Source organism: Vibrio sp. ECSMB14106, assembly GCF_000972265.1.
In the GTDB taxonomy this organism is placed as follows: domain Bacteria; phylum Pseudomonadota; class Gammaproteobacteria; order Enterobacterales; family Vibrionaceae; genus Vibrio; species Vibrio kanaloae.
On record NZ_LAUM01000014.1, the window covers coordinates 57,672 to 165,294 of the forward strand.

111 protein-coding genes, 2 tRNA genes and 2 pseudogenes (1 of these 115 running past the window's edge) are annotated in these 107,623 nt (G+C 43.3%); 79 read left to right on the forward strand and 36 right to left on the reverse strand.

What is annotated here, in order from left to right; all coding sequences use genetic code 11:
* On the reverse strand, window positions 1-1,136 hold the 5' portion of the coding sequence (gene cqsA, locus WR49_RS11325; RefSeq protein WP_046224073.1) for an alpha-hydroxyketone-type quorum-sensing autoinducer synthase. Its footprint begins 46 nt before the window's first position; the window shows 1,136 of its 1,182 coding nt (coding positions 1-1,136); it begins with the start codon at window positions 1,134-1,136; its stop codon lies beyond the left edge, outside the window.
* An 804-nt stretch (window positions 1,137-1,940) separates the two neighbouring features.
* Between cqsA and ihfA the strand changes: the two genes are divergently transcribed.
* Window positions 1,941-2,237 (forward strand): integration host factor subunit alpha, encoded by a 297-nt coding sequence (gene ihfA / locus WR49_RS11330; RefSeq protein WP_004734853.1) that lies wholly within the window; start codon window positions 1,941-1,943, stop codon window positions 2,235-2,237.
* Between the two features lie 112 nt (window positions 2,238-2,349).
* Here ihfA and WR49_RS11335 read toward each other — a convergent pair whose 3' ends face one another.
* Window positions 2,350-3,126 (reverse strand): RelA/SpoT domain-containing protein, encoded by a 777-nt coding sequence (locus WR49_RS11335; RefSeq protein ID WP_017057452.1) that lies wholly within the window; start codon window positions 3,124-3,126, stop codon window positions 2,350-2,352.
* Window positions 3,127-3,443: 317 nt separating this feature from the next.
* Here WR49_RS11335 and WR49_RS11340 point away from each other — a divergent pair, with 317 nt between their 5' ends.
* Window positions 3,444-4,097 (forward strand): thiopurine S-methyltransferase, encoded by a 654-nt coding sequence (locus tag WR49_RS11340; protein ID WP_046224074.1) that lies wholly within the window; start codon window positions 3,444-3,446, stop codon window positions 4,095-4,097.
* A gap of 129 nt (window positions 4,098-4,226) precedes the next feature.
* Here WR49_RS11340 and purT read toward each other — a convergent pair whose 3' ends face one another.
* The 7 genes from purT to WR49_RS11375 form a co-directional block, all read right to left on the reverse strand.
* On the reverse strand, window positions 4,227-5,402 hold the full coding sequence (purT, locus tag WR49_RS11345; RefSeq protein WP_046224075.1) for a formate-dependent phosphoribosylglycinamide formyltransferase: 1,176 nt from the start codon (window positions 5,400-5,402) through the stop codon (window positions 4,227-4,229).
* Between the two features lie 167 nt (window positions 5,403-5,569).
* Window positions 5,570-6,457, reverse strand: a complete 888-nt coding sequence (gene cdd / locus WR49_RS11350) for a cytidine deaminase (RefSeq protein WP_046224076.1) — start codon at window positions 6,455-6,457, stop codon at window positions 5,570-5,572.
* Window positions 6,458-6,773: 316 nt separating this feature from the next.
* Window positions 6,774-7,451, reverse strand: coding sequence for an LrgB family protein (locus WR49_RS11355; protein ID WP_046224077.1), 678 nt, complete (start codon window positions 7,449-7,451; stop codon window positions 6,774-6,776).
* A 2-nt stretch (window positions 7,452-7,453) separates the two neighbouring features.
* Complete coding sequence (locus tag WR49_RS11360) at window positions 7,454-7,825, reverse strand: CidA/LrgA family protein (RefSeq protein ID WP_017057447.1); 372 nt, start codon at window positions 7,823-7,825, stop codon at window positions 7,454-7,456.
* A gap of 25 nt (window positions 7,826-7,850) precedes the next feature.
* A complete protein-coding gene (gene sbcB, locus WR49_RS11365) occupies window positions 7,851-9,275 on the reverse strand; it encodes an exodeoxyribonuclease I (RefSeq protein WP_046224078.1) in 1,425 nt (474 codons plus the stop codon).
* A 207-nt stretch (window positions 9,276-9,482) separates the two neighbouring features.
* The gene (locus tag WR49_RS11370; protein WP_046224079.1) at window positions 9,483-10,331 is read right to left on the reverse strand and encodes a sterol desaturase family protein; all 849 of its coding nucleotides are present in this window, start codon (window positions 10,329-10,331) and stop codon (window positions 9,483-9,485) included.
* A 54-nt stretch (window positions 10,332-10,385) separates the two neighbouring features.
* Window positions 10,386-11,399 carry a DUF2804 domain-containing protein gene (locus WR49_RS11375; RefSeq protein WP_046224080.1) on the reverse strand — a complete coding sequence of 338 codons (1,014 nt, stop codon included), beginning with the start codon at window positions 11,397-11,399 and terminating at the stop codon, window positions 10,386-10,388.
* Window positions 11,400-11,546: 147 nt separating this feature from the next.
* Here WR49_RS11375 and WR49_RS11380 point away from each other — a divergent pair, with 147 nt between their 5' ends.
* Entirely contained in the window at window positions 11,547-12,581 is a 1,035-nt protein-coding gene (locus WR49_RS11380; RefSeq protein ID WP_046224081.1) for an AraC family transcriptional regulator, read from the forward strand.
* Window positions 12,582-12,585: 4 nt separating this feature from the next.
* Here WR49_RS11380 and WR49_RS11385 read toward each other — a convergent pair whose 3' ends face one another.
* Together WR49_RS11385 and WR49_RS11390 are read right to left on the reverse strand one after the other, a co-directional pair.
* A complete protein-coding gene (locus WR49_RS11385) occupies window positions 12,586-13,536 on the reverse strand; it encodes a hypothetical protein (RefSeq protein WP_046224082.1) in 951 nt (316 codons plus the stop codon).
* A gap of 39 nt (window positions 13,537-13,575) precedes the next feature.
* Window positions 13,576-14,910: a sphingomyelin phosphodiesterase gene (locus WR49_RS11390; protein WP_046224083.1), complete on the reverse strand. Its 1,335-nt coding sequence runs from the start codon at window positions 14,908-14,910 to the stop codon at window positions 13,576-13,578.
* A gap of 416 nt (window positions 14,911-15,326) precedes the next feature.
* On the opposite strand from WR49_RS11390, the gene WR49_RS11395 reads away from it, so the two are divergent.
* Window positions 15,327-15,848: a DUF2058 domain-containing protein gene (locus WR49_RS11395; RefSeq protein ID WP_046224084.1), complete on the forward strand. Its 522-nt coding sequence runs from the start codon at window positions 15,327-15,329 to the stop codon at window positions 15,846-15,848.
* Between the two features lie 129 nt (window positions 15,849-15,977).
* Here the strand turns inward: WR49_RS11395 and WR49_RS11400 are convergent, their stop codons facing one another.
* Together WR49_RS11400 and WR49_RS11405 are read right to left on the reverse strand one after the other, a co-directional pair.
* The gene (locus WR49_RS11400) at window positions 15,978-16,199 is read right to left on the reverse strand and encodes a hypothetical protein (RefSeq protein ID WP_017057439.1); all 222 of its coding nucleotides are present in this window, start codon (window positions 16,197-16,199) and stop codon (window positions 15,978-15,980) included.
* 332 nt (window positions 16,200-16,531) lie between these two features.
* Window positions 16,532-17,422 carry a LysR family transcriptional regulator gene (locus tag WR49_RS11405; RefSeq protein ID WP_046224085.1) on the reverse strand — a complete coding sequence of 297 codons (891 nt, stop codon included), beginning with the start codon at window positions 17,420-17,422 and terminating at the stop codon, window positions 16,532-16,534.
* A gap of 132 nt (window positions 17,423-17,554) precedes the next feature.
* Here WR49_RS11405 and WR49_RS11410 point away from each other — a divergent pair, with 132 nt between their 5' ends.
* The gene (locus WR49_RS11410; RefSeq protein ID WP_046224086.1) at window positions 17,555-18,565 is read left to right on the forward strand and encodes an aldo/keto reductase; all 1,011 of its coding nucleotides are present in this window, start codon (window positions 17,555-17,557) and stop codon (window positions 18,563-18,565) included.
* A gap of 9 nt (window positions 18,566-18,574) precedes the next feature.
* The gene (locus tag WR49_RS11415; RefSeq protein ID WP_046224087.1) at window positions 18,575-18,967 is read left to right on the forward strand and encodes a GlcG/HbpS family heme-binding protein; all 393 of its coding nucleotides are present in this window, start codon (window positions 18,575-18,577) and stop codon (window positions 18,965-18,967) included.
* 113 nt (window positions 18,968-19,080) lie between these two features.
* Here WR49_RS11415 and WR49_RS11420 read toward each other — a convergent pair whose 3' ends face one another.
* Both WR49_RS11420 and WR49_RS11425 read right to left on the reverse strand, forming a co-directional pair.
* Entirely contained in the window at window positions 19,081-20,454 is a 1,374-nt protein-coding gene (locus WR49_RS11420; RefSeq protein WP_017057435.1) for an L-cystine transporter, read from the reverse strand.
* Window positions 20,455-20,637: 183 nt separating this feature from the next.
* A complete protein-coding gene (locus WR49_RS11425) occupies window positions 20,638-21,333 on the reverse strand; it encodes an NAD-dependent epimerase/dehydratase family protein (protein WP_046224088.1) in 696 nt (231 codons plus the stop codon).
* 431 nt (window positions 21,334-21,764) lie between these two features.
* On the opposite strand from WR49_RS11425, the gene WR49_RS11430 reads away from it, so the two are divergent.
* The 9 genes from WR49_RS11430 to btuD all read left to right on the forward strand — a co-directional run bounded on the left by WR49_RS11430 (window position 21,765) and on the right by btuD (window position 30,626).
* Window positions 21,765-22,376 (forward strand): flavin reductase family protein, encoded by a 612-nt coding sequence (locus tag WR49_RS11430; RefSeq protein WP_046224089.1) that lies wholly within the window; start codon window positions 21,765-21,767, stop codon window positions 22,374-22,376.
* Window positions 22,377-22,447: 71 nt separating this feature from the next.
* Window positions 22,448-23,512, forward strand: a complete 1,065-nt coding sequence (gene cobT / locus WR49_RS11435; RefSeq protein WP_046224090.1) for a nicotinate-nucleotide--dimethylbenzimidazole phosphoribosyltransferase — start codon at window positions 22,448-22,450, stop codon at window positions 23,510-23,512.
* Complete coding sequence (locus WR49_RS11440) at window positions 23,512-24,318, forward strand: adenosylcobinamide-GDP ribazoletransferase (RefSeq protein ID WP_046224091.1); 807 nt, start codon at window positions 23,512-23,514, stop codon at window positions 24,316-24,318. The genes cobT and WR49_RS11440 overlap by 1 nt, the downstream gene beginning before the upstream one ends.
* Window positions 24,319-24,327: 9 nt before the next feature.
* A complete protein-coding gene (gene cobU, locus WR49_RS11445) occupies window positions 24,328-24,912 on the forward strand; it encodes a bifunctional adenosylcobinamide kinase/adenosylcobinamide-phosphate guanylyltransferase (protein ID WP_046224092.1) in 585 nt (194 codons plus the stop codon).
* 26 nt (window positions 24,913-24,938) lie between these two features.
* Window positions 24,939-25,556: an alpha-ribazole phosphatase family protein gene (gene cobC, locus WR49_RS11450; RefSeq protein WP_046224093.1), complete on the forward strand. Its 618-nt coding sequence runs from the start codon at window positions 24,939-24,941 to the stop codon at window positions 25,554-25,556.
* A 92-nt stretch (window positions 25,557-25,648) separates the two neighbouring features.
* On the forward strand, window positions 25,649-27,445 hold the full coding sequence (locus WR49_RS11455) for a M3 family oligoendopeptidase (RefSeq protein ID WP_046224094.1): 1,797 nt from the start codon (window positions 25,649-25,651) through the stop codon (window positions 27,443-27,445).
* Window positions 27,446-27,723: 278 nt separating this feature from the next.
* On the forward strand, window positions 27,724-28,752 hold the full coding sequence (locus WR49_RS11460) for a succinylglutamate desuccinylase (RefSeq protein ID WP_046224095.1): 1,029 nt from the start codon (window positions 27,724-27,726) through the stop codon (window positions 28,750-28,752).
* A 133-nt stretch (window positions 28,753-28,885) separates the two neighbouring features.
* Window positions 28,886-29,881 carry a vitamin B12 ABC transporter permease BtuC gene (gene btuC / locus WR49_RS11465; RefSeq protein WP_046224096.1) on the forward strand — a complete coding sequence of 332 codons (996 nt, stop codon included), beginning with the start codon at window positions 28,886-28,888 and terminating at the stop codon, window positions 29,879-29,881.
* A complete protein-coding gene (gene btuD, locus WR49_RS11470) occupies window positions 29,868-30,626 on the forward strand; it encodes a vitamin B12 ABC transporter ATP-binding protein BtuD (RefSeq protein ID WP_046224097.1) in 759 nt (252 codons plus the stop codon). The genes btuC and btuD overlap by 14 nt, the downstream gene beginning before the upstream one ends.
* A gap of 53 nt (window positions 30,627-30,679) precedes the next feature.
* Here the strand turns inward: btuD and WR49_RS11475 are convergent, their stop codons facing one another.
* Together WR49_RS11475 and WR49_RS11480 are read right to left on the reverse strand one after the other, a co-directional pair.
* Window positions 30,680-31,093: a RidA family protein gene (locus WR49_RS11475; protein ID WP_046224098.1), complete on the reverse strand. Its 414-nt coding sequence runs from the start codon at window positions 31,091-31,093 to the stop codon at window positions 30,680-30,682.
* 26 nt (window positions 31,094-31,119) lie between these two features.
* Window positions 31,120-32,055, reverse strand: a complete 936-nt coding sequence (locus tag WR49_RS11480; RefSeq protein ID WP_046224099.1) for an NADP-dependent oxidoreductase — start codon at window positions 32,053-32,055, stop codon at window positions 31,120-31,122.
* A gap of 185 nt (window positions 32,056-32,240) precedes the next feature.
* On the opposite strand from WR49_RS11480, the gene WR49_RS11485 reads away from it, so the two are divergent.
* The 8 genes from WR49_RS11485 (at window position 32,241) to WR49_RS11520 (ending at window position 40,876) form a co-directional block, all read left to right on the forward strand.
* A complete protein-coding gene (locus WR49_RS11485) occupies window positions 32,241-33,167 on the forward strand; it encodes a LysR family transcriptional regulator (protein ID WP_046224100.1) in 927 nt (308 codons plus the stop codon).
* Between the two features lie 165 nt (window positions 33,168-33,332).
* On the forward strand, window positions 33,333-33,692 hold the full coding sequence (locus tag WR49_RS11490) for a DUF6559 family protein (RefSeq protein WP_046224101.1): 360 nt from the start codon (window positions 33,333-33,335) through the stop codon (window positions 33,690-33,692).
* Between the two features lie 369 nt (window positions 33,693-34,061).
* Entirely contained in the window at window positions 34,062-35,516 is a 1,455-nt protein-coding gene (locus WR49_RS11495; protein ID WP_046224102.1) for a lytic polysaccharide monooxygenase, read from the forward strand.
* 266 nt (window positions 35,517-35,782) lie between these two features.
* Window positions 35,783-37,159, forward strand: coding sequence for an aminotransferase-like domain-containing protein (locus WR49_RS11500; protein WP_231574699.1), 1,377 nt, complete (start codon window positions 35,783-35,785; stop codon window positions 37,157-37,159).
* Window positions 37,160-37,322: 163 nt separating this feature from the next.
* On the forward strand, window positions 37,323-38,906 hold the full coding sequence (locus tag WR49_RS11505; protein WP_046224103.1) for a cytochrome ubiquinol oxidase subunit I: 1,584 nt from the start codon (window positions 37,323-37,325) through the stop codon (window positions 38,904-38,906).
* A 12-nt stretch (window positions 38,907-38,918) separates the two neighbouring features.
* Window positions 38,919-40,055 (forward strand): cytochrome d ubiquinol oxidase subunit II, encoded by a 1,137-nt coding sequence (cydB, locus tag WR49_RS11510; RefSeq protein ID WP_046224104.1) that lies wholly within the window; start codon window positions 38,919-38,921, stop codon window positions 40,053-40,055.
* A gap of 10 nt (window positions 40,056-40,065) precedes the next feature.
* Complete coding sequence (cydX, locus tag WR49_RS21015; RefSeq protein WP_017057417.1) at window positions 40,066-40,167, forward strand: cytochrome bd-I oxidase subunit CydX; 102 nt, start codon at window positions 40,066-40,068, stop codon at window positions 40,165-40,167.
* Between the two features lie 220 nt (window positions 40,168-40,387).
* On the forward strand, window positions 40,388-40,876 hold the full coding sequence (locus WR49_RS11520) for a GNAT family N-acetyltransferase (RefSeq protein WP_017057416.1): 489 nt from the start codon (window positions 40,388-40,390) through the stop codon (window positions 40,874-40,876).
* 107 nt (window positions 40,877-40,983) lie between these two features.
* On the opposite strand, the gene WR49_RS11525 is transcribed toward WR49_RS11520, so the two are convergent.
* Window positions 40,984-41,559, reverse strand: coding sequence for a nucleoside triphosphate pyrophosphohydrolase family protein (locus WR49_RS11525; RefSeq protein ID WP_046224105.1), 576 nt, complete (start codon window positions 41,557-41,559; stop codon window positions 40,984-40,986).
* Window positions 41,560-41,767: 208 nt separating this feature from the next.
* On the opposite strand from WR49_RS11525, the gene WR49_RS11530 reads away from it, so the two are divergent.
* Window positions 41,768-42,826: a sensor domain-containing diguanylate cyclase gene (locus tag WR49_RS11530; protein WP_017057414.1), complete on the forward strand. Its 1,059-nt coding sequence runs from the start codon at window positions 41,768-41,770 to the stop codon at window positions 42,824-42,826.
* Window positions 42,827-42,877: 51 nt separating this feature from the next.
* Here the strand turns inward: WR49_RS11530 and WR49_RS11535 are convergent, their stop codons facing one another.
* A complete protein-coding gene (locus WR49_RS11535) occupies window positions 42,878-43,444 on the reverse strand; it encodes a DUF1415 domain-containing protein (RefSeq protein WP_017057413.1) in 567 nt (188 codons plus the stop codon).
* A gap of 85 nt (window positions 43,445-43,529) precedes the next feature.
* Complete coding sequence (locus WR49_RS11540) at window positions 43,530-44,729, reverse strand: MFS transporter (RefSeq protein WP_046224106.1); 1,200 nt, start codon at window positions 44,727-44,729, stop codon at window positions 43,530-43,532.
* Between the two features lie 128 nt (window positions 44,730-44,857).
* Between WR49_RS11540 and WR49_RS11545 the strand changes: the two genes are divergently transcribed.
* A complete protein-coding gene (locus WR49_RS11545) occupies window positions 44,858-45,730 on the forward strand; it encodes a LysR family transcriptional regulator (protein ID WP_017057411.1) in 873 nt (290 codons plus the stop codon).
* Window positions 45,731-46,091: 361 nt separating this feature from the next.
* Here the strand turns inward: WR49_RS11545 and WR49_RS11550 are convergent, their stop codons facing one another.
* Window positions 46,092-46,328, reverse strand: coding sequence for a glutaredoxin family protein (locus WR49_RS11550; RefSeq protein ID WP_004734934.1), 237 nt, complete (start codon window positions 46,326-46,328; stop codon window positions 46,092-46,094).
* Window positions 46,329-46,480: 152 nt separating this feature from the next.
* Between WR49_RS11550 and WR49_RS11555 the strand changes: the two genes are divergently transcribed.
* Both WR49_RS11555 and rlmF read left to right on the forward strand, forming a co-directional pair.
* Window positions 46,481-46,978, forward strand: a complete 498-nt coding sequence (locus tag WR49_RS11555) for a YgjP-like metallopeptidase domain-containing protein (RefSeq protein WP_017057410.1) — start codon at window positions 46,481-46,483, stop codon at window positions 46,976-46,978.
* A 4-nt stretch (window positions 46,979-46,982) separates the two neighbouring features.
* On the forward strand, window positions 46,983-48,236 hold the full coding sequence (rlmF, locus tag WR49_RS11560) for a 23S rRNA (adenine(1618)-N(6))-methyltransferase RlmF (RefSeq protein WP_046224107.1): 1,254 nt from the start codon (window positions 46,983-46,985) through the stop codon (window positions 48,234-48,236).
* A gap of 89 nt (window positions 48,237-48,325) precedes the next feature.
* Here rlmF and pilW read toward each other — a convergent pair whose 3' ends face one another.
* Window positions 48,326-49,057: a type IV pilus biogenesis/stability protein PilW gene (gene pilW / locus WR49_RS11565; protein ID WP_046224108.1), complete on the reverse strand. Its 732-nt coding sequence runs from the start codon at window positions 49,055-49,057 to the stop codon at window positions 48,326-48,328.
* 169 nt (window positions 49,058-49,226) lie between these two features.
* Window positions 49,227-50,168 carry a homoserine O-acetyltransferase MetA gene (gene metA, locus WR49_RS11570; RefSeq protein ID WP_046224109.1) on the reverse strand — a complete coding sequence of 314 codons (942 nt, stop codon included), beginning with the start codon at window positions 50,166-50,168 and terminating at the stop codon, window positions 49,227-49,229.
* Between the two features lie 268 nt (window positions 50,169-50,436).
* On the opposite strand from metA, the gene WR49_RS11575 reads away from it, so the two are divergent.
* Both WR49_RS11575 and WR49_RS11580 read left to right on the forward strand, forming a co-directional pair.
* Window positions 50,437-50,805, forward strand: coding sequence for an ATP-binding protein (locus WR49_RS11575; protein WP_046224110.1), 369 nt, complete (start codon window positions 50,437-50,439; stop codon window positions 50,803-50,805).
* A 76-nt stretch (window positions 50,806-50,881) separates the two neighbouring features.
* Entirely contained in the window at window positions 50,882-51,304 is a 423-nt protein-coding gene (locus tag WR49_RS11580; RefSeq protein WP_046224111.1) for a DUF3859 domain-containing protein, read from the forward strand.
* 105 nt (window positions 51,305-51,409) lie between these two features.
* Here WR49_RS11580 and WR49_RS11585 read toward each other — a convergent pair whose 3' ends face one another.
* The gene (locus WR49_RS11585) at window positions 51,410-52,516 is read right to left on the reverse strand and encodes a M20/M25/M40 family metallo-hydrolase (RefSeq protein ID WP_017057404.1); all 1,107 of its coding nucleotides are present in this window, start codon (window positions 52,514-52,516) and stop codon (window positions 51,410-51,412) included.
* Between the two features lie 257 nt (window positions 52,517-52,773).
* Here WR49_RS11585 and WR49_RS11590 point away from each other — a divergent pair, with 257 nt between their 5' ends.
* The gene (locus WR49_RS11590; RefSeq protein WP_046224112.1) at window positions 52,774-54,738 is read left to right on the forward strand and encodes a tetratricopeptide repeat-containing diguanylate cyclase; all 1,965 of its coding nucleotides are present in this window, start codon (window positions 52,774-52,776) and stop codon (window positions 54,736-54,738) included.
* Between the two features lie 144 nt (window positions 54,739-54,882).
* On the opposite strand, the gene WR49_RS11595 is transcribed toward WR49_RS11590, so the two are convergent.
* On the reverse strand, window positions 54,883-55,077 hold the full coding sequence (locus WR49_RS11595) for a hypothetical protein (RefSeq protein ID WP_046224113.1): 195 nt from the start codon (window positions 55,075-55,077) through the stop codon (window positions 54,883-54,885).
* Window positions 55,078-55,350: 273 nt separating this feature from the next.
* Between WR49_RS11595 and WR49_RS11600 the strand changes: the two genes are divergently transcribed.
* From WR49_RS11600 to WR49_RS11615, 4 genes are all read left to right on the forward strand, one after another.
* Window positions 55,351-56,013 carry a DUF2726 domain-containing protein gene (locus tag WR49_RS11600; protein WP_046224114.1) on the forward strand — a complete coding sequence of 221 codons (663 nt, stop codon included), beginning with the start codon at window positions 55,351-55,353 and terminating at the stop codon, window positions 56,011-56,013.
* Between the two features lie 167 nt (window positions 56,014-56,180).
* Window positions 56,181-56,257 (forward strand) — tRNA-Val (locus WR49_RS11605).
* A 70-nt stretch (window positions 56,258-56,327) separates the two neighbouring features.
* Window positions 56,328-56,404: transfer RNA gene (locus WR49_RS11610), tRNA-Val, on the forward strand.
* A 337-nt stretch (window positions 56,405-56,741) separates the two neighbouring features.
* The gene (locus WR49_RS11615; protein WP_046224115.1) at window positions 56,742-57,644 is read left to right on the forward strand and encodes an HNH endonuclease; all 903 of its coding nucleotides are present in this window, start codon (window positions 56,742-56,744) and stop codon (window positions 57,642-57,644) included.
* 77 nt (window positions 57,645-57,721) lie between these two features.
* Here WR49_RS11615 and WR49_RS11620 read toward each other — a convergent pair whose 3' ends face one another.
* Complete coding sequence (locus WR49_RS11620) at window positions 57,722-58,981, reverse strand: adenylosuccinate synthase (RefSeq protein ID WP_046224116.1); 1,260 nt, start codon at window positions 58,979-58,981, stop codon at window positions 57,722-57,724.
* Window positions 58,982-59,100: 119 nt separating this feature from the next.
* Between WR49_RS11620 and WR49_RS11625 the strand changes: the two genes are divergently transcribed.
* The 3 genes from WR49_RS11625 (at window position 59,101) to WR49_RS11635 (ending at window position 63,527) form a co-directional block, all read left to right on the forward strand.
* The gene (locus WR49_RS11625; protein WP_046224117.1) at window positions 59,101-60,015 is read left to right on the forward strand and encodes a LysR family transcriptional regulator; all 915 of its coding nucleotides are present in this window, start codon (window positions 59,101-59,103) and stop codon (window positions 60,013-60,015) included.
* Window positions 60,016-60,426: 411 nt separating this feature from the next.
* Window positions 60,427-62,136 (forward strand): methyl-accepting chemotaxis protein, encoded by a 1,710-nt coding sequence (locus WR49_RS11630; RefSeq protein ID WP_046224153.1) that lies wholly within the window; start codon window positions 60,427-60,429, stop codon window positions 62,134-62,136.
* 401 nt (window positions 62,137-62,537) lie between these two features.
* Window positions 62,538-63,527, forward strand: a complete 990-nt coding sequence (locus WR49_RS11635; protein ID WP_046224118.1) for a hypothetical protein — start codon at window positions 62,538-62,540, stop codon at window positions 63,525-63,527.
* Between the two features lie 257 nt (window positions 63,528-63,784).
* Here the strand turns inward: WR49_RS11635 and WR49_RS11640 are convergent, their stop codons facing one another.
* The gene (locus WR49_RS11640) at window positions 63,785-64,528 is read right to left on the reverse strand and encodes a class I SAM-dependent DNA methyltransferase (RefSeq protein WP_046224119.1); all 744 of its coding nucleotides are present in this window, start codon (window positions 64,526-64,528) and stop codon (window positions 63,785-63,787) included.
* 421 nt (window positions 64,529-64,949) lie between these two features.
* Here WR49_RS11640 and WR49_RS11645 point away from each other — a divergent pair, with 421 nt between their 5' ends.
* The 4 genes from WR49_RS11645 to WR49_RS11660 all read left to right on the forward strand — a co-directional run bounded on the left by WR49_RS11645 (window position 64,950) and on the right by WR49_RS11660 (window position 71,957).
* A complete protein-coding gene (locus tag WR49_RS11645) occupies window positions 64,950-65,405 on the forward strand; it encodes a GNAT family N-acetyltransferase (RefSeq protein ID WP_017057379.1) in 456 nt (151 codons plus the stop codon).
* A 351-nt stretch (window positions 65,406-65,756) separates the two neighbouring features.
* Window positions 65,757-67,010 (forward strand): exonuclease subunit SbcD, encoded by a 1,254-nt coding sequence (sbcD, locus tag WR49_RS11650; RefSeq protein ID WP_046224120.1) that lies wholly within the window; start codon window positions 65,757-65,759, stop codon window positions 67,008-67,010.
* A gap of 6 nt (window positions 67,011-67,016) precedes the next feature.
* Window positions 67,017-70,739: an SbcC/MukB-like Walker B domain-containing protein gene (locus tag WR49_RS11655; protein ID WP_046224121.1), complete on the forward strand. Its 3,723-nt coding sequence runs from the start codon at window positions 67,017-67,019 to the stop codon at window positions 70,737-70,739.
* Between the two features lie 333 nt (window positions 70,740-71,072).
* Complete coding sequence (locus WR49_RS11660) at window positions 71,073-71,957, forward strand: PA4780 family RIO1-like protein kinase (protein WP_331428879.1); 885 nt, start codon at window positions 71,073-71,075, stop codon at window positions 71,955-71,957.
* Between the two features lie 155 nt (window positions 71,958-72,112).
* Here the strand turns inward: WR49_RS11660 and WR49_RS11665 are convergent, their stop codons facing one another.
* The 3 genes from WR49_RS11665 to WR49_RS11675 form a co-directional block, all read right to left on the reverse strand.
* Window positions 72,113-72,853, reverse strand: coding sequence for an SDR family oxidoreductase (locus WR49_RS11665; RefSeq protein ID WP_017057373.1), 741 nt, complete (start codon window positions 72,851-72,853; stop codon window positions 72,113-72,115).
* Window positions 72,853-74,412 (reverse strand): cryptochrome/photolyase family protein, encoded by a 1,560-nt coding sequence (locus WR49_RS11670; protein WP_046224122.1) that lies wholly within the window; start codon window positions 74,410-74,412, stop codon window positions 72,853-72,855. The genes WR49_RS11665 and WR49_RS11670 overlap by 1 nt, the downstream gene beginning before the upstream one ends.
* Before the next feature lie 250 nt (window positions 74,413-74,662).
* Window positions 74,663-75,085 carry a universal stress protein gene (locus WR49_RS11675; protein ID WP_017057371.1) on the reverse strand — a complete coding sequence of 141 codons (423 nt, stop codon included), beginning with the start codon at window positions 75,083-75,085 and terminating at the stop codon, window positions 74,663-74,665.
* Between the two features lie 271 nt (window positions 75,086-75,356).
* Between WR49_RS11675 and WR49_RS11680 the strand changes: the two genes are divergently transcribed.
* The 6 genes from WR49_RS11680 to WR49_RS11705 all read left to right on the forward strand — a co-directional run bounded on the left by WR49_RS11680 (window position 75,357) and on the right by WR49_RS11705 (window position 79,426).
* Window positions 75,357-76,499 carry a PcfJ domain-containing protein gene (locus WR49_RS11680; protein WP_046224123.1) on the forward strand — a complete coding sequence of 381 codons (1,143 nt, stop codon included), beginning with the start codon at window positions 75,357-75,359 and terminating at the stop codon, window positions 76,497-76,499.
* 258 nt (window positions 76,500-76,757) lie between these two features.
* A complete protein-coding gene (locus tag WR49_RS11685; protein ID WP_017057369.1) occupies window positions 76,758-77,012 on the forward strand; it encodes a DUF3297 family protein in 255 nt (84 codons plus the stop codon).
* Window positions 77,013-77,203: 191 nt separating this feature from the next.
* Window positions 77,204-77,668 carry an ASCH domain-containing protein gene (locus WR49_RS11690; protein ID WP_046224124.1) on the forward strand — a complete coding sequence of 155 codons (465 nt, stop codon included), beginning with the start codon at window positions 77,204-77,206 and terminating at the stop codon, window positions 77,666-77,668.
* A 130-nt stretch (window positions 77,669-77,798) separates the two neighbouring features.
* Window positions 77,799-78,302, forward strand: a complete 504-nt coding sequence (locus WR49_RS11695; protein ID WP_046224125.1) for an HAD family hydrolase — start codon at window positions 77,799-77,801, stop codon at window positions 78,300-78,302.
* 112 nt (window positions 78,303-78,414) lie between these two features.
* Window positions 78,415-78,795, forward strand: a complete 381-nt coding sequence (locus WR49_RS11700) for an STAS/SEC14 domain-containing protein (protein WP_046224126.1) — start codon at window positions 78,415-78,417, stop codon at window positions 78,793-78,795.
* Between the two features lie 229 nt (window positions 78,796-79,024).
* Window positions 79,025-79,426 carry an NUDIX hydrolase gene (locus WR49_RS11705; protein WP_046224127.1) on the forward strand — a complete coding sequence of 134 codons (402 nt, stop codon included), beginning with the start codon at window positions 79,025-79,027 and terminating at the stop codon, window positions 79,424-79,426.
* Window positions 79,427-79,479: 53 nt separating this feature from the next.
* Here WR49_RS11705 and WR49_RS11710 read toward each other — a convergent pair whose 3' ends face one another.
* Window positions 79,480-79,881 carry a YkgJ family cysteine cluster protein gene (locus WR49_RS11710; RefSeq protein ID WP_017065706.1) on the reverse strand — a complete coding sequence of 134 codons (402 nt, stop codon included), beginning with the start codon at window positions 79,879-79,881 and terminating at the stop codon, window positions 79,480-79,482.
* Window positions 79,882-80,090: 209 nt separating this feature from the next.
* Between WR49_RS11710 and WR49_RS21475 the strand changes: the two genes are divergently transcribed.
* From WR49_RS21475 to WR49_RS11800, 19 genes and pseudogenes are all read left to right on the forward strand, one after another.
* Window positions 80,091-80,252 (forward strand): hypothetical protein, encoded by a 162-nt coding sequence (locus WR49_RS21475; RefSeq protein WP_017059212.1) that lies wholly within the window; start codon window positions 80,091-80,093, stop codon window positions 80,250-80,252.
* Window positions 80,252-80,950: a pseudouridine synthase gene (locus tag WR49_RS11720; RefSeq protein WP_046224128.1), complete on the forward strand. Its 699-nt coding sequence runs from the start codon at window positions 80,252-80,254 to the stop codon at window positions 80,948-80,950. Before WR49_RS21475 ends, WR49_RS11720 begins: the two co-directional genes overlap by 1 nt.
* A 78-nt stretch (window positions 80,951-81,028) precedes the next feature.
* Window positions 81,029-81,403 (forward strand): VOC family protein, encoded by a 375-nt coding sequence (locus WR49_RS11725; protein ID WP_046224129.1) that lies wholly within the window; start codon window positions 81,029-81,031, stop codon window positions 81,401-81,403.
* Window positions 81,404-81,498: 95 nt separating this feature from the next.
* The gene (locus WR49_RS11730) at window positions 81,499-82,107 is read left to right on the forward strand and encodes a sugar O-acetyltransferase (RefSeq protein WP_046224130.1); all 609 of its coding nucleotides are present in this window, start codon (window positions 81,499-81,501) and stop codon (window positions 82,105-82,107) included.
* 477 nt (window positions 82,108-82,584) lie between these two features.
* On the forward strand, window positions 82,585-82,998 hold the full coding sequence (locus WR49_RS11735) for a GFA family protein (RefSeq protein WP_046224131.1): 414 nt from the start codon (window positions 82,585-82,587) through the stop codon (window positions 82,996-82,998).
* 231 nt (window positions 82,999-83,229) lie between these two features.
* Window positions 83,230-84,078, forward strand: a complete 849-nt coding sequence (locus WR49_RS11740; RefSeq protein WP_029627129.1) for an NAD-dependent epimerase/dehydratase family protein — start codon at window positions 83,230-83,232, stop codon at window positions 84,076-84,078.
* A gap of 96 nt (window positions 84,079-84,174) precedes the next feature.
* Window positions 84,175-84,588, forward strand: a complete 414-nt coding sequence (locus tag WR49_RS11745; RefSeq protein WP_046224132.1) for a nucleotide triphosphate diphosphatase NUDT15 — start codon at window positions 84,175-84,177, stop codon at window positions 84,586-84,588.
* A 197-nt stretch (window positions 84,589-84,785) separates the two neighbouring features.
* Complete coding sequence (locus tag WR49_RS11750) at window positions 84,786-85,217, forward strand: DUF2000 domain-containing protein (protein WP_046224133.1); 432 nt, start codon at window positions 84,786-84,788, stop codon at window positions 85,215-85,217.
* Window positions 85,216-85,314 (forward strand): annotated as a pseudogene (locus tag WR49_RS21030) (GNAT family N-acetyltransferase); the annotation flags it as partial. The gene WR49_RS11750 and the pseudogene WR49_RS21030, both read left to right, overlap by 2 nt.
* 89 nt (window positions 85,315-85,403) lie before the next feature.
* On the forward strand, window positions 85,404-85,760 hold the full coding sequence (locus WR49_RS11755; RefSeq protein ID WP_046224134.1) for a hypothetical protein: 357 nt from the start codon (window positions 85,404-85,406) through the stop codon (window positions 85,758-85,760).
* Between the two features lie 36 nt (window positions 85,761-85,796).
* The gene (locus tag WR49_RS11760; protein WP_046224135.1) at window positions 85,797-86,267 is read left to right on the forward strand and encodes a GNAT family N-acetyltransferase; all 471 of its coding nucleotides are present in this window, start codon (window positions 85,797-85,799) and stop codon (window positions 86,265-86,267) included.
* Between the two features lie 42 nt (window positions 86,268-86,309).
* Entirely contained in the window at window positions 86,310-86,726 is a 417-nt protein-coding gene (locus tag WR49_RS11765) for a VOC family protein (protein ID WP_017061801.1), read from the forward strand.
* A 52-nt stretch (window positions 86,727-86,778) separates the two neighbouring features.
* Window positions 86,779-87,198 (forward strand): GNAT family N-acetyltransferase, encoded by a 420-nt coding sequence (locus tag WR49_RS11770; protein ID WP_046224136.1) that lies wholly within the window; start codon window positions 86,779-86,781, stop codon window positions 87,196-87,198.
* Window positions 87,199-87,286: 88 nt separating this feature from the next.
* Window positions 87,287-87,693, forward strand: a pseudogene (locus WR49_RS11775) (GNAT family N-acetyltransferase).
* A 67-nt stretch (window positions 87,694-87,760) separates the two neighbouring features.
* Window positions 87,761-88,342, forward strand: coding sequence for an HD domain-containing protein (locus tag WR49_RS11780; protein WP_046224137.1), 582 nt, complete (start codon window positions 87,761-87,763; stop codon window positions 88,340-88,342).
* A gap of 175 nt (window positions 88,343-88,517) precedes the next feature.
* A complete protein-coding gene (locus WR49_RS11785; protein WP_046224138.1) occupies window positions 88,518-88,931 on the forward strand; it encodes a GNAT family N-acetyltransferase in 414 nt (137 codons plus the stop codon).
* 225 nt (window positions 88,932-89,156) lie between these two features.
* Window positions 89,157-89,414, forward strand: coding sequence for a hypothetical protein (locus WR49_RS11790; protein ID WP_046224139.1), 258 nt, complete (start codon window positions 89,157-89,159; stop codon window positions 89,412-89,414).
* Window positions 89,415-89,595: 181 nt separating this feature from the next.
* Window positions 89,596-90,066 (forward strand): DUF302 domain-containing protein, encoded by a 471-nt coding sequence (locus tag WR49_RS11795; protein ID WP_017057342.1) that lies wholly within the window; start codon window positions 89,596-89,598, stop codon window positions 90,064-90,066.
* Between the two features lie 267 nt (window positions 90,067-90,333).
* A complete protein-coding gene (locus tag WR49_RS11800; RefSeq protein ID WP_046224140.1) occupies window positions 90,334-90,849 on the forward strand; it encodes an adenylate kinase in 516 nt (171 codons plus the stop codon).
* A 191-nt stretch (window positions 90,850-91,040) separates the two neighbouring features.
* On the opposite strand, the gene WR49_RS11805 is transcribed toward WR49_RS11800, so the two are convergent.
* Complete coding sequence (locus WR49_RS11805) at window positions 91,041-91,373, reverse strand: PBPRA1643 family SWIM/SEC-C metal-binding motif protein (RefSeq protein WP_046224141.1); 333 nt, start codon at window positions 91,371-91,373, stop codon at window positions 91,041-91,043.
* Window positions 91,374-91,594: 221 nt separating this feature from the next.
* Here WR49_RS11805 and WR49_RS11810 point away from each other — a divergent pair, with 221 nt between their 5' ends.
* From WR49_RS11810 to WR49_RS11825, 4 genes are all read left to right on the forward strand, one after another.
* Window positions 91,595-92,326 (forward strand): SDR family oxidoreductase, encoded by a 732-nt coding sequence (locus WR49_RS11810; RefSeq protein WP_017057339.1) that lies wholly within the window; start codon window positions 91,595-91,597, stop codon window positions 92,324-92,326.
* A 134-nt stretch (window positions 92,327-92,460) separates the two neighbouring features.
* Window positions 92,461-92,712, forward strand: coding sequence for a Rho-binding antiterminator (locus WR49_RS11815; RefSeq protein ID WP_017057338.1), 252 nt, complete (start codon window positions 92,461-92,463; stop codon window positions 92,710-92,712).
* Window positions 92,713-92,720: 8 nt separating this feature from the next.
* Window positions 92,721-92,954, forward strand: a complete 234-nt coding sequence (locus tag WR49_RS11820) for a hypothetical protein (RefSeq protein ID WP_046224142.1) — start codon at window positions 92,721-92,723, stop codon at window positions 92,952-92,954.
* Between the two features lie 58 nt (window positions 92,955-93,012).
* The gene (locus tag WR49_RS11825) at window positions 93,013-93,462 is read left to right on the forward strand and encodes a GyrI-like domain-containing protein (RefSeq protein ID WP_017057336.1); all 450 of its coding nucleotides are present in this window, start codon (window positions 93,013-93,015) and stop codon (window positions 93,460-93,462) included.
* A gap of 191 nt (window positions 93,463-93,653) precedes the next feature.
* Here the strand turns inward: WR49_RS11825 and WR49_RS11830 are convergent, their stop codons facing one another.
* Window positions 93,654-94,313 (reverse strand): glutathione S-transferase, encoded by a 660-nt coding sequence (locus WR49_RS11830; protein ID WP_077680423.1) that lies wholly within the window; start codon window positions 94,311-94,313, stop codon window positions 93,654-93,656.
* A gap of 104 nt (window positions 94,314-94,417) precedes the next feature.
* On the opposite strand from WR49_RS11830, the gene WR49_RS11835 reads away from it, so the two are divergent.
* Window positions 94,418-96,673 carry a peptidase U32 family protein gene (locus tag WR49_RS11835; protein ID WP_017057334.1) on the forward strand — a complete coding sequence of 752 codons (2,256 nt, stop codon included), beginning with the start codon at window positions 94,418-94,420 and terminating at the stop codon, window positions 96,671-96,673.
* A gap of 115 nt (window positions 96,674-96,788) precedes the next feature.
* Here the strand turns inward: WR49_RS11835 and WR49_RS11840 are convergent, their stop codons facing one another.
* Window positions 96,789-97,253 carry an acyl-CoA thioesterase gene (locus WR49_RS11840; RefSeq protein WP_046224143.1) on the reverse strand — a complete coding sequence of 155 codons (465 nt, stop codon included), beginning with the start codon at window positions 97,251-97,253 and terminating at the stop codon, window positions 96,789-96,791.
* A 198-nt stretch (window positions 97,254-97,451) separates the two neighbouring features.
* On the reverse strand, window positions 97,452-99,275 hold the full coding sequence (locus WR49_RS11845; RefSeq protein WP_046224144.1) for an ABC transporter ATP-binding protein/permease: 1,824 nt from the start codon (window positions 99,273-99,275) through the stop codon (window positions 97,452-97,454).
* A gap of 549 nt (window positions 99,276-99,824) precedes the next feature.
* Here WR49_RS11845 and artP point away from each other — a divergent pair.
* The 6 genes from artP (at window position 99,825) to WR49_RS11875 (ending at window position 104,589) form a co-directional block, all read left to right on the forward strand.
* A complete protein-coding gene (gene artP / locus WR49_RS11850; RefSeq protein ID WP_046224155.1) occupies window positions 99,825-100,553 on the forward strand; it encodes an arginine ABC transporter ATP-binding protein ArtP in 729 nt (242 codons plus the stop codon).
* A gap of 87 nt (window positions 100,554-100,640) precedes the next feature.
* A complete protein-coding gene (locus tag WR49_RS11855; RefSeq protein ID WP_046224145.1) occupies window positions 100,641-101,372 on the forward strand; it encodes a lysine/arginine/ornithine ABC transporter substrate-binding protein in 732 nt (243 codons plus the stop codon).
* A 3-nt stretch (window positions 101,373-101,375) separates the two neighbouring features.
* On the forward strand, window positions 101,376-102,062 hold the full coding sequence (gene artQ, locus WR49_RS11860) for an arginine ABC transporter permease ArtQ (protein WP_046224146.1): 687 nt from the start codon (window positions 101,376-101,378) through the stop codon (window positions 102,060-102,062).
* Window positions 102,059-102,727 carry an arginine ABC transporter permease ArtM gene (gene artM / locus WR49_RS11865; protein WP_046224147.1) on the forward strand — a complete coding sequence of 223 codons (669 nt, stop codon included), beginning with the start codon at window positions 102,059-102,061 and terminating at the stop codon, window positions 102,725-102,727. Before artQ ends, artM begins: the two co-directional genes overlap by 4 nt.
* Before the next feature lie 328 nt (window positions 102,728-103,055).
* On the forward strand, window positions 103,056-103,646 hold the full coding sequence (locus WR49_RS11870) for a cold shock and DUF1294 domain-containing protein (protein ID WP_025611578.1): 591 nt from the start codon (window positions 103,056-103,058) through the stop codon (window positions 103,644-103,646).
* A 178-nt stretch (window positions 103,647-103,824) separates the two neighbouring features.
* Window positions 103,825-104,589 carry an ATP-binding protein gene (locus tag WR49_RS11875; protein ID WP_046224148.1) on the forward strand — a complete coding sequence of 255 codons (765 nt, stop codon included), beginning with the start codon at window positions 103,825-103,827 and terminating at the stop codon, window positions 104,587-104,589.
* A gap of 677 nt (window positions 104,590-105,266) precedes the next feature.
* Here the strand turns inward: WR49_RS11875 and WR49_RS11880 are convergent.
* Window positions 105,267-106,466: an IS4 family transposase gene (locus WR49_RS11880; protein WP_046224156.1), complete on the reverse strand. Its 1,200-nt coding sequence runs from the start codon at window positions 106,464-106,466 to the stop codon at window positions 105,267-105,269.
* A gap of 140 nt (window positions 106,467-106,606) precedes the next feature.
* Here WR49_RS11880 and WR49_RS11885 point away from each other — a divergent pair, with 140 nt between their 5' ends.
* Both WR49_RS11885 and WR49_RS11890 read left to right on the forward strand, forming a co-directional pair.
* Window positions 106,607-107,026, forward strand: coding sequence for a lysozyme inhibitor LprI family protein (locus tag WR49_RS11885; RefSeq protein ID WP_046224149.1), 420 nt, complete (start codon window positions 106,607-106,609; stop codon window positions 107,024-107,026).
* 226 nt (window positions 107,027-107,252) lie between these two features.
* Window positions 107,253-107,498 carry a hypothetical protein gene (locus WR49_RS11890; RefSeq protein WP_046224150.1) on the forward strand — a complete coding sequence of 82 codons (246 nt, stop codon included), beginning with the start codon at window positions 107,253-107,255 and terminating at the stop codon, window positions 107,496-107,498.
* Window positions 107,499-107,623 lie beyond the last annotated feature (125 nt).

Sequence of the window (107,623 nt, forward strand, 5' to 3'; positions counted from 1 at the left end):
CTGAGAACGTGGTCTATATCTTGCGAAGTCATGTCAGCATTCACTGAGAATCGGATGATGTTCTTGTTTTTTCCAGTTGCAGGGCGACAAAATACAGCACCAAACACATTCCGCTCTTCGAGAAAGTCACGCACATGCTCCGTGTTTCTTTCGCTACCGCATTCTAAGGCCACGATTTGTGACTCGCTACGAATGTTAAAGCCTATTTGTTTTAGGCCTGTTGTGAGCGTTTTGACTCGTTTGAATAAGGTGTCTCGCTTATCATCAGAGTTTTTGATTACCTCTAACGTTTTTTCTAAGCGAATGACTTCTTGTGGCAGCACGGTAGAGCTGAAAATCGCGGGGTAAGCGACAAATGGAAGGGTCTCTGACAGCCGTTTAGGTCCAAGAATGGCACCGGCACGATAAGCGAATGTCTTGGCTAAACTCACGGTAATAAAATCCACTTTGTTGGTCAGCCCTAAAGATCGAACCAAACCCGCCCCATTTTTACCATGAGTACCTAACGAGTGCGACTCATCAACGACCAAAGCACAGTCAAACTCTTGCGCCATTTCGTAGATGTCGCGTAGTGGGGCAATAGTGCCAATGGTGCTATAAATAGAGTCGACCACAATCACGCCTGATCCATTACGTTGGATCTGTTTACGCAGGTGATTCATGTTGTTGTGCATAAACGGGTAAGCATGAGCTCCAGCAGCACGAATTCCTTCCCATAGGGACATGTGTGCAAAGAAATCGATATACACCGGAGTATTAGGTGGGCAGATAGTTTGCAACAGCCCAATATTCGCAGCCCAACCAGATTGGGACAGCAAACAGGTTTCCATCCCGACATAGGCTGCGAGTTCGGTTTCAAACGCTGGCTTAGATTGTTCATCTTGCAAAAATATGGCAGACATCACTACATTATCATCGTGCTTTGAGATCGCATCCCTATGTGCTTTTTGGATGTTCACGTTATGCGATAGTGATAGGTAGTCATTACTCTGCATAACCACGGCGTTCGACTTGGGGCGTTTCCCTAATACCAAGTGCCTTTGGTTTTTGTTTGGGGTAATGAGGTCTTGAACATAAAAGTTCAAGCGTTCTTCGATAAAGGAAGGTAAGGGTTTATTTTCAAATTTATTACTCATAATAAGTTCTCTTCGAATACAGGAAAACGCCAGCGCTGACGGATATATACTTAGAAAAAATAAATGAGCTGTCATTGGCCGAGTTGCATAATTTAGCGCCCCCTTGCAAACTCAGCATTTCAGGGTTTTAAGGTAAGTGTTTTTCCTTACAGTCCCGGGGAACTACGCTCGTTGTAATGAGCATAATAGTCAGTGTTTTTATGACAAAAAGCGATGAACAACTTGGTGACTTAATAGTCATAAGCAAAGGAAATGAAATCAAAAATTAAGTTTACACATTGATGGGTAATTCCGATTAAGTCGTCTAATTAATGCTTTACTTCCCCCTTCGATCGAATAAACAATATTGATACGTAAGCAATGGTTGTAAAGTTCTAGATTGTTGAACGAATAAAATACTGAGGTGATATTAATCTCATATTAAAAGGTGGTTATTTATTGTTCTTTGTTGAGTTTGATATCAAATCAAGTGGCTGATTTAATTAGATATACGATAAAAGTCTCAGAAATTAACATTTAGAAAACTAAAGTATTAAATTCCGTTGTTTTTGTTTTTGGTAGGTTTAAGTTCTACTGTGATTGTCGGGAGGAGAGCATTTTTAGCCATATGTGTGAGTTTCGAAGTGGGTTATCTTGCTGATTAGAAAGAATAAACCAATTGTTCAAATAAAAAAGTTGGCGAAAATCAGAAGCTTGGCATACACTTTCCTTGTAAATGACCTTATCTCTTTGATTGAATAGGGTAAATGCTTTGGCGCTACTGGTGATGGTAGCAATGTATAACATAGCTTTGAGGAAAGTTTTATGGCACTCACGAAGGCCGATTTGGCTGAGAACCTGTTTGAAACACTCGGATACAGCAAGCGGGATGCCAAGGAAACGGTTGAAGTGTTTTTCGAGGAAGTTCGTAAAGCACTTGAAAATGGCGAACAGGTAAAACTGTCAGGTTTTGGTAACTTTGATCTTCGCGAAAAAAACGAGCGACCAGGTCGTAACCCGAAAACTGGTGAAGACATTCCAATTTCTGCTCGACGTGTTGTTACTTTTAGACCGGGACAAAAACTAAAGGCCCGAGTCGAGAATATTAAAATCGAAAAGTAGCCAAGCAATAGACCACGCCAAGCGTGGTCTTTTTGTATCTAGAACAAAGAAAAAATAAAGGGCTGTGACTTCAGCCCTTATTAGTATCTATTAGATTACAGTTGTAGACGCGTTATGCCGCTTTGATGTGAGTTGTGATATACGGTTGCCATGCTTGTTGGTAAAGCTCCAGAGACTGGCGTCTTAAGCTATTGATTTGTGCAGCTTCGATGTCATTCATCGGGCGTTTTTCTGCAATCGCGTGACGTTCAATACCTTGGATGATTTCATATAGTTCATGCTCAGGGCCGCTTTTCACATCAGCAATTGCTTTTAGGTGAAGCTGAACTTCAGCAATGATGTTGGTTTTAGGTAAACGAACCAACAAGTTAAGGTCACGGTAGCCAGAGTCAGCAGGAGACTTAAACTTGTTTTTCAATTTCACTACGTCCGCTTCACGGCTTAGTGATTCGTACACTTCAACCAAACTCTCTACGTCGTTTGCGATGATCGTTGCACGAGCTAGGTCGGTAATTCTTGTTACATCGCCATCAAGCTCAAGGTCAATCTTTTCTTGTGCGCGAGATTGAGATTTAACGCCTGCGAATAGGGCTTCTGAGTTAGTGAGTAGGGCTGTACTTTTACAGATAGTTTCTAGCTCAGCTTGTGCTTGGTGAGCTTTGCTGTAAAGAATGTCGAAGTCAGTGTAAGGCTGAGTCGGACGCGAGTCGAATGCTTTAATGCCGTATAGGCCACTTAGGCTATGGCGGAATACGTTAGATGAAACTTGATTTTGCGCAGGTGTGCGCGATTGATCAGTTGAACTCGTTGAAACAGGTGCTGCTGCGAATGCAGGCGCTCGGCTCAATACTAGAAGCATTAGGGCCGTCGTACGGAGAAATACACTCATTCAAACTCCAAGGTTACAAAAACGGATAGTCTAAAGGGGTAACCAGTAACGCATAAGAGTGAAAACAGCCTAACTAAACTCACTATATATTAAATGGGGCTAGTTGAGGTAGAAACCAACTCTAACGTTTAATATTGCTTTAAAATGTGAACATATAGACAAATAATTCAAGCATTTGCCCCTTCTGTTTAAGAATGTTGAACTCAGTCAGTGTTTAATTTTTAGCGAGTCTAACTGGCAATTTTAAACCAAGCGAAGGTTGCTCTTACTTCTCTATACTGTACCCTTGCAGTATGACTGTTTAACATGAACGAAAGATGAATAATCCTGAATTTTGGCACAATAAATGGGCAGCCAACCAAATTGGTTTCCACCTTGAAGATGTAAATCCACTTCTGATTGAATTTTGGGAAAAAACTAACCCTAATTACGAGAAGAGTGTGTTTGTTCCACTTTGTGGTAAAAGCGAAGATCTGATCTGGGTAGCGTCTAAGCATGAAGAGGTTCAAGGGGTTGAATTAAGCCAGATTGCGGTTCGCGCATTTTTCTCAGAGCACTTTTACACACCGACTGTGACTCAAATTAATGGCCAGCATGAGCTCTACCAGTTCGACGAACTGAGTGTTTACACGGGTGATTACTTCACAGCGCCAATTCAGCCTGTTGACATTATTTATGATCGCGCTTCTTTAGTGGCTCTGCCTGCTGAGATGCGAGTGCAGTATGTAGAGCGTTTGAAACAACTATTGAAGCCGGGTGGTAAGATTCTTCTGGTGACTCTGGATTATGATCAAAACGAGATGGCAGGGCCTCCGTTTAGCGTACCTAAACTAGAAATCGATCAGTTGTTCGCGGGATACAAAATCACATTGTTGAATCAAGATATTGCAGACGATGAACATCCTAAGATTGCTAAGAAAGGCTTGTCGCGTTTCTGTGAAGAAGTGTATTTGATTGAGTCAGACGCTTAATTTCAATGGGCTTTCAAGCGAAAAGAGCGCTCAAATAAAAAGATAACACCAACAAAAAGACAGGCTCGATAGCCCGTCTTTTTTATTGTTCAGATTTGAACTCGTGATTGTTCAGAATTGAATAGAAGGTTAATAAATCACTTTTACTTTAGCAGCGCTTTCAATGGCATCTTGGATTGCTGCTTCTGTGCTGTTACGACGAGTTAACGCCACACCAAGACGACGACGACCATCAATGTCAGGCTTACCAAACAAACGAACTTGCGTTTGTGGTGCGTCTAGTGCTTCTACAAGGCCTTCAAAGCGAATGTTGGTTGAAGTGCCTTGCCCTAGGATAACCGCTGATGCACACGGGCCGTATTGTGTGATTGATTTGATCGGCATACCAGTAAATGCGCGTACGTGCAGTGCGAATTCAGATGAATCTTGAGACATTAATGTCACTAAGCCAGTATCGTGTGGGCGAGGGGATACTTCGTTGAAGATAACGTGATCGCCTTTAACGAACAGTTCAACACCGAAGATACCGTGACCGCCTAGTGCGTTAACCACTTGTTCTGCTGTGTATTGTGCCGCTTTCAAGGCATTGTCTGACATCACTTGTGGTTGCCATGATTCGCGGTAATCACCGTCTTCTTGGCGGTGACCGATAGGCGCACAGAAGTGAACACCATCAACAGCGCGAACGGTTAACAGAGTGATCTCGTAATCAAAGTCGATGAAGCCTTCAACAATCACACGACCCGCGCCAGTACGACCACCTTCTTGTGCGTAGTCCCAAGATTTCTGGATGTCTTCTTCAGTTCTGATAATGCTTTGGCCTTTGCCTGAAGAACTCATCACAGGCTTAACAACGCAAGGCATACCTACGAAATCAACAGCAGCGGCGAAGTCTTCGAAGGTGTCTGCAAAGCGGTAAGGTGAAGTGCTCAGTTTTAGCTCTTCAGCTGCAAGACGACGAATACCTTCTCGGTTCATTGTCAGTTTCGTCGCATTAGCCGTTGGAACAACATTCAAGCCTTGTGCTTCTAGTTCTACCAATTTGCTGGTGGCAATAGCTTCTATTTCTGGAACCACATAATCTGGTTTTTCGAGTTTAATGACTGCTTGCAGTGCATCGCCATCTAACATGTCTAATACATGGCTACGATGTGCAATTTGCATCGCGGGTGCATCAGCGTAACGGTCACATGCAATAACTTCCAAACCTAAACGTTGGCACTCGATAGCAACTTCTTTGCCGAGTTCACCTGAACCTAATAGAAGTACACGAGTAGCATTTTCACGAGTAGCAGTACCAAACATAGAAATTCCTTCCGACCTTATGAACGATTGATTGAAAACGGGGTGATCATACTGATTTGCATGATAAAAGCAAACGTTTGCTTTGGTTGTTCCGTTCATTACAGGCATAAAAAAAGCAGCTCCGAAAAGTAGGGCTGCTTATTTAAAATATTGTTAACCAGATGTACTTAGATTGCTAAGTAAGTCACTGGAATATCGGGGTTAATTGCTTCTAACGTAGACTGAGTATCGGCTAGGTGACTGATGCTACCATCAGCAATCTCAACTAAGGCAGCGTTTTCAATTTGTTCGAAATCGAAGCCAGCCATCTTAAGTTGAACCAAGGCTACTTGTAGCGGCGGTAGACTTGGGTTGAATGCCGCGTTTTCTGCGTAAGCACCGGTGAACATCTCACCCGTTGTCAGTTGTAGTGAAACACCACTTAGGTTCTTCGTGTAAGGTGCGTGGCTGCGGTTTAACGCTTCTAAGGCACGGACGACAAGCGGGGTCGTTTCATCCGACTGATATTCATGATTCAGTTTAGCCATTAATCCCGTTGTGATGCCTAGATCTGCTGGGCCGAATGAATCTGGCAGGTATTCTTGTAGTGACATTTCATCACGTTGTGGAAGCTGAACTTTGAGCTCTTTTGCTGTCGTCAGTTCGTTCATGAATTGGCGGCAGTGTCCACAAGGGCTGAAGTTGATTGTGATATCCGAGATACCTTCTTCACCTTTCATCCAAGCATGGCTGATCGCAGATTGCTCAGCGTGTACGGTTTGGCCAAGTTGAGCTCCGGCGATTTCAAGGTTTGCACCAAAATACAAAGTACCAGACAAACCACGCACGATAGCACCAACATAGAAGTTCGAGAGCGGTACGTAAGCATAGGCTGCAGCAAAAGGAAGCAACGCAATACGCAGTTCGTCATCCGCTAATCCACTTGCTTGCAGTAGGCTGGCAAATTGTTCTGGAGAGAATGTTGCGTCAAAGTTGTCTGCTAATACGATGTCGCTTAAAAGTACTTGAATTGAAGAGGGAGCACTTTCCAGCGCCAGGGTAATACGACTGTTCATGTTGAATCCTTAATTGACCTTAGACTTTAATCTTATGCAATGTTCAGGATATTTCTGTGACTATTATCACTATTTCAATTCCATTGTTACATTGTATTGCATAATTAGAGTGAGGTCACAAATGAAATCGATTGCAAGATTGAAAACAACACGTGATATCGCATTTATTGTCCAAAATAAGAAGCCCAAACAGACTCTGAAATAAACAGAGTACTGCTTGGGCTGATTTGGTATTGAAAACACTTGTAAGCGATTAAAAGAGCTTGCAAGTGTTGTTTGGTGGAGGCTTATTACTCGTATCTTGTCATCTGGCTAGTTAAGAATAGAGCCAAACCACGACGGAAAACACGCTAGGGGCAATGATTGAAGTGATAACCCCGCAAAGTACCAATGCCAATGAACTGAATGCGGCATCTTCTTGGTTCTTTTCTGCACAAGTCGCGGTGCCCAACGCGTGAGAAACCGTACCCATGGTTAAACCTCTGGCAACTGGGCTCTTAATGCCAATCAGGTTGTAAATAGGGTAAGCAAAAATCGCCCCGAATAGGCCGACAATCAAGACCAAAATTGCCGCAATGGCTGCTTCACCACCTAAATGGCTCGATACTTCCATCGCGATAGGTGTAGTGACTGATTTACCCAATAAACTCGCAATCAAGCTCAAATCCGCTTTGAAAGCTACAGCAATTAATGCGGTTGTAGTCATCGACATCACACTGCCTAATGTGCAGGCAAAGGTAATAATACGCCAGTTAGCTCTGATTTGAGGTAACTGTTCATACAAAGGGTAAGCAAGTGCAACAACCGCAGGTTGAAGCATGTAAGTAATCCAAGTGTTGTCTGCGTAATAGGCTTCAAAGGGTACTTTGAAGAACATTAGAACTGGGATAATGATGCCAATGCTGATTAACAAAGGATTACACAGCGGAGAGTTCACTTTTTGGCTTACCCAACGAGCAAACAGAAATACCACAATAGTCAGTAGAATCCACATGACTATTTACCTCTCGAAAGTAAGCGGTCTAAGAACCAGGATAACGAAACCAAGACGATGAGCGTTCCACCAACGGCACTGGCCATGATTGGCAGTGCATTGGCGATAAGCAATTCGAAGTGATCCATTAACCCAACACTGATTGGAACGAACAACAAGATCATCAAACGAATAATCAAGCTGGCGCCGGGCTGTACCCAGTGCGGAGGGACAATACCAATCACCATGGCGGAAAACAGAATCAACATGCCAAAAATACTACCGGGAATTGAGGTTTCCAAAAATTGCTGTAATGCGTTACCTGCTGTGAGAGCACCAATGATTAAGGTGAAGGAGATTAAGCAGTAAACCAGTTGGATCAATCTTTCTTTCAAAGTGTCATGTCTCTTGATAATGGAATTAGCTAGCTAACTTTTCAACGTACTGATAAACCGCCTTTAAGATCGCCATTTGCTTCTCGTCACTTTCATGTTCGTGCGCGAGATTTTCTAGATTCAGCATGTACTCTTCTAAGCGGCTCTCATAGAACTCACGACAATGGTTCGCCCATTTCAATTGTTCAGATTCGTCGAGCGTCCATGGGAAGTGGCGAGCGCGATAACGGAATAACAAAGGCTTAATTCGTTCGTCACTAAAAGTAATATCTAAAGCCGCCAAGTTGTTCGGGTCTGTTTCACGAATGATGTTCATCGCCGTTTTATCGGCTGGTGAGAAGAAACCATCGTAAAGGTGAGTGTCGACATCGTCACTCTTCTCGTACTCTCTTTCTTGTGAGTACAAACCAATCAATTTTTCACGTATTTCTGGATGTTCGCGTAACAGTGCCAAGTTTTTCAAACATTGCTGACGGTCGATACCAATAGTTTCCGCGTTTTCTGCGGTCAGCGTTTTTGCTGGCGCAAGAATAGGGCACTTGTTTAAATGAACCAATTTGATTGGTACTGGTAACTCGTCTTCAGCAAGTTCAGTGCGCTTAGTATAGAGCCTGTCACGTAAAGCTTCTGAATCTAGGTCAAATAAAGGTGTTGGATCTTTTGCTAAATCCACAACGATAACGGCATTTTGGTTGGTTGGGTGCCAAGCCATAGGCACAATCCAGCTGGTGTAATTACAATCACGGCCGAACATGCCTGATACGTGCATTAGAGGTGTCATGGTTACGATGTCGACTAACTCATTCAATTTACGCTTGTGGCGCATGTTATAGAGGTAATCAAACATCTTAGGTTGTGCGGCTTTTAGCTTTTTCGCTAATTCGATGGTTGCGATAACATCGGCCATCGCATCGTGCGCGTTTTCGTGTTCAATGCCATTTGCCACAGAGAGGTGTTCCAGTTTGAAACTTGGGAAGCCTTCGTCATTCTCTGGCCAAACAATACCTTCAGGGCGAAGTGCATGTACGGCGCGCATCACGTCGAGTAGATCCCAGCGTGAGTTACCGTTTTGCCAACTCCATGCATACGGGTCAATGAAGTTACGGTAACAGGTGTATCTCGTTACTTCGTCATCGAATCGGATGCTGTTGTAGCCAAGGCTTGTGGTGTTTGGCTTAGCAAGTTCGGCATGAATCTTAGCGATAAACTCAGGTTCAGGTAGGCCTTGAGTCATTGCTTTTTGTGGCGTGATACCAGTGATCAATGCGGCCTCAGGTGCAGGCAGATAATCAGCAGGAGGCTGGCAATAGATAACCAAAGGCTCTCCGATAACATTGAAATCTTGGTCGGTACGAACCCCCGCAAACTGACTTGGACGGTCTTTTGCCGGGCTCACGCCCCATGTTTCGTAATCGAAAAAGAAGTAGGTTGGCTGATTATCTGAACTCATTGAATTTCCTGAACAGCAAGCGGGGGCCGTTTACTGTGGCTAAAGGTTAGTTTTGCTCAGTATCTGACAGGATGTGGTACGCGTGCAACCCAGATCACAAATAAATTGCCGGAAAACGGTGCTTTACTCTTCAATCGAGTCGCGTGGGTATGCTTTTTAATCCCGTTGAGACCGTTTCTTAGTCAATACAATCTGTCTATTGTTCGTTTAATCCGACGGTGGGGAGAGCATCAATTTGACTTTCTGTTTCATGGTTAACTCTCGGTTCCTCAAATCTTTGAATATGGCTTTCCATTCTTGAAAGGTCACCGTTATGGGATTGAAACTCTCTATAGGTTTGGTGACACCGTAACGAACGATTTCTACTTCTGGTTCAAACGTACCAAATAATTTGTCCCAGATAATAAGCACGCCAGCATAGTTCTTATCGATGTATTGCGGGTTTCTGCCGTGATGAACCCGGTGATGTGATGGCGTGTTGAAGAGGTGTTCCATCGGGCCTAAGCTTCGTATCCACTGGGTATGCACAAAGAACTGCAGTCCAAGGTTAAGCAGCACCACAAACACCACCCATTTAGGATCAAAACCTATGATGACTAGTGGCACCCAAAATAACCACATTCCCGCGATTGGGTACATTAAACTCTGACGAAATGCGGTACTGAAATTCATGCATTCTGAACTGTGGTGCGCTACGTGTGCAGCCCACATCCAGCGAACTCGATGGCTTGCTCTGTGAAACCAGTAGTAAAAAAAGTCTTGTAGAACCATCAATACAACGAAACTCAACACTCCCATTTCAATATCCATTAAGCGCCAACCAAATAGCCAAAGATAGAGCTGAACGATCAGCAACCCGGTTAACAAATCGGATAGCTGATGCATGCCTGCTAACGTGAAGTTACACATGACTTCCGATAGCTTGTAACTCGAATTGTCTGGTAATTGACCTTGCTTCTGACCAATAAAATACTCGGCCAGCATACAGATTCCGAATAGAGGGGCTAATATTAACAGTAGCCATTCCGGGTGATTGATCAATGCGTCGAAATTCATTTCTGGTTCCTGTTCGTATACTCGTGTTTGAGAATCAGAGCTGGAGTGTTGCTTCTACCAGCGAGCAAAGTGATCTTCCGTTAGGCCGATTACACTGTCGAGCTCATGGGCTATACCGTCGTTGTCTTTAATTGAGCCAGAAAAGTGACCGATAAACTGACGGAAGTTACTTTTGAGCAGCCATAAGTTGAGCTTTTCGCTGCGGTTATTAAGGGGTGTAAAGGTTAGGTTAATGCGTCCATCTTGTGATGTTATCTGCCAAGGTAAATCCGCATCTTGGCGATTGAACGTAAACTGTACTGAGTTAAGAAGATGTCTGGTTCCATTCACCCACAATACGTTTTCGCATCCCCCAGTTTCATTGACACCTGCCGCGAGGTTGAGGCCGATGTCGGCATTATTGGATTGTGTGTTGATGCTGGCCCACCGCCAACTGGTTTCGCGCCTCATGTATCCCGCAGAGAAATCATAGCCAGCACGAGCTTGCTCTAGGGAAATAGGTTGTTGGTTAATCTCAAGGCTGCCTATTACTTTTAACGCGTTATGCTTTTGGGTGTAGGTCCAACCCGAGTAACCTGTTGGGCTACACATCGCTATGGGTAAGCTATTCGTCTCAGGTTCTAAAGTGATCTCGGCCTTGATGTGCTTGGTACTCAAGCTAACTTTCCATTGTCCTCCTAAAATATCAAAGGTGATGCGTTGGTTTGCAATGGACGTTGTACCGTCAAATGGCGAAGTAGCCACCTGTTTATCAAACCCTAACGGCCTTAACCAAGAGCACTCTTCTAGGTGGTTATTTTCGATGTCGTACAGATAACAAAATGCTGAGCCCAAGTAGCGAATATCTGCAATAGCAACACCGATGATGTGTGTCTCGGTAACAACGCTTACAAATTGAAATTGCTTGTAATGGAAGTGCTTCTGCCAAGGGGTTGCTTTTGCATCCATTGTATTTCGGTAGTCAAAGTTATCGATATTCAGTTGTTTCGGGATACCATCAAAATGTCCAATTGTCGGCTGACCATTAAAATCAATCAAACTGTGTGGGGCTGGATTCGTTTTTATCATTGCGATGGTTCACATAAATTTAACAATTGACAGTATTGTGCGACGAGTAACGTAGAATTTGGAGGTCAAATTCGGACAAAAATTGCGGTGAATCACGACTTTGCTACGGCACATTAGTTATGCGCGCGCTCTTATAAGGAGGGACAATTGGAAATTATCGCTGAATACATGCCAACGGAGCATCGCCACCAATTAGGCACATTGGATGTCGCGTTGTTGCTGAATACACTAGCGCAAAGAGGCGCCGACATTGACACGCTGCTTGCTAGTGCTGGGTTAGAAAGCCTAGATTGGCAAAACCCAAATGGGAAGCTGACTTACGCGGATAAACTGTCCATCTTTAGTGTGGCTAACCAAAGCTTTCCACATGATGGTCTGGGTTTATGGTTGGGAGAACATGCCAGCTTGAGCCATTTTGGTGTGTTGGGTTATGCATTGTCGACCAGTCACAACGTAGGCGAAGCTATTAAGTCTGGCTTTAAATACCTGCGATTAAATGGGCCTATATTCTCGGTTAAGCTGATTGTTGATACTGAATACGCGGTAATTCAAATTGAAAACACCTTGGAGGTAGGAGAGTTACTTCCATTCTGTAACGAGTATTTCCTTAGTTCGATTGTTTCGTTGTTCAAGGAGTTAACGGGAGGCCAATTAGCCATTCAAACACTCTCTTTCCCTTATGACCAGCCAAGTTACGCCAAGCTTTATGAAGAGCGTTTTCAATGTCCGGTGGTTTTTAGAGACAATTTTTGCGAACTGCGCTTTGGCGCTTCGGTTCTATCAAAAACATTAGCCACGCGTGATACCACAACGCTCAAACGCTACCTCGCTTCTTGTCAGTCGATAGTAGAAACTCTCGATTCAAAGCATTTGCTGACGAGTCAGATCAAAACGATCTTCTATCAAACAGCAGGTAACTTCCCGACTATAGAGCAACTCGCGGTAGAGTTTGGTTGCAGCTCTCGCACACTCAGACGAGAACTGGTCTCTCACAATTCCAACTATCAAGCATTAATTACCGAAATCCGAGTTGAGTTAGCCAAAGAACTACTGCTCGGTACAACCATGAACATCGACGATATCGGTGAAAGACTCGGTTATAGTGATCCTGCAAACTTCAGAAGGGCGTTTAAAGGCTGGCTGCACAAAACGCCCACGCAGTTTCGTGACGGCTTAAGTTAAAGCGTTACTTGCTAAAAAACTGCTCCCGGAAATTGGTGACTTGCTGTTGATAGTAACTGTCCCATTCTTGTTGAGTCCAAGTTGCATAATTTGATGAGCGTTGAGAGTCTAAGGTCGCTTTGAGCTGATCAAGCTGCTCGTTATAAGCCCTCACAGCCTGGTGTTGTTGCGTCATTTGCTGTTCGCGCACGGCAATATTGTCGGCTTGTGCTTCATCCAAATATGTCTCTTGAAGTTTTGACTTGATAGTCGCTAACTCGCTAGAGCTGTAGCTGTTTGGTAGCAAGGAGACCGCAAGTTCGTATTTTTGAGACGGAGTCTCTACGTTTAATGTTTCCGTTTCATTCTCCCATTCAGCGATCAGCTCTTGGTAGTGCAACATAAAATCAGTCGCTTCAACTTCCTTAAATGTGCTTGCACTGAGCGTAAAGTCCAAATGCGTAAATTGATCAGCAAATATCTGGTGGGCTAGCTCTCCCCAAACCTGTTCTGCAGACTGCTTAAACAGCTCAACACGCTCTTCCAGAGAGTCGATGGATTCGAGTGGAATCGCGCTTTCTGCTACTTGCCAGTCGGCAGAAAGTTGCGGGTAGTCACTCAATAACTTAAGCCATTCTTCTGGTAAGTCAGATTTCAACTGGGCGAGTTGTTCAGTGCAGTTATCAGCTTGTTGGCAAAGTTTCCAAAATTCATCGAGTTGATTCACCAGCGCCTTACCTTCAAGTTCAGTTAAGTTCTTTGCATACGCTTTTTCGTGCGTTTTTTTCGCTTGGATTTGTGTACCTCGCGAAGCTGAATTGTTTGAACGGCCTGCTGTATTGGATATGGGACGATTGTCATCAGTCGTTTTAGAAACGTGCTGTTTTGCTTCTGTGTGTTGGGAAGAAGAGAGCGGCGTTTCAGTCGATTTCGATGACCATGAATAGCCAACAATGCTCGTCACAACGACGAGCATTAGGATTAATATAACTCGATGCATTATCTGTTCACCGCGTTACTTGATGACAGCACTAACAGGGAAGTGATCTGAAAGGTTGTAGTGCTTCCATAATTCACTGCTGGTTGAGCGAGGAATATCAACGCGGTTATTGTTGTGAGCTTTTTGTCCGTACTCTGAACTCAATACCACGTAATCCAAGTATTCAACATTCTCCCCGCCAGACATTGGCTCGCCAGCAAAGTTATTGATGCGAGGATCAAAGGTTGAAGCGGTATAACCTGAATATTCTGGCTCAACGGCTTGCAGGTTAGCGAACATTTGTTGGTAGTCACCTGGGAACTTAAGCTTGTTCACGTTGAAATCACCGCTGTAAATCACCGTTTCTGATGTTGGTATCTCCAGTGACTGTGCAAGCTCTCGCATCTGCCTAAACTGGCGCTGTCGGTAATCACGAGCCGTGTCCGTATCGAACGAAGCAGTATGAGTGCCGAACACATGGTAAGCCTGACCGTTCTTAATGATCTCAGCGTAATTCACGCCTTTATCCGCGAAACAATCCGTTCCCGTGCAATCCGGGAAAACGTATTGTGCTTCATTAACAATTGGATAGCGGCTAACGATGATCATGCCACCGTCGTAGATGTTGATACCATCTTTGTCGAGCATTTTGGTTTGGTAAGGATACTCTTTCGCGAGTTCACGCAAAAACTCGCCTCGTCCGTTGGCGAAGACTTCTTGAAGCGCCAACACGTCGTAGCCTTTAACATATTGAGGGATGAGATCGTAACGGTCACCAATGTGAGAAGCGATAGCGGGTAGGGCCCAAATATTGTAGGTCATGACTTTCAGCGTGTTGGCGTCTGGCTCTGGCTGTTCGTCCAATTTCTGTGGGGTGATGGTGTAGTAAATATCATCGTAGCGAGCGGTTGAGTCAGCTTTGAGCGCCAGTTCTGTGTTTTCGTAAAAAGCATCGGTCGAACGACGGTGAATGTCGCGGTCATCGTGCAGTGCTGAACCAATGTCGGCCGCACTCAAACCATGTTGTAATGATGAGTTATACCAATGCCCCTCCATGGTTTGATTCAGTGTGACTGTTTCTCCAATGGAATTTGAAACCACAGTGTCAAACTCATACGTTTCCCCAGATTTTACGCCAGTCCAACGATTGAAACTGATCAATTTTTTGGTCTCCCAAGGCCCTATTTGTTCGACATGCTGCTGCCACTCGCTACCGAGTTCAAGTAAGTCTGTACCACTGTGACGAGCTTGAATGGTCATGATTTGATTGGTGTTGTTGGTGAGGTACACATCTGTATCTGCCATTGCGGACGTCGAGGCGATTGATGTTGATGCCACTAGTGCAGCTAACCAAGTCCATTGAGTTTTCATCGTTTACGTTATCCTTATTGATTGATGTCTAGAATAACGTAGTCAAGACTTATGACATTGGAGTTATAACTCTATGGCATTTATTCAAATATGAGATATATGCCAAGGTTTTATAAAATTGATTAACCATTGAAAATTAACATATTGTCTTGTTGGAATAATAAATGGTACGCGCGCGAATAATAGAGTCAGATAATGGTTTCGAGTCGGTAGAACAGCCAATGTTGGCGTGCTTAAGTGAAAACTGTGTGTCGCGGTAAAGTGGAGGTTGTGAGCAACAAGAAGGGAATATGGCGACAGCTTAGAGCTATCAGCATAAATTTTGCGATTGTTCTGTAATTTACTCTTGTTCAGTAAACAGAAACCTTAAAAAACAGGTATGATAGTGCCGTTTTTAATCCTGAACTGGGAAAGTCATGGCAAAGTTAACACTCCAAGAGCAGATGCTTAAAGCTGGCTTGGTAAATGAGAAAAAATTAAAGAAGGCGAAGAAAGGCTCTAAAAAGTCTCGCGTTCAGTCTCGTGAAGCAAAAGCGGCAGCTGAAGAAACTAAACTGGCGCAGCAAGCGAAAGACAAAGAGCTAAACCAACAGTTGAAAGAACAACAGTTGAGCAAAGAAATTAAAGCTCAAGTGAAGCAACTGATTGAGATGAACAAGATCGAACAGAAGAACGGTGAGATCAAATACAACTTCACCGACGGTACGCTAGTTAAATATCTTTACGTAGAAGAGCTGACTCAAAAGCAACTAAGTAAAGGCATTCTAAGTATTGCTCGTCAAGGCGAGAGCTATGTTGTTATTCCAACAGCAGTAGCGAACAAGATTGCTATGCGCGACGAAGAATCTATCGTTGATACTCAAACCGCAAGCTCTGATGAAATGGATGAAGATGACCCGTATAAAGACTTCGTTATCCCTGATGATCTAATGTGGTAATCCGTTTTGCCTAGCTCCATTTTAATGGTTAGCTAAGTTTACAGGATCTAAGAATGCAGCGAACAATCACTCGATTGGCGCTGCATTTTTTTTTGGCGCGAAATGACTTCTACAAATCCTGAATAACGCTTAGTGTTCTGAAATGCCGTAAACAAGGCTATCATTGGCACTTGCATGATCGATAAAATCGGTATTAGCGCGCTGTTCGTGTTGGTCGTAGCCATCGAAGTAACAGTCGCCAATTTCATTGCGCGGGCAAACGTGAATGTGGTCTTTGATGACCAGTTCGGTAGAACAACATGGGCAGTGTTTTACATGTCCAGTGAGTACCGTAGATCGATTTGGTTTCATACATCCTCCTGATAGGCACTGTAATCTGATTACCTATTTGCACCCTCTAAGTTATGCAAATTAGTGTGTCGTTATGATTTCATTTTTAAGTCAGTGAAAATGATTCAGAGAATGAATGCCTAGGCATTAATATAAATGTAATAAGACCAAGACCATATAAGGTGAACTAAGTCTAGCGAAGCCATAACGGGCCTGAAATATTGTCCGTTTAATCCAAGGGAGATACAGGTACAAGCCATAATAGGAAAAGGTGTTGTGGTAGGCAGAAACAAAAATGCAGCAAACAACCTTTCAATTGTTGCTGAATTTGTGATGCTTCATTCGGTTTCTTGTCAGCTGGTTAAACTCAAACCATCAAAGTAAGCCTGAACAAATTTAACGAACACTTGGTGTTTCTTTGCTGGATAAATAACTTGCGGATAGAAGAGATAAATACTGTTGCCTTGTTGTAGGCACTCCTCAGGCAGCACTCGCTCTAACTCTCCAAGCTCGACCTCTTTCGCAACGTAGTAACTTGCGATACGGATGATGCCACTGCCTGCCATAGCTCGTTGCTTAAGTAAGTGGTTGTCATTACTTGAAAGCCAGCCGGACACATCAATATTTGCCGATTTTAAAGGCCACTCGGTTTGGTGCAGCGTTGCTAAGCATTGATGATCACTTAAGTCACTCACATTGGTAGGGCGACCAAATTGATCAAGATAACCGGGAGTCGCGACTAAATCATGCTGATAGCTAATCAAGTGTTTCGCCACCATGTTGTCAGGTGGTGTGTTGGTGGCACGAAACGCGATATCGATATCATCTTGGTTGAGATTAAAGTTGGTGTAACTACTGTTTATCTCAAAGCGGATTTCTGGATATTGCTTCCTAAACTGTTGGCAGATATCGAATAGATATACCTCAGTAAACATCTTTGGCGCGGTAAGGCGTAATAGACCTTTGACGATGTCGTGTTGCTCAGAAACACTGCGTTTAAGCTGTAAGACTTGCGAGCGAATCGTTAAGCCTTGTTGTAAGGCGCGTTCGCCTTCTTGGGTTAAACGAACACTGCGCGTGGTTCTGACCAAAAGCGGACACTGTAAGTCTTTCTCTAAACGTTTGATCTGCTCAGAAAGGTAGCTCTTAGAGATACCGAGCTTTTTGGCTGCCTTGGTAAAGTTAAGTTGCTGAGCAAGTTCTACAAACAGGATCAGTCGTTCTATTCTTTTGTGTTCGTTCATTCGCGCATTCCTACCAATCTATTGTTCGTCATATCAAACAATCATTTCGTAACTAGCATATTCTGTTTTTTAAAAAGAACAATATGATAGAGGCATATTTCTGGTCAGCAAATCTTCTAAGCGAGAATCGATATGACAAACAGCATTGAATCTACAAACAAAACGAGTGATAAAAAGAGTATCCCATTATCAAACCATCTACCGAATGTTGGGCAAGTTGCCTATGGTTGCATGGGCTTAGGTGGTGGCTGGAATGATAATCCAGTGACGAGTGCGGATGTTGCTCAAACACGAAGCGTAATCGACACAGCATTAGAATCGGGCATTAACTTATTCGACCATGCGGATATCTATACCTTCAGCAAAGCTGAGCAAGCCTTTGGTCAAGCATTACAACAAGCGCCTGAGCTGCGCGAACAGATGTTCATTCAATCTAAGTGTGGGATTCGTTTTGAAGGCGGTGGCAACGTTGGTCGTTATGATTTCTCGGCTGATTGGGTAGGCCAATCGGTAGACGGTATTCTCGAGCGTTTGAACACTGAAAAGCTTGATGTGCTGTTATTACATCGCCCCGATCCTTTGATGGAACTCGATGAGCTGGCAAGAACGTTAGAGAACTTAAAAGCGCAAGGTAAGGTCGATTTCTTCGGTGTGTCGAACATGAACAGTCATCAAATTCAGTACCTACAATCTTCGCTAGGGCAACCTATTGTCGCGAATCAAGTTGAGATGAGCTTAGCCAAGCTGGATTGGTTGAACGATGGGGTGATGATTAACTCGCAAGGGCACCATCAATCAGACTTCGCCGCAGGCACGCTAGAGCATTGCCAAATGAATAACATCCAACTGCAAGCTTGGGGCTGTTTGGCTCAAGGCCGATTTGCTGAGCAGGGTTTGTATTCAGAGCATGAGAACGTGAAAAAGACAGCGCACTACGTGGCTCAGTTAGCGAACCAATATGGCGTAGAAAGTGAAGCGATTGTGTTAGCATTTTTGCTTCGTCACCCTGCTCGTATCCAACCTGTAATTGGCACCACGAATCAAGAGCGAATCAAAGCTTCGGCAGTCGCGACTCAGATAAACCTATCTCGTGAAGAGTGGTACAACCTATACGTGTACTCACGTGGTCAAGCACTGCCATAAGGAATGAGTATGTTGAATCAAAAGATCGCACAACAACTGGTGTCTAATGCTCTCGACATTGCTGAGCGTAATCAACAAGCAATCGCGGTGAGCGTGTGTGATACGCATGGTGAATTACTGGCGTTTATTCGCATGGATAATGTGAGTGTTCAAGCCGGATTGTTAGCACAGAACAAAGCTTATACATCTGCAAGAGACAGGCAGCCAAGTGGTAACTTAGGTGCTTGGGCAAGAGAAACCGGTAAAGACTTAAGTTACTGGACCGACCCTAAGATCACTGGCTTTAAAGGTGGTGTTCCCATTGAGTTAAAGGGGCTGGTGATTGGCGCGATTGGTATCAGCGGATTGAGTGAAGATGACGATGAAGCACTTGCCGAAAAAGTGATTCAACTTGTGCTCTAAGTGCTGTTGCTTGTGAAGTAATGGAAGTTAGAAGTAACAGATAATAAAAAACCGATGCATGTGCATCGGTTTTTTGTTTAACGAGATTCAAGTGCTTGATTCAATCGAATCCATTAAGCGTTCGCTTGTTCCAGATCTTGTTGCTTGTCTTTCTTACCCAATAGGCGGCTTGTGATCGTACCGGCTGTCATTGCACCAGATACGTTAAGTGCTGTACGTGCCATATCGATAAGTGGCTCGATAGAGATAAGCAATGCTGCGATAGTTACCGGAAGGCCCATCGCTGGCAGCACGATAAGTGCCGCGAAAGTAGCACCGCCACCTACACCTGCAATACCGAATGAGCTTACTGTGATAATCGCAACCAGAGACAGAATGAAGTTGATATCCATTGGGTTGATGCCGACTGTTGGCGCAACCATGACTGCTAGCATTGCTGGGTAGATGCCCGCACAACCATTCTGACCAATCGTTGCACCAAAAGACGCAGATAGGTTTGCAATCGCTGGTGGTACGTTTAGCTTAGTAATTTGAGCTTCTACGTTCAGTGGGATTGATGCAGCAGAGCTACGCGATGTGAAAGCAAAAGTCAGTACAGGCCAAATTTTTTGGAAGTACTCTTTCGGGTTGACACCAACAAAAGAAACTAGCACGCCGTGAACCACGAACATCAATAGGATCGCTACGTAAGACGCTACGATGAAGCCTAGTAAGCTTAGAATGTCAGACGCGCTAGACGTTGCAACAACCTTAGCCATTAGTGCTGCGATACCGTAAGGCGTTAGCGCCATGATCATTTTAACTAAACGCATAACGATAGACTGAGCAGCTTCAACAAATGTACGAATTGGTGATTCTAGCTCTTCTTTTTCTGCCATCACTTTACGTGCTGCAATACCGGTTAGTACACCAAAGATAACTACCGCGATAATAGAAGTAGAGCGAGCGCCCGTTAAGTCTGCAAATGGATTTGTTGGAATGAAACTAACCAGCATTTGTGGAATCGTCAGATCAGCTACACTGCCAATGCGACTTTCTAGTGTTGCGATACGTGCTGTTTCACGAGCACCTTCAGTCAAGCCTTCCGCTGAAAGCCCAAATGCTTGAGTCACTGCGATACCAACTATTGCAGAAATCGCAGTTGTTGCTAACAATACTGAGATTGTGATGCTAGAAATTTTACCGAGTGAACCGCCTTTTTCAAGCTTCACAACAGCGGCAATCATTGATACCAACACTAACGGCATAATCACCATTTTTAGTAGGCCAACGTAGCCACGACCAACAATATTTACCCAGTCTAACGTCTCTTTGATGATAGGGTTACCTTCACCAAATAACAGCTGTAGGCCTAGGCCGAATACACTACCAAAAACTAAGCCGAGTAAAACAAGTCGAGAAAGAGTGTTTTCTTTTTTCTGCTGTCCATATAGAAAGAAGAGAATACCAATGAATATCGCTAGGGCAGCGATAGCTGGGAATGACATTTAAATTCCTTATGAATAACTTCAAATTAATAGAGCGCTAAGGTATTAGCGCGAATACTGCAGGGTAAGATAACGTTCTGTAACAAAACGTAAAATAAGGAAAAGTAATTTATTAGAACAATAAGTAATATCCACACATTAAGGTGCATGGATATCCAACATTGTGATTAATAGATGAGCTTTTTAGCGATATTTTGCTAATAAATTGAGCATATCACTTGAAGAATAAATTTCGACATTTTGGAAGTTATTATCGAATAATCGGAACAACATGGTTTGTGCTACATCTTTTGATTGAATCGGGCGAAGGTTCTTGAATTTGCCAAACATAAATGGCGACAGCATAGGAAAGACACTTTGTAGGATTTTTTCATCGGCCCTTGGTTCATCTCTATCACCAATCAGTGGCCCCGGGCGCGCTATAAAAAGTTGTTTGAAACCGATACGTTTTAGGTTTTGCTCCATTTGCCCTTTGCAGCGAAGATAATGTGAATAAGAATCTTGCGACGCGCCGTAACTTGACACCACTGCAACTCGTTGGACGCCGAGAAACTTCATGGATTGGGCTACTTGGCTGACAAGTTCAACATCGACTTTGCGTAGTGCTTCTTTTGAACCTGCTTTTTTCTTGGTTGTACCTAAGCAGATAACCCCGAGATTAGGCGTTGCTTTGGTATCGTCCCAACTCGTGACTTGCAGATCACGGTGAATGAGTGTGTGAAGTTTGTCGGAGTTATACTGTGAATCTAATGCTCTTCGGGATAAGGCATAGATATAGTCAACCGCGGGTTCATCGATGAGCAAGCTCATCACATGACGGCCGATTAGCCCTGTAGCGCCAGCTACAACGACCGATGTTTTGTCTCCAGAAATGCTCATAGCTATCCTTAACCTGCTTGCAAGTGCTTGTTTAATATAAACAGTGTTTTAATTTTAAGCGAATAAAATTTAAAGATAGTTTTTAAAGGTTACTCAATAAGTAAACCAGATTTTAGAAATAAAAAACCAAAAAACTGCTGGGAGTTACGGTGTGAGCTTTTATTAATTTCGAGCTTATTTATAGAGTGCTTATTAATAGAGATATTATGATTCACGCAAACTGTTTGTATCAGACATAACAGTGCCAAAGGTAAGTGATTGAGATTTGCGGTTAGTTGGTATGAATTTTATGTTTTGTGATTGTTTTGTTTAGAAAAGAGGCTGAACTGTTTAAATTAAGAACACTCTCTGCGTTTCTGTTACATAACCATAGATACCGGGTTGCTTAACACGTAAACTGAGTCGTAATTCACATAGACCAAGGACGTGCTATGAACCTCAAGCTTGATACTCTTGCTCCTACTCAGATTTATCATCTGATGACACAAACTGTTGTGCCTAGGCCTATTGCATGGGTATTGACGGAATCTTCTGACCAAGAGTACAACCTAGCGCCTTTCTCTTATTTCACGCCTGTTTCCAGCAATCCGCCGCTATTGATGTTGTCGGTTGGGAAGAAGCCATCGGGCGAAATCAAAGATACCTCTCGTAACGCCCTAGAAACGGGTAAGCTTGTGATTCACATTGCTTCTTCAAGTTCTGCAGAAACAATGACAGCGACAGCAGCTACCCTTGAACACGGTGATTCTGAAGTAAACGCGAATAATATCGAGCTGGTTGAATTTGAAGGCTTTTCTTTACCAAGAGTTAAGCAGTGCGCCGTGGCTTTTGGTTGTACATTATATGACGTTAAAGAAGTCGGTGAAGTACCGCAAAGCCTTATATTTGCCCAAGTTGAACAGGTGTATATCTCCGAAGATGTGATTGATAACGAGAGCGATCGCTTGAAGATTGATGCGCTCGCACTTGATCCTTTATCTCGATTGGGTGGCGGTGAATACGCCACGCTAGCCAATGTGTTCTCTGTCGCTCGTCCTAAGTAAGAGTTATCTATTTAGCTTCAGCCGAATAAGTTCGCTAAACCTCGTACCTCAATCTAAGTGCCATTAATCTTATGCTAAATACAAAATACTCACAGTTCATCAAACATCGCATTGATCAAAAAACTAAGCCGTTAGGCGCTCTTGGTTTACTGGAAAAGGTTGCTCATCAACTGGCTCTAATTCAAAGTCAGGGTCAAGAGTCTGCGGTTGAACACATCGAATTGAATAAGCCGAGCATCATCATTTTTGCAGGCGATCATGGTATTGCTGATGAAGGCGTGAGTATTGCTCCAAGTGCCGTTACGCAACAGATGGTGTTGAACTTCTTAAGCGGTGGAGCGGCGATCAATTGCTTCTGTGCGGTGAATAACATCGATATCACGGTAGTCGACACGGGGATATTGTTGCCAGTCGAATCTGAGAGCCCGATGCTGATCTCCCAGCGTTTGGGTACACGAACCAATAACTTTGCCAACGAAGCCGCAATGAGTTTAGAAACGGTGGAACGAGGCATAGAACTCGGCGCCCAGCTTGTATCTAAAACCATTTTGAACGGTTCGAATATCATCATGTTTGGTGAAATGGGTATCGGCAACACCAGCAGTGCTTCAGCGATTTTAAGTGCGCTAGCAAACCGGAGTGCGGTTGAATGTGTTGGATTAGGTACAGGTATCAACAACCAACAGCTTACCCGCAAAGTGGCTGTGGTTGAGCAAGGTGTTGCGCGTTGCAAAGGTTTAGGGCTTACAGAAGTTAAAGAGCTTACAGATCTTAAAGATACCAAAGAGGTACTAGCACAAGTTGGTGGCTACGAAATCGTTCAAATGGTCGGTGGTTTCCTAGGGGCTTATCAAAATAGAACGCCAGTATTGGTTGATGGTTTTATCGTATCAGCCGCTGCGTATGTCGCGACCTTAATTGAACCGAACTGCCGTGACTATATGATATTTGCCCACCGCTCTGAAGAGTCCGGCCACAAAATCTTATTAGAGTTACTAGACGCTGAACCACTGCTCGATCTTGGATTGAGGCTAGGCGAGGGCACAGGCGCTGCACTAGCTATGCCAATCATCCGAGCGGCTGTGGAGTTTTACAACAATATGGCGAGCTTCGAGAGTGCTGGAGTCACTGTTTAATGAGTGACTTGCCGGAAAGATCTTTGAAAGATCGCGTTGCTTATCAATGGGAACTGTTTTCCTTGGCAATGGGCTTCTTTTCTCGTTTACCTATGCCGAAGAACACGCCCTATTCAGAAGAGCGTATGAATCGTTCTGGTCGTTACTTTTCAACGGTCGGTATCTTACTTGGCGTGTTATGTGGTGGTGTATTCGTGCTGCTTGATGCTGTACTGCCCAGTGGCGTCGCTATATTTTTAATGATGGTTTTTAGCCTGATGGTAACCGGCGCGTTCCATGAAGATGGTTTAACCGATATGGCGGATGGCATTGGCGGCGGCATGACGTTAGAACGTCGATTGACCATTATGAAAGACAGTCGTATTGGTACATACGGCGCATCTGCTCTCATCATGGCTCTGTTTGGAAAGTGGATTCTATTGAATGAACTTGTCAGCATGACCGAGCTGTTTATGGTGATCGTCACAAGTTACACCTTTAGCCGAGCGATTGCCGCATCACTGATTTATGACATGCCTTACGTGAGCGATTTAGATACCAGTAAAAGTAAGCCTTTGGCCAACAAACAAACCAAAGGCGAACTTGTCTTCTTATTGCTTGTAGGCGTGCTGCCTAGCCTGTGGTTTGGTCTTGAATTCGCTTTGATTTTATCTGTCGTCGCGTATCTGTTCAGAACAGGTTTCAAAAAGTGGTTAACGGCTCGAATTGGCGGCTTTACTGGCGACTGCTTGGGGGCTGCTCAACAGTTAATGGAGTTGCTGAATTACCTTGTATTCATAACTGCATTTTACAATGGCTTTCTATAACGGTTTCCTATGAAAAATACGAATCAAACTATTCAAGCAAGTCAGCGAAACAGCCATTTGGTATTGGGTGGAGCTCGTTCTGGCAAGTCGAGTTATGCAGAGCAACAAGCGTTAAGTGCCCTGGCTGCATGTTCAAATGGGCGTTTGCATTACATTGCAACAGCCACTTACCTTGACGATGAAATGCGAGAACGAATAGCGCATCATCAACAACGTCGAGGTCAGCATTGGGTTGAACATGAGGTACCGATTGAATTAGCCACTAAACTGAAGGCATTTAATCAAGGTGATGTGGTGCTGATTGATTGCTTAACACTATGGCTTAACAACCTCATCTTTGAATTGGGCGATGATGCAAGCAATGAACAAGTAGAGACTGTGATTGAGGCTTTAGTGCAAAGCGTTGAGCAAAGTCCGGCGCAAATTATCATTGTGTCTAACGAAGTTGGACTTGGTGTAGTTCCGCTAGGAAAAGTGTCGCGCTTGTTTGTTGATAATGCGGGGCGAATGAACCAAGCATTAGCTCGGGTTGTCGAACGAGTCACACTGGTCACAGCAGGGTTGCCATTGATCTTGAAACCGTCGAATTATTAGACTCATTCCTAAGTTTAGGTACACACATGGACAATGGAACAACCAAAAATATCTACTTGCTGAGGCATGGAAAGGTAGAAGGTAAAACGGCTCTGAACGGTGTATCTGACGTATTGGTTAACCCAAACCTTCAACAGCAGATTTGTGAAGCCTTGGTGCAGCACGATGTCTCTTTTGATGGTGTGGTTACCTCGCCATTAAGACGATGCAGTGATCTAGCAAACCTGTATGCACAGCGCATGTCTGTACCTCTGTCGACGACATCAGGCTTTCAAGAAATGAACTTCGGTGAAGTTGATGGTGTCCCATTTGATGAGCTTGAAGACAAGTGGGGAATGTTAGAAACCTTTTGGCAAGACCCTGCTAATCATCGATTAACAGGCGCAGAAAGCTTACAGAGCTTCCACGACAGAGTAACTCAAGCTTGGGCGCAACTTTTTAGCGATCCAAGTGATAATTTATTATTGGTTACTCATGGTGGTGTGATTCGAGTACTGCTCGCGCACTGCCTTGATATTAATTGGAAAAATCCAAGTTTGTACTCGAAATTATCGATCGAGAATGCCTCAATTACCCATATTCAAGTCACTCAGTTTGCACAGAGCTTTATCTGCGTCAAAGCGATAGGGCTGCCTGTTCTGTAAGCATTCAAAAATACACAGTTATACCAATTTTAAATATATTAAAAGTGTAAGACGGTGGTTTTAGCCGTTACCTACGTGAAAGGAATTTAGTCATGACCACACCAAGTTGGGATCTCAGTATTGCTTATCGCGATCTAGATGATGCAAAAATCGAACAGGATATTGAACTCATTCAACAGTGTATTGAGCTGTTGTATCAGCATGTTGAAATTCGCCATGTCATTCTAGCGATGCAAAACGCCATTCAGACTTCAGAAGCGGCTGGCACGTTACTGAGCACCATCAATACTTTTGCCAACTGCCACGCATCGGTAGATGCAACACATACAGAAGCCAAAGCATTGCTTGGCCGTGTCGCGAAGTTGAACTCTGAAATGTCTCAAGCGTTTAGCCCTTACGAAGACACGCTAATTCACGCAGAACCAGAATTTATTGATGCAGTATTAGAGCATGAGAGTGCGGATGTTGTAGGGCAACGCTTTGCGATTGAAAGTTCACGAAAATTATCGAGCAGCCGACTCAGTGTTGCTGAAGAGCAGTTGTTAGCGGCGATGAAGGTTGATGGCCGTGATGGGTGGGGGCGTTTATACGACAACCTAACCGGTTCTTTAAAACTATCGCTAAAGCTGGACGGTGAAGACGAAGCTCTAGGTTTTTCACAAGCCGCGAGCCTGTTGTACGGCAGCGAATTCGACAAACAAGAACCGGCATGGCGCGCGGTTCAAGGCGCAATGAAGACGCATCAAGAGTCTTTTGCTTCGATCCTAAATGCATTGGCGGGTTGGCGACTGACTGAAAACAAAAAGCGCTCGAAGATTAGCGATGTGCATTTCCTTGATCCAAGCCTACACGGCAGCCGCATTGTGCCAGAAACGCTAGACACCATGATGTCGGTAGCAAAGGCAAATCGAGCAGTAGGCCAGAAAGCAGGCCTGTTAATGGCAAGAGTTCACGGGTTAGATGAAATGAAACCTTGGAACCATTTAGCGGCAATGCCACCGCTCGGTGACAGCGAGTCCAAGCTTTATTCTTTTGATGAAGCGATCGAAGTAATCAAAACTGCTTTTGATGAAGTCAATCCAGAGATGGCTGAATTTGTGGGTTTGATGGTTGAGAATGGTTGGATTGATGCTGCACCTGCTGCCAACAAGCGCTTAGGGGCTTACTGCACTAAATTTGCTGCTACACGTACGCCGCTCGTTTTCATGACTTGGGGTGGTAGCCGCTCAAACCTAATGACTTTAGCGCATGAACTCGGCCATGCTTTTCACAATTGGGTGATGAAAGATATGCCATTATGTCAGACACGCTACCCAATGACGCTGGCAGAAACCGCTTCTATCTTTGCTGAGAACATCGTTCGTGACCACTTGTTACAACAAGCACAAACACGCAATGAAAAACTTGAAATGCTGTGGGAAGAGCTTTCTTCTTCTTTGGCATTAATGGTGAACATTCCCGTTCGTTTTGAGTTTGAGAAAGCCTTCTACGAGCAGCGTGAAAAAGGCGAGCTCACGGCTCAGCAGCTGTGTGACTTGATGGAAACAACTTGGAAAGAGTGGTACGGCGATGCAATGACAGAAGCCGACCCTTATTTCTGGGCGAGCAAACTGCACTTCAGCATCTCTCAAGTGAGCTTTTATAACTATCCATACCTGTTCGGCTATTTGTTCAGTAAAGGTGTTTACGCTCAGCGCGATGCGAAAGGTGAGCAATTCTACGGCGATTACGTTTCGTTGCTTCGTGATACGGGCAGCATGATGGCGGAAGAAGTCGTTCAAAAGCACTTAGGAATGGACCTGACTCAAGCTGACTTTTGGCAACAAAGCATCGACATGGTCAAAGTCCAAATCGATGAATTTGAAAGATTGCTCGATCAGGAAGATTAATTGATCTCAATCTGTTCATGGCAGGTAAGAGCTGTGTTAGCTTACGTGGCTCTTATCTTGCTGACATGACTTGAGAAAAGCTGAGACAGCCAAAAGTTGCTTTAAATAGAGAAAGTTATTTGGAACAGAAGTCGGTTAGTAAAGTCAGCAGGTAATATAAAAATATATGGGTAGTATTTGTGAGTGATAACGGAGTTTCTATTGATAAGTGCGATCCTAGCAACACAATTTCTATGTACAATTTATTAACATACGGCCGTGCAATTAAGGAGTAACGCATGACGAAGACCCTCTTTCGCCAATCATTTCTTTTTGACAGCCTAGATCTTGAGCAAGAAGTGGTTGCAGGACAGACCGTACTTAGTAACGGTGTTCAAATTAAGCTTCATCAACGCGGTGTATTGGAAGTGATTCCCGCAGAGTATAATTCTGAAACCAAGAACATCATCTTTTCAACAGGTGTTCACGGCGACGAAACTTCACCAATGGAGCTGATTGATAAGCTCATTGAGGATATTGAAACAGGCTTCCAAGTCGTGACAGCAAGATGTTTGTTCATCATTGCTCACCCAGAAGCAACCAACGCGCATACTCGTTTTCTTGATGTGAATATGAACCGTCTGTTTGATGAAAAACAGCACGAAAGCAATCGAGAAGTGGATATCGCGAAGAACCTTAAGTACTTGGTTACTGAGTTTTACAAGGAAACGGTACCTGCCACTCGTTGGCACTTAGATCTGCACTGTGCGATCCGTTTGTCTAAACATTACTCTTTCGCCGTAAGCCCTAAGGTTCGCCACGAAGTTCGCAGTAAATCCTTGTTCGATTTCATTAACAGTGCTCACGTTGAAGCTGTGTTGTTGTCGAATGCGCCAACGAGCACTTTCAGTTGGTACAGCGCTGAAAACTTCGAAGCCCAAGCACTGACAATGGAGCTAGGGCAGGTAGCAAGAATTGGCGAGAACCAACTTGATAAGTTAACGGCTTTCGATTTGGCAATGCGCAATCTGATTGCTGAAATAGAACCAGAGCATTTACCAAAGAAAACCATTACTTATCGCGTAAGCCGAACCATTGTTCGTTTGCACGATGACTTTGATTTCATGTTCTCTGATGACGTAGAAAACTTTACGGCGTTCAAGCACGGTGAAGTGTTTGGTCATGATGGCGATAAGCCATTGATGGCGAAGAATGAAAACGAAGCGGTGGTATTCCCAAATCGTAACGTTGCTATCGGTCAACGAGCGGCCTTAATGGTGTGCGAAGTTGAAACACGATTCGACCACGGTCAGCTTGTGTACGATTAATACCGAGCTGGGTTAAAGCGACGAAAACAACCGCTCAACTGGTTGAAATATCAAGGTTCACATTACGGTGTGAGCCTTGAGTTTATTTAGGGATACAGGTAAGGTTACGCGAACAATTTCAAAGTAGCTTGATATGGATTTCCAACAACTTCTTCACCAAAAACAGCGCAAATGGACCCGAGCCATTTATCTGATGGCAGTACTGCTTGTCGCGCTGAGTGCGATTTACCTGATGGTTGGCGATCTTTTCATTTCCCCTCTGGGCACCTTGTCCACGTTAGAACAAAAACTACTGATTGATTTACGCTTACCTCGATTATTAGCAGCGATTGCCATCGGGGCAGGGCTAGCGGTATCTGGCGCAAGCTTACAAGTCTTATTGGGTAACGTATTAGCAGAGCCAGGTGTGCTCGGCATTTCTGGTGGCGCAAGTTTGGCGATGGTTATCGTACTGTTCTTCTTACCGTTTGCTCCCACACCTGAACTGTTCATGATTGCCGCCGTTTTAGGCTCGCTTTGTTTCACCGTGATACTGGTGAGCATGGTAAAAACGATGCGACTCACCACGGCTAAATTACTGCTGGTGGGTGTCGCATTAGGCATTCTTTCTGGCGCGATGGTGACATGGGCGTTCTATTTTAGTGACGACTTAAGCCTACGCTTGTTGATGTATTGGCTGATGGGCAGCTTGGGTGGCGTGACTTGGTATCAACACTCGCTCACGTTAGTGATGATCCCCGTGATTATTTGGTTGTGTTTGCAAGGCAGTAAGCTAGACAAACTGATGATTGGCGAAACGCATGCCGCGCAACTGGGTGTGAACGTTCCGAAATTACGTTGGCGTTTAATCTTCGCTGTGTCTATTTTAGTCGGCTGCGCGGTTGCCTTAGGCGGCGTGATCAGCTTTGTTGGCTTGGTTGTGCCCCACTTGTTGCGTTTAGCAATTGGTACCGACAACCGATATCTTCTTCCTTTGTCTGCCGTTGCTGGCGCTGCATTGTTGGTGTTTGCTGATATTTGCGCGCGGACATTACTCGATTCTGCAGAATTGCCTTTGGGTGTGATGACCACCAGTATCGGTGCGCCTATCTTCATTTGGATGTTAATTAAAAATCATGATTCAAATTAAGAGCCTGAGCGTCGGCGCTCGTTTATTACCAATATCATTTGAGCTCACGCAAGGGCAGGTGACCCACGTTATCGGCCCGAATGGCAGCGGTAAAAGTACCTTACTCGAAGCGATATCTGGTATTGGTGATGGCTATAAAGGCGATATCAAGATCGATGGGCAAGACTTGTCAGTGTTGTCGCTACAAGATTTATCATTACACCGTGCTTATCTGTGCCAAAGCGCAAGGCCAGCCTTCAACTTGGAAGTGTTCCAATACCTTGCGTTGTCATTGCCAAGTTCATCGCATGGCCTTGATGCTGAAATCAACGCAGCTTTGGACGAAATCAGCCAGATGCTAGACATTGCAGACAAACTTCATCGTTCCATTCAGACCTTGTCTGGTGGTGAATGGCAACGCGTTCGTTTGGCGGGCATGTGCCTACAAATTTGGCCGACGCTTAATCCTTACGCAAAGCTGCTGATCCTCGATGAACCCGCAGCTCCGTTGGATATTGCTCAAGAAGCCTTGTTATACAAGCTCATCGAACGAGTGGCAGAGAAGGGCATCGCCGTTATCATGGCAAATCACGATCTGAACCGCACCTTAAGACACGCCGACCAAGTGTTGCTGCTCGACAAAGGCGTACTTCAAGCATCAGGTCGTGCAGAACAAGTTCTTACGCCTGAACAGCTAGAGTCCGTGTTCAACACTGAAGTCAAAAGTATCTCAGTCGATAATCAAACTTATCTGTTATTTGGTTAAGCCTTTATCGCTTGGCTAAGACAGTTGAATCTTAGGATTGGAAAGCTCGGCAGTTATCGGGCTAACATCATCTCATATTCAACCATCATATCTGGCATCCCTAAACGTTGAACATAGCGCAACGTGCCTGTTGCTGGTTTTACTTCAACATCATCTAAAAACTCTTCCCAAACATGAGCAATGCCTTCGAATTGTGCAGAGTTTACTTCGTTGGTAAATGTCCAATCCGTCCTGACAATGTCGTTAACACTAAAGCCAGCTTCTTCTAAGAATGCCTTCATTTGGTCTAAAATTAATCGTGTTTGAGCAACAGGATCATTAGGGTGTTGAGTGATAAAGTCCGGGTTACAGTCAGCATGCCCTGTCACAAAGAAGACTTCGCTGAATTCACTTAGTTTCAGTCCCCAACTAAACGCATTGCTCATATCTGGTAGGTTCTTATTGCGAAAAGCTTGTTTAATGGCCATTTTATATCCTCTCTACTTGATAGTGTTTACAGCGAAACTTCCAATACGATTTTGCCACGAGCACGTTTCGATTGACTTAACTCCTGTGCTTGAGCGGCTTTAGATAGTGGGAACACCTTATCGATGTTCACTTTGATTACGCCATCATCAATTAAAGCGGCAATACGTTGTAGATCTCTGGCATTGGGTGAAACCCACCAACGTTGAAAATTTACGCCTAGTTGCAGTGGTAATGTGCTTTCAATGTCATCTAATAGTGAAACTACGTTGCCACCTTTTCGTACGACTTCGAGTGAACGCTCCGCGATGCCATCACCCCCAACAGCGACGAGCACAGCATCTAACTCATCAACAAAGTCTTCAAAGCGTTGAGTTTGATAATCAATGAATTGATCGACCCCTAAAGCCGTTAAGTAGGCTTTGTTGCTGGCTGATGCTGTTCCGATAACATAAGCACCGAGCGCTTTCGCTATTTGAACTGCAAAGCTACCAACACCTCCGGATGCATTGTGAATAAGGACACGTTGACCTGCTTTGAGTTGGCAACCTTCAACAAGTGCTTGCCATGCTGTTGTTGCGGCCAATGGCACAGCTGCGGCGGTCACGATGTCGAGAGACTTGGGCGCACTTGCTACTAAATCACTATCGACAGCAAGGTATTCGGCGTAGGAGCCTTGTTCAGAAATGGGTGCATATACATAGACCAGCTCCCCAAGTTTAAGGTTGCTTACATTGTTGCCTTTTTCGACAACTTGTCCTGCTGCATCCCAGCCAACAATGAGTGGCATTTCATGTTGACCGCTAGCCCGTAGGAATCCCTCTCTTACCATCCAGTCGACAGGGTTTACCCCCGCGCCTTGTACTTTGATCAGCACTTGATTTGGTGTGATGGTGGGTTTAGCTATATCGCCGAACGTTAAGTTCTGCGCACTTCCATACTCTTCTAAATACACGGCTTTCATCGTATTTCCTTATAAGTGAGTCATCTGACTTGTTTTTCTACCAGCGGGTTAATCTGTTTGTGGAACTCACTTTGCCCAACTTGTTACTTATCGTCTAATTGATGATTGGTATAATATGCATTGATTAATATGATGATTTTGTCGATACTCATTCATCTAACTCCCCGTGTAACTAGGCAAGTAAGATGGCGAATGTCGATCTGAATTTAATGGTTATTTTTGATGCAATCATGCAGGAAAGCTCGATTACCGTGGCCGCAGATCGATTATCGATGACGCAACCGTCGGTATCGAACGCCGTCTCTCGAATGCGTCACGTTTGGAAAGATCCTTTATTCGTGAAACAAGGAAGAGGGATTCGCCCAACCCCTTATGCCGTCGAGTTGTGGAAAACAATTGGTGATCCGTTAGAGGCAATACGGATTGCAACTGAGCGTGATGAGTTTAATCCTGCGACGTTAAAGCGCACGTTTAGAATCGCAACCACAGATTGGATGGCAGACCTGTTTTGGCTGCCGTTAAAGCAACGAATAGAGCTTGAAGCACCTGACGTTAATCTTCACGCCGTACCTTACAACGTCAATGGAGAAAAGTTATTACTCAGTGCCGATGTCGATATGGTCTTGGATTATTTCGAAGGCAATTCAGCTCAAGTACAAACTCAACATCTGTTTGATAATCACTTTGTGTGCGCAATGCGTGCCGATCACCCGTTGGCAAATGAAGAGCTATCGCTAAGTGCTTTTGCTCGTGCTGATCATTTGTTGCTCTCGTTATCAGGTGAAGCGAAAGGCGGGGTAGACATGTTACTAGGACAGAAGGGAATGAAACGGCGCATCGCCATGACGGTGAACCACTGTTACTCCATACCTAGGTTGCTAGTCAATACTGACATGATCACGACGATTCCATTACCGATAATATTGGAGAGCGTGAGTAAGGGAGATCTGGTGATTAAGAAAACGCCATTCACCATGCCACCGGGGCCCATTTCGATGTCTTGGCATGTGCGCCATCAACGTGATCAAGGGACCTTATGGTTACGTGAGAAAGTGCTTAGTGTTCTGAACCATGGTTTACCTAAGAATTTACTTTTTGATCCGTTTCAATGAGAAGCGGTGCAAAGAGTATTTGTCTCGAAATTGCTTTTTCGCATTGTTAATCAGTATATTACTGACGTTATATATTGAGCATCGTCATAAAGGGTGACATTCTAAGTGTTGCTCAAACCTGAACAACATTTGGTGTGATATTTGTAAATTGGAAGAGGAATTAGAGTGTTTAGATATATTCAGCGACGAAGGATCAAAAAGGTTATTAAGCTACTGTCTGCAAGGTTGGTAAAGAGCTATGGAAGCCGTGACTTTTTCTCGATTGGTCAGGTAGAAACGAGTTCTCGTGAATTGAGTAAGCGCCAACAACAAATCGCATTGGCTTTGTTTGCTGATCCACAAGATTTAGATGTTGAATTGGTTCCCACTATCCAGCTGTTACGTAATGATGTGTCTAATGATTTCTTCGGCGGCGAGAATTACACCGCGCATGATGTGCTCAATCTTTTGGGTGGCGGCGGTTGGAAAGGCGGTCGTATGGACGATGACATGTCACATCGCATGGGCATGCATAGCCGTTATTAAATATCTTCTTACTACCTAACGCCTTTATATCCCCAAAGCGGTTTAATCATAAAGTCGCTGTTTTATTTATTCCGAATAATGCTCCCTCAATCAACACAGAATACTGAAATGTCATAATTCGAAGCAACATCATTTATCGACAACACATTTACTTGAGTTGTGTGATTCCGATTCCTATTAATATAATCCCCGCTGTTATAGACGGTGTTGATGTATATATTTTTTGTTGTTCTTCTTCAAGTCAAAACTATAAATCTTCTAACAGTATTGGTGGTTGGTTAGCCAATATTAGTGTTGTGTAGGGTTAAAATAATAGAGAGTGGGAAAGTGACAACAATAAATAATAATATTCTAAAAATAGCAGTGGGTATGGCTATGCTATCGAGTGTGCCGTCAGTGGCAAATGCTCATGGCTGGTCTGAATTTCCAAGTGCACGTCAGAACACCTGTTACGAGCAAGGCGGGGTTTGGTCGGGTACACCACCAAATGCTGCATGTGCGCAAGCGAAAGATATTTCTGGCTCATACCCGTTCGTTCAACGTAACGAATACGCAAAAAACATTCAAGATTTCAACAACATCAATGCTGTAAAGGCGGCGATTCCTGACGGCACTTTATGTTACGCCAATGATTCGCAAAAACGCGGTATGGGTGCGCCTCACACTGGTTGGACTCGCACCGAGCTAAGTACAGGTACATTTGAATATGTATTCAACGCGACGGCACCGCACAACCCTTCATTCTGGGAGTTCTACCTAACGAAGCCAAACGCAGACCTGAGCAAAGGCCTAGCGTGGGGAGACTTAGAGCTTATCCAAGAAGTGGGCAATGTTCCTGTAAGCGGTGGTAAATACCGGATTAACGTAACGATTCCATCTGACCGTTCTGGCGACGCAATCTTATACGTACGTTGGCAACGTGACGATGCTGCGGGTGAAGGCTTCTACAACTGTTCAGACATCACTATCGCGGGTGATACAACCCCTCCACCAGAGCCAGGCCTTGAGCCTGATCTAGAGCGTGGCGACCTATTTATTTCAGAGCAATTTGGTACTCCACAAGTTGGTGACACGGTTAAGTACGACATCATCAACAAGTATGGTGAAATAGCGCGTAGCTTCGATATCGTGATTGATGCGACCAATGTGAACGATTGGGCTCGTCTGCTAGCTTCTGAAATCAACGGTTGGCATGAAGAGTTTAAAGATGGCGCGGTGTTCATTGGTGATTGGCATGATGAAATGCAGCATTACATGTATTTCCAAAACGATCCTACACGCAACTTCTTTAACTCAAAGGATGGCCGTGCTTCAGGTCAGCTAACATTGATTGAAGGTGGCAACGGTGGTGTTGAACCATTGAAAGGCGATATCTATGAGCTAGTGAAGAGTGACAACGTAGTGAATGCTGGCGACAAAGTTGTGATTGCAACAAGCGAAGCGGCGACATTAACTCAAACTCAAGGTTCTGCAGTAAACATCCAAAATAACGGAACTGCGTCAGTTGTTGTAGATACGACTAGTATTACGGCCAATGAAACCTTGTCGTTTATGGCTAGCTCTATTGAAAGCAACAGTGTGGAAACCTTTACGTTCGAAGTGATTACTGATGACATTGGCGTAACACCAGACCCAGATCCAACGCCGGATCCTGATCCGACTCCAGACCCTGGCACTTGGGATTCATCAGCAACTTATCTAGGTGGTGAAGTTGTGACTTACTCAAACCAATCGTGGAAAGCGCAATGGTGGGTTCAAGGTGGTGCAAACCCTCAAGCGACATACGATAACGACAAATGGGGCGTTTGGCGTCCAGCTAACTAGTCAGCTAGTTAATCTAAACGACGTAACTAAGTAATTAAGGCACCACACTCGATTGATGAGTGTGGTGCCTTTTCTTATGGGAGAGATAAACAAGTCGACCGTGAAGGTAATTGGGTTTAGGGTAGGGCTTTGGTTTACCTTGAATACCCGCGTAACTCGAATATCCATGATTAGGTAATCTTTAAGCGCATTAGATAGAAAAGAATTTATTGATGAAAAAATCACAGATACTCGCCAATACAATCAAGAATCAGATATAGCAAAACATTTGGCTGAGTGGTGAGAAGATCCCATCAATTAGAGATGCGTGTAAGCGGTACAAACTTAGCATCGAGACGGTATTGCAAGCTTATCAGCAGCTTGAAGATCAAGGCTATGTACGCTCAAAGCCTAAGTCAGGCTATTTCGTGTTACCTCGCAGAAATGTATTCACTTCAGAAAACGCGCAACACAAAGCCATCAAGCCGTATCCCGTTAAGATCAGTGATCTGCTTTACGATGTTCTCCAACGAGCGAAAGATCCTAGTGTTATTCCACTCAGCTCGGCATTTCCAGACCCTGCCTTGTTTCCTCATCAAGCATTGTCACGCAGCTTAGCCAACGCCAGCCGTCAAATGCCGGATAACAGCATGCTTACCAATTTGCCTCCGGGCAGTGAAACACTCCGTAGACAAATTGCTCAGCGTTACCAAGTGCACGGTCTAAATGTACTGCCTGATGACATCGTGATTACCTCTGGTGCGATGGAAGCGCTTAATCTCTGTTTGCAATCTTGCACAGAGCCGGGTGACTTAGTCGCTATCGAGTATCCTGCGTTCTACGGTGTATTACAGACTATTGAAAGGCTTAACCTGACGGCAGTTGAGGTACCAACAGACCCTGAAACGGGTATAGATCTCGATGTGTTGGAGTCAGTGTTTGCATCAATGGACATTAAAGCGTGTTGGTTCATGACAGAATCACAAAACCCAGTTGGTTATTCGATGAGTGACAGAAACAAGCAACGACTGGCCGAGTTGGTGAATCAACATAAGATCCCGATGATCGAAGACGATGTATACCGAGAACTTCACGTTGGTAATCAAACATCATTACCCGCCAAAGCCTATGACTCTGATGAACAGATCATGCTTTGTGGTTCGTTTTCCAAATCACTGTCTCCCGGTTTTCGAATTGGTTGGGTCGTGGCTGGTAAAAAAGCGCTGAAGATTCAACGATTACAGCACCTGTCAACGCTCTCAAGTAGCATTCCTATCCAACTTGGACTGTCTCACTACCTGACGTTTTATAGTTATGACAACCACCTTAAAAAACTTCGCAAGCTTTTGAATGAAAGGAAGAAGGCACATATAGCACTTCTAGAATCCAGTTTGCCTGAAAGTAGTCTGATTCACAAAAGCCAAGGCGGTTACTTCCTTTGGATAGAATTGCCTCACTCGGTTTGTGTTGAGAAGCTTTATGAGCAAGCTCTTGAACGCAATATATCTGTCGCTCCAGGGATCATATTCAGTAGTGACAAAAAGTTCTCCCATCACATTCGCTTGAATTGTTCATACGCTTGTGACGATAAAATCGCAGACGCCATTCAAACGCTAGGCAACCTAATCAGAACCATGGAACTGCAAGCTTCAACCGTTAGCTAAGTTATCGATTGGTTTTACCTCAATGCTAGTCATTTATTGACTGGATAAACAATCTGTTCTGTTTTTTAATGATCAATCTGTTCTAGTTTGGTTCGTTAGAACTGTGCTGAAATACGCTCCAATTATTAATATGAAAGCCATCATTATGATGTTTGGAGCTTAAATGTTTGATGTAGTTGAATTGTCGCGTTTACAGTTTGCGCTAACCGCTATGTTCCACTTTCTCTTCGTCCCATTAACTATCGGTATGTCATGCTTATTGGCGATCATGGAGTCGATCTATGTACTCACCGGTAAGCAAATCTATCAAGACATGACACGCTTCTGGGGCAAATTGTTCGGTATTAACTTTGCGTTGGGTGTTACGACTGGCTTAACCATGGAGTTCCAGTTCGGCACCAACTGGTCTTATTATTCTCACTATGTCGGCGATATTTTCGGTGCGCCTTTAGCCATCGAAGCGCTTGTCGCGTTCTTCCTCGAATCCACTTTTGTTGGGCTCTTCTTCTTCGGTTGGGAAAGGCTATCCAAACGCCAACACCTTGTCGTGACTTGGCTGGTGGCTTTAGGTTCAAGCTTTTCTGCACTGTGGATTTTAGTCGCCAATGGTTGGATGCAAAACCCAATTGGCTCAGAGTTTAATTACCAAACCATGCGTATGGAGATGACCAGTTTTGCGGAAGTGGTGCTTAATCCAGTGGCTCAAGTTAAGTTCTTACACACGGTCGCTTCGGCGTATACCTGCGGTGCGATGTTTATTCTTGGTGTGAGTTCTTATTATTTGCTGAAGGGTCGAGACATTGCCTTTGCCAAGCGCTCTTTCGCTGTGGCCGCATCTTTTGGAATAGCGTCGATCATTTCCGTAATCGTACTTGGTGATGAATCTGGTTATGAACTGGGTGACGTTCAAAAAGTAAAACTCGCAGCAATTGAAGCGGAATGGCACACCGAACCTGCACCAGCGGCTTTCACCTTATTCGGATTACCAAATCAAGAGGAGGGTAAAACCGACTTTGCTGTGAAAATTCCTTATGTGATGGGGATTATCGCAACGCGATCTTTGGACGAGCAAGTGACGGGTCTTCATGAGTTGCGTGATCAACATTTAGTGCGTATTCGAAACGGTATTATTGCTTATGAATTGCTAGAGCGTTTGCGATCTGGTGATACCTCACATGAGACGGAACAAGCCTTTGATCAAACCAAGCAAGACCTCGGATATGGCTTATTGCTTAAGCGATACACAGATACCGTGACTGATGCTACTGAACAGCAAATCCAACAAGCAGCCGATGATTCAATCCCAACTGTGTGGCCTCTGTTTTGGTCATTCAGAATCATGGTGGGTTGTGGCTTCATTATGTTGTTTGTCTTTGGTTCGGCCTTCCTGCAAACCTACCGTAAAAATATTACGCAAAAGCCTTGGCTACTCAAAGCGGCGCTATGGTCGATTCCATTACCTTGGATTGCGATTGAAGCTGGCTGGTTTGTTGCGGAATACGGCCGTCAGCCTTGGGCTGTTGGTGAAATTCTTCCTGTGACGGTGGCGGCTTCTTCTCAAACTGTTGGAAACCTGCTCACGTCTCTTGCTCTCATTATCAGCCTATATACCGTATTCATCATTGTTGAAAGTTACTTGATGATTACCATCGCTAAAAAAGGCCCAAGTAGTTTGAAAACAGGGCGTTATCACTATGAACAAACAACATCACTTGAAGCCAAATTGGCACAACAAGTTCAACAATAAGGTGACTGACTCATGTTCGAATATGACACATTACGTTTAATTTGGTGGGCGCTAATCGGTGTATTGCTGATTGGCTTCATGATCACCGATGGCTTCGATATGGGAGTAGGGGCGTTATTGCCGTTTATCGGTAAAACCAACTCTGAAAGGCGCGTGATGATTAACTCCATCGCACCCCATTGGGATGGCAACCAAGTGTGGCTCATTACCGCAGGTGGCGCTTTGTTTGCTGCTTGGCCTCTGGTGTATGCGACATCGTTTTCAAGCTTATATGTTGCGATGTATTTAACACTGATCTCATTGTGGCTACGTCCTCTTGCGCTTGAATATCGAGCCAAGATAGATAACGATCAATGGCGAAAAGTGTGTGATCTGGCGATTTCGTTTTCAGGCTTCTTCCCGCCGATTTTATTTGGTGTCGCGTTTGGCAATTTAATGCAAGGGCTTCCATTCTCTCTGAATAGTTTGCTCATGGTTGAATATCACGGCTCGTTTTTTGATTTGCTTAATCCATTCGCTCTGTTGTGTGGTTTCGTTGGGTTATTAATGGCGTTGTTGCAAGGCAGTGCCTGGCTGATGATGAAAACCACAGATGCGCTTTATACAAAGGTAAGATTGGTTACGCAGGTGAGTGCGATACTTGTGGCTAGTCTTATGGTGCTAGGTGGTTTAATAATAAGCCACATTGATGGTTATCTGATTGTTAGTGAGTTGAACCATAGCGCTGTTTCAAATCCGTTAAACAAACAAGCGATAGCAGAAACTGGCGCTTGGTTAACTAACTTCGAAACTTACCCCTGGATGTGGTTCGCGCCGATTGGCAGTGTTCTAATTCCGCTATTGGTGCTGGTGAGTGCGAGATTAAAATGGGATGCGCTGGCTTTCATCAGCTCCAGTTTTACTAATGCGTGCATTGTATTAACGGCTGGTTTTACGATGTTCCCATTCATCATTCCGTCTAGTGTTAATCCAAGTCATAGCTTAACTCTTTGGGATTCGACATCGAGTGAACTGACCTTGAACATCATGACAGGGGTAGCGTTTGTGATGGTGCCCATAATTCTGTGTTACACCGCTTTTAGCTACCGCACCATGTTTGGGCGACTCGATAGCGAGTATGTCGAACGTAATAGCCATTCACTGTATTAAGGAGTTTTTCATGTGGTATTTTGTTTGGATATTAGGTCTATTCTTGGCTGCTTCCTTCGCTGTTTTGAACGTTATGAGTTTAGAGAAAAGTGATTCGGAAACAGAGTCCTAGTCGCTTACGCAATAAAAAAAAGAAGACCAGAAATATGCGTTTCTGGTTTTTGTTCCTCAAACTCATGTTCTCTTCGGATCATCAAGACCTATCCAACCTGTAGCTCTAACAAAAACATTCTTAATTAACCTATTGTTTAATATTCACTATTTGTTAGTGTGTTTAAGTGCACATTGAGGATGTGCATCACAATTAGTGAAGAATAATAGTAGGAGTTGCGATGAGTATTATAGTGAGACGGTCTGAACCGTCAGATGCGAAGGGAATAAAAGAAATCTACGAATGCACTAATGCTTATACTGGTACGCTGCAACTCCCAAATCCATCTCTGGAAAGCTGGCAAAAACGAATTTCTAATATGCCTGATAATGTGTATTCCTATGTCGCGCTGATCGATGGGGAAATTGTCGGTAACTTGGGAATGGAAGTGTGTGTAAACCCGAGAAGGCGTCATGTTGCTTCATTTGGTATGGGTGTTAAAGACGATGTATTAGGCAAAGGAGTCGGTAGTCAGTTACTCGCGACCGCGATCGACTTGTGTGATAACTGGATTAACATCAAGCGAATGGAGTTAACTGTCTATACCGATAACGAAAGAGCGATTAGCCTGTATAAGAAGTTCGGTTTTGTTATTGAAGGGGAGTCTGCGAATTTTGCTTTTAGAAATGGTAATTATGTCGCGGCTTATCACATGGCGCGATTGGTATAGGCACGCCGCTAAAAATCACTGGCAGATAATAAAACGCCACGTTATTTAAACGTGGCGTTTGCTATTTTAGCTCGCGGTGCTTTAAACACCTTCAGTCGTAGCCTTACTTAAGCCGTTAGTGGTCCAAGGTTTGCAGGACGGTAGTGTACTGATTTAAGTACTTTACCTTGGCGAATTGTCTTGCCTTCAGATACGAAATCTTCCGCACACTTCGCGATGATGTATTCGCCTTTTTGAACCGCCATCAGTTTGATATTTTGTTTAGCGTAGAAGGCCTCTGTTTCTGCGTATTCTGCTTCGTTACGACATACTTTGCTCATGTTGCTTGAGTGTACTTCGTCCCAACAAGTCAGAAAGTCGATTGAACGGTTCTTAGAAACATTCAGCAGCAAGTCGATCAGATAACTGATTGCTAGGTTGTCTTCTACCTTAGCTTGACCAAGGTGAACCAAACGTCCCATCAAAACATAAACGCTGTCTACGATAGCGTCTGCTTGCTCGATTTTAGAGTCAGCTTCTGCAAGTTCTGTTAGTTCTTCGATCGCTAGAGAGGTATGTAGCGTATCGCCTTTTTCATCCATGGTTTCAGGAGCAGCAACAGGCAGATCAAAAGTACTGCGGAATTCTTTAATGTCGCGGTAAAGGTGATCGTAGATTTCTTGGCTTAGTTGAGAAAGGGTCATATTCCTATCCATTCTGTTTCGTTAATGGATTATTTTACCAAAGCTAGGAATAGGGTGCTAACGTAAAGTCGAAGAACTCCACTTTTATTCATTTGACCAGTAAAGCACTTTGCGTACAAACCGATTGATTATTGTGTATTTTTAACATTTACTCTTTTTATATACTAATAATGTTGTCATTTACTTGGTCAGCAATGGAATTACATTTATGCATCAAGCTAGTGAAAGCGAAGTTGTTATACGCCGCTTGTATCAAATCACCAATGATTATCGAAAGGGTTTCGATAATCAGATCTCTCAATTGCTTATTATGGGGCTTGAACGCTTCAACTTAGATATTGGTATCTTATCTAAAATTGATGGTGACACTTACTTTGTTGAACACTGTATTACACCTGAAGTTGTTGATCTCCATCGCGGTGATACGTTCGAATATTGCTCGACCTATTGTGAGATTACTTGTAAATCGATTGGCCCTACCTGTATTGAGCATTGTGGTAAACACGATCAGTATGCGACACATCCAGCCTATCAGTCTTTTGGCCTGGAGTCTTACATTGGCATCCCCATTTTCGTTAATGATGAGCTTTATGGCACCTTAAACTTTTCAAGCCCAGCTCCCTATCATCGTGAGTTCAAAGAATTCGATATTGATGTTATGAGGCTCATGGCTTCATGGATCGAAGTTGAACTTGTTAGAAGACAACAAGAACGAAAACTCAAAGAACTGAATGAGAAACTAGAGTACCAAGCTTTGTACGATCCTTTGACACACTTACCGAATAGACGTTGCTTGTTCAAAACATTGAATGCAGAAGTGGAGCAGTTAAAAGGATCTTTAGGTAAGGGGACCTTGGCAGTCGTCGACATCGATTTTTTTAAACAGGTCAACGACACTTATGGCCACCAAATGGGTGATGTTGTATTAAAGAAAGTGGCGAACGTGCTGAATAATAACACTCAAGAGGGTGAGTTTGTGGCACGTTTTGGTGGTGAAGAGTTCATTCTTTGGTATCCAAATAACCCCCCAAGTTGTGTTGAAGATAAGTTCATGACGCTTTTGCAAGAGATGAAAAAAATCACACTGGATAGAAAGCCTGTCACTATATCAATCGGTGCGTGTCATTTTGAGTTGAGTACAGGGGACACCAAAGGGGAAAGGATGTCGGCGCTTGATTCTCTGATTAAAGTTGCCGATGAATGCCTGTACATGGCTAAACAAAATGGACGAGATCAGTTTATTTCTCGCCCATATTATCAAGAGTGATCAGGCTCGTAAGTCGAAATTGATCAGGCCTCAATTCTCTACTGTTTACGATTAGCAGAATAGATAAGGGAACAACTTACGACGCTCTGCAGGTGTTAAAGATTCAACTCTTGCGATGTTGGTATCAGGAATAGCTTCAGGATTAGGGTAGTGCTTTAACACTTTTTCCATGCTGGCTTCACGTATCAAATGGTAAACCGGATACGGGGAGCGGTTCGTCAGGTTTTCATCGTCTTCTGGATCCGCACCACCAAAGCAATAGTCAGGGTGGAACGTCGCGAGTTGATAAACGCCTTCCCAGTTTTGTTGCTTGATCAACGCTTCAATCCAATCAATGAACATGTTGTAGTCGAAGAAGTCTTGCAGCATGTTAGGCACAACCACCAACGTTGTCTCTAATTTCGCGACTGGCGTGTTATCTAACTCTACAAAATGCGTCATGATGTCTTCCAACAACGCTTCTTCCGTTTTCGCTTCACTCACAAAGATCTTAATTTGCTTGTTACGTTGTGGCTTGGCTGCGAATGGACACAGGTTTAAGCCAATAACGACATCATCTAACCACTGTTTTACTTGGTCGTGTATAGCTTGAAGATCAGTACTTTGAGTGTTCGACATAACAGGTTCCGGAATAAAATTTGGCGTAGGATATCAGAACGGACGTCGATCAAAAGCAATAATTCAATCAGACACCTTACCTTAGTTAAGCTTCTGCTAGCTTAGAGGTCGATACTTGAAGCTGTTTCAACTGATAGACCCAAGCAAATATTGCAATATAGAAGACAGAACCTCCCGCAATCACGCCATTCCAACCGAACAGTTGCCAGAAATACAAGAGTAGGAATCCACCTAAGCTTCCGCCAATGTAATAGTGTACAAGGTACAGCGCGGTTGCTGTAGCTTTTGCACTCGATGCTTTTTGACTGACCCAAGAGTAGGCAAGCGTATGTGCGAAGAAGGCGCCGCCGCTAATCAACAACAACCCTGCTAGCATGAACGGGACCTTATCAACAGCAGAAATTAACATCCCGATTAAGCTGATACATACGCCCATTAAGATGCCATTCAAAGGTTCAAAGCGCTGTGTCCATTTGTTGGATAGGTTAGAACTGACAGTACCCGCTAAGTAGCATAGGAATATGAGTGACGCTAAACCAACGGGCACGGAGTGCGGCTCAGATACCAACCGGAAGCCCATGACAGAATACAGGTTAACAAACAGCGCAAAGTTAGCGCCACCAATCAACATCGCGAGCCACAAGGTACGGTTTCTTAAGTGCATGACTACAGAGCGATTGTGGTGAAAGAACAACCCTTTTTGAGGTTTGAAGTTCTGTTGATCAGGTAAACGGTAGGCGATAAAGAGCGCACCTAGCAATGAACCGACCACGAAAAATAGAACAGTTGCGTGCCAATCGAAATAGTCTGTGATTAAGCCGCCTAATACACGCCCAAAGATCCCGCCAAGCGAGTTAGCCGCAATATAACCACCAATGGCGACGGCAAAGGCTTTGGGTGTCAACTCCTCGACCATGTAGGCAACTGCCACACCAGCGAACGCCGCGACAGCAACGCCCATGAATGCGCGGGCTATCACGAGTTGCAACAAGGTAGTTGTGAACACCATGCTCAATCCAATCAGAGGAATAGCGAACAAACTGAACAGAATGATGGGTTTTCGACCAAAGGTTTCCGATGCGATTGCCCAAGGCACCAAACTAATGGATAGCCCGAGTGTCGTAGCGGCAAACAGCCAGTTGATTTGGGTTCCTGATACTTGGAAATGCTCCGCCATGTGCGGCAAAATAGGTTGAAAAAGGTAGAGATTACAGAAAATGATAAACGAGCCAATCGCTAATGATTGGGTGATTCGTTTGTATTGAGTACTGTCTTTATCAAACATTTGCATACGCCTGTGCGATTAATTAAGTTATTTTTGAACAAGTAATTTATTTGTGAACAAGTTATCAGTACAAAGGTAATTAAAGAAATATATTAAAAATATCACCTCCATATATTTAATATATCGATATGCTTGAATCAAAACCCCTTCGACATTTTCTAGCCGTTGCTCAGTTTGGTAACTTTACGCAGGCGGCTAAAGCTCTGCATATTGCACAGCCTGCATTGAGTATTTCCATCAAGAAACTTGAACAAACACTGGAGTTAATTCTGTTTCGGCGCGGAGACAAATCCGTGACGTTAACGGAAGAGGGCAAGGTGTTGTTCGAGCATGCCAGGAGGATTGCTCAGCAGTTTGATGATGCACAACTTGCTATGAACGAATTAAAGGGTTTAGAAAAAGGAGAAGTGCGATTAGGGGCGCCAAGCATGATGGGGAGTTACTTTTTCCCACAGGTGGTGATGGCTTTTAAAAGCCAATACCCAAACCTAAAATTGACACTAATTGATGCGGGTACAGCCTCGATACGCCAGATGCTATTAAACGGTGAACTCGATATTGGGGTTATCAATCATGAAAATGTGCCTGACGATCTTGAAACCGACCATCTGCTAAGTTCAGAGATGTTAGCCGTTGTAGGTAAAGAGCACCCATTAGCCTCACAGCCATCTATCACTTTTGAAGAGTTTTTCGCGCAAGAGCTGATCATGTTCAAGTCGGGTTACTTCCACCGCGATTTCATCGACGCTACTTGCAAAAAATACAATTTGGACATGACCATAGCGTTCGAGACCAACTTGCTACCGATGATTCTATCTATCGTGAAACGGGAATTCGCGATTACAGCACTGCTTAGCTTAGTGACAGAGTACGAAGAAGATGTGGTCGGCGTGCCGTTTAAAGACCCTGTAAAGCTTAATCTATCTTTGGCTTGGAGAAAGGAAGGTTATCTGTCGAAAGCAGACCGAACCTTTATTGATTTTGTGAAGCAGTATGTGTGATTAGGGCGTGTTGACCTTTCGTGGTTAAATTTTGTTCGAGATAAAAGCGTTTTAATCGCGGCGAGGGGGGGAAGTAGCCTAGTCATTCTAAGCAAATCCCCCTCAACAAAGAGTAAAACGCTTTTAGCCGAACCCTTCGGGCAGCGTTTGCTGGCCATTTCTACTACGTTATCGGCTTCTCATGTAGGCTAGCTACACATCGACGCCTCTGCCTTGTATAAATACCCAGCAACTCGCTGCAAAAATCAGCTCGAAAGATCAACATGCTCTAAGTAAGATGAAATAGACAAAACAAAGCCCGCAGGTCCTTATTCGGATCTGCGGGCTTTGCTGTATAGAAGTATGACTGGTTCAGAACACGTTAGGTGTTCTTTGAGTTATACATCTTATCGAAGTTCTTCTGATTCCATCCGACCATCACTTGGTCGCCGATTTTCAGTACAGGTATAGAGCGAGCACCCATTGCCTGTAATTCTTTACGGCCACGCTGCATCTTTGCGTTCGTTAGGCGGTATTCAATTTTTTTAGAGTCCAAATAGCGCTGGGCATCTTTGCAGTGTGGGCATTTGTCTGCGACGTACAATACAACACGTTTCATTTTACATTCTCTTGCTGAGTCTAGCTCTTGGTGAATCTTGCTAAAGTGTAACGAATCCTAGGTGATTAGAAAAGTGTGATCAGTTACACTATGCGGCTCAAATTTCAAGACCACAACGTATTGTCGTGGCGTAACTTGTACGGTCTTTCAAAATGCATCCTTCTTTACGCTATATTCAAGGTTATCCTAAACACATTATCGACCCGGTGACTCAACTTATAGAGTCGGGTAAATTAGTGCCTTGGTTTGAAGCTCGCTACCCAAAGAATCATGATATAAAAAGTGAGAAGGCCCTGTTTGATTATGCGATTGAGATTAAAAATCGCTACATGAAGAAAACACCACCCATCAGCAAAGTGATTTACGACGGGAAGATACACCTAATCAATAATGCATTAGGCCTCCACTCTTATGTTGCAAAGAATCACGGTGGCAAGATCAAATCGAAGAATGAAATTCGTATCGCCAGTGTGTTTAGAAATGCACCAGAACCTTTGCTCCGAATGCTGGTAGTGCATGAACTGGCGCACATCAAAGAGAAAGAGCACGACAAAGCCTTTTACCAACTATGCTGTCACATGGAACCGGAATATCATCAACTTGAGTTAGATGCCCGCTTATTCATGATGTATTTAGATTTAAAGAAGTAGCCTAATGAGCCAATCACAAAATAGAACCACGCTAAGCCTGTCGAAAAACAGCACCTCTGATAAAAACCGTAACAATGCGGATTCAAAAGCGGCTGGACAGAATAAAGCCAAGCAAGTTTCTAGTAAACCAACCAATAATAAAGGCGGAGCGGGTAAAGCACCGTTTAAAAAAGGCACTTCGAATAAGAGCACACCAAAAAGATCGAGCGGTTCGCAAAAGCTTTCAGGCACGAAACGAACGGGTGGTTCACAACGTAACAAGAATACGGCTAAACCTGCGAGTGGACTGCACCCAAGAAACCAACATACAGGTCGTTACGACTTCGAATTTTTGGTTTCTGCGTTACCTGAGTTGAAAGAGCACTTGATTAAGAACCCTGTCGGTGAAGATACGATCAATTTCTCGGATCCATTGGCCGTTAAGTTACTTAACAAGGCGCTACTAGCACATCACTATGGCGTTAAGCATTGGGACATTCCTGAGGGTTACCTATGTCCGCCAATTCCAGGCCGAGCAGATTACATCCATAGAGTGGCAGACATCCTTAACAGCGATGGTCAAGGCGAACCTTATAATCACGCATCTGTGAAAGCATTAGATATTGGTGTTGGCGCAAACTGTATCTACCCAATTATTGGCACGACAGAATACAAATGGCGTTGCACGGGTACCGATGTTGACCCTGTATCCATCAAAACAGCAAACTTCATCGCAGAAAGTAATGCGAACCTAAAGGGTAAGATCCGAGCACGCTTGCAAGCAGACTCTGAAGCTATCTTTAAAGGTGTGATTAAGGATAATGAACGTTACGATGTCACTATTTGTAACCCTCCATTCCACGGCTCTTTAGAAGAGGCGGAAAAAGGGTCACAGCGTAAACTTGATAATCTAGCGGCAAATCGCGCTAAGAAAGCAGGCAAGTCATTCAAGCCAGAATCTAAAAAATCGTACGCGAAACAAGATAAGCCAACGTTGAACTTCGGTGGACAAAAAGCAGAGTTGTGGTGCCCGGGTGGCGAAGCCACCTTCATTATGAAAATGGCGCGAGAGAGCCAACTCTTCGCTACGCAAGTACTGTGGTTTACTACGTTGATTTCTAAGAAAGACAACGTTGATATGATTCGTTCAGAGCTTGGTAAGTTAAGAGCAAAACAAGTGAAAGTAATAGAGATGTCGCAAGGCCAAAAGGTAAGTCGCTTTGTTGCGTGGAGCTTTATGGATGATGAGCAGAGACAAGAGTGGATTGCGCTTAAATAACACTTCCATACCAGAAAGTATCTAATAGATTATATAAGAAAGCGGGCTTGTTGTTCATTCAACAAGCTCGTTTTTATATTCCAGCGAGTCTAAGTGGAGAGCAACTCGTCTAATTTGGTTTGGTACTTCTTCTCAAGCGCGCTGTTTCCGGCTTTGTTTTCCAGTTCGACCAATATTTGAAGGGATGGAATTTGATAGCCATAGCGCTGGTGGAACTTGAACAGACGAAGCCTCGCGTTATCATAATCTGCTTCACTTACTTCAATCTTTGATAGCTGTAATATCGACTTTGCTCGATTCGGATCGTGGTCAATAGCACGTGTGAAGTAATACTTTGCTTGGTCAGTATTACCGGCTTTAAATGCGCAAAAGGCCGCATTCTCATAACTGGCAGAGACTAAATAATAATAGGGTTGGTCGATGGCTCGGTTGAAGTATTTGTCAGCCTGCTCATACTCGCCTTGTTTACACAAAAACGTACCGTAGTTATTCAATACATTTCCGTTTCTTGAATCTAAACTTAGCGCCTTTTGATATGTGGATCTTGCTTCGTCTACTTCGCCAACTTTTTCATAGTAATGCGCCATAGAGAGTCGTGCTCTGTAATAACTAGGCGCATGCTTGATCGCTAACTCTAGGTTTTCACGAGCTCTAACCATATTGTCTTGCCCCATGTAACCTAAGCCTAACTCAATGCGGGACTCAGACATCGCAATTGGGTCACTTTCTATTTTAGGTGGACCTTCAGTGACAGAGACGCAGCCTATTAGTGAAAGAGATGTGAATAATATGAAATTTGATAAAAATGACTTGGCAGGCATGTGCAGCTCCTTATGAACACCAGCCCATCATATGGAATCGAATAAGTCGAAGTATTAAATCTGCTATGGAATGCGAGCCACTTACCATAAAAAATCCGCATCCAATCGGCTTTATTATCAACAACCTATTGAATACAGATCTCTATGGCTGACGAAAATAACTTGCCGTTTAATCGTCTTTGGTGAAATTGTCTTCGCTGAAGTGATCCAAATCGTAAGGTGTCTGTTGGTAAACGCAGTAGTTTAGCCAATTTGAAAATAATAAGTGACCATGACTACGCCAGCTGGCAATAGGTTTATTGTCTGGGTTGTTGTTTGGGTAATAGTTGATAGGGATAACCGGCTCCATGCCTTCACCTAGGTCACGAATATACTCATTATGAAGTGTATGAGCATCATATTCCGGGTGACCTGTTACAAACACGTTCCGCTTGTCTTTCGTTGCTGCCAAATATACTCCCGCCACATCGGAAGTCGCAAGAACATCGAGATCTGTATGCTCGGCTAAGTATTCTTGAGAGAAGTCGGCATAGCGTGAATGAGGCGCTAAGAACGTATCATCAAAGCCACGTAAAATAGGGTGAAAGGGGTTATGTATCTCATGACTGTAAACACCAGACAGCTTGTCTTTACGAGTGCGTTTTGGCAAATCATACAGCAATTTCAAACCAGCTTGAGCTGCCCAACATACATACAGAGTCGACGTAACGTGTTTGTTTGCCCATTCCATGATGGTTTGTAGATGTTCCCAATAGATAACATCTTCAAATTGGACTAAACCAAGCGGCGCACCAGTGATGATCAGCCCATCAAAATTACGATTTTTTACCATCTCAAATTGACGATAAAAGTTATCAAGGTGCTCCGTCGGTGTGTTCTTACTTGGCCGGTCGTCGATGCGCAGCAGTTCTACATCTACTTGCAATGGACTGTTTGATAGCAGGCGTAAGAATTGAGTTTCTGTTTCAATTTTCTTCGGCATTAGGTTGAGGATCAAGACTCGAAGTGGACGAATTTCCTGTGTCGATGCTCTTGATAGCGGCATAACAAAAATTTTTTCTTCACGAAGAACATCGGATGCGGGCAATTGGTCTGGAATGCGAATAGGCACAGCTTTCTCCCTAAGCTAGATATGTAGACGTCTATACATCTAAATCTATAATAGTTTGACACGCTTGTCGATATACAAAATGGATAGATGTAAATTATTTGTGTTTTCTATCAGAAACAATCCATCGATTTCAAGTCGCGTACCATCATGTCGAACGACTATCCGAGTCGGATATAGGGTGTGTGTAAGTGACGAAAGATAGTTATTAGAGCAAGCGACAAACATTTAAGATAAACTTACGTTTTCAAATTAGCCTGCAAAGTGATAGATGAAGTTAATACTCATTCGAGGGCTGCCCGGTTCCGGCAAGTCAACAAAAGCGCAAACCTACGATGCACTGCATGTCGAAGCCGATATGTATTTTGTGAATGATCAAGGAGTGTATCAGTTTGATCCTAGGCGATTACAACAAGCCCATGAGTGGTGTCAGAACACCGTGGAAAAAGGCTTGAAACAAGGGCTAGATGTTGTTGTATCAAATACCTTTATCAAGCAGTGGGAAATGAAGGCTTACCGCCAACTCGCACTTAAATATAAAGCAGATTTGATTATAGAAGTGTGTAGAGAGCAATTTGGCAGCATTCACGACATCGAACCATCCGTGATTATGCGCATGGCAAAAGATTGGCAAGAATAACCCGCTATTTCTGGCTAATGAGTTAACGCAAAGAACGAAGAAAAATTAGGTAATACACAATTATTAGGTAGTACACATGGCAAAGCGATCGGCTATCGTCGATATGACATCTTACGGCATCTACACGACGTGGGATTCTAAATCTAAAGATCTTCCCAAAATCCAAGAGTTCACCACCATCGTTGATGCCGAAATTGACGTAGAGTTTGGTTATATTCTGAATATTAAAAAAGCCAAAGGCGAAAAGATCCGCTACTGCATTTATCACCCGAACATCACCACAGACAAAGGCGAAGTGCTAGAACCATTCGATGGGGAAGAGTATGTCGGCAACAACGATTGGGATTTCTATCTAGGTGATACTATTTGGGCCCCTGTATCGAATAAAATCGGTAAATGGAGAATGACGGTCGAACTGAAAGGCAACATCATTGCAGATAAAACTTTCGATCTGGTCGCGAAAGATGAAGGTCAGTTCTGGAAACGTAGAGGTTTCTAGGTTCGAACTTCTGGCTAAATTCAGACAACAAAAAGCCGAGTCACATGTGAACTCGGCTTTTTGATATGAGTCAGTTAGTAGTGCACATCTATCTCACAAGTAAGATTATTGTGTTACGTAAGCCATAACAAACTCAGTGATTGAGACCATGTCTTTCACTGCAATATACTCTTCAGTGGTGTGAACTTTTGCCATTCCAGTAGAAAGGTTAACGGTTGTTAGACCTTTAGCATTAAAGTTATTTGCATCGCTACCGCCACCAGTACGTTTGGTGTTTGCCGTTACGCCAAGTTTCTCGAATGCCGATTTGATAGAAAGAATATGCGGGTGATCGTCTGCAATCACGAATGCATCATAAGCACGAGTTGATTCGATTTCCACTTCGGCGCCAAATTGCTTCGCGCTTGCTTCGAATGTCGAAATCATATGCTCAACTTGAGCAGTTAGCTTCTCACCATTCAGTGAACGCGCTTCTGCTACTACTTTAAGCTCCGGCATTACGATGTTCGTCGCTTGACCACCTTCAACAATACCCACGTTTGCTGTTGTTTCTTCATCGATACGAAGCAGGTTCATCTTGGTGATTGCGTCTGCAGCTACTTGAATTGCGCTAATGCCTTCTTCTGGTGCCAAGCCAGCATGAGCCGGGCGGCCTTTGATTGTCGCGGTTACCTTCTGTTGACCTGGTGCAGCATTTACGATCGTACCAATCGGGCCACCTGTATCTAGAACGATAGCGTGCTCAGATTGAATGTAAGACATATCGAAATTCAGAGAACCGAATAAACCGCCTTCTTCGAATACTGTGAATGCGATTTCAATGGTTTTGTGCGCTTGTCCTTCAGCTTGAATGCAACGAACCGCTTCCATGATAGCTGCGATACCAGACTTGTCGTCGCCACCTAGAATTGTGTTTCCTTTTGAACGGATGATGCCGTCTTCAATGATTGGCTCAATGCCGATACCTGGCGTTACTGTGTCCATGTGGCAACTGAATACTGTGCTGCCTGGAAGAGTGCCATCTAGACGAGCGTAGATGTTGAAACCATTCGACACTTGTGCAGGAACGGCCAGCTTATGTACGTCAAAGCCGAGTTCACCTAGCTGCTCAGCCAGTGCTTCCGCGATGGCTTTTTCGTTGCGTGATTCACTATCGATTTTCACAAGATCGCAGAAATGGTCGACAAGACGTTGTTCATTAATTTGGGTCATTGTTAATTCTCATTATGTTTCCGCTCATTCGTCAGAAGTCACGGCTAAGGAACAGGAAAATCACTATAACGCCAATGTGCCAGATGAATGACTGAGTTAAATCAAAAAATTGCCTGATTATTCTAATTAGTCAGAATAACCTTGTTCAGTTCGTCGAACTGATAACATTTTAATCTGTGTAGGCCTCGTGTATAATTAGTTTCTAATATGGATAAACAGCAGTGATATGGTCTTTCAATTTGTAACGGTCTTAATACATGAATAAAAACAACGTTTTAGGTTCATTTCTACTCGTTGTGACAATGAGTGCCATATTCGGGCTTTATTTACTGTATCCGCTCAATGATGTGGACTTGAGCCCTCCTCAAGCCGACAGTACTTCTGCCTACACTCCAGAAAAAGAACTCTCTCAAACTGAATATGGAAAAAAGTTAATTCATATTCTCGGCTTGTCACGCAGTTCCCCATCTGTTGCAAAACATCAACTTGATCTACTTCGGCCGCCCACTGGCATTAATGACAAAGCAATATACCAAGCTTATCGACTTATGATTTTGTCGAATGTCGCTCAACATCAACGAGATGCCGACGCCGTGATGTCCTACGTAGAGCAAATAAAAACGTTGTCTGAGCATGAAGATATGTTGTGGTTGAAGTCAGAATCATTGGTTGAATCTGCGATTGAATATCTCAAGAAAGGGGAACTTGCAATCGCTGAAATTGAAATTCGATCCGCGATAAGCATTGCTGAATCTATTCGTTATGATCAGTTATTGGTTAAAGCGTATAACACCGCGGGAGCGATTAATAACGTGCGAAACGACTTGCAAGACGCTCAGTACTTTCTCTATAAAGGGCTGCAACTTGGCAAGCAGTATCCAACGCATATTTATAATAGCAAGCTTATGTCGAACATGGCGCTGCTCTACATTTATTTAGAGGATTGGCCTAAAGCCCTGCGTATTATCGATAAAGCAAAAAAGCTCTATTTTAAAAGTGGCTTACTTGAAGATGACGCGATTGGCATCCTTTACATAAACGAGTCATTTGTGTATTTAAGCAGTGGCGATGTGACTAATGGCCGAATTGCTTATGAAAAGGCAAAAGCACTCGATAGCAAAAAAGTCACTGCTCGATACAAAATCTTATTACTGAGAACCTACAGTGATGTTCTGCTATCAGAGGGCAATTTCAGCAAAGCATTACAAGTGGCTAATCAATGTCTTCAAGCGCCGAATATTAAGAAGTACACGTTTCAAAACGGGCAGTGTTACCTAAGCCGAGCGTTAGCAAATATTGGACTAGATCAAGATAACGCCATATTGGATGATCTTGAACGAGCACTTGTAATCTTTGAAGTGGTTGGGAGCAGAAGTTGGAAGGTGCTAGGCTTAAAAACACTGGCTGAATATTACGAATTTCAGGGTGCCCTTGATACTGCACTGAGTTACTACAAACAATATTATCATGGCAACAAAGCGTTATTGTTTGATAAAAGGCAGAGTGACATTTTCTTACTAGAACAAGACAATGCAAAGAAGACACTCGCTAACGAAAATGAATTACTCAATACAGAAAAAGACCTCAACGAGTTGCTGCTTCAAAAGGAACAACTGAGAAACAGAATTGTGGTGACATTGATTATAATGGTCAGCATTAGTGCTGGATTACTGGCGATTAGGCTTCGCAGCACTCAAAGTAAAAATAAAGCGCTGGTCACTCAATCTACGACGTGTGCGCTAACGGGTCTATACAACAGACGCTATCTAGAGCAGTTGTTAACTCAGCCAGTATCTTTTAATGCTTCACGGTTTGGAATCAGTCTAGCTATTCTAGATCTTGACCACTTTAAGCGCGTTAATGACACCTTTGGACATGATGTTGGTGATGAGGTTTTAGTGGAAGTCGCAAGGCGAGTAAAGCAACACTTATTTCCAAATGACGCAGTGTCTCGCTGGGGTGGTGAAGAATTTGTTATACTGCTGTCTGGTTCCATTGATCCTGAGCAACAGTTGAACGTTATCCGTTTAGCCATTTCCGAAACCCCCATTGATACGCAATCTGGCTCTTTAGACCTCACCACGTCGATAGGGGCGTCGATTGGTATTACTCATGAGCAACTCAATCAAGATACTTACAAGAAGTACCTCAAAGCTGCGGATGATGCATTGTATCAAGCGAAAGAGTCGGGTAGGAATCAAGTCATCATCGCTGAAAGTTAATCGCTAATCAGGAAACAAAAAGTCATTCTGCTCTTCGTGAGATAAGAATGGCTTCTGGAACACTCTGAGATCGCTAGTATCAAAATTTGAGTGAGAAGTAGGGTTTACTTAGCGATATGTCGAGTTTATCTATATCAACATTTTCTATATGAGATATTCAGCGGCACCTTGCAGCATTTCAACCAGTTCGCCCTCTGTCGCTGGTTCGCTAGCGAGTTCAATCACAGCCGAAGCTCCTCCCTTTAACATGTAGGCTTGGGTTCCGCAGTGGTCATAGTGGAACCATTTACCATCTACACATACGTCGGTATAACATCTTGGGTCTTGTTTAAGTTCCATATCAATTTCCTTATTAACATTTGCCTAACGTTTTTCAGACTAGTTGATCACAAATCTAGGTAAATTGATCTAAATCAATCTAGAGTGTAATTGATGATTTAATTATCAAAATAGGAGAGGTGCGTCTAGCGAAGGAGCGACCTCTCGTTGGGCACTGCGCTCAAAGGTCGTGATTCTGGTTGGCAACTCTCGCTCTTTTGCTTGCCAGGTGATGCTTTTCTACATACGCTAGCCACTATCTTAATCCCTATACAGACGTGATTGTGTTGGAAAATGACTAATATCTTTATCGTTGTAATTGTTCTGGTTGTGTTCTTTTACTTTATCCAAAAGTATCTAGTGAAGCATGATGACACCAAAGATCATGCTTATCAGAAAAAAGGGTCGTTGATGTCGGCGCAACAGGCGACATTTTATAACGCACTTAAATCCGCTGTGGGCAATCATGGTGAAGTGTTTGCCAAGGTCAGCATGTCGAACGTTCTTGTCCCCGCTAAGGCTAATAACAAGAAGAATTGGTTTATCGCCAACAACAAAATCTCACGTAGCTACTTTGATTTTGTGGTCTGCGACCCGCGAACGTTAGAGCCTCGCGTGATTATTGAACTTGATAACGGCAAAGAGCTCAACAAGGGAAAGGCCGATCGAGAAAAGCTACTGATTCACGTGTGTAAATCGGCAGGCTTACCACTGATTGGTGCATCTATTAAACACAGCTATCAAGTGAGCCGTTTGAAGCGGTTACTGGCGGCACACATCGATTTAATTGAACCATCAAAAGAAGTTAGATTCTGTAAAAAATGTGGTAGCCCGATGATCATCAAGTTAGCAAGTCAAGGCGACCATAAAGGCCGACGCTTTTTCACTTGTAGCCGCCAGCCGAACTGTACGTATACCGAGAACTACAATGTGGTGTTCGATGTGGATGACGAATAAAGTAAAGTCAGGCTCACATTGAGTGTGATGCAACTCAACTTTATTGACGTTTTGCGTCTAAAAAATCAACGCATTGATGCGAATAAGAGCAAACGGTTGATTCAAGTGTAATTTTAACTTGCACCACGATAAATCAGTCGTTAATATCTTTCTCGTTCTAAAGGAATGCGTCCGTAGCTCAGTTGGTTAGAGTACCGCCTTGACATGGCGGGGGTCGGTGATTCGAGTTCACTCGGACGCACCATTCCTTCTTTAGTTTTTATTGCATAACTATTGAGTTTGTCACAATGGCCGTAATAAGAAATTAGAACATCGCCCGCTTAGCTCAGTTGGTTAGAGTACTTGCATGACATGCAAGGTGTCACTGGTTCGAGTCCAGTAGCGGGCACCAAATCCAAAAAGAAAGCCCACCTAGTGTGGGCTTTTTTGTGCCTGTAATTCCTCCTCTTAACAATCTTCCTCTTATCTTGTTATTTCTATCCTCGTTGTAAACACAAATGACACCTTGTAGCGAGTGTGGCAGACCGATGAGCAGTATAACTAACGAATGCATTAACTAAGAGTGCGGAGATATACGGCCATTGTGCAAGCGTTGTGGCAGTGAAATGAAGTTAAGAAATGAGAAGTACGGTAAGTTTGGGAGTTGTTCGACTTATCGAAAAAAATGCAGATAAAAATTGTGGTTATACACTTAACGTACCGCTAACGAACTTTGAATGGGCTAGCACATGAAAGTTGGCAAACTTGTACAGTCATTTCTACCTAAAGTTATCGAGTACTGTGAGCAAAATGATCACACGGAATTAGAAAGACTTTGCGATGCTGATTATTCTAAACAAACATTTAATATCAACTTTTCATTCTTGGTTGATAAAAATGACCTTCCTCCTGAGATATCAAAGCGATACTGGACAAATATTTATTTGGTGCGAGGTAAAACGATACGCGCTTGTAGCCAGTGGATTGAAAGAGACACCGTTTACTTTATTGATTACCTCAAACGAATAGGCATTGAGTATGATGAATCTCAGCTTGAGGGTTTGTTATTAGACGCGAAAGTAACGTCTAAGCAAAAAGCCTCCGTTCGAAGTCGTAAAGCAAACAGTCGATACCGTGGAAGTGCGATAGGCAATGCTCAAAACTTACTGGTAAGAAACGTCCTTAGCAACTTGGGATCAGAGCAGTTTTCAGAAGAGGATTGGCAAGCAACTAAAGCTTATTTTAATCATACATGTGCTTATTGTGGTGAGGCGAAGGAATTAGTCATTGAGCATGCGATCCCCATCAATAAGGTCTATTTAGGAGAGCATAAACTTGGAAATTTGGTTCCAAGCTGCAAAGAGTGTAACAGTGCTAAAGCGAGCAAAGATTTTCGAGAGTTTCTTGACGGGAGTGACGATAAAATTGCAGTTATTGAGTCGTATATGGATAAACAGAACTATGTGCCACTAGAGAACAATGAACAAGTTAAGATGATCCTTGAAATGGCGTATAGAGAAGTAGGGGCCGTAGCTGAGCGTTATATCACGATTATCAATGAGCTGTTTGTACATGAAGACGATAACGATGATGTTTACAAAGGCGTGCTAGAGCAGGCTGAGAATTATAAGAAGAATGGGCAGTCGCTTTAAATTTGATGACACTTGATTTTTATCAATGAGTATTTCAGCCAAAACAATCGTTTTAGCTGAAATACTCGAGTTGAGAGTTAACCTCGAATGATCATTTGCTCGCGTTCAGGGCCTACCGATACCATCACGATTGGCACGCCCATCAACTCTTCGATGCGAGTTACGTAATCTTGTGCTGCTTGAGGAAGGCTCTCAAAGGTGCGGCAGCCCGTGATGTCTTCGTCCCAGCCTGCCATATCTTCATATACAGGCTTTAGTTCTGCTGTTTGCGGCCAAATTGGGTTCTCAGTGTGCTCACCTGAGTAAGCCGTACAAATCTTAAGTTCAGACAAACCAGACAGGCAATCTATCTTAGTCAGTGCGATTTCAGTCGCAGCTTGCAGGTCAACGCCGTTGCGTGTGGCTACCGCATCAAAGTACCCCATATCACGTGGGCGACCTGTTGTTGCGCCGTATTCGTTAGAGCTTTCGCGGAAGCTGTCTTGCTCTTCCATTGCAGTTACTAGCGTACCAGTACCCACAGATGAGCTGAATGATTTAGCAACCGCAATAACGCGTTCAGGGCGAAGGGCAGGTAAACCACTACCGATACCCGCGTAGGCTGCGGTAACATTGGAAGATGTGGTCCAAGGATACTCACCGTAAACAAGATCACGACCTGCGCCTAATTGTGCTTCGAACAGTAAATTAGCGCCCTGTGCTTGCAGTGCTTTGAGTGGCTCCGTCACGTTGCAAATGAATGGGCGCCAAGCTTTCGTTACTTCAAGTAGCCATTCTGTCATTTCAGAAGCGGTTTGAGTGAAATCACATTGAGGGTATAGCGCTTTTAGTTGAGGCATTTTCCAATCAAGTAAGAATTGAATGCGCTGCTCTAAAATCTCAGGCTGATTTAACCAACCCACAAGAATGCCTTTCTTCATCACACGATCTCCGTACGCTGGTGCAATACCTTGGCGTGTTGAGCCGTAAGCGCCATCACCTAAACGCTCTTCTTCAAGCGTATCTTCAAGGGCGTGCAAAGGCAGACACAATGTCGCGCGGTCTGAAATCGCCATTTTCACTTTGATACCAGCCGCTTGTACTTCTTCAATCTCTTCAGTTAATGCAGCAGGGCTGATCACCATGCCAGGGCCAAGAATCGCTGTGCAATCAGGATTAAAAATGCCACTTGGTAGCTGGTGCAGTTTGAACGTACCAAAGTCGTTTACTACGGTATGGCCAGCATTGTTTCCGCCTTGAAAGCGAATGCTAGCAGAAGCTTCGTTTGCTAAAAAATCAACGATACGGCCTTTGCCTTCATCGCCCCAGTTAGCGCCTACAACAACAATAGATGGCATAATTTTTCTCCTGACTGATTGAGAAATCATGTTAGGCCTACAAGCTGGATAAGAGAAATTAATTATCTTTATTATCTTGATAAGGATTCCATATATAATGTGGAAAAACACGGAGGGATATGATGCTTGATATTAATTTGTTGAAGACGTTTGTGACGCTAGCGGAATATAAGCATTTCGGGAAAGCGGCGAATGCACTGCACATGACGCAACCCAATGTGAGCTTGCACTTAAAGCAATTAGAGCAACAAACGCGTATTAAGTTGATAGAGAGAAGCCCATTTCAACTGACTCAAGCGGGTGAGAGGTTATTGGAAACAAGCCAAAGAACGTTACTCGAACTACAGATTTGTCAGACGGATCTCAATGCTATAAACGACCTTAAAATAGGGACGTTAACCATTGCTGTAAGTGACATCATTTCTCGGTTCTTGTTGATTCGCCCGTTCCAGAAATTCAAAGCGCAGTATCCGGGTATCGACCTTACGCTATTGAATACCACGTCATCTCAAGCATCGAGTTTGGTTAAGAATGCTCAAGCCGATCTTGGTTTTGTTATTTCCAAAGAGCAACAGAATGAGTCACTGCATTTTGTTGAGCTTCAGGAGTTATCATGGTGTGCACTTGGCGATGGGTTTGAAGTCCAAATTGCGGATAATCATAAAAAAAATGATGCTAAGGAGGCTGAGTCTGATACAGAGCTAACTTTGATTCTGCTTGGCCACGATACAAGAACTCGTGATTTTATCGATGAAGGTCTGCCAAGCCTTAATTTATCTAATTACAGGGTGATGGAAGTAGGGAGTGTTGACGCCCAAATCGACTGGGCAGAAGCGGGGTTTGGTGTCGCCATCATTCCTGAATTTGCGATATCCACCAAACAGTATTTGAAGTCGAAAATTACACCACTTACCGGATTCTCTAGCACTAGCCTAGGCTATGTCGTTCGACAAAACCAAGTCTTGTCTAAAGCGACCAAGCAACTATTAGGCTGGGTTGATGAGGAAATAAACTGCTCTGATGAGTCAAAATAAGAGCATAAAAATTTTTAGGTAAATAAAGGGCTAAAGTCTTTTGATTCAAAGCTTTGTGTCGTCAATTGTTCAAACCCTATTCAACCCATCAAATTAGACCTGCAAATTTTTAATGCCTTACTAATGTATATGTAACTTATCTGTGTTATTGATAATTTTAATGTTAGCGGGTGAGTTCAAATGCCATTGAGAACGGTGTTGTCGATGAGTTGCATTCGTTTCATGCTCCTAGCTTAATGTTCGCTGCAGCTACAGCTAAAAAGAATGAAACAGCACGAGTTATACCACGAGAGCTAGATAGTAAAATTCACATAAAAACTTAGATACCCATAGTTAGATTAGTCAAGACGAGTTACCTATATGAACATAAAGAAAAAGCTCTATTCACTGGGAATGTTTTCCATCTTCGGCATGATTTCATTGCTGTTTACCACCTCACAATTTGCAGACACAACCGCTCAGATGAGCCAGGCTAAGCAGATTACCAAAGAACTCGAAGTTCGTTTGCTCAACCTGCGTCGTAACGAGAAAGACTTCTTGTTACGTAGCGATTTGAAATATCTCGACAAGTTCGACACCAACTACAACAAATTCTTAGCGTCTGAAGCGCAACTCAACGTGGTACTTAGCGATTTAGGCTTGGTCAACAGCACACGCTTACGACAAGACATTGAAACGTACTACACAAGTTTTGTTCAGCTGGTAAAAGCGAATGAAGTTATTGGATTAGCACGTGATAAAGGTTTGCTCGGGCAGTTTTACGCGCAATTGGACAACATCAGCGCAACGGCCAATACGGAACAAAAAGTCGAGCTATACCGATTTAATGACCTGATTGAAAAGGGGGAATTCGATCCAAGCGTGCTTACCGTGAATTCGAACGCATTGTTAGATGCTGCAAAACAAGTAGTCGCGCAGAAGCGAGTTATTGGCTTAAAGCACAATGAAGGTCTGTTGGGGGAAACACGTTCTGCCTCTCACGCTATTGAAAATCAATTTTCAGAGTTCTCAGAAGTACTTGACCGAGAAGCTCAAGAAGAGATGGACCAACGCTCTTTGATAAACAACATCCTGTGTATCACACTACTGTTGACTATCATTGTGTTCAGCTGGTTAATCGTGCGTTCTATCATTGGTAAGATTGAATCTTTACTCGCGGTTATTAGAAATATTGTGGATTCTAACGACGTGTCAATTCGTTCGCACCTCGACGGCCAAGACGAACTCGGAAAACTAGGGCAATACTTCAACCAACTGCTTGACCAACTAGAGAGTTTGATCGCCGCATCTCAATCTAAGTCACTTCAACTGACACAAAGTACATCTAACATGCATGATGAGTTGGTGTCGGTCATTAAACAGTTTGAAGTGCAAGCAAATCACACCTCAACGATGACAGCATCAGTACAAGAAATGGTGCTAACTATCGGTGAAATCTCAGAGAGCACATCGGTCGCCGCAGAAGGTGTACATCAAGCTAAAGTGAATGCCGATAAAGGACGCGAAGTCGTGGTAGATACCATTGACAATATCACTCGTTTGTCTGAACGTCTTTCAAGCAGTCAAGACTCCATTAGTTCGTTGAACCATCATGTTGACCAAATTGGTGATGCGGTGAATATCATCCAAGGCATTGCAGAACAAACCAATTTACTGGCATTGAACGCAGCAATTGAAGCAGCACGTGCAGGGGAACAAGGGCGAGGCTTTGCCGTTGTTGCCGATGAAGTACGAGCACTCGCAAGCAGAACGCATCAGTCAACAACGGAAATCACCAGTGTAGTAACCGCAATCCAAAGCCAAATGCATGCCTCGATGACCGAAATTGGCGAATGCAACCAACAAGGTCAACTGACGTTAAAAGATTCAGAAGAGTTAGACGGAAGCTTACAATTGATCTTGAGTGATATGGAAAGCATCCAAGGAAACTCCGAGCGTATTGCTTCTGCTATTGAAGAGCAGGGTGCCGTAATGGCACAAGTGAGCGATTCGATCACGGAATTGAATACTATCTCTAACGACAACAATGCATCAGCTCAACATTGTTTAGTTGAAGTTGATAAAGTAGCTGAACAAGCCAATGATATGGATAGGGCGGTCGCGCAGTTTAAGACGTCATAGCTCGCTCTGATAGAGAAGCGATATTCAACAAAACGTTGTATCGCAAGCAAGAACTAAAAGGCGCAGTTTATCTGCGCTTTTTTATGCTCGAAACAAATACTAAAGGCTAATTTGACAAGATGAAAATGACAGGGAAGTGACGTTATAGAATGAAAAACAGTGCCATTTTGATCTTAATGGTAGTAGTAGCAGCAGTAACAGAGGGGGATAGTGGGAAGCTGTTGAGTTTTCTAAATCAATAACGACTGTAAAAGAAGAATAAGGCATTCCAAAATGGCCTTAAGTATATGTGAAATCGACCTAAAATGATGACAAACTGTCTATAAAGTAGCGTATAAACTTAATTAGATCGAGGGCCACATTTTCAATTGGTGGTTAAGCCTCAGAAGGGAAAAAGACAAATGCATTACGATGTATTCAATGGAGATGCAGATGGCATCATCGCGTTATTACAGCTGCGTTTAAGCGAGCCAAAAGACAGTGTGTTGATCTCTGGTGTAAAGCGAGACATTAAATTAGTGTCTCAAGTGGTCACTCAAATGGTCGAGCAGGGAAATGTTTCGTCTGTCGCGGTACTGGACGTATCCATGGAGAAAAACCTATCAGCGTTACACAATCTGTTAGATGCCAATATTGATGTATTCTATTGCGATCACCATCGCACGGGAGAAGTTCCGAGATCTCAGCACTTGGAGACTCTTGTTAATACAGCGCCAGAGTGCTGTACCAGTTTGTTGATAAATCAAAAGCTAAACGGTGAGTATGTAGCATGGGCAATTGCCGCGGCTTTTGGTGATAACCTTAAAACGGTTGCAACACAGTTAGCGGTTGAAAATGGATTTGATGACCCCCAAATCGCTTTTTTGGAAGAGCTGGGTACTTTGGTTAACTATAACGGTTACGGTACGTCATTGAGCGACCTACACTTCACGCCTATTACGCTTTACCAAACTCTTTATCAATATCCAAATCCATTTCACCTTTTGGATGACAAAGACTCCGTGTTTTATCGCTTGCGCGCGGCTTATCAAAATGATCATCAACAATTATCGAACCTAGTCCCAGTATATGAGAGTGAAGTCGTTCGTGTGTTTGAATTGCCGGGAGAGGCTTGGGCAAGACGCATTAGTGGTGTATTTGGTAATGAGATCGTAAATCAAGACTCCCATCGTGCACAAGCGGTGTTAACGAAAAATCAAGATGGTAAATCTTACACGGTGAGCCTGCGGGCACCATTATCAAACAGAACCGGTGCCGATGAAATTTGCTCTAGCTTCGCAACGGGTGGCGGTAGAAAAGCAGCGGCAGGTATCAACCAGCTTAGTGAAGTAGACAAAGCGAACTTTATCTCACTAGTTGAACGCTATTATTGTCCCGGGAGTAGGGTATAGAAAGCAAATGGCGATCTCCCCACAAAGATTGTTTTAATATTCATCTTGTTATCATTGCGAAAGACACACGCTTACGTTTGGTATGGACCGCCAGTTAAATGAATTAACCAATAAAGAAAGCCCCCAATAATTGGTGACCAACTATTGAGGGCAATTCAATTTAGCTGTTGCGTGGGGCTTTCGTTTTAGCTTTTAAACTCACTATGATTTTAAACAAGTAGAGTAAGCGCGTAGGCTTTATACGTTGAATGAGTTGACTAGGCTTTGACACACGTGATCAGTGCATTTCCTGAAATGTTATCCCAAGGCAATAGCTTATCGTAATCGTGTTCGAAGATATGAACATCAAAATAGGGCTCCAATATTTCGATCAACTGTTTGAACGAGAACGCCACCATCGGGTGTTCATCATTCCAAACTTGTGTTTTACCTGCGGTGGTTTTCTCAATCGTGAGTTTTAACGCCTGCTTGCTGCTTTCACCCGAGTAATACCAACCGGAACGGAAAGTAAAATTGTCTTGTTCTTGGTTCGTTGTGTGTCTAACAAACAGGTCGTTGTTGATCTTCTCTTTGTCTACTACATTGAAGCAGAATATACCGCCTTGCTTAAGTGCTCGGTGAACGCTCGCAATGCATTCTTTCAATTTGTCTATGCCGTCGTTGTAATGGATTGAATATAAGAAGCAAGTAATCAGATCCAGAGGTTCAGATACTTCAAAGTTGCTCATGTTCTGCAAAGAGAATTTGGCTTCAGGACAACGTAATTGAGCAATGTCTAGCATAGGTCTATTCAAATCAAGGCCGTTGCTTTGATAGCCATAATCAATAAAGTGTCGAACATGTGGGCCAGTACCACATCCAAGGTCTAAGTGCGTTTTACCTTCGTTGCCAAAAATCTGATGTAGCCTACGAACGCAGTTACTCTGAGTTTGGTAGTCAATGTCGACGCACATTAAATCGTAGTAACCAGATAGGTCGGTATAGAGTACATTGGCGGACATAGTTACCTGCAGCATTTGCTGAAAAAATGGGGGTGGCGCATGTTAAACTAGTACTCGAAAATAACAAGAAAATATTAGATTAACTTCTCGACTTAAATAGCGATTACGCTCATTTCTAAAACAATTCTCATTGCTCTTCATTCGTAGGTTATAGGTTATAGGTTATAGGTTATAGGTTTGCAGTTACGCTGTTATTCTATTTTCTAGCGACTTGACTATTTTTTTATTGAAAACAGATACTTTGAGTAAAGAACCGTGCCATGCTATTGGTTGTTTTATTGTTATTTGAGTGTTAAAAATGGATCGGAAATGAATGCAGCGACACTATATAGTAAAACCATGATATCCATGATTTATGAAGGTGGCGCCAGTTTACATTGTCGAAATGGGTTAAGAGTTTATTAAGGAAAATGAATCAGCTATGGAAATAAAAATCGACGACTTGTCGGGCGGGGAAGTGATTGAGTTACTAGAAGAACATTTAGCGGATATGTATGCGACTTCTCCACCTGAGAGTGTACACGCGCTGGATATTAAAGCCTTGAAATCACCAGAGATTACTTTTTTCAGTGCTTGGAAAGACAACCAATTACTCGGGTGCGTTGCTATTAAAGAGCTTGATCACAACCACGCAGAGCTTAAATCGATGCGAACTTCTCAATTTGCGAGGCAGTCCGGTGTAGCAAGCAAGTTGTTACAACACGTTTTGGACACAGCCATTATTCGCCAGTATCAACGAATAAGTTTAGAAACGGGGTCGGAAGCATACTTTAAACCTGCTCGTAGTTTGTATGAGAAATTTGGCTTTGATTATTGTGAACCTTTCGCGGATTACCGATTAGATCCAAACAGCCATTTCATGAGCATTGCAGTGTGATGAATTGAGCGGTGGGGTTATTAACATGGCCAAAGCCCTCAACATTTAGAAAATAAAAAGGTTGCTCTCAGCAACCTTTTTATTTGGTTATCAGTGATTCTTCTTAATCGTTAACGGGTTGCTATTTCTGCGAAAATGGCTTCAGCGTCTAGATAATCATGGCTCTGCCTATTTGATTGTCAAACCTATCTCACGGTGAGCGTTTTTTGTGCCTGCTCAGTCGTCGTTGGTATGCACCTTAATTGACTTCACATAAACCTGCCAAATTAGTTGGTTTTCACAAGCTTATAAAAAGAATTGTGCGAACAATTTTGGTAGATTATGGATATTACAGACATCCAGTGAGCCGCAATGAAAATTCTTCACACGTCCGATTGGCACCTTGGCCAAAACTTCTACAATAAAAGCCGAAAGAATGAACATGAACGGTTTTTGCAATGGTTGCTAGAGCAAGTGACTGAACATGATATCGACGCGATTATCGTCGCCGGTGATATTTTCGATACCAGCACTCCACCAAGCTATGCTCGCGAGATGTATAACAAGTTTGTTGTAGACTCGAATAAGATTGGCTGTCAACTGGTGTTATTGGGTGGTAACCATGATTCGGTTTCAGTGCTTAAAGAAACACAGCAATTACTGAAGTATATGGGTGCAGATGTGATTCCGAATACTAATGAAGATCATGCGACTCAGGTTGTCGAGTTGAAAGGTAAGAGTGGCAAGGTTGAAGCTTTAGTCTGTGCGATTCCTTTTATCCGCCCTCGTGATGTTTTAACGAGCCAAGCGGGTATCAAGGGGGTGGAACGTCAGAAACAACTGGGTGATGCGATCAAACAACATTATCAAAGTGTCTACGATGCGGCCGTTGCTAAGCGTAATACTTTCGAAAATCGCGACACAATGCCAATCATCGCAACAGGGCATTTGACCGCCATGGGTGTTAAGCAATCTGATTCGGTGCGTGATATTTATGTTGGTAACCTTGATGGTTTTGCTGCAGATGGTTTCCCAAATGCTGATTATATTGCTCTAGGCCATATTCATCGCCCTCAAGTGGTCGCTAAGCGTGAACACATTCGTTACTGCGGCTCGCCAATTCCGCTCAGTTTTGATGAACTGAAATCTAAAAAGCAAGTGTGTGTGGTTGAGTTTGTTCAAGGTGAGCGCTCGATTTCTCAACTTGAAGTACCGATATTCCAACCTCTGGCCGAAATCAAAGGCGATTTGAGCGAAATTGAATCTCAACTGAATCAATATATTGATATGGAAGAGGAGCAAAGCGTATGGTTGTCGATAGAAGTTCAAGCGCAAGATTACTTATCGGATTTGCAAGAGCGCATGCGCGCGTTAACCGAAGGTTTAAACGTTGAAGTGCTTCAGTTAAGAAGAGCAAGAGAACGCCGCAATCAAGCGTTAGAACACGAATCTGCCGAAACCTTAGCGGAACTCACGCCAATGGATGTGTTTGAAAAACGTATCGCCCTTGAAGAGTTTGAAAGTGACACCGAGAAAGAACGCTTAGAAAGAATGACTGTCAAGTTTAAGCAAGTGATTGCCGAAGTTTCTCACGGAACTGACGGTTTAAACGGTTCAGAAGAGTAATCCAGAATGAAAATCTTAAGCTTAGAATTTGAAAACCTAAACTCCTTAAAAGGTCGCTGGAAACTCGATTTCACAAAGTCACCTTTTGCCGAAAATGGCTTGTTCGCGATTACTGGCCCAACTGGAGCCGGTAAAACCACGATTCTTGATGCGATGTGTTTGGCACTGTTCCACCGTACACCACGTTTGAAAAGTATTGCCAAGGGCACCAATGAGCTGATGACACGTGGTACAGGTGAGTGTTTTGCTGAGATTGAATTTGAAGTAAAAGGTAAAACTTACCGCTCCAATTTTCACCATAAGAGAGCGCGCGGCAAACACGATGGGGCACTGCAAACACCGACCTGTGAGCTTGCAGATGCAGATAGCGATGATATTTTAGAAACGCAGCTGACTAAGAAAATTAAGAGGGTTGAAACCGTAACGGGTTTGGATTTTTCTCGATTCACTAAATCGATAATGTTGTCGCAAGGTGAGTTCGCTGCTTTCTTAAACGCAAATGCGAACGACAGAGCTGAGTTACTTGAAGAGTTGACTGGTACAGAAGTCTACAGCTTGATTTCAGAACGGATTTACGATCACTTTAAATCGAGTGAAGAGTCACTTAATCACCTTAAAGCAAAGGCTGAGGGGGTGAGCCTGTTAACGGAAGAACAAATTCAAGAGTTGATAACGGATCGCGATAGATTAGAAGCAGAGCAAGCTGTGTTGGCTCAGCAACTGGTCGAATGGAATGCCCATTTAAGCTGGTGGAAAGACGTAACCAAAACTGACTTGGCTATCGTCAATGGTGAACAAGACTTAAAACAAGCACAAGACAACCTATCTGAAAACCAATCCTCACTGGATCGCTTAGCTAAAAGCGAGCCTGCAGAAAAATTGCGCCCACTGTATAAAGATGTGCAACGCAGCGATCAAGATGTGCAAGTGACTCAAGCCAACCTTGAAAGCAGCACGAAAAGATTAGCTGAGCGAGATGCAGAGAAATCAGCTGCTAGTGACAAGCTTAAAACGCAAAGCGCGCTGGTTGAGCAAATAAAACAAGAACAACAAGATCAAGAGAAGATCATTGAGCAAGTTCGACCGCTAGACAACCAAATCTCAGTACTCAAAGACAAACAAGTCACGGCTGAGAAAAACGTTAAAGCTTTGAATCAACAAGAGGTTGAACAACGTCACAAACATACAGTACTCAGCCAAGCCATCGCTTCTGTTCAGCAACAAGAAAAGATCCATGCACAGTATTTAGAGACGCATCAAGCCGATAAGCAACTCGAAAAGTACCTAGGGCAATGGCAATTCAAAGTCGATCAAGTTCGAGCCCTTGAAACGCAGCACACTGAATTATTAAGTAGTGTTCAAGGTGCCAACAAAGCGTTAGAAACACAGCAAACGCTAGTACAGACATCTCGAGAGTTGAAACTTACACAAGACAAAACATTGGCTGAACGAGTTGCTGTCGAGAATGACGCCAAGCTTAAATGGGACACACTGCAGCAACAAAACAGTGAAGGGGCACTGAATGAAAGCAAAGATCTGCTTGAATATTGGAGCCGTCATACCAACACGCTAGTCGATATCAATCGTGGTTATCTACAAGCCACTCAGCGTATTGCTGTTAAAGAAGCTGAGCTTTCTAACCACATTCATCGGTCGGATAAATTGACGCAAGAGCGTGAAGTTCTGGTGGAGCGTTACCAAAAAAACAAAACGTCACTTGAACGATTGATTCGTTTAATTGAGCAAGAAGGCGAGCTCGCGAAGTATCGCGCGGCGTTGCAGCCGGGGATGGATTGTCCATTGTGTGGCTCAGCTAATCATGCGATTGAACAGTCACAAGATCTGACGGATTTGATTTCACAAAAAGAACGTGAAGAACAAGCTCTCGCGGTTATTGAAAAAGAAGGCACTGAACATCGCCAGCAGTTGGATTCGATTGTACCAATCATTAATGGGATTAAAGATGAGCTTAAACGTACGCAGGCTGATGTTGAACAAGCAAAGTTAAATTGGGCAAACACCTTAAATAAACTTGAACAAGTGTATGTGAGTTTTGTGTCTCAAGGTGGCTTGCTAAACGTCAAGCTACCGTCTATTGAGGCACTAGGTGATAGTGAAACGGTAAGCTTTTTTACTGAATCTTGTGAGCAACAGCTTAACGAAGTTATTTACCAGTTACGTGCCGTGATTGATGCGAAAAATGTTTACCTAGACGCTGAAAAACAACGTACAACCGCAAGCATCATGGCCAATAAAGCGCAGGCGAACTTGGAGTTATCGGAACAACGTCTAACGGATCTAACCACGAAAACGGAGGCTCAGGTTGATCAAGCTGAAAAGTGCTCCCAATCCAAAGCATTGCAGTGGACTGAACTTAAAGAAAGTATTGCTGAGACCTCGATTGAGGCGCCAGAACTTGAACATATTGACGCTTGGTTTGCTCAAAAAAAGGAAGCTTCTGATTTATGGCAAGCGACGAAGCTGCAACACGATGATTTAGATAAACAGTTGATTAGTAAGCGTGCAGAGCTGACAGCACTCGATGACAAATTGGAATCGCTAGCCAACGAGACCGCCAACGCAAACCTTGAGGTTGAATCTTTAACTAAAGAGCTAGCGTCGATCACTGAATCAAGAAAACAATTGTTTGGTGATAACGATGTCCAGTCAACGATTCAAGCAATGAAGCAAAAAATGAGTGATGCCGTCACTAATCTTGAAGTATCTCAAACAGAATTCAACGGTTGTGAACGCGAACATCTAAAAGAACAAATTAAGCACGCCAGTTACACCGAAGAATTGGCGACAAAACAACAGGCACAAGTTGAAATGAAGCAATTGTGGGACCAGGCGTTAGCGTCGAGTCCTTTCGCAACTGATGCCGACTTTGAGTCTTCACTGCTTGATGAAGCGTTAACCGCACAACTGCGAAGCTTGAAGAAGACACTTGATGAAGCAATCGTGAGTGCTCAGGCAAGGTTGAACAGTGCCAAAGCTAATCGATCTGAGCTGCAAGATCATGAAAAAGCCGCAACGTGGAGCACCACACCGCAAAGTGAAGTCGAGCAGGCGACGGTTGAATATCAAAACAAACGACAGAGCCATGCTTCTCAAATTGGTGCAATTTCTGCGAATTTAGAAACGGACCGTCAAAACCGTAGTAACCAACAAGATCTGTTTAAGCTAATTGAAGCACAGCAATTAGAGTTTGATGATATCTCACGTTTGAACTCTTTGATTGGTTCCAGAAATGGTGACAAATTCCGTAAGTTCGCTCAAGGCTTAACCCTTGAGAATTTGGTATATCTAGCTAATAAGCAGTTGCAACGTTTGCATGGCCGTTACGAGTTACAACGTAAAGCGGATGACGGGTTAGAACTGCAAGTGTTAGATACCTGGCAGGGCGACGTGATGCGAGATACCAAAACGCTCTCGGGTGGTGAAAGCTTCTTGGTGAGTTTGGCATTGGCATTGGCGCTATCTGACCTTGTGAGCCACAAGACCAGTATTGATTCACTGTTCCTCGACGAAGGCTTCGGCACGCTAGACAGCGATACCTTGGATATTGCCTTAAACGCATTAGATAACTTGAATGCTTCAGGCAAGATGATTGGTGTAATAAGCCACGTTGAAGCATTGAAAGAGCGTGTCCCGGTTCAGTTGAAAGTAACTAAGCACTCAGGCCTTGGTGTGAGTGAAATGGAATCTCAATACAAAGTGACTGCTTAATTAAAAGTTACCGATCAGTTAACAGTTATGGCTTAATTATTAGGTGCCCGACTTAGTTGTTACTCCTTCTCGAGAGTGACGAAGTTGGGCATATTCATAATATCTTTGTCGACATTGTTTAATTTGGGTTCGTTCATAAAAAGATGTGACTGTTTGTTGTTTTACTCTGTTTTTCGCTAATTTGAGCGAATACAACAGTAGGATAGAAGCCGCCCTAACCGTCATCCCCTAAGGCGAGACTCGAGTGTCGTCGAAAGCTTCTCTCTGATAATCACATCTTTCATTTCTTCAGTTAATATTTCTATCTGCAGATAACTCATGTATAAAGGCGGCATGAAGATACCTAAAAGAATACAGCCCTTAGTTGACGATGGTTTAGTCGACGAGGTGACAAGCCAACTCATGAGTGGCAAAGAAGCATCAGTGTACATAGTACGCTGCGGCGATACGATCCGTTGTGCCAAGGTTTATAAAGAAATAAGCCAACGTAGCTTTAAGAAAGCAACAGCCTATCGAGAAGGGCGAAAGGTCCGTAATAGCCGTCGCGCTAGAGCCATGGAAAAAGGGTCTGGTTTTGGTCGTGAGCAACAAGAAAAAGTATGGCAAAGTGCTGAAGTTGATGCCTTATATAAACTGGCAGAAGCGGGCGTAAGGGTACCGCAACCTTTTGGTTGTTTCGATGGCGTGTTGCTAATGGAGTTGGTTACCGATGACGATGGCTATGTCGCACCTCGATTGAACGATGTCGTGATGCCCGCTGAACAAGCGATTGAAGATCACCAAGTGATGATGAGCTACGTGGTGAAAATGCTATGTGTTGGCCTGATTCATGGTGATTTGTCTGAGTTCAATGTTCTTGTAGATGAATATGGTCCAGTGATCATCGATTTGCCGCAAGCCGTCGATGCTTCTGCAAATAATAATGCAGAGTGGATGTTGACTCGTGATGTTAATAATATCCGTGACTATTATGCTCAGTTTGCGCCCGAGTTATCAACGACAGAGTACGCCAAGGAAATGTGGGCATTATATGAAAAAGGTGATCTAAAGCCAGACAGTAAGCTTACTGGTGAGTTTAAGGAAAGCGATGATTTGGCGGATATCGAAGCTATCATGCAAGAAATTGACTCTGCGAGAATCGAAGAGCAACACCGGAGAGATCGTGTAAAAGAGGTCAAAGACGGGGTCGATGAGAGTAAGTTTAATTGGTCTGAGTAATCGTACTCATTCAGACTTGTACTGATCAGTTTTGGACGTTATTTGACCGCTTATATGCCTCTGTTTTTGAAATGATAGCTTTAGTGTCAACGAGCCGCTTTAACCAAATTAACCCAGCAGAGTCACAACTCTGTTGGGTTTTCTGTTTTTACTCACTACCACGTCAATTGCTCACCATTGTAGGCGTAAAAATTGCCACTGCTCTTTGGCGTTGCACCGCTAATAATCTTAACCAGTTGATGAGCGACGTAATCCGATTTGAACAGCTTTCCTTCTGGAACATTCGCCTGAAAAGGCTTTGAAAGTGATGTGTCGGTTGTTCCTGGGTGCAGTGCTAAGACTGTTCCTTGCTTTATAGTCCGTCGCCATTCAATCGACATGGTTTTAATGAACATATTCAACGCCGCTTTCGATGAACGGTAGCTGTACCAACCGCCTAATCTGTTATCTGAAATACTGCCGACTTTGGCTGAAACGACGGCGAACTTTGGATTGTCGCTGGATTTGAGAATCGGAGTGAAATGCTTAGCCAACAACAGGCTTGGTAACGTATTGACCGAGATATTTTTCAGAAAAAATTCTGGTGCAATGGACGACAAGTTCTTTTCTGGCCCAAGGTCTGGTGTGTGAAGCATCCCTACACAGTTGATTAACCAATCAAGTCGATTAAATTTTGCGCTCAGTTGTGCGACTTCCGCTTCGCTGGTTGCGTCGAGTTGATGCCAATGAAGTCGTTTGTCTTCAAGAGTAGGCCGTTGATAGTGGTAAGTCGCGTCTACATGTACATCAAGAAAATCAAAATGAGACAGTTCAGACAAGAGGCGTTGAACGACAGCGGAACCAATACCGCCACTCCCACCAATAACCAATACTTGTAGTCTGAGTTGTTCCACCATTATAAGTTCTCCAAGTTCATCAGTCGTTGTTCTGCGGTGTCGAGAATGGCTTGTTGGTCTTGTTCGTCCATATTGTCCCAAGATCGATAAAGCATGCCCATTCTAGGGTTTCGGTTTAACTCATCACGATGTAGGTTCATAAAGCGCCAGTACAAGCTGTTGAACGGACAAGAGGCTTCACCACTGCGCGCTTTTATTTGGTAATGACAGCCTTTACAGTAGTCACTCATACGATTGATGTATGAACCACTGGCAGCATAGGGCTTAGTTCCTACGATACCTCCATCAGCAAATAACGCCATCCCTCGTGTATTTGGCATTTCGACCCATTCAATCGCATCTACGTAAATGCCAAGGTACCAACTGTCGACTTGGTCAGGTGATATTCCAGCTATCAAACAGAAGTTGCCAGTGATCATCAGCCTCTGAATGTGATGCGCATAAGCAAACTTTAGAGATTGACCAATGGCGTGCTTCATGCAATTCATCTTGGTTTGACCATCCCAAAAGTAATGAGGTAATTGTCGGTCGGCTAGATAATGGTTTTTATTGGCATAAGCGGGCATGTTAGCCCAATACACGCCACGAATGTATTCGCGCCAACCGAGTATCTGACGTACGAAACCTTCCACCTGCGCAATATCGATGCTTGCTTTATCTTGAGCTTTAGAGGCTTCATAAGCCGAAAGTGCCGCTTCAATTACTTCACGAGGGCTTAGCAGCTTGCTGTTCAATGAGAAAGAGAGGCGACTATGATACAAACTCCACTTTGAATCGTGTTCTGTTGTCATTGCATCTTGAAATTGACCGAACAATGGCAAGCAGACTTGGCAAAAATGGGCGAGTAGAGACAAGCTTTGAGCACGGTTCACTGGCCATAAGAGTTGAGCGTCAACTTCGCCAATCGTTTTGACGTGATGCCGCTCGATACGCTTCAAAATGTCCGAGATATTGTTAGCGAACATCAAAGGCTGTGGTAAGTTGCCAATGTCTTGCTTCTTAAGCTTTTTACGGTTATTGGCATCGTAATTCCACTTACCACCAACCGGTTTTTCATCTTCCAACAGAATGTTGAAACGTTTTCTCATTCGGCGATAGAAGTGTTCCATCATGATGTGTTTATCTTGCGGGAACTTCGTCTCTATCTCCTCAAACGGAAATAAGAAGTGCTCTGTATCGCAACACCCTTTGGTGACATTGGTTAGCTTGAGCTTCGCCATTTGCTGAAGCAGACGATATTCATCTGGCCTCTGGTATTCGAACTTGTCAGCATCGAACTCGTGTACATAGTGTTGAAGTAGGCCGTCTAGGTTTTCAAATTGCGCCGTGTCATCCAGTGTTAAATGCAGCACCTGATGACCTTGTTGGGTGAGTTCTTTAGCGAAGTAAGACATGGCGGAGAAAAATGCCACGACTTTCTGAATGTGAGAATCAACGTAATCGGTTTCTTGTTTGAGCTCTGCGATTATGTAAATGATATCATCGTTAACTTGCTGAAACCAAGAGTGCTCAATGTTGAGTTGGTCACCTAAGATGAGGCGCACAGTATTGAATTTCATAACACGTCCTAGTTTATAAACGTATGGTGTGAATCGTAGGTATCAGTTTGATAAGCAAATCAAATTATTGTGATTTATTAGCTATTAGACGACTACGCGCTGACAAGCCGCCAAGATCACAAATTATTTTTGAGAGACAGAGATAGGAAGGGTTTAGTTTAGGTCAAAAGCAAGATATAAAGAGGTCAGTATAAGCCAACCAATAATACCGATAGAGGTTGGCAGTGACGTTGGTTTTATACCAAAACAGTTATTCCATAGGAACCACGAGAATGTCGACCGGAGATGTGTCGATAAGCTGCTTTGAATGGGAAATGATTTTGTGCCAAAAATCATGATGGTGCCCACACAGCAATAGGTCTACCCCGTGTGTTTCAATCGTGTTTTTGAGCTTATCGTTCAAATCCCCTGTACCCACAAATATATGTTTAATTGGCTGGTTGGCGTAAGTTTCGAATACTCTTAACTTTGTTATCGCATCTTCATTGAAAGGCAAATCAATATTATCTTCATGAATATCAACGAGTTCTGGGTAAATTTCTCCGTGAGTCCCGTCGATATAGACAAACGAAATGCTTGCTTCTAGTTTGTCTGCGAAGAAGATCGCTTTATCAATGAGGATTTTAGTGTCGTCAGTTAGCTCAAGTGCGACCAGAATATGTCGGTATTCCATAATTAAAGCCTATTGTTGTGAGTGATGTACTAAGCATAGTTTTTGTTTGAGCAAATGATATCGAAGGGATCTCATATTGGCGAAAATCATCATGCAAAGATCTTCTAAATACTTTCACATTTATATCACTTTGATTGATAAGAAATTTACAAAAGGTTGTTATAGTGATGCGAGTTCGATGCTCGACAAAGCCATGAGAAGGCATATCAAAGCCACATATCGTTACTTTACGTGATTCGACAGATCAATCGCTAATAACTAAGAGACATCCATGACCGTACTACTCACTATTCCCACTCGAACATTAGGCTTTGATTACGACATTGAAATTAGTGACTGGTCGCAAAAGCTCATTGGTTTTCATGTGCTTAAAGATGAGCGACGCCCGCTTGATGGTGGGATTGGCTTAAGTTTAAATCTCATTGAGCAATTTGATGTAACAGGTCGCTGGTTAGATTCGTTGCCGGCTCGGTATCGTGAAATCACAGACGATTTTCCAGAGTACCAATATCAAATGTTGTGGTTAGCTGCGAATACGTATGAAGCGGCACAATTGTTGGAATTACGTCCGGTTATTTTGGCATTGATCTGTATGAAATACAGCGTCGATAACCAAAGTGCATTGGATCTGAGCCGTTTAGGGCAAAAGAAAATTCTCGCAAAACTGGGGTTAGATAGCAGTAAAGCAACGCTTAAGTTCATCGATAAGTTAGAATTACACTACAATGTGGGTGATGAGCTTGACCATATTGTACGTATTCTTGAACCGCTGCAAAGGCGAGTCCTCAAGTTCAAGCATTACTCCAAAGTGGGTTACACTGCCTTGCGGTTGGATCAGGTTCATCCGTTTTTAACTGGCAGCCGATTGGGTATCGCAATGGTTGAAGAGGGAAGGCTCAATACACCGTCGAAAATGGCTATGTTTCAAGATGCGATATTATTGGGGCAGGATTTAGACATCGATGACCCTCTGCGTTCAATCACCAGCCAGAACTCATTTGCAATGTTTGAACAACTTCATGATCGTTGGACAGAGCAGCGTCAGTTGCGTCGTTTAGAGGGGAATCGCCCTGTAGATATGGATATACCTTATCCTGTTCCGTTGTTAGGCAATGATAATATCCACCCCATTATCGATTACTACGATCTTGAGCAAGAGGGCGTGGAGCAAAAACACTGCATTGGTGTATATCATAACCGCATCATGAGCGATCGCTATATCGCGTTTCGTATGTTTAAACCACAAAGGCTAACCATAGGTTTGCGCCGAGTTCCTAACAAGTCGTTTCCTTTTGAAATCGACCAAATCTGCGGGAAACGTAATGCGCCACCTACAGAGGCAGCGCGACGAGTCATCCTCGATTGGCTAGAAGCGAGCAAAATACAGTTGAAACAGAAAATACAATCGCTTTAATATAGTGAGCTCAGTTGCTTATTGAGAGGGCGTTCAGACAAAAAAGTGGTATTTAGACAATGTGACCAACACTCGTCTACTGGAAATGCATCAACCTGCAAATTCTAGTGTATATATACCCGATATCTTGCTGCTAAATCAGGCAACTAACGGTTATATAAGCTATCAGTACGATTTATTACTGCAGTGGTTGAGCAACAAGCTTATATTGACTAGAATGACGCACTTTTTTTATTTACGCACATACAGGTAATGAACATGAGCGATACTAATTCAAAACCAGCTTTACCAGATCATCTTGCAGGCAACCCACGCAGCCCACATCACGTGGCTGAGTGTTTCGAATACCCAATCGGCATTCGTCTAAATGGTAAAGAGCGTACGGATGTTGAAGAATACTGCATCAGCGAAGGTTGGGTTAAGATCCCTTCTCCTAAAGCGCTAGATCGTCGTGGTCAACCTATGCTTATTACTCTTAAAGGTACTGTAGAAGCGTTCTACATCGAAGAGTAATCGTTGGAGTAACTCGCTAATCTTTGGTGTCATTATCAAATATAGAGTTACCAAGCGTTATCACTTTAAAGGGCTTAGAGAATTCTAGGTCCTTTTTGTTTTTCTGCATTTTCAATTGCTACAAGACTACTGTCTGTTACTCCCTTACTGAGGGCTAACTGACTGAACCTTATATTCAAACTGGAAAGATCATGGAAGAAAGAAGCCAAGCTTATCTCGATAGCTACCTCAGCACATTGCCAGCCGAAGTGGCTTCGCAATACACCTCTTTTAGTGCCGACTATTACTGTGCCGACGAATACAACGCCAACTTGTGTGCACAGTTGATTCTTAAAGGTGAAAAACAAGCGTCTTGCAGCCTTGAATATTGGTACAGCCATGAAGGTGAGGCGAGACCGATGGTTGGCCATCTACAAGTCGTCACCGATTGGGACGGCAAGCCAGTTTGCATTGTAGAGATTACCTCAGTGTCATTGTGCAAATACAATGAAGTAACCGCTGAATTTGCTGCCGCAGAAGGTGAGGGTGATAAAACACTCGAATGGTGGCGAGAAGCGCACTGGAACTTCTTTTCTCGTGAATGTGAAGAGCTAAAAATCTCGCCAATTGAAGACATGATGCTGGTATTAGAGCGTTTCAAAGTGGTTTATCAGTAAAGGGTATTTTGTGTTTAGAAGATCGTGCTCCATAAATAGTAACAAGGTTGACCATAATGAGCCTAACCGTTCGAGAAGTTTTTATAGGCTCGCTTAAACATTAGATAATTCATCGTATGCAGGAGGCTAGATGACAAAGCTAATCGAGTTAACAGAAATAGTCATATTCGACTGGGGCAATACGCTGATGGTCGATTTACCAGACGCACAAGGGAAGATGTGTGACTGGGAAACTGTACAAGAAGTGAGTGGTGCTCGTGCATTACTGGCTGAACTCTCCAAAAATCATCAAGTCTACGTTGCCACCAATGCTGGTGATTCCAGTAAAGACGACATCATTCGTGCCTTCGAGCGTGTTGGCCTGTCTCAATATATCTTGGGTTACTTTTGTAAGGCGAGCATTGGTTTTTCTAAGTTAGAGCCGGGCTTTTATCCTGCCATCATTTCCCAACTAGGTGTTGAACCACAAGACACCACCATGGTAGGTGACACCTTAGAGAAAGACATTTACCCAGCACTTGAAGCGGGTTTGAATACGGTGTGGTTGAACACGGAAGGTGCTGATCTTAAGTCAGAGCATCCGAATATCATGCAAGTTCAATCCCTAAGCGAACTGTTGGAAAAGCGCGATTAACTCTCTGATATTAAGTTCAGATAAAGCGCTTGTCCGTTTTGACGCCAACCTCTCATCTCTTTGCTATTTAATCCTCTAAGCTAACTCTAGTTTCCACTATGAGGGCTAGATTATGAGTATCGAACGTCACGGAATATCGGTTGGAATTGAACGTGTTAGCGGTGAAACTATTGTTGTGTTTAAAGCGAAAGGCAAACTCACACATGATGACTATCAAGCAATGATGCCAATTCTAAATACCACGCTAGAAGAACTCGATTCATCTAAACTCAAGATGCTGGTCGACATCTCTACCTTAACGGGTTGGGAGTTACGTGCTGCTTGGGATGATTTCAAACTAGGATTAGAGCTCAATTCGAAGATAGACAAAATCGCGATATATGTTGATAAAAGCTGGCAAGAATTCGCTTCAAAAGTAGGGAGCTGGTTTGTGTCTGGTGAGATCAAGTCATTCGAAGAACACGACTCTGCGCTTAAGTGGCTAGTCGATTGATTCTATCTATGAACAGCTAGAGAGCAATCCGTAAACATCGCCAATGACAGTTGATGAGCATTGCCTCGAAAGCTGTCATTTTGCGTTTTGGTTATGATATTTCCGATTCGATTCAATAGAGTCTATTCACTCCAGCGTGTAACATACGTAGGCTTTGTTTGGTCGCGACTAGTAACGCGGCCAGATTAAATAAAAAACGAAAACTAAAACAGAAATAAGGTCTAAGAACATGAATAAGGTAATTGATAAGCTGGCTTGGATATTCATCAAAGACGGCAAGTTGTTGATGGTGAGATCAAAAGGCAAAGAACTGTTCTACCTACCGGGTGGTAAGCGTGAAGCTGGCGAAAGTGACGAGCAAGCACTGCTTCGCGAAATCAAAGAAGAGATCTCAGTCGATTTAGTGCCAGATTCCATCAAATACGTTGAGACCTTTACAGGCCAAGCTGATGGCAAAGCGGAAGGCGTATCGGTGCAATTGACTTGTTATCTTGCTGATTATACTGGCGAACTGTCTCCAGATGCCGAAATCGAAGAGCTTAAGTTTGTGGATAGCAACGACAGAGCGGTATGTTCGTTGGCAGCACTGGTTGCGCTTGATTGGTTAGAAGCGAACCAGTATTTGGCTTAAGATTTTAGCCGTTATTAGCCGTTATTGAAGATTGATCTTCAAAAGATCATCGTTTACGAATAGCTTGAAGGGCGGCTGTCTTTCATCAACAGGTCGAGTTTCCTTTGAGCTTTCTTCGTGTCTTGTAAATCCACCACCTCAATCATTTCACACTCATCTCGTACCATCTCGTTAATTAGGCTTGGGTAGTGTCGGCAATCTTCTGGTCGGTCTAAGTAAATACTACATGTGTACTTGGCTTGAGCCTTGGTGTCTTTTGTTGGAACCAGCTCCAGAAAAGGGCATCGAGTTAAACGTTCGCCGGATTCAGGATCAAACCATATCTCGCTTCCTCGAACATATTCAAAGATGTCTGGGTTGAACAACTCCCACAAATCGATCTCTTCTTGAGTCGCGGCAAGGTCGCCATCTCCGTATTTGATACAGCATTTTCCGCATTGATTACAATCTTTCATTATCGACTTCATAAGTTGGTGAGCTTTTATCATTTTACCACTGATAGGCGTGGCACGTTGACTTTGTTGTTCATGGTTAAGCCGTTACGGTGTGGAAACTTGGAATAACGGTATTTAAAATCAATTTATCTATGAACCACCACTCCAATCAAAGATGTAAACAGTGATACAATTTTCGCCTCTCACGTTATTTAAGCAAAGGCATCAAAATGAGAACCGTATACACCACCGAAGGCAACATTAACGCAAAGAAACAAAAAGAGGCTTACCCAAAGCTCGCTTTATGTGACAAGTGCGTTGGTGACTATGTGGTTATCGAGCAAGGTGAACGAACTTACAAGCCTTGTGCTAAATGTGGTGCCGACGATTAATGCGCCTTGATAAATACCTATGTAAAAGCACTGACCTAACCAAGCCTGAAGCGATTGAACGCATCCATAATGGCGAGGTGAACGTAAACAGTGAAACAGTCACCGATGAATCAGCTCAGGTTCATGAAAGCAACACCATCTTGTTGAATGGCACGCCGCTTAAGTTGCGTGAATTTCGATACCTCTTAATGCACAAGCCTGCGGGTACTATCTGTTCTAATGTCGATGAAGTTTATCCTTCACTGTTCAACTGCATCGAGATAGACAAAGCATCAGAACTGCACATCGCAGGGCGCTTAGATGCCGACACAACAGGCTTAGTCTTGATTACCGATGATGGGCGATGGTCATTCAACATCACTCTGCCAACCAAGTCATGTAAGAAGGTATATCGCGTGACATTGTCACGAGATATTAAAGACGATGTCGCTGACAAGTTCAAAGTGGGCATTCAATTGCAAGGCGAGCAAAAACTGACGCGTCCGGCAGAGCTCGAAGTGATTACCAGTAAAGAAGTGCTGTTGACCATTACAGAAGGTAAGTTTCATCAAGTAAAACGAATGTTTGCTGCGGTAGGGAATCGAGTTGTTGGCCTACACCGTGAACAGATTGGAGATGTTCGTTTGGATGTTGAAGCAGGCCAGTGGCGTTATTTAACTAAAGCCGAAGTCGACTCATTTCAACAAGACTCTGAATAAGAGCTCTGAATAAACGCTGTAACCACTTAAAGCGTTAAGCGTGTCAGCACTGGAATATCAACACTATAAGGATGTAGGATGGAAAACCTCAAAGTCTCAGAAATTAAGTCTTTCGTACCCGCGAAAGACTTCGATTTATCCAAGCGTTTTTACCAGTCAATCGGCTTTGAAGTGATGTCTGAACTTCACGATATCGCCTATCTACGACACGGCAGTTGTGCCTTCCTTCTGCAAAACTTTTATGAACCTGCGCACTGTCACAATTACATGATGCACTTGCTGGCTGAAGACGTAAAAAGTTGGTATCAACACATCCAAAACTCTAATGTAGTGTCGGAATTTGAAGTTACCGTTTCCGAGGTTGTTGAACAGCCTTGGGGAATGCTTGAGTTTTGTATCACTGACCCAAGTGGTGTGCTGTGGCGTGTGGCTGAAAACATCAGACCGCGTTAATTCATCCAACTTGCATTGAGGCCAGTGAAACTTCAAATTATCCATCTGTTTCTTTATTTATGCCGACATAAGGCAATGATCAAATAGGTTTAAACATGGATATAAAGGCTAAAATGCACAGCCAAGAAGTGTACTACTGTGACGACGTTGATTTGGTTGCTGAGCAAACTCAATGCTTAGAAGTGCTATACGATTTTAATCACACTCGCCCGAGCGAAGGTGATAAACGACAGCAGATAATGAAGCAGCTGTTCGCCGAAGTCGGTGAGGGTTGCTACATTGAACCACCATTACATGCGAACTGGGGGCGTCACACGCACCTAGGCAGCAACATATACGTAAACTTCAATTTAACTCTGGTTGACGACACAGACGTATTCATCGGCGACAACGTGATGATTGCGCCTAACGTGACCATCGCCACTGGCACACATCCCATCAGCCCAGAACTCAGGCTAAAAGCAGCGCAGTTCAATGTTCCCGTTCGTATTGGCAACAACGTATGGCTTGGCGCGCACACCGTGGTACTTCCCGGTGTCACCATTGGTGAAAACTCAGTAATAGGCGCAGGCAGTATCGTCACCAAAGACATCCCAGCTAATGTCGTCGCAGTTGGCAACCCATGCAAAGTGATACGCGAAATCAACGACCGCGACCGAGAGTATTACCACAAAGATCGCCGCATTCCTGATGAGCTAAAGTAAGCGATTTTTCACATGCCTTAAATTAGCTGTGACATAATCCATTGTTATGCAATGGCTTCGTTGCATATCGCTTGTCTATCTTAGAAGCTAGAAAGAATTATTCTGGATTTAAATACGGAATTTTTCTGTTTGATAGTTGTAATGTCTTAGTGTTTATACAGGGTTAGGTAAAGAACGAGAACTCGGATTTATAGCCTGTGTACGTTCGCAGGCTTTCTTAACCATTTGTTAGAGTGATATTTCAATGAGCAGGGAGGTTTTATAATGGGAACTGTAATCGGTTTGGTGATTCTAGTTGCTATAGATTGGTATCTTGTCCGTAAAATAGGGCTTCATATTCATAAATGGATCTCTAAAAAGTATGCCGCGTATCTGTCGGAGAAGGGAAACAAAAAAATAGCCTTTCTTATTAAGCCATCGGTATAAAAAGCGTTATCTGCTATTCATTTTACACACACTGCAAAGATTGGAGGATTCATGAAAGGTAAAGGAAAATGCCTATGTGGCTCGGTTGAGTTGGAAGTAGAGTACGCCAGTAACGAACTAGGGGCTTGTCATTGTAGTATGTGTAGGAATTGGTCTGGCGGTCCGATGTTGGTCATTGATTGCGCTGATTTCGTCAAAATATCAGGTGAATCAAATGTAGTCAGATATAAGTCATCAGATTGGGCTGAGAGAGGGTTCTGCGGTAAATGTGGTACTCACTTGTTTTACTTTTTGGTGCCAAATAATCAGTACCACCTTCCTGTCGGTTTATTGATGTCTGGGGATGACTACAAGTTAACTCATCAGATATTCATCGATGAAAAGCCCGATTACTACGAATTTAAAAATGAAACGCACAATATGACTGGCGCAGAAGTATTTACCCACTTTGAAAGTGGAGAGTAATCACTGGGTTTACGGTGCGACGGTTTAGTTTTGGTGGTTCGTCGTTGCTCAGCGTGAACTTATTTTCGTTGGGCAATGTACGATTCGTGATCAGATAAAAAGAGAACTATGAAAATAACGACACTGGTTGATAACTCTCGACTGGATAACGGGACAGACTTAACCTTTGAGCGCGCTGTTCTGGCTTAGAAGTAAAGCTTGGGCTTCATGTATGCAAAGTTCAGGGAAAGAATGAAAGTATTGATTGCAGGGGCTAGTGGGTACATTGGCCGTCACGTTACATCGCTATTCGCAAAAAGTGGCTTTGAAGTTTTTACATACGGTAGAGACAAAATCGTCACACCTCTTACAGTCGGGTTGATAGAAAATAGGTCCGATTTTGAAGGCTACTTTGATGTGGTTGTGAATTGCGCGCGTCCACATTGGTCACAATTCTCAGCAGATGAAATTGCAGATGTGGAGCAAAGGTTACTATCTGAGTTAGACCTACTTGCCGCTAGAGATGCAACAAAGATACATACATCGGGTGTTTGGCTCTTTGGTAACGCCTCTAGCGCTGATTTGAGTCAATTTAGGCTGAAACCCTTGGAAGCCGTTAGATTAGATGTAGAAACAATACAGAGCGCTATTAGAAACAGATGGCACGTCGTTTACTGTCCTAGTTTGGTTTATGGCGGTGAGAACTGTCAGTTAAAGCGAATTGTAGAATCTTTCGATAGCCAAACGATCCAAGTAGGTATGCCGTCTATAGGATTTAACCAATATGTTCATGTCTATGACATTGCACGGTTCTATTTACTTTTGGCGCAAGGCCGAACCTTAGAAAAACAGCATTTTGTTGCAGAGAATCAAGGTTATAGTCCTGCAAAATTCGCTCAACTCTTATTGGCCGCTAAAGCTGTAACAAAAGTGAGAAAGATCAGTTGGGAAGAGTTTGAGTCAGAAAATGGCTCTATGGCCGTTGGTATTGAACAACTGAATCTAAAACTACCAATTAGTTCTTCGTTTGAGCCTGTCGAGTTAGTTGAAGACTACATAAAACGAAGTATCCAAATGAGATTATCAACATTTGGTATTTAACTCGGCTTGGCGTTAGTGGTAAGTTTGAACGCAATCTCGGCATTGTTAGTCACTTAGCTGTTCGTTTGTCTTTTGGTAAGAATTAAGGAGTTTTAAGTGAGTCAGGAAGTAAGAGTAGGTGTAGCTGCGGTTATTCTACGTGAAGGGCGAGTGTTACTTGGAGAACGAATTGGTTCTCACGGCGCTCATACGTGGGCTACGCCGGGCGGACATCTTGAATGGGGCGAAAGCATTGAAGAGTGTGCCAAACGCGAAACACTCGAAGAGACGGGCTTGGTTGTTAATGCATTTGAGAAGCTCTCTTTTACCAATGATATTTTTGAGAAAGAGAACAAGCACTATATAACGCTGTTTGTTGTTGCTTCTGATGCTACCGGCGAACCACAAGTAACAGAGCCTGATAAATGTAAGCAATGGAAATGGTTTAAGTTAGATGAATTACCTAAGCCATTGTTTCTTCCTCTGACGAATTTGCTTAACGATCCGGTCATCCTTGGGAAGCTAGCTTAGCCAAACAGATTCTTCTCACATTTATAATTGTATGACGAAAGGGTAAATCATGACCTTGTGGTTTGATTCCAAATACTGGTCTTTGCTCGTCATTATTGGATGGACTGAATGTATTAACTAATTACTAAGGTTGCATTGCTCACGCCCCAGTAATGCGTTATACAAATACTGTAAATAAGAATGAATGAGGGTATGTAGTGAGCCATTTACCAGAAGAAAGCCAAAAACGATTCATAGCGGTTTTAAGCAAAAAGATGGATTTAGGAAGAACACTGAACGTGCTAGGGCACTTGAGCGTTGGCCTATCTAATCAATTAGTAAGTGACGAGACTTGCTACGTTGACTATGAAGACTTGGATGGCAATGTTCACCCAAACCTATCTCACTATCCTTTCATCGTGCTTAAAGCAGACAACTCAAATAAGCTTAGAAAAGTGCGCGAAGAAGCCTTCAGCCGCGGTATTAAATTTACTGACTTTACGAGCTCAATGATCGAAGGTGGTTCTGTTGAGCAGCAGCAACGAACCAAAGAAACCAAAGAAGAAGATCTTGAGTATCTAGGTGTATGCCTGTTTGGTGACACGGAAATCCTACGTGAGTTTACAAAGAAGTTTAGCTTGTATAAGTAACTACAATGCTCAACAGTTTTACGAAAAGTTGGGCTGGTTTCCTCGAGATGAAGTTCGATTGTACTCGTTTAATAGCTCGGATAATCGTAACGTTTAGCCTTATAAGTTCGCGTTGGCTGAGCTTGAGTTTGTAACAGATTCGCGCGTATCCACCCAATATCAAAACAATCCTTGGAGTACTTAGAAATGTTGTTTTCTAGTCTGTCTAAACCATTGGTTCATGGCTCCGAGTTATGTTCAGAACTGCTCAATTTCTTGACCGAGAATAAGAGTGATTTCGAAGAAAAGCTAATCCCTGATCTGTCATACATCGATGATATGGCACATGTGGTGAACGGTATTAAAATCAAAGACGTTCTACACATCAGTAGCAATCAATACCGACTTCAATATTCGTTTGATTGGGAGTTGTTTCTAGGATGTTCAGATAGGAACGAAACTGGCGTAGAGAATGGAAGTGTTCTATTCACACTTGAAGATGATAACGTTCTTAATATCAACTTCCCAAACTACGGTTCTCGAGACACTAGCGATGAGCTTTAAGCTATTTTACGTGGGTGTTATACAAAAGGAAGGACAATGATAACTATCGAAAGGCTTGAAGAGTCTCATGTGGCGTTAGTTCAGGGCATCCAATTAGCCGATGAACAGGTTAAGTTTGCAGGAACAGCTGCAGAGTTTTTATTAGACGGCAGTGAAACGACGCACTTGCACGTGATTAAGTTTGATAACGATGTGGTGGGTTTCTTTAAGCTTGATATCGCTTACGCAGAGCATTACGAATTCTGCCCTGAAGGAAGCATTGGCTTAAGAGCTTTTGTGCTTGATAAAAACCAGCAAGGTAAAGGTTTAGGAACTGGCACGGTCAAAGCTTTGTTTCCATATTTAAAAGCGAATTACTCAGCGTATGAGTTGATTTACTTAACCGTGAATTGCAAAAATCCCGCAGCATTCAACTGTTATAAGAAAGGCGGCTTCGAAGATACTAATGAACAGTATCTAGGTGGCGCAGCAGGCCCGCAATTTATTATGCGTGGGCGAATTGCTTAGTAACATGAAACAAGTTTTCACTAAGCAAAAAAAAGGTATGTTATGAAACAGAATATTGTCCACATTGCACTAGTGGTAAAAGACTACGATGAAGCGCTTGATTTCTATGTAAATAAGCTTAAGTTTGATCTCATTGAAGACACGTATCTACCAGAAGAAGATAAGCGCTGGGTTGTTGTTGCTCCACCAAATTCAACCGGTGTGAGCCTGTTACTTGCTAGAGCTTCCAAGCCAGAGCAACTTGATTTCATCGGCAACCAAGCTGGTGGACGCGTATTCCTATTCTTAAACACCGATGACTTCTGGCGTGATTACGAACGCATGACATCTTTGGGCATTAACTTTGTCCGAGAGCCTAAAGAGCAAGGTTACGGTACCGTTGCTGTGTTTGAAGATCTTTACGGTAACTTGTGGGATCTGCTTCAGTTAAACCCTGAACACCCTATGGCTAACAGGTAGAAAAGCTTAGCCCACAACCTTAATTCTAGTCACACGGATTGGCAGGAGCGACATGGAAGTCACAAGGTATCAACTCAAGTATTTAACTGCTTTACAGGCGCTTTATCTAGAATCAAGACAGGACACCTTTCATTGGGCTGATACCAACGCTTTTAAGTTATCCGATTTCGAATTCGATACAGAAGGTGAAGAAATATGGGTGGCTGTTTCTGGCAACAAGGTTTTAGGTTTTGCCTCTATTTGGAAACCTGAAAGTTTCATCCATCACCTCTATGTTTGCCCGCGAACGCTACGCTCTGGAGTCGGCTCTGCTTTACTAAATACCTGCAAACAACATTACTCTGATCTGACATTGAAGTGTCTGACTGCTAATGAAAACGCCATTGGCTTTTATCAGTCGCAAGGCTTTGTTATCTCATCCATAAAAGGAGAGGGATTAGAGCGTTATCATTTAATGACTTACCAAGTTTAGTAATAATAAGCTTAGTAATAACAATTATTGCAATCACAATCTCTGCCATTACAACAAGGGTCATCAAGCCGGGAGTTAAACCGAGAGTATGGAAATAAAACAGCTTTCAACGATGGAGGTACTTCCGGTTAGGCATCAAGTGCTTTGGCCTGATAAACCGATGTCGTTTTGTATGGTGCCAGATGACGAACACGCACGCATTACGGAGCGTTTATTGGTGAGCAGTTGGTTTGTGTCGCGTCTATCTATATCCAAGGCAATGAAGCAAGGCTGAGAAAGTTTGCCACGCTGTCTGAATTCCAAGGGCAGGGAATTGGTTCAAACGTGGTTGATCATACAATATCTAACCTCAAAGATTTAAACATCCAATATTTTTGGTGCGATGCGCGTACAACGGCTTTAGGTTTTTATCAAAAGTTTGGGATGGCTGTAGAAGGCTCTGAAGTTGAAAAATCGGGCGTTGCGTATTACAAAATGTCGGTTCATTGGGAGTAACGCTTCTTTGTCGCTAAGTTAACCCTCCGCACCGCTAAACCATCAACTTAAGTTAAGGAAGCTCATCGTGGAAGAAATCAAAGGCATTCTGCAACTCATGGTTGAAATTGAACAACTAAAGGATGTTCATCGACAAACAAAACCGGTTGGATTGGATCGATATGAAAACTCGGCAGAGCACAGTTGGCACGTCTGTTTGAGCGCACTCATTTTGAAAGATTATGCTAATGAAGAGATCGATATTACGCGAGTGATGAAGATGTTGCTGATTCATGACCTTGGGGAAATCGATGCCGGAGATACCATCATTTATGCCAGTGAAACCGAAGAAAACAAGCTCAAAGAGAGAAACTGTGTTGAGCGCTTGCTGAAATTATTGCCGGGCCATTTAAGAACCGAGTATTTGGAGTTATGGCTTGAGTTCGAAGCGGGTGAGTCACCAGAAGCTCGATTTGGTAAGGCGATCGATAGAGTGCCACCGTTGCTTCATAACATCCATGGAGGCGGTCACAGTTGGAAGAAGCACAACATATCCAAAGACAAAGTACTGACGTTCAATGGCGAGCGTATTTCTAAAGGCAGTCGTGCTCTATGGAAAGAACTAGAAGTGCAACTTGAAGGTGCTGCGGACAAAGGGCTATTAAAGTAAAAGTTAACTATCTCTTATTGGATTTATATAAAAAATAATATAAATCAACATTTTAGTTTAGATGGGCTTATTGTTCTCTTTAAAGAATGTGACATTCACATCAAAATATCGACATACTGTTTATTTATACAGGTGTGATGTGTATTCTCTGAATTTACTCAAAGGAGCAGTGAGAGTGACAATTAAATACGAAGAGAAAATACCAAGCCCAAGCGAGTTTTGTGAAATGCGAGTCAAAGCAAAACTGTCAGCAAAATCGCTAAAAGCAGCCGCCATTGCTTTACCCAATAGCTTGTATGGTATTTCTATTAGAGACGGTGAGAAGCTCATTGCAATGGGGCGCGTAGTGGGCGATGGAGCATGTAACTTTGAGATTGTGGATGTAGCTGTAGACCCAAGTTACCAAGGGCAGGGATTAGGGCGTAGAGTGATGGAGTACATCGATAACTACTTATCTACAGTCGCACTAGAAGGCTCATACGTTTCTATGATTGCAGATGAACCTGCATTCTATGAGAAACTCGGTTACAAGCTTGTTGCTCCTTCGAGCCAAGGAATGACAAAGAAGTTTAAACCTAACCACTCTTAAGTCTGAGATAGGTAAGTGCTACACGCAAATTTCATACTTTAGCTTAAGAGTAGCTTTAGCTGTTCAATGAGGGAAATCTCGATGGTAGCTGATTCAAGATGCATGGCACTTATCTTGTGTCTCATTTCTTTCTAATAAAACTCTCGTGGACAACAATAAGTTAGAGAACCGACTTATAAGTTGTTAGTATATATCAACTTTATAAATGTTAGTTGACTTATATAAATGCTTGATAATAAGTATATTAAACACCCTTATCACTGTGAGCAGTGCAACGCACTTACCCCGCACCTTGCTGTTAACGCTTCTGATGCTGAATCAAAAACGGAAGTTGAATCTCAAAAGAAACAATGGAAGTTAGGCGTGTTGATGGAGTACCTGATGACGTTATTGTTTAGAGGTGACCATAATGTTCCCGGTTTTTATGTCGACAGTGATTACGAATACCAGTGTGAGAAATGTGGGACTAAGTCGTGGCACTGATCGTATGTTTAGCTTTTGAAACAATTCCTACCTAAACTGATGATAATAAGACGCATTGGAACAGTGATCCTCTCTGCAAACTGAGAAGAGAAACACGTCTATACTGACATGGGTTGCGCCGCTGATTTTAAAAGTGGCGTTATGAATGTAAGCTTGATTAGGTTAAATCTCAGAGGTGACGATGAAAAAATTACTACCACTATGCGCCATTTTACTCTCGGCATCATTTTCAGCTGCGGCTTCTGATGGTTTGATTAAATACCAAAGTAATTACTCAGTGAAAGAGACTGCTGACCGCTTTGAAGAAATCGCCAAGAGCAAAGGTTTGACCTTGTTTGCGAGAATCGACCATCAGAAAAATGCGAGTAAGGCCGATCTTGAATTGAGACCAACGGAAGTCATCATCTTTGGTAACCCGAAAGTAGGGACACCATTAATGCAATGCGCTCAAGAAGTCGCGATAGATTTACCGCAGAAGGTGTTAGTCACTGAAGACTCTAACAAGAAAGTATGGTTGTCTTACAACGATCCTAATTACTTGGTAGAGCGTCACGCGATCAATGGATGTGACGAGGTAGTTAAGAAAGTATCGGGTGTACTAAGCAAGCTGTCGGAAGCGACAGTGGCGAAAAAGAAAGCGAAAGCTAAATAACCAAGACCAATCAGCACTCATTAAGACTATTAATGGGTGCGACATGACGATGATATAGCCTCCCAATCATTGTTTGGTTACATTGACAACTAAGCAACAATATATAAAAGTAGTGTTATGAAATTGAATTTAGCGTCATCAAACCAACGAATTGTCATCATTCCATAGGAATGGTGGGATTGTTGATGCGCTTTGTTTATCGAACCCACCCGTAAGGTGGGTTTTTTGTCGCTGTCTTATGGGTTTTATCTGAATAGAGGAAGTCATATGAAAAAGATCGCGGTTTTTGGCAAGCCTGGGAGTGGAAAGTCCACAATCAGCAAAGCGTTAGCACTCGCTACAGGCATAGAGCTTCACCAGTTGGACTCGATTGTTTATAAGGCCAACGGAGAGTTTGTTGAGCGTGAAGTGTTCGAGCAGGCTCATGAGAGCATACTTAGTTCAGAAAGCTGGGTCATCGATGGATTTGGCCCATTAGGTTCATTCAACACACGTTTAGAAGCCGCTGATACCTTGGTTTATATCGACCTTCCTTATCCAATTAGCTACTGGTTCGTCACCAAGCGAATGCTCAAAGGGTTGTTCGTTAAACCTGAAGGCTGGCCTGATGGAAGTTCAGTTATAAAAGGTACGATACAAAGTTATAAGACACTAAAACTGTGTCCTAAATTTTGGAATGACGACTTTAGAGCGCAGTTAGAATTGCGCGCTAAAGAGAAAGAGGTTCACATAATCAGAAGCGTGAGTGAATTGAATAATTTTGTTCGTCAACATGTCACTTAACATGTATTGTTTTACCTTGCTATAAACGTTTTTATTTACTCATAACTTCATGAAAATATTTAGATTTAACTCAACGTGTGGCATATTTTACATATGTTTGGTTTATACAAATAAAAACGGGAAGGCCTCGATGATCTTCCCGTTAAGTATTACTTAACTCAGCGTGCTATTGGCAGTTTGAATAAGAAGCCTTATGCACAACACTTCTTGTATTTATTACCGCTACCGCAAGAACATGGGTCGTTACGGTTAGGCGTCTTTTCAAATGTCATTGTTTTTGGCTTGTTTAGCAGAATATCAAGCTCAAGCGTATTTTCTTCTTTCTCTGCGTTTACTGTTACGTTAACAAAGATAGTTTGTTCGGCTGCTAGCGCTTCAACTTCTGCTTTACGTGCTTCAGTTTGAACCGTTGCGACGATTGGAGATTCTTCAGTACCCGCTTTTACATCGCGGTCTACGTTGTAGCCAGCAAGAACGTGGTTCTGTCTTGTTTCAATACGGCCTTTGAAAAATAGTTTCGACATTGGGTACTCAGTAAAATGTTGAATGGCGCTATTTTTAATGGTGATAGCGCAATGGAGCGGCGATTATACGCATATATTCAAATTGATAAAGCAGTGATGTGGCTGAAGCTTGTTTAGCTTAATCCAAAAGCAAACCGAATTTTTCCAGACCCGTTGAAGGGATAGTGTAGCGCTCGTAGAGGATTCAGATTGTGTTAAAACATAAATGTAAGGAGGTTATTTTGAAAAAGGTAGTTATTGTAACAGGCGGGAGCAGAGGTATTGGTGCTGCGACGTCTAAGTTGTTGGCCAGCAAGGGTTATGCCGTATGTGTTAACTTCATACACAATGAGTCGCGAGCTGAAGGTCTAGTGAACGAGATTCGCGAACAGGGCGGAACCGCGATTAGTGTACGTGCGGATGTCTCTGTTGAATCGGACGTGAAATCCTTATTTGAAATTGCTCGTAATAAATTAGGCTCAGTGACTCACTTGGTCAATAATGCCGGGATCTTGTTTACCCAATCTGCGTTGGTTGATATTGAATTTGACCGCTTTGAGAAAGTGATGAAATCGAATGTGTCCAGCTGTTTCTTGTGTAGCAAAGCTTTCATTAAACAAGCCCCAGATGGTGGTTCGATAGTCAACGTTTCTTCCGCGGCCTCTAGAACGGGCGCACCATTTGAATATGTGGATTATGCAGCATCGAAAGGCGCTATGGATTCGCTCACCAAAGGTTTATCGCTTGAATTGGCTTCCCGAAATATTCGAGTGAATGGCGTTAGACCGGGATGCATTTATACTGAAATGCACGCTGATGGTGGAGAGCCAGGGAGAGTGGATAGATTGGCATCACAGCTTCCACTTCAACGTGGTGGTACACCAGAAGAAGTCGCTAATTCGATAGCATGGTTATTGTCTGATGAAGCTTCTTATGTAACAGGCTCGTTTATAGATATTGCAGGTGGTCGATAGAGCCTTGAAAGCAGGTCGCTAGATTGAGAAATAACAACCTAAAAAATTAGAATATGGTCAAGTAGTTGAAAATTTTGTGGTTAACTTATTGTTTATAAGAACATAGTATAAGGATGAGTCGCATTGGGGGGCTTATGATTAGTTGCAACGATTACGATTATATTGAGATTGTGTGTATGCACCGATACCCAATCAAGTTAACGCTGAAGTCTGGCGAACAGATTGAATGTGTTGGGTTAGATACCCAGCGCAATGACAGCCGTGAAGAGTGCATTAAAGTCAGTATTCAAGGTGTAGAACAACTTGTCGTACTCACAGACCTTTCCACACTAGAAGTTTGTGTCGACAACCCTCATTTTAAGCAGATTTCATTCAAAACGTCATAGGCTTTCAAATGAATAGCACCATAGAACAATGCTATTGCACCGCATGCCGAGAAGATACACAACACGTTGTGGTGTTGGTCAGAAAGACGAGTGCGTTTGCAGACAAACCTAACCAAAAGCGAAGCGAGTTTTGGGCAGGCGTGATAAAAGGTTGGTTCCTCGGCCCGTTTATCGCGTCAATGGATGAGTTTTCTCGTCATCTTGTCTGTGAAAAGTGTGGCCATAAAGAGATACAAGATTAGTTAAGATTATTTAAAAATTTAGTAGAGTTACGCGTCGATTGGCTTAGGAATAAAACGAATGAAAGTAGAAATGATTGAAGCCGTGAAGGCGTATGGTTTTTCAGTAAGAACCACCAATACCGATGAGATGGACCCAGCAACAGCCAAGATAGGGCAATTGTGGCAGGGCTTTTTTGACCAAGCATTTCCGAAATTAACACCGGATTCAAAAGTGTATGGCGTTTACACTAACTACGAGTCTGACTTTACGGGCGAATTTGATGTTATCGCGTGTACTAATGCACTTACGGATCAGAATTTAGATGCGCTTGTAGAAACCGAAATAGAGGCGGGTAAGTACTTAACGTTTTCTGCTGAAGGTGAATTACCACAAGCTGTGATCGATCTATGGGGTGAAGTGTGGGCGTATTTCAACGCTGCTGACTGCCCACATGTGAGAACTTACACGACAGATTTCGAATTCTACAAAGGTGAAACTGAAGTCGAGATTTCGATAGCGATCAAGTGATTGGTTTAAATAGTACAAAGGCTTAACTTAGACTGTGATGTCTAATCAAGAGATGGGTTAAGCCTTTGAATATCTGTTCATTACAAAGAAGATACAGTGTCACGTAACTACTTTAATACCTAGGAATTATCTATTCCAGAATTTCCCAAGATCACCCCAGATACACTTAAGTCACCCTAAATTCCCTTAAGTCATCCAAAGAGACATTCTTGCTTGGTTTCATTCCACAAAGGGTATTGCTTCATGACTTGGGTGTAGAGCTTACTTTCGAGATGTGCTCTTAACCAACGTCCAACGTTTTGATATTCAGATTTCACAAACCACTTCTTTTCGACTCGCACAAACTGGCTCACAAAAGGCATCACCGCAAAATCGGCCAAGCTTGGGGTTTCTCCAAAAAAGTAGGGCTGATCGGTGAGTCGCGCTTCTAACTGACTAATGAAGGTTTCGCAGGCTTGTCGGCGTTGTTCAACATCGATGTTTCGGTAACGAACCGATGCACGATACTTTTCTAAGTGACCAATAAATTCTTCATCGCTGGTTTTAATGAGCTGTTGAACTTGTTCGCTAAGCGCTGGATTGCTTGAACGTAGAAGATCTTGAGGATCGTTTTGTTGAAGTGCCCAGTTCATCACATCTAAGCTCTGTTCAATGACTTGTCCATTGGGCAACACCAATACAGGCACTGTTCCTTTTGGCGAACTGGCCAATAGTTCGCTAGGCTTGTCTTTGGTAACGATTTCTCGAAGTAACACTTTTTGCTGTGATAGTGCGATGCCCATTCGTCCGCGCATTGCATAAGGGCAACGGCGCAAAGAATAAAGGATAGGTAGATCGGATTCGTTCGGCATTATTGAGGTCATTTAGTTTGAAAAGTGTTGTACGGTGGTAAAGAGATCGTGATGTGGGTAGAATACGCGGCTTAAAAATTATAAGTAAGTGAGCGACTTCAAAAATGAGCAGAAAAATTGAGTTATTAGCCCCAGGTGGCGATGTAGAAGCGATAAAAGCCGCCATCGTAGCGGGTGCTAATGCAGTTTATTGTGGTTTAGACACATTCAACGCTCGTAACAGAGCCTCTAACCTATCGTTAGACGAATTGAATGGTGTGATTCGCCTTGCTCATGAATACGGCTGTGAAGTGTTTCTGACTCTTAACGTTGTGCTACTGGAGCACGAGACTAAGAGCATCACCAAACTGCTGAACCAGCTTGTGAACACCAAAGTGGATGGCATCATTGTTCAAGACTTGGGTTTATTCAACCTGGTTAAGAAGCATTTCCCATCATTAGACGTTCACGCGTCGACTCAGTTAACAACGCACAACGAAGGCCAGATTAAGTTCTTGTCTAAGATTGGCGCGACGCGCGTTAACTTGTCTCGTGAGTTGAACCTGCCTGAAATCAAGATGCTGACGGAAGTGGCACACGATCACGACGTACTAACCGAAGTGTTCGTACACGGCGCTCTGTGTATCGCATTCTCTGGTCAATGTTACTCAAGCTCAGTAAGTGTGGGTAACTCAGGTAACCGTGGTCGTTGTAGCCAAGCGTGTCGTGATGAATACGAAATCACCAACGCGGGCAACAAGTTCCCACTCAACCTGAAAGATAACTCAGCTTACTACGACCTACCTGAATTGGTTGACGCGAAAGTCGACTCACTGAAAGTAGAAGGCCGTATTAAAGGCGCACACTACGTTTACACTGTGGTAGACACATGGCGTAAACAGATTGATAGCTTTGTAGAAAGTGGTTTGTTGATCGAAGACGATTCGAACCTGCACAAAGTATTCAACCGTGATTTCACCAACTCTTTCCTAAAGGGCAACCTAACAAAAGACATGTTCATCGATAACCCGCGCGACAACAGCATGAACTACGCTGTTGAGAAAGCGACGGAGCAGAACAACGAAATCTCAGTCGTACAAATTCAAGAAGTGACCAACGAACTTCACCAGGCGAAAGACGTTCTTGGTAACGAAATGCGTGACAAGATCGAGTTCCTTGATATTCGTAAGACACCAGTAGCCCTGTCGTTCAGTGCAAAAGTGGGTCAACCATTTACGGTGACTGTGAACACGCCAAAAGAGAACTTTACCCTTCAATCTAAATCGCTATTGAAAGCGGTTGAAGAGAAGGCGATCACTCAAGAGCTACTTGAGAAGCGATTCAAAAACGTGAAGAGTGCAGTTCACACACTAGAAAGCCACAATTTCAGTGAAGTGGATGCAGGTTTGTTGATTCCTTTAAAAGAAGTTTCAGACCTGAAAGATGAGATCGACTTCATTCTGAACGGCTCTGTGGAAGTGATTAAGCACGTTGAAGTGCCAGCACTGCCTCAACACCCTAAAGTGAACGAGAAGCCGACGATGTCGATGCTTATCGCCGATGTAGAAGACTTACACCTGTGTGACGTGACTGACGCGGATGTTTACTTCAAACTTCCAGAAAGCTTCAAGAAGCGTTGTAACAAGTACATCGACATCTTGGCATCAAACCCACGTTTGATTCCTTGGTTCCCAGCGGTATTGATCGGTAAAGATTACGACGAAGCGGTTCGTATTCTTGAAGAGATTAAGCCAGCTCGCATCGTAACCAACAACACGGGTATTGCTTACAAAGCTTATGAGATGGGCATTGAGTGGGTTGCAGGCCCGTTTATGAACACAACCAACTCTCACGCACTGGTTACTCTGAGAGAAGAGCTGAACTGTGCCGGCGCATTCATTTCGAACGAGATCAACAAAGGTCAGATTCGTCATATTCGCCGCCCAGAGAACTTCAAACTGTTCTACAGCATTTACCACCCAATCTTGATGATGACCAGCCGTCAGTGTTTCTTCCAAAGAACGGTGGGTTGTAACAAGCCAAGCATTGAAGCGGGTTGTATGTTGAAGTGTGAGAAAGCAACCACGATTACCAACGTGAAAGGCATCTCTTTCGCGGTTGATAAACAGAAGGGTGGCTACCCAAGCATTTACAACCACGAGCAGTTCTTGAACCATGACGCAGTGACTGATTTCTCTGGTCTGTTCGACGAGTTCTTCATTGACCTAACCAACATCGGTGCAGGTTCTAAAGAAGTGAAAGACAAAGTCGAGCTTATTAAGCATTTCGAAGCGCTACTGAACGGCGTTGAAGGTTCACAACAGAACCTAGAGCAGATGGTTGAAGTTCGAACTAATGCTCAATACGTTCAAGGTTTATAACGCTTAAACGCGTAACTGCTTATAAGCACTCTGAACCAATAAACAAAAGGCCACTCAATCGAGTGGCCTTTTTAATGTCTGAAACTTTCTGAGTCTTTCTCAATCAGCGAATACGTTATTCCGTCACCGCCTCTTGTTTGAAGCATGGGCTTTTCAACGTGTTCATCTTTTCGATTTCATTGGTCAAGCGCAGCGAGAGCAGGGCTTTTTGGTTCGAAGCAAAATCAAACATCACGATAGTCGCAGTGCCAACGGTCGTCACTTTCTGCTGAGCCTTACTGACAATGGTGTATTCCATAGTGAACCGATCATCTTGAATGTCGGTAACACGTGAGCCAACCATCAAGGTATCTGGGTAGGTCACAGGTCGGAAGTATTTACAATAAGTGTCACCAAGTACAGGGCCAACTTTGGTGAGAGCCATTTCTTCCATCAGCTCCACGTGTTTAAAAAAATCTAAGCGAGCGGTTTCGAAATAACGAAAATACACCGCGTTGTTAACGTGATTAAGTGCATCCATTTCTCCCCAAGCGACAGGTATTTCTGTTACTACCGGGTAGTCAGACAATAATTCTTCCATGCGAACCCTCTTATTGTTATCTGTGTAATTAATGTTATCTGGGTAATTAACGTTATCTGCTTATTCTTCAGCGGGATAAGTTGTTATTGGAATAAAAACCCTACCGCCAAATTAACAAAACTGCAACACGTGTGATTCAAGTTTTTGAAGCTTGAAACCACACAATGTCAGTGACTTAGTTGCACATCCACTTAATGATTACGCACTAAGGTGTTTGAATTGCAGCTCAACCAAGCGTTGGTACAATTCGCAGCTATTGATGAGAGACTGGTGGTCGCCGATGTCTACTAGCTGTCCTTTATCGAGCACTGCAATCTGGTCGGCGTGTTTAATTGTTGATAATCGATGAGCGATAATGATCGTCGTTCTGCCACGCATCAACTCTTCTAACGCTTGTTGTACGTGATGCTCACTTTCACTGTCTAGCGCGCTGGTTGCTTCGTCCAACAATAGAATATTCGGATCTTTCAAGATGGCACGTGCGATGGCAATACGCTGTCTCTGCCCGCCAGAAAGCCTTACACCACGCTCACCAAGAAAGCTGTTGTAGCCATCAGGTAGGTTTTGAATAAATTCGTGCGCGTGTGCTTTCTTAGCCGCTTCGATCACTTGCTCGTCTGTTGCCTGCGGGTCGCCGTAGCGAATGTTATGGAACACATCGTTACTGAACAGAGCAGGTTGCTGCGGCACCAATGCCATCTGCTTTCTTAGCTCGTTAGGATCAAACTGATTCAGTTCAATGCCGCCTAAGGTTACTTTACCTATTTGTGGGTCGTAGAAACGTTGCAAAAGTTCGAACAGGGTAGTTTTACCCGCGCCAGATGGGCCAACCAGTGCCAACACTTTGCCTTCATGCGCAGTGAGCGTGAGGTTGCTTGTTGCGGGTTGGTCCGGTCTTGAGGGGTAACAGAAGGTCACATCATCAAATGCGACTTCTGGCGTTACGTTAGCAAGCGAAGTTGGGTTCGCAACTGGCGCAACGATATGGCTTTCAACTTGTAGGATCTCGATTAAGCGCTCGGTCGCACCTGCCGCCCGTTGCAGTTCGCCCATCACTTCTGAAATCGTGCCTAATGATGAAGCAACCATGATTGCGTAGAACACAAACGCGGCTAGATCGCCCGCCGACATGGTGCCGTTGATGACATCACTGCCGCCAACCCAAAGCATGCCTGCGATAGCACTGAAAACAATCACGATAACGCCAGAGATAAGAATCGCGCGCTGTTTTACACGCTGACGACCAATCTCATAAGCCTTTTCCACTTCTACCGCGAATGACACTTTCTCTTGCTCTTCTCGGCTGTAGCTTTGCACGGTTTTAATGTGTTCAATCGCTTCACCTGCATAAGAGCCGACATCAGACATCGAATCTTGGCTTTGGCGAGATAGGGCTCTGACACGACGCCCGTAGACAAGGATTGGAATCAAGATAAACGGCACCGAGGCCAATACAATCAACGTCAGCTTAATATTGGTCGCAAACAGCATGATGATTGCACCAATACACATCAACGCGCTGCGCATCGCCATAGAGAACGATGAACCTATGATGCTTTGAAGCAGAGTGGTATCCGTTGTAATGCGCGACATGATGTCGCCACTGCCATTGGTCTCGAAGTAGCTCGGATGCAGCGTCACGACATGATTGAAAACCGATAAGCGAATGTCTGCACTCACGCGTTCCCCAACAGAAGAAACCAAATAGAAGCGGAAGAAAGTACCAATCGAGATCAATACGACCACGACCATGATGAATTGAATCGCGCTTCCTAAATCTGAGAGCGATTGTTGGCTAAAACCTTGGTCGATGAGAAGACGAATACCGTGTCCGATTGAAAGGGTTAAGCTCGCCGTGAAGATCAACGCGATCAACGCAGTAATAACACGACCTTTATAAGGTTGAATGAATTTACTCAGCTGAAACAAAATACTGAGGCTTTTTTTCTCAGGTTTGGCATCGGGATTTTTTTGAGTCTGTCGCTGGTTTGAGTAGAGCGTAGAAGAGACATCGTTTTGCATATGACTGCCTTAATGTGTTGTCGCTTTAAAAATAGATGGCTTGTTGCTTATGGTTTATGACTTATTGCCTGTACTGCGCGTTGTTCGCTGGGAAGAAATTGTTGTTGAGAATAGAAACCATTAAAGCATTTATTGCGCTGTGACGCTCCCTAGGAAACTCAATTTCCAATATTTCTTCACCACTAAGTGAATAATTCGAAACGACCTTAAAGGAAAACTAGGCATTCTGATCCAGTTAGTTCAATAGGAAAGCGGGGGGATTTAACCCTTATTTTTATGCAAGTAAATTGGCGTTGATAGGAGAGTGCGCTCATAAGTTAGCAATCGAGTGATGATTTATAAATTGATAGAAAAACGTTTGCTTTTTGTCTCGATATTAACTTTATCAATGGCTTGCAACTTTTGGTTGTAAGACCAGTTATAGCGACTGTTTTTTACGCAATATTTGTTACAAAAATTCAACAAAGTAGTTTTTTATACATTTTTCTTGCATAAAACCTCGGATTGAATAGAATAACCAGTAAATGATAATTAATGCAGTATTGTGGCATGAGTATTCAAGTAAAGAGCATCAACAAATCATACGGTGATACCCAAGTTCTTCATGACATCAGTTTCGACTGTGAGAGTGGTGAAACCTTGGTATTGCTTGGCCCAAGCGGCGCGGGCAAGAGTTCATTACTGCGTGTATTGAACCTGCTAGAAATCGCGGACAACGGCGAATTAGACATTGCGAACGAGCAATTCGATTTTTCAAGCCAAATCCAAGAGAAGCAGGGGCTTAAACTTCGTCGTAAAGTCGGCATGGTGTTCCAGCAATACAACTTATGGCCACACATGACGGTGATGGAAAACTTGATTGAAGCACCAACCAAAGTTGCGGGTTTGGATAAGCAAGAAGCGATTAAGCAAGCGCAAGAAGTACTAAGGACACTTCAACTTGCCGACAAAGCAGACGCTTGGCCACTTCAACTGTCTGGCGGTCAACAACAGCGTGTTGCGATTGCACGTGCGCTGATGATGAAACCGGATGTGTTGTTGTTTGATGAACCAACAGCGGCGCTTGATCCTGAGATCACCAACCAAGTCGTGAGCATTATTAAAGAATTGAGCGGAACAGGCATTACCCAAGTGGTCGTGACGCACGAAGTCGATTTCGCGAAGAAGATTGCTAGCCACGTTCTGTATCTAGAGAAAGGGTACATCGTTGAACACGGCACCAGTGATTCATTCGTTAATCCGCAGACACCTGAGTTTGCCGAGTATTTGACTCACTAGATTTAGCTAAACACAACTATCAATTAAAACAATCAAAATTATAAGAATGGCCACAGGCCGCTATCAAACAGTATTCGGAGTAACAAAATGAAAAAGATTCTACTAGCTTCACTTATCGGCCTTGCTTCTTTCAACGCAGCGGCGCAAGAAGAAATCAAATTCGCAATGGAAGCAACTTACGCACCATTCGAGTACATGGATGAGAACAACCAAATTCAAGGTTTTGACGTAGACTTAGCAAACGCACTTTGTGAAGAGCTGAAAGCAACGTGTACTTTCCACAACCAAGCATTCGATAGCTTGATCCCTGCACTTAAATTCAAACGTTACGATGCGGCCATCTCGGCAATGGACATCACAGAAGCGCGTCTTAAACAAGTGAACTTCTCTAACACTTACTACGATAACTCTGCAGCATTCATCTCTTTCGAAGGCAAAATAGCAGACCAAGCAGCACTAGAAGGTAAGCGTGTTGGTGTTCAAAACGGTTCGACTCACCAGAGCTTCCTACTTGAGCAAATGACTGGCGTAACAGCGGTACCTTACTCAAGCTACCAAGATGCATTCATCGACATGAAGAACGGTCGTATCGACTCTGTATTCGGTGACACAGCCGTTGTAGCAGAATGGTTCAAGAAAGAAGACAATCTAACTTACGTTGGCGACCAAGTAACAAACCAAGAGTACTTCGGTAACGGCTTCGGTATCGCAATAAACAAGAGCAACCAAGAACTTGTAGACCAGCTTAACGTTGCACTTGCTGCAGTGAAAGCGAACGGCGAATACGACAAGATCTTCAACAAGTACTTCGGTAAGTAATTTATGGAATTAACGGGTTACTCTTTAGGGCTCGTCGAAGCAAGCTGGATGACTGTTCAGCTTGCATTCGTAAGCCTATTGGTTGGATTGGTTCTAGCAGTTTTGTTTGCAAGTGGTGAGATGTCTCGTCGTATTGCAATCAAATGGCCAACGACTGCATTTGTGACGATTGTTCGTGGTTTACCAGAAATTCTGGTCGTACTGTTTATCTACTTTGGTTCGACACAAGTTCTGTTCATGATCAGTGGCGACTTCATCGAAGTGAGCCCGTTCTTATCTGGTGTTGTTGCACTGTCACTTATCTTTGCTTCTTACGCTTCACAAACCATCCGTGGTGCTTTGAAAGCAGTAAGCAAAGGGCAGAGAGAAGCAGCAAGCGCGCTTGGTATCTCTCAATCACGTTCATTCTTTCGTATAGTTTTACCTCAAGCGGTAAGACACGCACTACCAGGGTTAACCAACCAATGGTTAGTGTTACTAAAAGACACCGCATTAGTATCGCTAATTGGCGTAACGGATTTGTTGAAACAAGCACAACTAACATCAGCGGCAACGCACGAAGCATTTACTTGGTACGCGACAGCAGCAGCAATCTACTTGGTCATCACTTTAATCACGCAAAGATTGGTAAAAGTGATTGATGGTAAGTTCTCTATTCAAGGTTTGGGTAACAAAGGGGCAATGGCATGAATCAACAATACCTCTCTCAAATGCTTGAGGGCTTAGCGACCAGTCTTCAACTCACAGGCGCTTCATTGCTGGTTGGTTGTATCTTGTCACTGCTGATGACGGTAACGCTAATCCTAAGAATACCGGCGATTCACTGGTTAACACGTGGCATCATCACGCTGTTCACCGGCACACCATTGTTGGTTCAAATCTTCTTGGTGTATTACGGCCCGGGTCAGTTCGATTGGATTCGTGAAAGCTTCATGTGGACTTGGTTAAGCCAACCTTGGTTCTGTGCAATGTTAGCATTAGCTTTGAACACCGCGGCATACAGCACGCTACTGTTCAGAGGTGCATTCAACGCCATTCCAGCAGGGCAGTGGGAAGCATGTAGCGCTCTCGGCATGGACAAAATCGCAACGCTGAAAGTGTTACTGCCATACGCTCTACGCCGCGCTGTTCCAGCTTACTCGAACGAAGTGATTCTAGTTTTCAAAGGCACGTCACTGGCAAGCACCATCACCATCATGGATTTGATGGGCTACGCTCAGCGTATCAACGGCCAAACTTACGACACACTCACCGTGTTCGGTATTGCTGGCGCATTCTACCTAGCAGTAAACGGCATACTAACGTTGATCTTCCGTCAGGTAGAGAAGAAAGCCCTAGCATTCGAAGCGGCGTAAGCTAGCCACTCACAAGTTTAACTAACGTATAAAGCCTGACATTTATGTTGTATAGATGGCAGGTTTTTTTGTGTTTAGGATTAGCACATCGAAGCGCTGTAATTATGTACAGTTTGATGATGTTACTGGCACAATCATACTATATGGAAAGTTTCTGCATTTTGTGACGTACTCAACTTTACCTAGTTTTAAGCTACTGAAATTAATTGACTAATAGTGGTATGCTTTCGAGTATATGAAACTAGACCGAATCATTCTGTATTTAAATGCAGAATAATTCGGTCTAATAGCTGTTAGCCCACAAGAGAGAAATAAAAAGTAGAGTTCGATGATCAAAGGTAAAGTTATAGAGTGGAATGACTCAAAAGGTTATGGATTCATTTCGGCATTAAATGGTGAATTAAGAGTTTTTCTCCATATATCAACGGTTCAGAGTAAAGGTCGACGCCCTAAGGTCGATGATGAAGTTAAATTTGAAGTTAACGAAGACAAAAAAGGGCGTTACAACGCCACTAATGTAACAATTCTAGGTTCCGGCTCGGTACCTTCAACAATCATGTTTAGCATTGTTTACTTAGTTTTAGCGAGTACAGCTGTGTTCATATTAGGTGGTGAGAAGCTGTTCATTGCAGCTTATATCCTGATGTCCATTGTAACCTACGTAATGTACGCAATAGATAAAAATGCCGCTCAAAACGGCAAATGGCGGACACCAGAAAATACGCTTCATCTTTTATCGTTACTCGGTGGTTGGATGGGGGCATTATGTGCTCAAAATCAACTTCGTCATAAGTCGAAAAAACAGCCATTTAAATCGATTTTGTGGCTGACGATATTCGTAAATATTGGAGCATTTGTTTGGACATTCACTCCATCAGGTTCGGTGTTCGTTCAGAACTTTATTAGCAATTGGTTCTAGTACTAGCGGTGAGATGTGGGCTAACAAACTGTTTAAGAGTGATTCGCAACGCGTGGCATTTTTACTATGCGTTGCGTTTAGTGTTTAAGGTGGTATGCGGGAGCTTCGGCATTGCGTTGCTCACACCTTAACAGGGCGTTAGTTGTTTTACCCAACTTCAGAGTAAAAGGAAGCAAGTGTGATCATTAATAAGAACTGGGACTTAGATGTTGCGTTTGACGTAATCAACGATAGGTATTATCCCGGCGGTTTGCAAAGTGGTCCTCAACGGAATAGACAAATTGAAACTTGGGGTCAACTTGTTGGTAAAACTAGAGCACTTGATCAACTCGATTCGTTGATCGCGAGTTGTGGTTCTATAAATAAAATGTCTCAGTCTGTCCGCATGAGTTCGGGGAGCATTAAAAAACTTAGAAAGTTTTTTGAGTCTCTGCCTGATGAATTGGAAATAGTTGAACAGAACATTCAACATAGATTTGTTGAGGGTGAGGTTTGTTCTCTAGAAGAAGATTTGACCCATGAGTTTAAAGAAGTAAAAGGACGTAATCCTGCAAAATCTATCCAGAACTTGGTGGACGAATATGTGGTTGCATTCCTCAACGGCTCGGGTGGTAGTATTTTCTGGGGTATTTGCGACGACGGTAAAGTAAAAAGTTTACATCTATCAACGGCGCAAAAGGATGAAATAAACAAAGTTGTTAACGCTAAAATTGGTACGATTCAGCCAGCGATAGACCCAACAAAAATTACTGTTAGATTTCACTCAGTAATTAATGCAGAGAATGGATATGTTTTTGAAGTAAATGTCCCCAAATCAAACACCATTGGTTTGTTTTTCAATTCTTCTGGTGATACTTGGGTTCGAGTAAATGGCTGTAAACAAAAATTGAAAGGTTTAGCTCTGCAAGACTACATTCTGGAGCGCATGCAAAAAAACAACTAACAAAGCATTTAAGACGGATTCTCAACGCTTGGCGATTTCAATCTAGGTCAGCTTCAGTGCTAAATGTGGCAAGGTTTAAGCTTGGGTGGTCGCGTTGTTCACCACTTAATGCGGCGTTAGTACGGGTTTGACACCAAAGGTCATAAGTTTTGGTGTTTATCTATTTTGGTGCTTGTATTTACACCTTTCAGTTAGTGCCTTTCACGATCTTTCCGGTGGCACTATATGCGGAGTGTTCGCTTTGATTTCACCGTTTACGGCTTCTAACTCTTAGCCTATTTCTTTGGCGTTTCTTCATTTTCGTGGTGGCTTTTGAGAGAGCCTTGATTACTTTTGGTGTGGCTGTTCAAGTACGAGGAAAGAATCCTTTTCTAATTTGAAGCCAGTGAAAGTAGGGCAGTTCAGTGCGTTTTTCTTCTAGCCAACTTTCGTCTTTCAATCGGGGTAAAGTTTTGTAGCTGCCCGTCTCACTTCAGTGTTCAAAGCCTTTCATATTATGCCACTTTTCAATATCTTGGAGTGCATAAATAGAAGTAGCGCATGTACTAACAAATTGCTTAAGAGTGATTCGTAACGCGTGGCATTTTTACTATGCGGTGGCTTAGGGTGATTAGGGCGCCATGCGGTAGCTTTTGTATTGCGTTACTCACACCTTAGCAAGGCGCTGACGGATCCCCTCATAATTTCCCTAGTCCTGCGTTGTGTGTGAGCCTTTGATATTCGAACATTCCCCATTGATATTGGGATTCATTAATTTGATATCGCCGATGATTTCGAACCTCTCTCCCTAGACGAGGTATGGAGAGAACTCGGCGGTGTTTAATGCTGTTGGCTTGGAAGTCAAAATGCCATTTGGCCTGTACTGCAATGAGGCCACTCCACCACATCAAGATTTCAGCGAGCAACGCAATAAGAAGCAGGATATCTAATCGCTTAGTACAACGAGTTCTGTTGTGACGAAGTGCGATCCCATAGGCGGTACTCTTTAGATCGCGGAAGGCCTCTTCTATCTGCATACGCTTGGCGTACAGATTGGTAATTTGTACTTCATTTAAGATATGTCTAGGGACATTCGTCGCGAGTAGCCACGGCTCCTTCGCACTGCGCTGGTAGAGATGTGTAGCGGAGTGTTTTTGGCTGGTTCTACTATGGCGCTGGGCTTTTCGGCCTTTTTCTAATCCCTTATAAACATAGGCTTCACAAGATATCGGCGATCTCTTTGCTAGTAAGCAGTGGCCAAGATATTTGGGTTTATGGACAGCGGTTGGATAAAAGGTTTTATTTGAGACCCAAGGTTTATGAGGTTGTTTGATTGATACTTCACCTCGGACACGACCTAACCAAAACCAGCCTTTCTCTTGAACTTGTCGGAACCAAGTATTTCGAAAACCCGCATCAGAAACGATGATTGGACTGGTTTTACTGGGTAAAATACTCTGCAATTTATCGAGGAATGTTTGGTGACTTTTCGGTGAATTATATTGGCCATACTCAAAAACTTGTTCAAAGATTGTGATGGCTCGACCATCAAGTGCAACGGATGCTCTTAACGTCATATAACGAAGTTGTTCACGAACATCAGACCAATCCACAAGGATCACAGGGCATGAGTTGGCGCCCGTTATTAAGTAGGCATGCCATTTATAAATTAGGTCTTTTTCACGATGTAGTTGGCGATTTCCAAGCAGTCTATCAACGCGTTTGATCGCATGTTTTACCGTGGTATTAGTTTCCAGTTTGCGACCTAGTTTAGTCAGCGTTAAGTCTGAGCCGTCAAGTACACTTTTTGTAGCAAGTATCAGAGAACTAACGCGTTTTTTGTGAATGGAGGGGCATTGGTTTTGTATGGTTTGTTGTAGAATCTGAATGTCGCGCATTGTTAACCCACTTGTTCGAAATGTGTGTTCAGCGATATTCATTAGATCAAAGACGGCGATGCGCGTCTACCTCATTGTTTTTACGCCTGATTATGAGGGGATTCGTAAGAGCAAGGCGTTATGTGCTTTAGAGGAAAATGATGAAAAATCGACTAATTTTAGCTTTATCTTGCTTGGTTTCTATCACTTCTATTGCAGGTGAAAGTGCCCCGATAGATTGCGATAATGCTTTAAATACACTCCAAATTAACCAGTGTGCATCAATAGAACTCGAATCAGCAAAAGAAGATCTTTCGAAATATTTGGACGCTAGCCTTGAACATAATTCGTATGACCCAGAATTAGTTAAAGCAATCAAAGTTGCTCAAGCTGACTGGCAGGCATATATGTCATCTCATTGTGATTCTGTATATACGCAATGGCGTGATGGCACAATTCGAGGTGTTATGGCAATTTCATGTAAAACTAAGCTAACTAAGCAAAGAACTCATGAGGTTTGGGAGAACTTTTTAACCTACATGGACAGTACTCCTCCAGTGTTACCTGAACCAAAACAGTAGGTTAATCTACCACGCACATAACAAAGCGTTTAAGACGGATTCCCAACGCTTGGCATTTTTGGTTTGATTCAACTTTAGTGATTACGGCACAATGGTTTAGGCTGAGTGGTAAGCGTTGCTCACCACTTAACGCGGCGTTATGTGCTTTCAAGGTTCAAGGTAAGTGCGAGTAGTCTGAATAGATTCTATCCAACACATTTTTAATATCAGCGGACAAGGAAGCGTAATGACTATAGATGACACATTTTGGCTAGCAGCCAAGAGGAAGGGTTTTGTTCGGTTCATAGTTGAAACAGGTTTACCATTTAGTCTAATCATGTTTATTGCAACTGGAGTCATTTACGATCAATTTGGTGATGGCTTTCTAAATTTGAACGTATTGAAACATTTGGTTGTTTGGCTAGTCGGTGGCGTATTTTTTGGTATTTACCAGTGGTATAACTTAAAACGGCGAGCGTCCGGACAGGTCTGAAATAGATAAACGTGTACTTGGGGATGGTACGCACATAACAAGAGACTATGGCGTCAATAGTTAATTTTTGGCGCTGCCTTTATCCCACATTACGCCGTCTCTTATCATTGAATTAAGTATTACAA

What these genes read in the sequence shown, in the direction of transcription:
- ihfA (WP_004734853.1), top strand. Translation starts at nt 1,941, where the DNA reads ATGGCACTCACGAAGGCCGATTTGGCTGAGAACCTGTTTGAAACACTC.
- WR49_RS11335 (WP_017057452.1), bottom strand. Translation starts at nt 3,126, where the DNA reads ATGAGTGTATTTCTCCGTACGACGGCCCTAATGCTTCTAGTATTGAGC.
- WR49_RS11340 (WP_046224074.1), top strand. Translation starts at nt 3,444, where the DNA reads ATGAATAATCCTGAATTTTGGCACAATAAATGGGCAGCCAACCAAATT.
- purT (WP_046224075.1), bottom strand. Translation starts at nt 5,402, where the DNA reads ATGTTTGGTACTGCTACTCGTGAAAATGCTACTCGTGTACTTCTATTA.
- cdd (WP_046224076.1), bottom strand. Translation starts at nt 6,457, where the DNA reads ATGAACAGTCGTATTACCCTGGCGCTGGAAAGTGCTCCCTCTTCAATT.
- WR49_RS11355 (WP_046224077.1), bottom strand. Translation starts at nt 7,451, where the DNA reads ATGTGGATTCTACTGACTATTGTGGTATTTCTGTTTGCTCGTTGGGTA.
- sbcB (WP_046224078.1), bottom strand. Translation starts at nt 9,275, where the DNA reads ATGAGTTCAGATAATCAGCCAACCTACTTCTTTTTCGATTACGAAACA.
- WR49_RS11370 (WP_046224079.1), bottom strand. Translation starts at nt 10,331, where the DNA reads ATGAATTTCGACGCATTGATCAATCACCCGGAATGGCTACTGTTAATA.
- WR49_RS11375 (WP_046224080.1), bottom strand. Translation starts at nt 11,399, where the DNA reads ATGATAAAAACGAATCCAGCCCCACACAGTTTGATTGATTTTAATGGT.
- WR49_RS11385 (WP_046224082.1), bottom strand. Translation starts at nt 13,536, where the DNA reads ATGCTCGTCGTTGTGACGAGCATTGTTGGCTATTCATGGTCATCGAAA.
- WR49_RS11390 (WP_046224083.1), bottom strand. Translation starts at nt 14,910, where the DNA reads ATGAAAACTCAATGGACTTGGTTAGCTGCACTAGTGGCATCAACATCA.
- WR49_RS11395 (WP_046224084.1), top strand. Translation starts at nt 15,327, where the DNA reads ATGGCAAAGTTAACACTCCAAGAGCAGATGCTTAAAGCTGGCTTGGTA.
- WR49_RS11400 (WP_017057439.1), bottom strand. Translation starts at nt 16,199, where the DNA reads ATGAAACCAAATCGATCTACGGTACTCACTGGACATGTAAAACACTGC.
- WR49_RS11405 (WP_046224085.1), bottom strand. Translation starts at nt 17,422, where the DNA reads ATGAACGAACACAAAAGAATAGAACGACTGATCCTGTTTGTAGAACTT.
- WR49_RS11410 (WP_046224086.1), top strand. Translation starts at nt 17,555, where the DNA reads ATGACAAACAGCATTGAATCTACAAACAAAACGAGTGATAAAAAGAGT.
- WR49_RS11415 (WP_046224087.1), top strand. Translation starts at nt 18,575, where the DNA reads ATGTTGAATCAAAAGATCGCACAACAACTGGTGTCTAATGCTCTCGAC.
- WR49_RS11420 (WP_017057435.1), bottom strand. Translation starts at nt 20,454, where the DNA reads ATGTCATTCCCAGCTATCGCTGCCCTAGCGATATTCATTGGTATTCTC.
- WR49_RS11425 (WP_046224088.1), bottom strand. Translation starts at nt 21,333, where the DNA reads ATGAGCATTTCTGGAGACAAAACATCGGTCGTTGTAGCTGGCGCTACA.
- WR49_RS11430 (WP_046224089.1), top strand. Translation starts at nt 21,765, where the DNA reads ATGAACCTCAAGCTTGATACTCTTGCTCCTACTCAGATTTATCATCTG.
- cobT (WP_046224090.1), top strand. Translation starts at nt 22,448, where the DNA reads ATGCTAAATACAAAATACTCACAGTTCATCAAACATCGCATTGATCAA.
- WR49_RS11440 (WP_046224091.1), top strand. Translation starts at nt 23,512, where the DNA reads ATGAGTGACTTGCCGGAAAGATCTTTGAAAGATCGCGTTGCTTATCAA.
- cobU (WP_046224092.1), top strand. Translation starts at nt 24,328, where the DNA reads ATGAAAAATACGAATCAAACTATTCAAGCAAGTCAGCGAAACAGCCAT.
- cobC (WP_046224093.1), top strand. Translation starts at nt 24,939, where the DNA reads ATGGACAATGGAACAACCAAAAATATCTACTTGCTGAGGCATGGAAAG.
- WR49_RS11455 (WP_046224094.1), top strand. Translation starts at nt 25,649, where the DNA reads ATGACCACACCAAGTTGGGATCTCAGTATTGCTTATCGCGATCTAGAT.
- WR49_RS11460 (WP_046224095.1), top strand. Translation starts at nt 27,724, where the DNA reads ATGACGAAGACCCTCTTTCGCCAATCATTTCTTTTTGACAGCCTAGAT.
- btuC (WP_046224096.1), top strand. Translation starts at nt 28,886, where the DNA reads ATGGATTTCCAACAACTTCTTCACCAAAAACAGCGCAAATGGACCCGA.
- btuD (WP_046224097.1), top strand. Translation starts at nt 29,868, where the DNA reads ATGATTCAAATTAAGAGCCTGAGCGTCGGCGCTCGTTTATTACCAATA.
- WR49_RS11475 (WP_046224098.1), bottom strand. Translation starts at nt 31,093, where the DNA reads ATGGCCATTAAACAAGCTTTTCGCAATAAGAACCTACCAGATATGAGC.
- WR49_RS11480 (WP_046224099.1), bottom strand. Translation starts at nt 32,055, where the DNA reads ATGAAAGCCGTGTATTTAGAAGAGTATGGAAGTGCGCAGAACTTAACG.
- WR49_RS11485 (WP_046224100.1), top strand. Translation starts at nt 32,241, where the DNA reads ATGGCGAATGTCGATCTGAATTTAATGGTTATTTTTGATGCAATCATG.
- WR49_RS11495 (WP_046224102.1), top strand. Translation starts at nt 34,062, where the DNA reads ATGGCTATGCTATCGAGTGTGCCGTCAGTGGCAAATGCTCATGGCTGG.
- WR49_RS11505 (WP_046224103.1), top strand. Translation starts at nt 37,323, where the DNA reads ATGTTTGATGTAGTTGAATTGTCGCGTTTACAGTTTGCGCTAACCGCT.
- cydB (WP_046224104.1), top strand. Translation starts at nt 38,919, where the DNA reads ATGTTCGAATATGACACATTACGTTTAATTTGGTGGGCGCTAATCGGT.
- cydX (WP_017057417.1), top strand. Translation starts at nt 40,066, where the DNA reads ATGTGGTATTTTGTTTGGATATTAGGTCTATTCTTGGCTGCTTCCTTC.
- WR49_RS11520 (WP_017057416.1), top strand. Translation starts at nt 40,388, where the DNA reads ATGAGTATTATAGTGAGACGGTCTGAACCGTCAGATGCGAAGGGAATA.
- WR49_RS11525 (WP_046224105.1), bottom strand. Translation starts at nt 41,559, where the DNA reads ATGACCCTTTCTCAACTAAGCCAAGAAATCTACGATCACCTTTACCGC.
- WR49_RS11530 (WP_017057414.1), top strand. Translation starts at nt 41,768, where the DNA reads ATGCATCAAGCTAGTGAAAGCGAAGTTGTTATACGCCGCTTGTATCAA.
- WR49_RS11535 (WP_017057413.1), bottom strand. Translation starts at nt 43,444, where the DNA reads ATGTCGAACACTCAAAGTACTGATCTTCAAGCTATACACGACCAAGTA.
- WR49_RS11540 (WP_046224106.1), bottom strand. Translation starts at nt 44,729, where the DNA reads ATGTTTGATAAAGACAGTACTCAATACAAACGAATCACCCAATCATTA.
- WR49_RS11545 (WP_017057411.1), top strand. Translation starts at nt 44,858, where the DNA reads ATGCTTGAATCAAAACCCCTTCGACATTTTCTAGCCGTTGCTCAGTTT.
- WR49_RS11550 (WP_004734934.1), bottom strand. Translation starts at nt 46,328, where the DNA reads ATGAAACGTGTTGTATTGTACGTCGCAGACAAATGCCCACACTGCAAA.
- WR49_RS11555 (WP_017057410.1), top strand. Translation starts at nt 46,481, where the DNA reads ATGCATCCTTCTTTACGCTATATTCAAGGTTATCCTAAACACATTATC.
- rlmF (WP_046224107.1), top strand. Translation starts at nt 46,983, where the DNA reads ATGAGCCAATCACAAAATAGAACCACGCTAAGCCTGTCGAAAAACAGC.
- pilW (WP_046224108.1), bottom strand. Translation starts at nt 49,057, where the DNA reads ATGCCTGCCAAGTCATTTTTATCAAATTTCATATTATTCACATCTCTT.
- WR49_RS11575 (WP_046224110.1), top strand. Translation starts at nt 50,437, where the DNA reads ATGAAGTTAATACTCATTCGAGGGCTGCCCGGTTCCGGCAAGTCAACA.
- WR49_RS11580 (WP_046224111.1), top strand. Translation starts at nt 50,882, where the DNA reads ATGGCAAAGCGATCGGCTATCGTCGATATGACATCTTACGGCATCTAC.
- WR49_RS11585 (WP_017057404.1), bottom strand. Translation starts at nt 52,516, where the DNA reads ATGACCCAAATTAATGAACAACGTCTTGTCGACCATTTCTGCGATCTT.
- WR49_RS11590 (WP_046224112.1), top strand. Translation starts at nt 52,774, where the DNA reads ATGAATAAAAACAACGTTTTAGGTTCATTTCTACTCGTTGTGACAATG.
- WR49_RS11595 (WP_046224113.1), bottom strand. Translation starts at nt 55,077, where the DNA reads ATGGAACTTAAACAAGACCCAAGATGTTATACCGACGTATGTGTAGAT.
- WR49_RS11600 (WP_046224114.1), top strand. Translation starts at nt 55,351, where the DNA reads ATGACTAATATCTTTATCGTTGTAATTGTTCTGGTTGTGTTCTTTTAC.
- WR49_RS11615 (WP_046224115.1), top strand. Translation starts at nt 56,742, where the DNA reads ATGAAAGTTGGCAAACTTGTACAGTCATTTCTACCTAAAGTTATCGAG.
- WR49_RS11620 (WP_046224116.1), bottom strand. Translation starts at nt 58,981, where the DNA reads ATGCCATCTATTGTTGTTGTAGGCGCTAACTGGGGCGATGAAGGCAAA.
- WR49_RS11625 (WP_046224117.1), top strand. Translation starts at nt 59,101, where the DNA reads ATGATGCTTGATATTAATTTGTTGAAGACGTTTGTGACGCTAGCGGAA.
- WR49_RS11630 (WP_046224153.1), top strand. Translation starts at nt 60,427, where the DNA reads ATGATTTCATTGCTGTTTACCACCTCACAATTTGCAGACACAACCGCT.
- WR49_RS11635 (WP_046224118.1), top strand. Translation starts at nt 62,538, where the DNA reads ATGCATTACGATGTATTCAATGGAGATGCAGATGGCATCATCGCGTTA.
- WR49_RS11640 (WP_046224119.1), bottom strand. Translation starts at nt 64,528, where the DNA reads ATGTCCGCCAATGTACTCTATACCGACCTATCTGGTTACTACGATTTA.
- WR49_RS11645 (WP_017057379.1), top strand. Translation starts at nt 64,950, where the DNA reads ATGGAAATAAAAATCGACGACTTGTCGGGCGGGGAAGTGATTGAGTTA.
- sbcD (WP_046224120.1), top strand. Translation starts at nt 65,757, where the DNA reads ATGAAAATTCTTCACACGTCCGATTGGCACCTTGGCCAAAACTTCTAC.
- WR49_RS11655 (WP_046224121.1), top strand. Translation starts at nt 67,017, where the DNA reads ATGAAAATCTTAAGCTTAGAATTTGAAAACCTAAACTCCTTAAAAGGT.
- WR49_RS11660 (WP_331428879.1), top strand. Translation starts at nt 71,073, where the DNA reads ATGAAGATACCTAAAAGAATACAGCCCTTAGTTGACGATGGTTTAGTC.
- WR49_RS11665 (WP_017057373.1), bottom strand. Translation starts at nt 72,853, where the DNA reads ATGGTGGAACAACTCAGACTACAAGTATTGGTTATTGGTGGGAGTGGC.
- WR49_RS11670 (WP_046224122.1), bottom strand. Translation starts at nt 74,412, where the DNA reads ATGAAATTCAATACTGTGCGCCTCATCTTAGGTGACCAACTCAACATT.
- WR49_RS11675 (WP_017057371.1), bottom strand. Translation starts at nt 75,085, where the DNA reads ATGGAATACCGACATATTCTGGTCGCACTTGAGCTAACTGACGACACT.
- WR49_RS11680 (WP_046224123.1), top strand. Translation starts at nt 75,357, where the DNA reads ATGACCGTACTACTCACTATTCCCACTCGAACATTAGGCTTTGATTAC.
- WR49_RS11685 (WP_017057369.1), top strand. Translation starts at nt 76,758, where the DNA reads ATGAGCGATACTAATTCAAAACCAGCTTTACCAGATCATCTTGCAGGC.
- WR49_RS11690 (WP_046224124.1), top strand. Translation starts at nt 77,204, where the DNA reads ATGGAAGAAAGAAGCCAAGCTTATCTCGATAGCTACCTCAGCACATTG.
- WR49_RS11695 (WP_046224125.1), top strand. Translation starts at nt 77,799, where the DNA reads ATGACAAAGCTAATCGAGTTAACAGAAATAGTCATATTCGACTGGGGC.
- WR49_RS11700 (WP_046224126.1), top strand. Translation starts at nt 78,415, where the DNA reads ATGAGTATCGAACGTCACGGAATATCGGTTGGAATTGAACGTGTTAGC.
- WR49_RS11705 (WP_046224127.1), top strand. Translation starts at nt 79,025, where the DNA reads ATGAATAAGGTAATTGATAAGCTGGCTTGGATATTCATCAAAGACGGC.
- WR49_RS11710 (WP_017065706.1), bottom strand. Translation starts at nt 79,881, where the DNA reads ATGAAAGATTGTAATCAATGCGGAAAATGCTGTATCAAATACGGAGAT.
- WR49_RS21475 (WP_017059212.1), top strand. Translation starts at nt 80,091, where the DNA reads ATGAGAACCGTATACACCACCGAAGGCAACATTAACGCAAAGAAACAA.
- WR49_RS11720 (WP_046224128.1), top strand. Translation starts at nt 80,252, where the DNA reads ATGCGCCTTGATAAATACCTATGTAAAAGCACTGACCTAACCAAGCCT.
- WR49_RS11725 (WP_046224129.1), top strand. Translation starts at nt 81,029, where the DNA reads ATGGAAAACCTCAAAGTCTCAGAAATTAAGTCTTTCGTACCCGCGAAA.
- WR49_RS11730 (WP_046224130.1), top strand. Translation starts at nt 81,499, where the DNA reads ATGGATATAAAGGCTAAAATGCACAGCCAAGAAGTGTACTACTGTGAC.
- WR49_RS11735 (WP_046224131.1), top strand. Translation starts at nt 82,585, where the DNA reads ATGAAAGGTAAAGGAAAATGCCTATGTGGCTCGGTTGAGTTGGAAGTA.
- WR49_RS11740 (WP_029627129.1), top strand. Translation starts at nt 83,230, where the DNA reads ATGAAAGTATTGATTGCAGGGGCTAGTGGGTACATTGGCCGTCACGTT.
- WR49_RS11755 (WP_046224134.1), top strand. Translation starts at nt 85,404, where the DNA reads ATGTTGTTTTCTAGTCTGTCTAAACCATTGGTTCATGGCTCCGAGTTA.
- WR49_RS11760 (WP_046224135.1), top strand. Translation starts at nt 85,797, where the DNA reads ATGATAACTATCGAAAGGCTTGAAGAGTCTCATGTGGCGTTAGTTCAG.
- WR49_RS11765 (WP_017061801.1), top strand. Translation starts at nt 86,310, where the DNA reads ATGAAACAGAATATTGTCCACATTGCACTAGTGGTAAAAGACTACGAT.
- WR49_RS11770 (WP_046224136.1), top strand. Translation starts at nt 86,779, where the DNA reads ATGGAAGTCACAAGGTATCAACTCAAGTATTTAACTGCTTTACAGGCG.
- WR49_RS11790 (WP_046224139.1), top strand. Translation starts at nt 89,157, where the DNA reads ATGCTTGATAATAAGTATATTAAACACCCTTATCACTGTGAGCAGTGC.
- WR49_RS11795 (WP_017057342.1), top strand. Translation starts at nt 89,596, where the DNA reads ATGAAAAAATTACTACCACTATGCGCCATTTTACTCTCGGCATCATTT.
- WR49_RS11800 (WP_046224140.1), top strand. Translation starts at nt 90,334, where the DNA reads ATGAAAAAGATCGCGGTTTTTGGCAAGCCTGGGAGTGGAAAGTCCACA.
- WR49_RS11805 (WP_046224141.1), bottom strand. Translation starts at nt 91,373, where the DNA reads ATGTCGAAACTATTTTTCAAAGGCCGTATTGAAACAAGACAGAACCAC.
- WR49_RS11815 (WP_017057338.1), top strand. Translation starts at nt 92,461, where the DNA reads ATGATTAGTTGCAACGATTACGATTATATTGAGATTGTGTGTATGCAC.
- WR49_RS11820 (WP_046224142.1), top strand. Translation starts at nt 92,721, where the DNA reads ATGAATAGCACCATAGAACAATGCTATTGCACCGCATGCCGAGAAGAT.
- WR49_RS11825 (WP_017057336.1), top strand. Translation starts at nt 93,013, where the DNA reads ATGAAAGTAGAAATGATTGAAGCCGTGAAGGCGTATGGTTTTTCAGTA.
- WR49_RS11830 (WP_077680423.1), bottom strand. Translation starts at nt 94,313, where the DNA reads ATGCCGAACGAATCCGATCTACCTATCCTTTATTCTTTGCGCCGTTGC.
- WR49_RS11835 (WP_017057334.1), top strand. Translation starts at nt 94,418, where the DNA reads ATGAGCAGAAAAATTGAGTTATTAGCCCCAGGTGGCGATGTAGAAGCG.
- WR49_RS11840 (WP_046224143.1), bottom strand. Translation starts at nt 97,253, where the DNA reads ATGGAAGAATTATTGTCTGACTACCCGGTAGTAACAGAAATACCTGTC.
- WR49_RS11845 (WP_046224144.1), bottom strand. Translation starts at nt 99,275, where the DNA reads ATGCAAAACGATGTCTCTTCTACGCTCTACTCAAACCAGCGACAGACT.
- artP (WP_046224155.1), top strand. Translation starts at nt 99,825, where the DNA reads ATGAGTATTCAAGTAAAGAGCATCAACAAATCATACGGTGATACCCAA.
- WR49_RS11855 (WP_046224145.1), top strand. Translation starts at nt 100,641, where the DNA reads ATGAAAAAGATTCTACTAGCTTCACTTATCGGCCTTGCTTCTTTCAAC.
- artQ (WP_046224146.1), top strand. Translation starts at nt 101,376, where the DNA reads ATGGAATTAACGGGTTACTCTTTAGGGCTCGTCGAAGCAAGCTGGATG.
- artM (WP_046224147.1), top strand. Translation starts at nt 102,059, where the DNA reads ATGAATCAACAATACCTCTCTCAAATGCTTGAGGGCTTAGCGACCAGT.
- WR49_RS11870 (WP_025611578.1), top strand. Translation starts at nt 103,056, where the DNA reads ATGATCAAAGGTAAAGTTATAGAGTGGAATGACTCAAAAGGTTATGGA.
- WR49_RS11880 (WP_046224156.1), bottom strand. Translation starts at nt 106,466, where the DNA reads ATGCGCGACATTCAGATTCTACAACAAACCATACAAAACCAATGCCCC.
- WR49_RS11885 (WP_046224149.1), top strand. Translation starts at nt 106,607, where the DNA reads ATGAAAAATCGACTAATTTTAGCTTTATCTTGCTTGGTTTCTATCACT.
- WR49_RS11890 (WP_046224150.1), top strand. Translation starts at nt 107,253, where the DNA reads ATGACTATAGATGACACATTTTGGCTAGCAGCCAAGAGGAAGGGTTTT.